This window comes from Actinomadura sp. 1N219, from assembly GCF_044326405.1.
Lineage (GTDB): Bacteria > Actinomycetota > Actinomycetes > Streptosporangiales > Streptosporangiaceae > Spirillospora.
On sequence record NZ_JBIRAY010000009.1, the window covers coordinates 1 to 115,343 of the forward strand.

At 71.8% G+C, this 115,343-nt stretch carries 38 protein-coding genes (1 of these 38 running past the window's edge); 16 read left to right on the forward strand and 22 right to left on the reverse strand.

Features of this window, described 5'->3' with window-relative positions:
* Positions 1-9: 9 nt before the first annotated feature.
* Positions 10-678 carry an enoyl-CoA-hydratase DpgB gene (gene dpgB / locus ACH35V_RS25710; RefSeq protein ID WP_395975738.1) on the reverse strand — a complete coding sequence of 223 codons (669 nt, stop codon included), beginning with the start codon at positions 676-678 and terminating at the stop codon, positions 10-12.
* Positions 675-1,835 carry a 3,5-dihydroxyphenylacetyl-CoA synthase DpgA gene (gene dpgA / locus ACH35V_RS25715; RefSeq protein WP_395975740.1) on the reverse strand — a complete coding sequence of 387 codons (1,161 nt, stop codon included), beginning with the start codon at positions 1,833-1,835 and terminating at the stop codon, positions 675-677. Before dpgA ends, dpgB begins: the two co-directional genes overlap by 4 nt.
* A gap of 417 nt (positions 1,836-2,252) precedes the next feature.
* Here dpgA and ACH35V_RS25720 point away from each other — a divergent pair, with 417 nt between their 5' ends.
* A complete protein-coding gene (locus ACH35V_RS25720; protein WP_395975742.1) occupies positions 2,253-2,906 on the forward strand; it encodes a response regulator transcription factor in 654 nt (217 codons plus the stop codon).
* Between the two features lie 23 nt (positions 2,907-2,929).
* Positions 2,930-4,234: a sensor histidine kinase gene (locus ACH35V_RS25725; RefSeq protein ID WP_395975744.1), complete on the forward strand. Its 1,305-nt coding sequence runs from the start codon at positions 2,930-2,932 to the stop codon at positions 4,232-4,234.
* Between the two features lie 39 nt (positions 4,235-4,273).
* On the opposite strand, the gene ACH35V_RS25730 is transcribed toward ACH35V_RS25725, so the two are convergent.
* The 8 genes from ACH35V_RS25730 to ACH35V_RS25765 all read right to left on the reverse strand — a co-directional run bounded on the left by ACH35V_RS25730 (position 4,274) and on the right by ACH35V_RS25765 (position 85,379).
* Positions 4,274-37,159: a non-ribosomal peptide synthase/polyketide synthase gene (locus ACH35V_RS25730; RefSeq protein ID WP_395976284.1), complete on the reverse strand. Its 32,886-nt coding sequence runs from the start codon at positions 37,157-37,159 to the stop codon at positions 4,274-4,276.
* On the reverse strand, positions 37,159-78,846 hold the full coding sequence (locus ACH35V_RS25735; protein ID WP_395975746.1) for a non-ribosomal peptide synthase/polyketide synthase: 41,688 nt from the start codon (positions 78,844-78,846) through the stop codon (positions 37,159-37,161). Before ACH35V_RS25735 ends, ACH35V_RS25730 begins: the two co-directional genes overlap by 1 nt.
* Positions 78,847-79,040: 194 nt before the next feature.
* Positions 79,041-79,520 (reverse strand): hypothetical protein, encoded by a 480-nt coding sequence (locus ACH35V_RS25740; RefSeq protein WP_395975748.1) that lies wholly within the window; start codon positions 79,518-79,520, stop codon positions 79,041-79,043.
* A gap of 41 nt (positions 79,521-79,561) precedes the next feature.
* Entirely contained in the window at positions 79,562-80,875 is a 1,314-nt protein-coding gene (locus ACH35V_RS25745) for an ABC transporter permease (protein WP_395975750.1), read from the reverse strand.
* Positions 80,872-81,630 carry an ABC transporter ATP-binding protein gene (locus tag ACH35V_RS25750; RefSeq protein ID WP_395975752.1) on the reverse strand — a complete coding sequence of 253 codons (759 nt, stop codon included), beginning with the start codon at positions 81,628-81,630 and terminating at the stop codon, positions 80,872-80,874. Before ACH35V_RS25750 ends, ACH35V_RS25745 begins: the two co-directional genes overlap by 4 nt.
* Positions 81,627-82,769 carry a peptidoglycan-binding protein gene (locus tag ACH35V_RS25755; RefSeq protein ID WP_395975754.1) on the reverse strand — a complete coding sequence of 381 codons (1,143 nt, stop codon included), beginning with the start codon at positions 82,767-82,769 and terminating at the stop codon, positions 81,627-81,629. The genes ACH35V_RS25750 and ACH35V_RS25755 overlap by 4 nt, the downstream gene beginning before the upstream one ends.
* A gap of 200 nt (positions 82,770-82,969) precedes the next feature.
* Complete coding sequence (locus ACH35V_RS25760; protein WP_395975756.1) at positions 82,970-83,773, reverse strand: alpha/beta fold hydrolase; 804 nt, start codon at positions 83,771-83,773, stop codon at positions 82,970-82,972.
* Between the two features lie 13 nt (positions 83,774-83,786).
* On the reverse strand, positions 83,787-85,379 hold the full coding sequence (locus tag ACH35V_RS25765; RefSeq protein WP_395975758.1) for an MBL fold metallo-hydrolase: 1,593 nt from the start codon (positions 85,377-85,379) through the stop codon (positions 83,787-83,789).
* A 287-nt stretch (positions 85,380-85,666) separates the two neighbouring features.
* Between ACH35V_RS25765 and ACH35V_RS25770 the strand changes: the two genes are divergently transcribed.
* The gene (locus tag ACH35V_RS25770; RefSeq protein ID WP_395975760.1) at positions 85,667-85,888 is read left to right on the forward strand and encodes an MbtH family protein; all 222 of its coding nucleotides are present in this window, start codon (positions 85,667-85,669) and stop codon (positions 85,886-85,888) included.
* Between the two features lie 135 nt (positions 85,889-86,023).
* Complete coding sequence (locus ACH35V_RS25775) at positions 86,024-86,974, forward strand: TauD/TfdA family dioxygenase (protein WP_395975762.1); 951 nt, start codon at positions 86,024-86,026, stop codon at positions 86,972-86,974.
* A 107-nt stretch (positions 86,975-87,081) separates the two neighbouring features.
* Here ACH35V_RS25775 and ACH35V_RS25780 read toward each other — a convergent pair whose 3' ends face one another.
* On the reverse strand, positions 87,082-93,549 hold the full coding sequence (locus ACH35V_RS25780) for an amino acid adenylation domain-containing protein (RefSeq protein ID WP_395975764.1): 6,468 nt from the start codon (positions 93,547-93,549) through the stop codon (positions 87,082-87,084).
* A gap of 292 nt (positions 93,550-93,841) precedes the next feature.
* Here ACH35V_RS25780 and ACH35V_RS25785 point away from each other — a divergent pair, with 292 nt between their 5' ends.
* The 4 genes from ACH35V_RS25785 to ACH35V_RS25800 are packed head-to-tail and all read left to right on the forward strand — an operon-like array spanning position 93,842 to position 99,165.
* A complete protein-coding gene (locus ACH35V_RS25785) occupies positions 93,842-95,095 on the forward strand; it encodes a cytochrome P450 (protein WP_395975766.1) in 1,254 nt (417 codons plus the stop codon).
* A gap of 31 nt (positions 95,096-95,126) precedes the next feature.
* Positions 95,127-96,881, forward strand: coding sequence for a fatty acyl-AMP ligase (locus ACH35V_RS25790; RefSeq protein WP_395975768.1), 1,755 nt, complete (start codon positions 95,127-95,129; stop codon positions 96,879-96,881).
* A 22-nt stretch (positions 96,882-96,903) separates the two neighbouring features.
* Positions 96,904-97,209, forward strand: coding sequence for an acyl carrier protein (locus tag ACH35V_RS25795; RefSeq protein ID WP_395975770.1), 306 nt, complete (start codon positions 96,904-96,906; stop codon positions 97,207-97,209).
* A 21-nt stretch (positions 97,210-97,230) separates the two neighbouring features.
* Positions 97,231-99,165: an ABC transporter ATP-binding protein gene (locus tag ACH35V_RS25800; protein WP_395976286.1), complete on the forward strand. Its 1,935-nt coding sequence runs from the start codon at positions 97,231-97,233 to the stop codon at positions 99,163-99,165.
* Here the strand turns inward: ACH35V_RS25800 and ACH35V_RS25805 are convergent.
* Positions 99,140-100,297 (reverse strand): acyl-CoA dehydrogenase family protein, encoded by a 1,158-nt coding sequence (locus ACH35V_RS25805; protein WP_395975772.1) that lies wholly within the window; start codon positions 100,295-100,297, stop codon positions 99,140-99,142. The genes ACH35V_RS25800 and ACH35V_RS25805 overlap by 26 nt on opposite strands.
* Before the next feature lie 77 nt (positions 100,298-100,374).
* Between ACH35V_RS25805 and ACH35V_RS25810 the strand changes: the two genes are divergently transcribed.
* Positions 100,375-101,076 (forward strand): MerR family transcriptional regulator, encoded by a 702-nt coding sequence (locus ACH35V_RS25810; protein ID WP_395975774.1) that lies wholly within the window; start codon positions 100,375-100,377, stop codon positions 101,074-101,076.
* A gap of 21 nt (positions 101,077-101,097) precedes the next feature.
* Here ACH35V_RS25810 and ACH35V_RS25815 read toward each other — a convergent pair whose 3' ends face one another.
* The 7 genes from ACH35V_RS25815 to fdxA form a co-directional block, all read right to left on the reverse strand.
* A complete protein-coding gene (locus tag ACH35V_RS25815) occupies positions 101,098-102,639 on the reverse strand; it encodes a polyamine aminopropyltransferase (RefSeq protein ID WP_395975776.1) in 1,542 nt (513 codons plus the stop codon).
* A 74-nt stretch (positions 102,640-102,713) separates the two neighbouring features.
* Positions 102,714-103,169, reverse strand: a complete 456-nt coding sequence (locus ACH35V_RS25820) for a DUF350 domain-containing protein (protein ID WP_395975778.1) — start codon at positions 103,167-103,169, stop codon at positions 102,714-102,716.
* Positions 103,170-103,179: 10 nt separating this feature from the next.
* Complete coding sequence (locus ACH35V_RS25825) at positions 103,180-103,617, reverse strand: DUF4247 domain-containing protein (protein ID WP_395975780.1); 438 nt, start codon at positions 103,615-103,617, stop codon at positions 103,180-103,182.
* Positions 103,607-104,227 (reverse strand): DUF2617 family protein, encoded by a 621-nt coding sequence (locus tag ACH35V_RS25830; RefSeq protein WP_395975782.1) that lies wholly within the window; start codon positions 104,225-104,227, stop codon positions 103,607-103,609. Before ACH35V_RS25830 ends, ACH35V_RS25825 begins: the two co-directional genes overlap by 11 nt.
* Positions 104,228-104,229: 2 nt before the next feature.
* The gene (locus ACH35V_RS25835) at positions 104,230-104,856 is read right to left on the reverse strand and encodes a DUF4178 domain-containing protein (protein ID WP_395975784.1); all 627 of its coding nucleotides are present in this window, start codon (positions 104,854-104,856) and stop codon (positions 104,230-104,232) included.
* A gap of 164 nt (positions 104,857-105,020) precedes the next feature.
* Positions 105,021-106,106, reverse strand: coding sequence for a succinyldiaminopimelate transaminase (dapC, locus tag ACH35V_RS25840; RefSeq protein WP_395975786.1), 1,086 nt, complete (start codon positions 106,104-106,106; stop codon positions 105,021-105,023).
* 137 nt (positions 106,107-106,243) lie between these two features.
* Positions 106,244-106,570 carry a ferredoxin gene (gene fdxA / locus ACH35V_RS25845; RefSeq protein ID WP_131963938.1) on the reverse strand — a complete coding sequence of 109 codons (327 nt, stop codon included), beginning with the start codon at positions 106,568-106,570 and terminating at the stop codon, positions 106,244-106,246.
* A 112-nt stretch (positions 106,571-106,682) separates the two neighbouring features.
* Between fdxA and ACH35V_RS25850 the strand changes: the two genes are divergently transcribed.
* Positions 106,683-106,943: a hypothetical protein gene (locus tag ACH35V_RS25850; RefSeq protein WP_395975788.1), complete on the forward strand. Its 261-nt coding sequence runs from the start codon at positions 106,683-106,685 to the stop codon at positions 106,941-106,943.
* Here the strand turns inward: ACH35V_RS25850 and ACH35V_RS25855 are convergent.
* Complete coding sequence (locus ACH35V_RS25855) at positions 106,940-107,800, reverse strand: polysaccharide deacetylase family protein (RefSeq protein ID WP_395975790.1); 861 nt, start codon at positions 107,798-107,800, stop codon at positions 106,940-106,942. The two genes, ACH35V_RS25850 and ACH35V_RS25855, sit on opposite strands and share 4 nt — an antisense overlap.
* 162 nt (positions 107,801-107,962) lie before the next feature.
* On the opposite strand from ACH35V_RS25855, the gene ACH35V_RS25860 reads away from it, so the two are divergent.
* Both ACH35V_RS25860 and ACH35V_RS25865 read left to right on the forward strand, forming a co-directional pair.
* Entirely contained in the window at positions 107,963-108,769 is an 807-nt protein-coding gene (locus ACH35V_RS25860) for a class I SAM-dependent methyltransferase (RefSeq protein WP_395975792.1), read from the forward strand.
* A 74-nt stretch (positions 108,770-108,843) separates the two neighbouring features.
* Positions 108,844-109,524: a hypothetical protein gene (locus ACH35V_RS25865; protein ID WP_395975794.1), complete on the forward strand. Its 681-nt coding sequence runs from the start codon at positions 108,844-108,846 to the stop codon at positions 109,522-109,524.
* Here the strand turns inward: ACH35V_RS25865 and ACH35V_RS25870 are convergent, their stop codons facing one another.
* A complete protein-coding gene (locus ACH35V_RS25870; protein WP_395975796.1) occupies positions 109,525-111,492 on the reverse strand; it encodes a TNT domain-containing protein in 1,968 nt (655 codons plus the stop codon).
* A 120-nt stretch (positions 111,493-111,612) separates the two neighbouring features.
* On the opposite strand from ACH35V_RS25870, the gene ACH35V_RS25875 reads away from it, so the two are divergent.
* Positions 111,613-112,782 carry an alpha/beta hydrolase family protein gene (locus tag ACH35V_RS25875; protein WP_395975797.1) on the forward strand — a complete coding sequence of 390 codons (1,170 nt, stop codon included), beginning with the start codon at positions 111,613-111,615 and terminating at the stop codon, positions 112,780-112,782.
* Between the two features lies 1 nt (position 112,783).
* On the opposite strand, the gene ACH35V_RS25880 is transcribed toward ACH35V_RS25875, so the two are convergent.
* On the reverse strand, positions 112,784-113,737 hold the full coding sequence (locus tag ACH35V_RS25880; protein ID WP_395975799.1) for a zinc-binding dehydrogenase: 954 nt from the start codon (positions 113,735-113,737) through the stop codon (positions 112,784-112,786).
* A gap of 156 nt (positions 113,738-113,893) precedes the next feature.
* Here ACH35V_RS25880 and ACH35V_RS25885 point away from each other — a divergent pair, with 156 nt between their 5' ends.
* The 3 genes from ACH35V_RS25885 to ACH35V_RS25895 all read left to right on the forward strand — a co-directional run.
* Entirely contained in the window at positions 113,894-114,469 is a 576-nt protein-coding gene (locus tag ACH35V_RS25885; RefSeq protein ID WP_395975801.1) for a hypothetical protein, read from the forward strand.
* A 215-nt stretch (positions 114,470-114,684) separates the two neighbouring features.
* Positions 114,685-115,236 (forward strand): hypothetical protein, encoded by a 552-nt coding sequence (locus ACH35V_RS25890; protein ID WP_395975803.1) that lies wholly within the window; start codon positions 114,685-114,687, stop codon positions 115,234-115,236.
* A protein-coding gene (locus ACH35V_RS25895; RefSeq protein ID WP_395975805.1) for a serine/threonine-protein kinase crosses the window boundary here: on the forward strand, positions 115,233-115,343 show its 5' end (the start). It continues 1,581 nt past the right edge of the window; the window shows 111 of its 1,692 coding nt (coding positions 1-111); it begins with the start codon at positions 115,233-115,235; its stop codon lies off the right edge, out of view. Before ACH35V_RS25890 ends, ACH35V_RS25895 begins: the two co-directional genes overlap by 4 nt.

Consider the following 115,343-nt stretch of genomic DNA (forward strand, 5'->3'; position numbering starts at 1 on the left):
GTGGGGCCGTCATGATGCGGTCCGGCGCAGGGCGCGGTCGCAGGCTGCCAGGTGGGCGCCCAGGGCCTCGTCGAAGGGGGTGGTGGCCGCGTCCGACAGGAGTCTCCGCCGGACCGCCAGCTCCCCGCCCGCGACGCCGCGGGACGCCGCCGCCAGTTCGGCCAGCGCGCCCTCCGGGTCGGCGGACAGCTCGTCCACCAGCGCCATCGCGTGCGCGTCGGCCGCCTCGATCGGGACGCCGAGCAGGACCGCGCGGCGGATCCGGGCCGCGCCGGCGTCCCGGGTCAGCCGGTGCAGCGCCATGCCCGGCCAGGTGGCGCCGCCGACCGGCGCGAACAGCAGCCGCGTTCCCGGCGCGGCGATGCGGACGTCGGTGGCGAGCAGCGCGTCCAGGGCCGTGCCGCCGCAGTCTCCGGACGCGACGCCGGCGGTCACGTGGCCGAGCCGTTCCAGCCGGCGGAGCGCGTGTTCCCACTTGTTCACCAGGCCGACGGTCAGGCCGTCCGGCCAGGCCGGGCCCGGGGCGCCGGAGACGTGGACGGCCACGAGACCTTCGCCCGTGTCGTCCTCGGCCCTGTCGCAGAGGGCGGTGACGGCGGCGACCGCCTCCGCGGAGATGGGCTCCGACCCGTCGATCCGCAGGACGAGCCCGTCGGCGCCGTGCGCGGCCGCGGTCACCACTGGACCAGCGCCGTCTCTAAGGTGGAGCCCGGGCCCATGGTCATCAGGACGCCGTACTCGCCGGGGCGGGCGACCCCCTCGTCCGCGAGCCGCTCGTAGGAGAACAGGAACGAGCCACTCGACACGTTCCCGTGGTCGCGCAGCACCCCCGTCGTATGCCGGACGTCGTGCCTGCTCAACCCGAGATTGATCATCACGGCGTCGATCACCTTCTTGCCGCCGGAGTGCACCAGCCAGTGGGCGATGTCGCCGCGGCGCAGGCCCGTGCCCGCGAGCAGCCGATCGACGACGGTCTCGGCGTGCGCGCCGACCACGTACGGGATCTCGGGGTCGAGGAAGAAGCTGAACCGGCCGAGGTCGCCGTCCCAGTCGTAGCGCATCGCGTCGAACGCGTCGGTGACGATGAGACCGGCGAACTTGAGGATGCGCGGGCCGCGCGGCTGCTCCGGGCCTGCGGACTCGTCCTCGCCGGACCGCAGGGCGAGCGCGGCGGCGCCGTCCCCGAAGAGGCTGTTGACGACCGCCGTGCGCATCGTCCCGTCGAGCGCGTACGCGGCGGAGCACGCCTCGGTGCACAGCACGACGGCGAGCTCGCCGGGGTGCGCCGCGGACCATCCGGCCACGACATTCAGCGCGTTCAGGCCGGCGTTGCAGCCCATGCCGACGATGTCGGCGCGGCCGCAGTGCGGGTCGATGCCCAGCTCGCGGATGAGCCGCGCGCTGATGCCCGGGGTGAGGTACCCGGTCGAGGTCACGCAGCACAGGTGCCGGAGGTCGGAGAGGGACGCCCCGCAGCTCTTCAGGCAGGCCTCGAGGGCCTGCGCGCCCATCTCCACGGCGAGCGCGGCGTGCTTGTCCAGCAGGTCGCCCTGCGACTCGGGCATCCGGTTCCCGTGCTCGTCCGGCGGGGGGAGGGTGAGGTGGCGGCGCTCGATCGCGCTGTTGAGGAAGACGGACCGGACCCTGGGGTCCGCGATGTCGAGGACGTCGAGGAGTTCGGGCTGCGAGATGGGGTCGCCGGCGACGGCGGTGCCGACCCCCACGATGCGCGAGAGCGCGGGCAGCGGGACGGGGCGCGGGACGGTCAGGTCCGGGGACGCGGCCTGGGCCGGGGGCGCGGCCAGGGTTCGGGGGGCGGCCAGGGCGGCGGTCATCGGTACATCCACCCCCAGGTCCGGAGTTTGCTCCTGAGCAGCGGCCTGATCTGGTCCTCGGTCACTTTCCTCACCTTCCCGGACGTGTCGTCCATTCCGTCGAGCGCGATAATCGCAATTCATTTCCGGCGGGGCAGGCGACAAGGCGCGCCGCACTAGGCACGGCCGCGGCTTATGGTGCAATTCAGAGTACGGCACCAAGACCCGGCCGCCCATAGTTCGGAAGGTCGGCTAACTGTTCGATCGTTTGCCGCGTTCAACTGCGACAGCAGGACGGTTGAACGTCCGGCGGAAACCCGTTCCACGCGCCCGCGGCGGCGGCCTAGCCGAGCCGGATGACCGAATCCGGCCGGAGTTTGCCCGAAATGCCCGCGCGTGTTAACCGCCTCCTTATCGGAGACGTGCGCCAATGGAAGCATGCGGATACTCGTGGCGGAAGATGAACGCGTCCTCGCCGATCTGGTGGCCGAGGGACTGCGCGAGCAGGCGATGGCGGTCGACGTCGCCTACGACGGCGCCGCCGCGCTGGAACGCCTCGCGGTCAACGACTACGACGTCCTCGTCCTGGACCGCGACCTGCCCCGCGTCCACGGCGACGAGATCTGCCGCGAGCTCGCCCAGAGCGGGGAGCAGGTGCGCATCCTGATGCTGACCGCGTCCGGGACGGTGCACGAGCGCGTCACCGGGCTGAACCTCGGCGCCGACGACTACCTCGCCAAGCCCTTCGCGTTCGACGAGCTGGTCGCGCGGATCCAGGCGCTCGGCCGCCGCGCCGCGCCGCCCCTGCCGCCCGTGCTGGAGCACGCCGGCATCACCCTGGACACCGCGCGCCGCCAGGTCTTCCGCGACGGCCGGTACCTGCCGCTGTCGCCCAAGGAGTTCGCGGTGCTGGAGGTGCTGATGCGGGCGCGCGGCACGCTCGTCAGCACCGAGGAGCTGCTGGAGCGGGCCTGGGACGAGCACACCGACCCGTTCACCACCGTCGTCAAGGTGACGATGAGCAAGCTCAGGTCGAAGCTCGGCGACCCGCCCGTGATCGTCACCGTCCCGGGAAGCGGGTACCGGCTGTGAGCCGGGCGGGAAAGGGGAAGGAGGTGGGGACGGGGGGTGCGCGGCGCGTCCCGCGGCTGTTCGGCGGCTCGATCCGGGCCCGGATGACGCTGCTCTACGGCGGTGTCTTCACCGCGATCGCGCTGGGGGTGCTGCTGGGCGCGCAGCAGCTCCAGCAGAACATCGTCGGCGACAAGGTGGGCAACTTCGCGACCGGCCCCGTCGACGTGGGCGCGCCCTGCGACTCGGGCGGCGGCGTGCCCTGCGGGCCTTCCCCGTCCGCAGCCGCCCCGTCCGCAGCCGCTCCGTCCGGTGCGGCGCCGTCCGGAGCCGCGCCGTCCAGTGCGCCGCTGCCGGCGGTGCCGTCCGGCGCGGCGCAGCCCCAGACGAAGATCCTCGCCGACGACGACCAGATCACCGAGCTGGAGCGCGACCTGGTCGGGACGCAGCGGATCATCACGCTGGCCGCGCTCGCGGTGATCGTGGTGCTCGCGTTCGCGGTGTGCTGGTGGCTCACCGGCCGGCTGCTGCGCCCCCTGCACCGCGTCACCGCCACCGCGCGCCGGCTGTCGCTGTCCACCCTGCACGAGCGGATCGCGCTGACCGGGCCGCGGGACGAGCTGAAGGACCTCGCCGACACCTTCGACGCCATGCTCGACCGGCTGGAGCACGCGGTGGCGAGCCAGCGCCGGTTCGTCGCCAACGCCTCCCACGAGCTGCGCACCCCGCTCGCCATCCAGCGGACCGCGATCGAGATCGGCCTGTCCGACCCGTCCCCCGCCCGGGTGACCAGGACCCGCACCGAGCTGCTGCGCGCCACCGAACGGTCCGAACGGCTCATCGAGGGGCTGCTCGTCCTCGCGCAGGGCGAGCAGGAGCTCACCGACCGGTCGCCGGTCGACCTCGCCGCCGTCGTCGACCAGGTCGTCGGGGAGCACCTGCCGTTCGCCGCGCCCCGCGACATCACCCTCACCGCCGCGACCAGCCCCGTCACCGTCGCCGGCGACGAGGTGCTGCTCAACCGGCTGGTCGCCAACCTCGTCCAGAACGCGATCCGGCACAACCACCGCGGCGGACACGTCGAGGTCGAGCTGTCCGCGGACGGCACGCTGGTCGTCCGCAACTCCGGGCCGCACGTCCCGCCCGAGAAGGTCGACGAGCTGTTCGAGCCGTTCCGGAGACTCCACGCCGACCGGACCGGGTCGGACGAGGGCGCAGGACTCGGGCTGTCCATCGTCGCCGCCATCACCAACGCCCACGGCGGCGCCGTCCGGGCCACGGCCGGCCCCGAGGGCGGGCTCTCCGTCACCGTCGATCTTCCCGCCCTCAGCCCCGCCGTTCCCGTCTGAACACTCGATTCGTCGTCGCTTTCATTCCGTTCATTCCGTTCATTCCTTCGATTCAAGCCATTCGGCGATCGCCGGCCAGGCACGGCTCAGCATTTCGGGGAGCACGATGTCGCTGTGCCTGCAAGGGAGGCCGACCTCCGTAATGGAGCCGCGCACGTAAGGTGCCCAGAGGCGTCCGTCCGGCGGGTCGCTTTCGTCGCGCACCTCGGCGACGAAGAGCAGCATGTCGCCGTCGAACGCGGCGGGCTCGTACTGTTTTCTGAGCTTGGTGTTGTTACGGAAAATCCTCGCGATGACGAGCAGTTCCTCATCGGAGACACCGTCGAGGACCTCGCCCACCTCCTCCCGGAACCGCTGCGCGATCTCCTGATCGACCTGCCCGGGATCCGGAAGCGGAACGTCGCGGCCCGACGTGTGCGGGTGGTCGGCGGCGGGCCGCCGGTCACCGTCCGAGCGTTCCCCGCGTTCCTCACGCTGGGACGGATATGTGTCCATGACCACCAGGTGGACGGTCTCCCCCGCGGCGCGCAACCGCACGGCGATCTCGTGCGCTGGAATGCCGCCGAAGGAGAAGCCGAGGAGGTGGTACGGCCCCTGCGGCTGCACCGCGCGGATCTGCTCGATGTACTCCGCCGCCATCTCCTCGACGGACGCGGGCAGCGCACCGCCGTCCTCGCCTTCGCCGCCGGTTCCGCTGTCGATGCCCGCGGCCTGCAAGCCGTACAGCGGGACGCCGTCCGGGACGAACCGCGCCAGCGGCCGGTAGCACCAGCCCAGCCCGGAGGCGGGGTGGATGCAGAAGAACGGCGGCCGGTCACCCTCGGGACGGATCGGCAGGAGCCTGCCGAGCGAGTCGCCCAGAGACTCCAGGCCCAACTGGCCGACAATGCCCGCGACGGTCGGCGCGGCGAACATCTTCCGCACCGAGATGGACACTCCCCGCTCCTTCAACCGCGCGATGAGCTTCACGGCCAGGAGGGAATGCCCGCCTAGCCGGAAGAAGTCGTCGTCCACCTGGACCTCCGGCACCCCGAGGACCTCGATGAACACCTCGCTGACCAGCAACTCCAGGGCCGTGGCCGGGTTCCGCCTTGTCGCCGCGCGCCTCGTCCCGGTACCGGCGGTGTAGTCAGGCGCGGGCAGGGCTTTACGATCGAGTTTCCCGTTGGCGGTCAGCGGCAACTCCGCCAGCGCGACGACCGCGGACGGGATCATGTGGTCGGGAAGCCGGTCGGCAAGGAAGTCCCGCAGGCTGTCGGTGTGTGCGGGGTCGGTGTCGGGGTCGGCGGAGACGATGTAGGCCACCAGCCGCTCGTCCCGCACCACCACCGCCGCCTGCGCGACATCGGGGTGCTGATGCAGGACGGCCTGGACCTCGCCGGGCTCGACCCGGAACCCGCGGATCTTCACCTGCTCGTCCACCCGCCCGGCGAACACCAACTGGCCGCCGGGCGTCCACTTCACCAGGTCCCCGGTCCGATACATCCGCTCCCCAGACCCGTACGGGCACGCAACGAACCGCTCCCCCGACAGGCCCGGCCGCCCCACGTACCCGCGCGCCACCGCGGCACCGGCCACATAGAGTTCGCCGGGCACGCCCACCGGGACCGGCTGCAAGGCCTCATCCAGCACGAACACGCGGGTGTTGGCGATCGGCGCACCAATCGGAACCACTCCGCCTGCCACCAGCTCGGGAGTGAGCTCAGTGGTGGTGACGCCGATGGTGGTCTCGGTCGGGCCGTAGTGGTTGAACACCCTCCGGTCACCAGCCGCCGCCACCAGTTCGGCGACCCATTGCGGTGCGGCGGCCTCTCCGCCCAGCACCACCGACCCGGCCGGAACCAGCCGGTCCATCCCGGCGGCGGCGGTCAACGCCGCCAGATGCGAAGGCACCACCTTCACCGCGTCGATGTCATGCGCAGCCAGGTAATCGGCGACCGCATCGGGGTCGGTGACCGCGTCCGGGTCGAGGATGTGCAGACGGCCGCCGGTGGCCAGGCTGATGAACACCACGGTGTTGCCCAGGTCGGTCACCTGCGCCTGCAACAACCCATACCGGGAGCCTGGGGCCGTCCATCCCAACCTGACCGACACCGACGACACGTAGTTGGCCAGCGACCCGTGCGTCACCGCCACACCCTTCGGCACCCCCGTCGACCCCGAGGTGTAAATCACATACGCCAGACCGGACCCATCAAGGGCCACATCCAGCGGCGCGGGGCTTGATGGGCCTGCCGACAGGTCGAGATCGTCCAGGCACACCACCGGTACCCCGGCGGCCGCCTGCGCCAGTGTTCCGGCCGCAGCACTCGCATCGGCCAGCACCAGCCGGGCCCCGGTATCGGCCAGCATGAACCCGATCCGCTCGACCGGCAGCTCGGCATCCAGCGGCAGATAGGCGGCCCCCGCCTTCCAGACCGCGAGGATCGCCGTGATCGTCTGCGCGCCGCGCGGCAGGCACAAGCCCACCACCGACTCCGGGCCCACACCCAGATCACGCAGGTAGTACGCCAACCGCGTCGACTGCGCGTCCAACTCGGCGTAGGTAAGTTCCGCGTCGTCGGCCACCACCGCTACCTCGTCCGGCACGGCGTCCACCTGCTGGCGGAACAGATCCAGGACCGACGAACTCGTGAGCTGTGTCGACGTGTCGTTCCAGCCGATGAGGACTTGGTCTCGTTCTTGCGGGTCCAGGACGTCCACCGTCGTCAACCGCGTGTCCGGGGACGTGGTCACCGTCTGCAGGACCCGGACGAACCACTCGGCGATCCGTCCCGCCGCGGGCTTGTCGAACAAGTCCACCGCCACCGTCACCGAACCACGCAACCCAGCCGGACGCCCCTCCTCATCGAAGGCCTCCACGACCGACACGTACAGGTCGTACTTCGCGGGGGCGAGTGCCGGACCGTCCGATCCGCTGGTTTTGGCGTCGGCTCGTATCGCCGGCATGTCCAATGTGGCGTCGCCGGTGTTCTGGAGCGTCAACACCACCTGGGTCAGCGGATGCCGCGCCATCGACCGCGACGGCGCCAACTCCTCCACCAACCGCTCGAACGGGACGTCCTGATGCGCGAACGCACCCAGACTCGCCTCCCGCACCCGCCCCAGCACCTCACGGAACTCCGGATCACCCGACAGATCAGTGCGGATCACCAGCGTGTTCAGGAAGAACCCGACGAGGTCGTTCAGTGCCTCGTCGTTGCGGCCCGCGATCGACGATCCGATGGGGATGTCGGTGCCTGCGCCAACCCTGGACAGGGTCACCGCCAGCGCCGCCTGCAACACCATGAACGCCGTCACACCCTCAGCACGAGCGACATCCATCAACGCCTGATGCACCCCCGCCGGAACCCGCAACGGCACCCGATGACCCACATGACTCGGCACCGCCGGACGCGCCCGATCCACCGGCAGCGCCAGCTCTTCAGGGGCCCCTGCCAGCGTCCGCCGCCAGTAGTCCATCTGCGCTGACAGCAGGCTGTCGGGGTCGGTCTCCTCGCCGAGCAGTGCGCGTTGCCACAGCGTGTAGTCGGCGTATTGGACGGGCAGCGGCGTCCAGTCCGGGGCCGCCCCTTGCGACCGCGCCGCATACGCCGCAGACAGATCCCGGCTCAACGGGCCCAGCGACCAGCCGTCGCTCGCAATGTGGTGCATCACCACCAGCAAGACCCGCTCATCCGGCCCGGCCTCGAACAACCACGCCCGAATCGGCACCTCGACCGACAAATCGAACGCATACCGCGACGCCCGACCCATCGCCTCCGACAGATCCCCCGGCTCCACCGCAGACGTCTCAAGCGTCCAGTCGAGATCTTCCGGGGCAAGGACCTGCTGGAAAGGCTCGCCATCCGCGGCCGGGAAGACCGTCCGCAACGACTCATGCCGGACGATCACATCCCGCAACGCAGCACCCAACCCAGCCACGTCCAACCCACTCGACAACCGCACCGCCAACGGAACGTTGTACGTCGGACTCGGCCCCTCCAACTGCGCCAAGAACCACAACCGCCGCTGCGCGAACGACAACGCCACCCGCTCCGGACGCGTCGCCGCGCGCAAGGGGGGACGCGCCTGCGTCGTGTCCTCGGCCAGGTGGGCGGCCAGCCCGGCGACCGTCGGGGCCTCGAACAGCGTCCGGACCTCGACCTCCACGCCCAGCACGGCACGGATCCGCGACACCAGCCGGACCGCCAGCAGCGAATGCCCGCCCAGCTGGAAGAAGCCGTCGTCGACCCCGACCGATTCCAGCCCGAGGACGTCGGCGAACGCCGCGCAGAGGATCTCCTCCTGAGCGGTGGCCGGGCCCCGGCCTGCGCCCGTGACGTACTCGGGGGCCGGCAGGGCCTTGCGGTCGAGTTTGCCGTTGACCGTCATCGGCAGCGCCGGCAGGCGCATCACCGCGGCCGGGACCATGTAGTCAGGCAGCCGCTCCGCCGCGAACTCCCGCAGCCCGGCGAGGTCAAGGTCGAGATCGACGTCGCCGTTGTCGGAGGCGGCGGCATGGGTGCCGGCGGGGACGACGTAGGCCACCAGGCGTTTATCGCCGGGTGCGTCCTCGCGGGCGATCACCACAGCCTGGCGGACGTCCGGATGGGTCAGCAGCAGCGCCTCGATCTCGCCCGGCTCAATGCGGAACCCGCGGACCTTCACCTGCTCGTCCGCGCGGCCTCCGTACAGCAGCCGCCCGTCCGGCGTCCAACGGGCAAGGTCTCCGGTGCGGTACATCCGCTCTCCGGACGACGCGCCGAACGGGCACGCGACGAAACGCTCACCCGTCAGCGCCGGGCGGCCCACATAGCCGCGCGCCACCCCGGCTCCGGCGACGTAGAGTTCGCCGGGCACGCCCGCCGGGACGGGCTGCAGAGTCTCGTCCAGGACGAACAGGCGGGCGTTGGCGATCGGCGTGCCGATCGTCGGTTCGTCACCGGCCGTCAGCGGGGCCGACATCGACGCGCACACCGTGAATTCGGTCGGGCCGTAGGCGTTGATCATGCGTCGGCCCGGGGCCCACCGTTCGACCAGCCCCGCGTCCAGCGCCTCGCCCGCGGACACCAGCGTCCGCACCGAGGTCAGATCGTCGGCGTCCAGCGCGCCGAGCACCGCCGGCGGCAGCGTCGCGTGCGTCACGCCGTGGGCCGCCATCAGGTTGATCAAGCCGCTGTCCGGCGCGGACTCGTCCGCCGGGGCCACGACGAGGGACGCGCCAGAACACAACGTCACGAGCACTTCCGAGACGGCGGCGTCGAAGCCGATCGAGGCGAACTGGAGGACACGCGAGTCCGGGTCCACCTGGAACCGTTCGGCCTGGGCGGAAACCAGGTTCACCACGCCCGCGTGCGCGACCGCCACGCCCTTCGGCGTCCCCGTCGACCCCGACGTGTAGATCACATAGGCCAGGCCGGACGGGTCGATCGTCACGTCCGGCGGCGTGTCCGGGCAGCCGTCGAGGACGGCGGAGGTCATCGGGTCGTCGACCGCGACCAGCGGGACGCGTCCGACGGGCAGGTCGTCAAGCGCCTCCTGGGTGCCGAGCACCAGATGCGCGCCGCTGTCGGCCAGCATGAACGCGATCCGCTCGACCGGAAGCCGCCCGTCGATCGGCAGGTACGCCGCCCCGGCCTTCAGCACGCCCAGGATTGCGGTGATCAGTTCGACGCCGCGCGGCAGGCACAGCCCCACCACCGACTCGGCGGAGACGCCCAGGCCCCGAAGGTAATGCGCCACCCGGTTCGCTGCCGCGTCCAGCTCCCGGTAGGGGACATCGGCGCCGTCGCCCGCTACCGCCACCGCCACCGCGTCTGGCAGCGCCTCCGCCCGGCGGTTGAACAGCTCCACGACCGAGCAGTTCGGGACGTCCGCCACCGCCGCGTCGTTCCAGGCGTTGAGGAGCAGATCGCGTTCGCCGGGCTCAAGGACGTCCACTGCGGCGAGCCGCGTGTCCGGCGCCGCCGACACCGCGTCCAGCACCCGCGCGAACCAGCCCGCGAACCTGGCGGCCGCCGGTTCGTCGAACAGGTCCGCCGACACCGTCACCGAACCGCGCAGCCCCGCCGTCCGCCCCTCGGCGTCGAACGTCTCGCCCATCACCACGTCGAGGTCGAACTTCGCGGGCGCCTCGGCCGGCCTGTCCGGTGCCGGGGCGCCGTAGCCGGTGCGGAGCCCGGGCAGGTCCAGCGAGGCGCGCTCCATGTTCTGCAAGGTCAGCGTGACCTGGAACAGCGGATGGCGGGCCATCGACCGTTCGGGCGCCAGCTCCTCGACCAGCCGCTCGAACGGGACGTCCTGGTGCGCGAACGCGCCCAGGCTCGCCTCCCGCACCCGGCCCAGCACCTGCCGGAACTCCGGGTCGCCGGACAGGTCGGTGCGGATCACCAGGCTGTTCAGGAAGAACCCGATCAGGTCGTCCAGCGCCTCGTCGTTGCGGCCCGCGATCGGGGACCCGACGGGGATGTCGGCGCCAGCGCCGATCCGCGAAAGCGTCACCGCAAGCGCCGCCTGCGCGACCATGAACATCGTCACGCCCTCGGCCCGCGCCAGCTCCGCCAGCCGCCCGTGCACCTCGGCCGGGACGCGGAACGCCGCCGCGTGGCCGCGGTGACTCGCCGCCGCCGGACGCGGCCGGTCCACCGGCAGCGCCAGCTCCTCGGGCGCTCCGGCCAGCGTGCGCCGCCAGTACTCCATCTGCGCCGACAGCAGGCTGTCCGGATCCGATTCCTCGCCCAGCAGTTCGCGCTGCCACAAGGTGTAGTCGGCGTACTGGACGGGCAGCGGCTCCCAACCGGGTGCCTGCCCCTGGACGCGTGCCGCGTAGGCGGTCGACACGTCCCGTCCGAGCGGCCCCCGGGACCAGCCGTCGCTGACGATGTGATGCATCACCACGAGCAGCACCTGCTCGGGGGCCTCGTCCCGCTCGTCGTCCTGTCCGGTCTGCTCGTCCTGTCCGGATTGGAACAGCCACGCACGGATCGGCATCTCGGACGACAGGTCGAACGCATACTGCGCCGCCCGCCCCACAGCGTCCGGTAGCTCCTCCCTGCTGACCTGAGACGTTTCCAGTGCCCAGTCCACGTCCTCGGCGTCGAGGATCTGCTGGTACGGCTCGCCGTTCTCGGCCGGGAAGATCGTGCGGAGCGACTCGTGGCGGAGGATCACGTCCCGCAGCGCGGCGCGCAGCGCGGGGACGTCCACGTCGCCGGTCAAGCGGACAGGCATCGGGATGTTGTACGTCGGGCTCGGCCCTTCGAGTTGCGCCAGGAACCACAGGCGCCGCTGCGCGAACGACAACGGAACGCGCGCCGGGCGCGCATCCGCACGCAGTGGCGTCCGGGCCCGTCCCGCGCCTTCAGCCAGGTGGACGGCCAGCGCGGCGACGGTCGGGGCTTCGAACACGGTCCGGACCTCGACCTCCACGTCCAGCACCGCACGGATCCGAGACACCAGCCGGACCGCCAGCAGCGAATGCCCACCCAGGTCAAAGAAGCTGTCCTCGACGCCCACGGACTCGACGCCCAGCACGTCAGCGAACGCGGCACAGAGGATCTCTTCGTGCGGCGTGGCCGGCCCTCTGTCGCCACCCGCGACGTACTCCGGCGCGGGCAGGGCTTTGCGGTCGAGTTTCCCGTTGGCGGTCAGCGGCAACTCAGCCAGCGTGACGACGGCGGACGGGATCATGTGGTCCGGGAGCCGATGGGCTAGGAAGTCGCGCAGGCTGTCGGTGTGTGCGGGGTCGGTGTCGGGGTCGGCGGAGACGATGTAGGCCACCAGCCGCTCGTCCCGCACCACCACCGCCGCCTGCACGACGTCAGGGTGCTGATGCAGGACGGCCTGGACCTCGCCCGGCTCGACCCGGAACCCGCGGATCTTCACCTGCTCGTCCACCCGCCCCGCGAACACCAAGTGCCCGTCCGGCGTCCACCGCACTAGATCCCCGGTCCGGTACATCCGCTCCCCGGACGACCCGAACGGGCACGCCACGAACCGCTCCCCCGACAGGCCCGGACGGCCCACGTACCCCCGCGCCACCGCGGCACCGGCCACATAGAGTTCGCCGGGCACGCCCACCGGGACCGGCTGCAAGGCCTCATCCAGCACGAACAGGCGGGTGTTGGCGATCGGCGCACCAATCGGGACCACTCCGCCTGCCACCAGCTCGGGAGTGAGCTCAGTGGTGGTGACGCCGATGGTGGTCTCGGTCGGCCCGTAGTGGTTGAACACCCGCCGCTCACCAGCAACCGTCACCAGTTCGGCGACCCATTGCGGTGCGGCGGCCTCGCCGCCCAGCACCACCGACCCCGCCGGAACCAGCCGGTCCATCCCGGCGGCGGCGGTCAACGCCGCCAGATGCGAAGGCACCACCTTCACCGCGTCGATGTCGTGCGCGGTGAGGTAGTCGGCGACGGCGTCGGGATCGGTGACCGCGTCGGGGTCCAGGATGTGCAGGCGGCCGCCGGTGGCCAGACTGATGAACACCACCGTGTTGCCTAGGTCGGTCACCTGCGCCTGCAACAACCCATACCGGCTGCCAGGGGCAGTCCACCCCAACCTGACCGACACCGACGACACGTAATTGGCCAGCGACCCGTGCGTCACCGCCACACCCTTCGGCGTCCCCGTCGACCCCGACGTATAGATCACGTAGGCCAATGCCGACGGGCTCAGGACGCGTTCCACCGTCGAGTCCGGGTAGCCGTCCAAGAGAATGGAGGTGGTGGGGTCGTCGATCGCGACCATCGTCACGCGGCCGACCGGCAGATCGTCCAGAGCGTCCTGGGTGCCCAGCACCAGCCGCACTCCGCTGTCGGACAGCATGAATGCGATCCGCTCGACCGGCAGCCCCGCATCCAGCGGCAGATACCCCGCCCCCGCCTTCCACACCGCAAGAATCGCCGTGATCGTCTGCACGCCGCGCGGCAGGCACAAACCCACCACCGACTCCGGACCCACACCCAGATCACGCAGATAATGCGCCAACCGGCTCGACTGCGCGTCCAGCTCCGCAAATGAGACCTCGACGCCGTCCGCGACCACGGCCACCGCATCCGGTGCCGTGATCACCTGTGGACGGAACAGGTCCAGGACCGACGAACCCGTGACCTCTGCCGACGTGTCGTTCCATTGGTTGAGGAGAAGGTCGCGCTCGTCGGCCTCAAGCACGTCCACCGCATGCAGAGGCGTGTCCGGGGCTGTCGTCACCACATCGAGGACGCGGGTATACCAGTCGGCGATCCGAGCCGCAGCAGGCGGATCGAACAAATCAAGCGCCACCGTCACCGCGCCCCGCAAACCCGCCGGACCACCCTGCTCATCCAACACCTCGGCCACCGACACATACACATCGAACTTCGCCGACGCCATCGCCTCATCGTCCAACCGCACCCCACCACCACCCGCACGCACACCCGGCAACTCCAACACCGCACGCCCCGTGTTCTGCATCGTCAACACCACCTGCGCCAACGGATGCCGCGCCATCGACCGCACCGGCGCCAACTCCTCCACCAACCGCTCAAACGGCACATCCTGATGCGCCAACGCCCCCAAACTCGCCTCCCGCACCCGCCCCAACACCACACGAAACTCCGGATCACCCGACACATCCGTCCGGATCACCAACGTATTCAAAAAGAACCCGACCAAATCATCCAACGCCTCATCCGTACGCCCCGCCACCGGAGACCCAATCGGAATATCCGTCCCCGCCCCCACCCGCGACAACGTCACCGCCAACGCCGCCTGCAACACCATGAACACCGTCACACCCTCAGCCCGCGCCACCTCCACCAACCGCCGATGCACCCCAGCAGACACCCGCAACGGCGCCCCAAACCCACGATGACTCGCCACCGCCGGACGCACCCGATCCACCGGCAACGACAACTCCTCCGGCACCCCCGCCAACGCCCGCCGCCAATACCCAATCTGCCGCGACAACACACTCTCGGGATCGGACTCCACACCCAACAACTCACGCTGCCACAACGTGTAATCGGCATACTGCACCGGCAACGGCTCCCACACCGCCACCCCACCAGCCAACCGCGCCGCATACGCCACCGACACATCCCGACCCAACGGCCCACGCGACCACCCGTCACTGGCGATGTGATGCGCCAGGACGAGCAGGACAGACTCGTCCTGTCCGGCCTGGAACAGCCACGCCTTGATGGGCGCCTCGGCCGACAGGTCGAACGCGTACTGCGCCGCCCGCCCCACAGCGTCGGCCAGTTCCTCGGGCTCCACCTGGGAAACATGCAGGTCCCAGTCCAGTTCATGCATTCCGAGGATCTGCTGGTACGGCTCACCGTCCACGGCCGGGAAGATCGTGCGCAGCGACTCGTGACGGCCGATCACATCCCGCAACGCCGCAGCCAACGCCTCGGCGTCCACATCACCAGACAGTCGAATCACCGCAGGGATGTTGTACGTCGGGCTTGGGCCTTCGAGCTGGGTCAGGAACCACAGCCGCCGCTGCGCGAACGACAACGGAATCCGCTCCGGACGCGCACCCGCCCGCAACGGCGTACGAGCTTGGTCCGCACCCTCTTGGGCCAGCCACGCCGCCAGCTCCGCCACCGTCGGAGCCTCGAACACGGTCCGGACCTCGACCTCGACGTCCAGCACCGCACGGATCCGCGACACCAGCCGGACCGCCAGCAGCGAATGCCCACCCAGCTGGAAGAAGTTGTCGTCGACCCCGACCACCTCAAGGCCCAGCACCTCAGCGAACGCGGCGCACAACAGCTCTTCCCGCACCGTCGACGGTCCCCTGCTCGTCTCTGCGCCGGCCGCGTAATCGGGGGCGGGCAGGGCTTTGCGGTCGAGTTTCCCGTTGGCGGTGAGCGGCAACTCAGCCAGCGCGACGACCGCAGACGGGATCATGTGGTCCGGCAGCCGATGGGCAAGGAAGTCGCGCAGGCTGTCGGTGTGTGCGGGGTCGGTGTCGGGGTCGGCGGAGACGATGTAGGCCACCAGCCGCTCGTCCCGCACCACCACCGCCGCCTGCACGACGTCAGGGTGCTGATGCAGGACGGCCTGGACCTCGCCCGGCTCGACCCGGAACCCGCGGATCTTCACCTGCTCGTCCACCCGCCCCGCGAACACCAACTGCCCGCCGGGCGTCCACTTCACCAGGTCCCCGGTCCGATACATCCGCTCCCCGGACGACCCGAACGGGCACGCCACGAACCGCTCCCCCGACAGGCCCGGACGGCCCACGTACCCCCGCGCCACCGCGGCACCGGCCACATAGAGTTCGCCGGGCACGCCCACCGGGACCGGCTGCAAGGCCTCATCCAGCACGAACAGGCGGGTGTTGGCGATCGGCGCACCAATCGGGACCACTCCGCCCGCCACCAGCTCGGGAGTGAGCTCAGTGGTGGTGACGCCGATGGTGGTCTCGGTCGGCCCGTAGTGGTTGAACACCCGCCGCTCACCAGCAGCCGCCACCAGTTCGGCGACCCATTGCGGTGCGGCGGCCTCTCCGCCCAGCACCACCGACCCCGCCGGAACCAGCCGCTCCACCCCGGCGGCGGCGGTCAACGCCGCCAAATGCGAAGGCACCACCTTCACCGCATCAATGCCGTGCGCGGCCAGGTAGTCGGCGACCGCGTCCGGGTCGGTGACCGCGTCCGGGTCGAGGATGTGCAGGCGGCCGCCGGTGGCCAGGCTGATGAACACCACCGTGTTGCCCAGGTCGGTCACCTGCGCCTGCAACAACCCATACCGAGACCCCGGGGCCGTCCACCCCAACCGCACCGACACCGACGACACGTAATTGGCCAGCGACCCATGCGTCACCGCCACACCCTTCGGCGTCCCCGTCGACCCAGACGTATAGATCACATACGCCAGACCGGACGACTGCACGGCCACGTCCGGTGACGCCTCCGGGTAGCCGTTCAGGAGAGCTGAGGTGGTGGGGTCGTCGATCGCGACCATCGTCACGCGGCCGACCGGCAGATCGTCCAGAGCGTCCTGGGTGCCCAGGACCAGCCGCACTCCGCTGTCGGACAGCATGAACGCGATCCGCTCGACCGGCAGCCCCGCATCCAGCGGCAGATACCCCGCCCCCGCCTTCCACACCGCGAGAATCGCCGTGACCGTCTGCACGCCGCGCGGCAGGCACAAACCCACCACCGACTCCGGGCCCACACCCAGATCACGCAGGTAGTGCGCCAACCGGCTCGACTGCGCGTCCAGTTCGGCGTATGTGTGTTCCGTGCCGTCGGCCACTACCGCTACCTCGGCCGGCACGGCGTCCACCTGGCGGCGGAACAGGTCCACGACTGACGAGCTCGTGACTTCGGACGCCGTGTCGTTCCACTCATCGAGCAGCCGGCCGCGCTCCTGAGCGTCGAGGAGGTCGATGGCGTGCAGCCGCGTTTCGGGGGTCGTGGTGACGACGTCGAGGACGCGGGTGTACCAGTCGGCGATCCGAGCCGCAGCAGGCGGATCGAACAAATCAAGCGCCACCGTCACCGCGCCCCGCAACCCCGCCGGACCACCCTGCTCATCCAGCACCTCGGCCACCGACACATACACATCGAACTTCGCCGACGCCATCGCCTCATCGTCCAACCGCACCCCACCACCACCCGCACGCACACCCGGCAACTCCAACACCGCACGCCCCGTGTTCTGCATCGTCAACACCACCTGCGCCAACGGATGCCGCGCCATCGACCGCACCGGCGCCAACTCCTCCACCAACCGCTCAAACGGCACATCCTGATGCGCCAACGCCCCCAAACTCGCCTCACGCACCCGCCCCAACACCACACGAAACTCCGGATCACCCGACACATCCGTCCGGATCACCAACGTATTCAAAAAGAACCCGACCAAATCATCCAACGCCTCATCCGTACGCCCCGCCACCGGAGACCCAATCGGAATATCCGTCCCCGCCCCCACCCGCGACAACGTCACCGCCAACGCCGCCTGCAACACCATGAACACCGTCACACCCTCAGCCCGCGCCACCTCCACCAACCGCCGATGCACCCCAGCAGACACCCGCAACGGCGCCCCGAACCCACGATGACTCGCCACCGCCGGACGCACCCGATCCACCGGCAACGCCAACTCCTCCGGCACCCCCGCCAACGCCCGCCGCCAATACCCAATCTGCCGCGACAACACACTCTCGGGATCGGACTCCACACCCAGCAGCTCACGCTGCCACAACGTGTAATCGGCATACTGCACCGGCAACGGCTCCCACACCGCAGGCCCCCCAGCCAACCGCGCCGCATACGCCACCGACACATCCCGACCCAACGGCCCACGCGACCACCCGTCGCCGGCGATGTGGTGGACGACCACCAGCAGGACCTGGTCGTCCGGTCCGGCCTGGAACAGCCATGCGCGGATCGGCACCTCGGCCGACAGGTCGAACGCGTACTGCGCCGCCCGCCCAGCCGCTGCCGGTAGTTCCTCCGGCGTGACCTGGGACGTCTCCAGAGCCCAGTCCAGGTCATCGATGTCGAGGATCTGCTGGTACGGCTCACCGTCCACGGCCGGGAAGACCGTGCGCAGCGACTCGTGACGGCCGATCACATCCCGCAACGCCGCAGCCAGCGCTCCGGCGTCCACATCACCGGACAGTCGGACCGGCATCGGAATGTTGTAGGTCGGGCTCGGCCCCTCCAACTGCGCCAGGAACCACAGCCTCCGCTGCGCGAACGACAACGGAATCCGCTCTGGACGCGCACCCGCCCGCAGCGGCGTCCGGGCCTGGCCCGTCCCGGAGTCGGTCAGGCGGGTGGCGAGCCCGGCGACCGTCGGGGCCTCGAAGAGCGTCCGGACCTCGACCTCCACGCCCAGGACGGCGCGGATCCGCGACACCAGCCGGACCGCCAGCAGCGAATGCCCGCCCAGGTCGAAGAAGTTGTCGTCGACGCCGACCGCCTCAAGGCCCAGCACCTCGGCGAACGCGGCGCACAACAGCTCCTCTTGGACTGTGGCCGGGGCTCGTCCTTCGCCCGCGGTGTACTCCGGCGCGGGCAGGGCCCGACGGTCGAGTTTCCCGTTCACCGTCAGCGGCAGTTCGGCCAGCGCCACCACCGCGGCCGGGACCATGTACTCCGGCAGTGACTCCGCCACATGGCCGCGCAGGCCACCGGCGTCGACGCCCGCCTCGGCGTCGGCGGGGACCACGTAGGCGACCAGCCGCCGGTCGCCCGGAGCGTCCTCGCGCGCGATCACCGCGGCCTGTGCCACGTCCGGACGGCCCCGCAGGACGGCCTCGATCTCACCCGGCTCGATCCGGAACCCGCGAACCTTCACCTGCTCGTCCGCCCGACCGGCGAAGAGCAGCTGCCCGTCCGGCGTCCACTTCGCAAGGTCCCCGGTGCGGTACATCCGCTCGCCGGACGGCCCGAACGGGCATGCCACGAAACGCTCGCCTGTCAGCGACGGACGGCCCACGTAGCCGCGCGCCATGCCGGTCCCCGACGCGTACAGCTCGCCGACGACGCCCGGCGGCACCGGGGTCAGCGCGTCGTCCAGGACGAACGTCCGGGTGTTCGCGATCGGAGTGCCGATCGCGGGTTCGTCGCCGACCGCCAGCGGCGCGGACATCGACACGCAGACCGTCATCTCGGTCGGGCCGTATCCGTTGGCGAAGTGCCGGTTCGCCGCCCACCGGTCGACCAGTCCCGTGTCGAGGGCCTCGCCAACCGACACCAGCGCAGATACCGTCGACAGGTCCGCGTCGTCCAGGAACCGCAGCGCCGCCGCGGGCAGCGCCAGGTGCGTCACCTCATGCCGTGACACGACACCTGCCAGCCCGGCGCCCGGTGTCAGGTCGTCCGCCGGGGCCACCACCAGCGCGGCGCCCGAGCAGAGGGCTAGCAGGATCTCCCAGGCCGCGCCGTCGAAGCCGACGGACGCGAACTGCAGCACCCGCGAGCCCGCGCCGACGCCGAACCGCTCGCCCTGCGCGGCCGCCAGGTTCACCGCACCGGCGTGGGCGACCGCGACGCCCTTCGGCGTCCCCGTCGAGCCGGACGTGTAGATCACGTACGCCAGGTCTCCGGGGCGCACGACCGTGTCCGGGGCGGTGTCCGGGCAGGCGGCCACCTGCTCACGCACCTGCGGATCGTCCAGCCACGCCACAGCCGATCTTCCCGCCAGCACGTCCGCCAGCCGACCGCCTTCGGAGGCTTCGCCCGCTTCAGAGGCTTCGCCGCCTTCGAAGGCTTCGGAGGCTTGGGAGGCTTCGGTGCGGTCGGCCAGCACTGCCCGCACTCCGCCGTCGGCGAGCATGAAGCCGATCCGCTCGGCCGGGTACCGCGCGTCGATCGGCAGGTACGCCGCGCCCGCCTTCCACACGGCCAGGATCGCCGTCACCAGGTCCGCGCCGCGCGGCAGGCACACACCGACCACGGACTCCGTCCCGACGCCGAGGCCGCGCAGGTGATGCGCCAGCCGGTTCGCCGCCGCGTCGAGCGCGCGGTAGGACAGCTCCACACCGTCGCCCAGCACGGCCACGGCGTCCGGAACGGCCGCGACCTGGCGTGCGAACAGCTCGACGATCGACGCGGCCGGGACGTCGACCGCGGTGTCGTTCCATCCGTCGAGCAGCCGGGCGCGCTCGGCGGCGTCCAGGACGTCGACCGCGTGGACGGCGATGTCCGGGTTCGCGGTCACCGTCTCCAGGACCCGGACGAACCAGTCCGCCATCCGCGCGGCGGCGGGCGGGTCGAACAGGTCCGCCGACACCGTCACGGCTCCGCGCAGGCCAGCGGGGCGGCCCTGCTCGTCCAGCACCTCTCCCACCGTCACCTGCAGGTCGCACTTGGCCGTCGCCACCGCGGCGGTCGTCCCCGCGGACGCGGCCGCCGCGCGCCGGCCCGGAAGCTCCAGCACCGCGCGCTCGACGTCATGCAGCAGCACCACCTGGAACAGCGGATGCCGCGCCATCGAGCGGGACGGCGCGAGCTCTTCGACGAGCCGCTCGAACGGCACGTCCTGATGCGCGAGCGCCCCGAGGCCCGCCTCCCGGACCCGGGCCAGCACCTGCCGGAACGCCGGGTCCCCCGACAGGTCGGTGCGGATCACGAGGGTGTTGACGAAGAAGCCGACGAGGTCGTCCAGCGCCTCGTCGGTGCGGCCCGCGTTCGGGGACCCGATCGGGACGTCCGTACCCGCCCCGATGCGCGACAGCGTCACGGCGAGCGCTGCCTGGAGGACCATGAACGGCGTCACGCCCTCGGCTCGGCCCAGCTCGGCCAGCCGGTGATGCACGTCGGCCGGAACCTGGAACGTCGCCGCGTGCCCGCGGTGGGTCGCGATCGCCGGGCGGGGCTTGTCCACCGGCAGCGCCAGCTCCTCCGGTGCTCCGGCGAGCGTCCGCCGCCAGTACTCCACCTGCGTGGACAGCAGGCTCTCGGGATCCGACGCCTCGCCCAGCAGGTCGTGCTGCCACAGGGTGTAGTCGGCGTACTGGACCGGCAGCGGCTCCCATTCCGGGGCCTCGCCTTGGACGCGCGCCGCGTACGCCGCGGAGAGGTCCCGGCCGAACGGGCCCATCGACCATCCGTCGCTCGCAATGTGGTGCATCACCACGACGAGCACCTGATCGCCCTGGTCGGAATGGAGGAGGCAGGCTCTGATCGGTGCTTCGGCGGACAGGTCGAACGCGTACCTGGACGCTTCGCCTATCGCGTCCGGGAGGTCCTCGGCCGCGACCTGGGAAACGTGCAGGTCCCAGTTCAGGTCGTCGACGTCGAGGATCTGCTGGTGCGGCTCGCCGTCCACGGCCGGGAAGATCGTGCGCAGCGACTCGTGCCGGCCGATCACGTCCCGCAGCGCCGCGCTGAGGGCGGCGGCGTCCACGTCGCCGCGCGACCGGATCACCGTGGGGATGTTGTACGCCGGGCTGGGGCCTTCGAGCTGGGCGAGGAACCACAGCCGCCGCTGCGCGAACGACAACGGAAGCCGCTCCGGACGCGCCGCCGGGCGCAGGGGCGGACGGGCCCGCGCCACGTCCTCGGCCAGGCGGGCGGCGAGCCCGGCGACCGTCGGCGTCTCGAACACCGCCCGCAGAGGCAGCTCGACGTCCAGGACCGTGCGGATGCGCGACACCAGGCGGACCGCCAGCAGCGAATGCCCGCCCAGGTCGAAGAAGTTGTCGTCGACCCCGACTGACTCCATGGCCAGGACGTCGGCGAACACGCCGCACAGGAGCTCTTCCCGGACCGTGGACGGGCCCCGTCCTTCGCCCGCGGTGTACTCCGGTGCGGGCAGGGAGCGGCGGTCGAGTTTCCCGTTCACCGTCAGCGGCAGCCCGGGGAGCGCCACCATCGCGGCCGGGACCATGTACTCCGGCAGCGACTCCGCCACGTGCCTGCGCAGCCCACCGGTGTCGACACCAGTTCCGGCGTCGGAGGGGACCACGTAGGCGACCAGCCGCCTATCGCCCGGAGCGTCCTCGCGCGCGATCACCGCGGCCTGCGCCACGTCCGGACGCGCCCGCAGGACGGCCTCGATCTCGCCCGGCTCGATCCGGAACCCGCGGATCTTCACCTGCTCGTCCGCCCGCCCGGTGAACAGCAATTGCCCGTCGGGCGTCCACTTCACCAGGTCCCCGGTGCGGTACATCCGCTCCCCGGACGCGCCGAAGCGGCACGCCACGAAACGTTCCCCCGTCAGCGACGGACGGCCGACATATCCGCGTGCCAATCCGGAACCGGCCACGTACAGCTCGCCGACCACGCCCGGCGGCACCGGGGCCAGCGCCTCGTCCAGCACGAACACCCGCGTGTTCCCGATCGGCGCGCCGATCGGGACCTCCGGCGCCTGCGGGACGTCCGGCGCCTGCGGGCCGCATCGCCAGACCGTCGCGTCCACGGTCGTCTCTGTCGGCCCGTAGGTGTTGAACATGACCCGTCCCGCCGACCAGCGGGCGGCGAGGTCCGGCGGGCACGCCTCGCCTCCCACTTCGAGGACGACACCGTCGCCGATCGACCCGTCCGGCAGAGTCGCCAGCACGGCGGGCGGAAGCGTCGCATGGGTCACGCCCGCCGCGGTCAGGAACGCGGCCAGGTCCGCGCCGAGCTGCCGCTCCGGCGGCACCACGACCAGCGTCGCGCCGGCCAGGAGGGCCAGCGTCCACTCCGAGCAGAAGTTGTCGAAGCTCGGCGAGGCGAACTGCGCCACCTTGGATCCCTGGTCCACACCGAACCGGGCATGGTTCACGGTCAGGTTCACGAACGCGGCGTGCGGGATCATCACGCCCTTCGGCCGCCCCGTGGACCCGGACGTGTAGATGACATAGGCCGGATGCGCGGGAAGCGTCGTCTGGGGTGCGGCCGTCGGCACGTACTCCGACTCGTCGGCGGGCGCGGCGGGCGCGGCGGGCCTGCCGTCGGGGTCGTCGTCCACCACGAGGATCGGGAGTCCGCCGGGCGGTGGGAGGGTCGTCGCCGTGGCGCTCGTGGTGAGGAGGGCGACCGGGGCGGCGTCGGTGAGCATGAACGCGATCCGGTCGGCCGGGTGATCAGGGTCCACCGCCAGATACGCCGCGCCCGACTTCAGGACGGCCAGCAGCGCCGTCATCAGCGGCACACCGCGCTCCATCGCCACCGCGACGATCCGCTCCGGCCCCGCCCCGCGCGCCGTCAGCGACCGGGCCAGGCGGTCGGCCGCCCGGTCGAGTTCCCGGTACGTGACAGTCGTGTCCCCGGACGTGACCGCCGCGGCGTCCGGAGTCCGGGCCACCTGCGCGGTGAACAGGTCCATCACCGTTTCGGCGGCGGCCGGCGGCGTCGCGGTGTCGTTCCACTGGTTCAGCAGGAGGTCGCGTTCGTCGGCGTCGAGGACGTCCACCGCGTTCACCCGGATGTCCGGGGCACCGGTCACGCGTTCCAGGACTCGCGTCCACCGCCGGACCAGCGCCTCGACCGACCCGGCGTCGAAGAGGTCCGCCGCGCCGGTCACCGCGCCGCGCATCCCGGCCGGGCGGCCCTGCTCGTCGAGCACCTCTTGAAGGGACACGTCCAGGTCGAACTTCGCGGGCACCGTGGCCCGATCGTCGAGCCGCGCGGCCCCGGCGCTCACGTCGGGCAGGTTCAGCGCGGCGCGGTCGGTGTTCTCCACACCCAGCATCACCTGGACGAGCGGATGGCGCGCTATCGACCGGGACGGAGCCAACTCCTCCACGAGTCGTTCGAAGGGGACGTCCTGGTGCGCGAACGCGCCAAGGCTCGCCTCCCTGACCCGGCCCAGAACCTCGCGGAACCGCGGGTCGCCGGACAGGTCTGTGCGGATCACGAGGGTGTTGACGAAGAAGCCGACCAGGTCGTCGAGGGCCTCGTCGGTGCGTCCGGCGACGGCGGTGCCGATCGGGATGTCGGTGCCGCCGCCCAGCCGCGACAGCGTGACGGCGAGCGCGGCCTGCAACACCATGAACGCCGTCACACCTTCGGCACGGGCCAGTTCTGCTAGCCGCTGGTGCACTTCGGCGGGGATCTGCAACGGGACGACGTGGCCGCGATGGCTGGCTTCGGGCGGGCGCGGACGATCCGCCGGCAACGCCAGCTCTTCTGGTGCGCCGGACAGGGCACGCCGCCAGTACTCCAGCTGGGTGGACAGCAGGCTGCCAGGCTCGGACTCCTCGCCCAGCAACTCGCGCTGCCACAAGGTGTAGTCGGCGTACTGGACGGGCAGCGGCTCCCAGGTCGGAGCCTCACCCCGGGTTCTCGCCGCGTACGCCGACGACAGGTCCCGCCCCAGCGGGCCGCGCGACCAGCCGTCGCCGGCGATGTGATGCACCACCAGCACGAGGACGCGCTCGTCCGGCCCGCTCTCGAACAGCCACGCCCGGACCGGCACCTCGGTGGAAAGGTCGAAGGCGTACCGCGACGCCCGGGCCACGGCCTCCGACAGCCGACCAAGTTGCGGTTGCGGTTGCGCGGCTTGCAGTTCCCAGTTCAGGTCCTGCGGGTCCACGATGTGCTGGTACGGCTCGCCGTCCACGGCGGTGACGATGGTGCGCAGCGACTCGTGCCGGACGATCACGTCCCGCAACGCCGCGTCGAGGGCGGCGGCGTCCACGTCCCCGGTCAGCCGGATCACCGCGGGGATGTTGTAGGTCGGGCTCGGCCCCTCAAGCTGGGCCAGGAACCACAGGCGCCGCTGCGCGAACGACAACGGCACCCGTTCCGGACGCGTGCGCGCTCGCAACGGCGTGCGAGCCCGGTCAAGCCCGGGTTCCGCCAGGCGGGCGGCCAGGCTCGCGACCGTCGGCGCCTCGAACAGCGTCCGCAACGGCAGTTCCACGCCCAGGACCGTGCGGATCCGGGACACCAGCCGGACCGCCAGCAGCGAGTGTCCGCCGAGGTCGAAGAAGCTGTCGTCCACGCCGACCGAGTCCACGGACAGCACGTCCGCGTACAGCCCGCAGAGGATCTCCTGCTCCGGCGTCGCCGGGCCCCGCCCCGCCGCGGCGCCGGACCCGTAGCCGGGAGCCGGCAGTGCCTTGCGGTCGAGTTTCCGGTTGGCGGTCAGCGGCAGTTCGGGCAGCGTCACGACGGCGGCGGGAACCATGTAGTCGGGCAGCCTCCGCGCCGCCCACTCCCGCACCGCGCCGTCGTCCGCCGTGGCGTCATCGGCGAGGACGATGTAGGCCACGAGCCGCTTGTCCCCAGGGGTGTCTTCGCGGGCGACGACGGCGGCATGGCGGACATGCGGATGGCTTCCGAGGACGGTCTCGATCTCGCCCGGCTCGATGCGGAACCCGCGGATCTTGACCTGGTCGTCCGCGCGGCCGGCGAACAGCAGCCGTCCGTCCGGGGTCCGGCGGGCCAGGTCGCCGGTGCGGTACATCCTTTCCCCAGGCGACGCGCCGAACGGGCACGCGACGAAGCGTTCGCCGGTCAGCTCCGGGCGTCCGACATAGCCGCGGGCCACCCCGGCACCGGCGGCGTACAGTTCGCCGGTCACGCCTGCCGGGACCGGGTTGAGCCTGTCGTCCAAGACGAAGAGGCGCGCGTTGGCGATCGGGGTCCCGATCGTCGGGACGTCGGTCGGCGCGAGCGGGTCCGACATCGACGCGCACACCGTGAACTCCGTCGGACCGTACACATTGACGAACCGCCGACCTGGCGCCCACCGCTCCAGCAGGCCCGCGTCCAGCGCCTCACCGGCCGACATCAGCGTGGACACCGACGCGAGATCGTCCTCGTCCAGCACGGCCAGGACGGCGGGCGGGAGCTTCGCGTGCGTCACCGCATGCCGCGCCACCACATCGACGAGCCCGCCGCCCGGCAGCAGCTCGTCCGCCGGAGCCATGACGAGGGACGCGCCCGAGCACAACGCGACAAACACGTCCGATACGGCGGCGTCGAAGCCGATCGAGGCGAATTGGAGGACGCGCGAGTCCGGGTCCACCTGGAACCGCTCCCGCTGCGCGGCGACCAGATTGACCACCCCAGCGTGCGCGACCGCCACACCCTTGGGGGTGCCCGTAGACCCCGACGTGTAGATCACATAGGCCAGTGCCGATGCGTTGATCGAAGCATCCGGTGCGGTGTCGGGCATCGTGGCGATCTGCGGGTCGTCCAGCCTCACCGCCCCGATGTCGTCGCCGACCAGGCCCCCGGTTTCAGCGTCATCACCCGTCAGGACCAGCCGGGCCCGGCTGTCGCCCAGCATGAACGCGACCCGCTCGGACGGGTTCCGGGTGTCGATCGGCAGGAACGCCGCCCCCGCCTTCAACACCCCCAGAACCGCGACGATCAGATCGGCACCACGAGGCAGACACACCCCGACCACCGACTCCGCGCCCACACCAAGAGCCCGGAGACGGTTGGCCACGCGGTTCGCCGCCGCGTTCAGCCGGGCGTACGACATCTCGACACCGGCGCCCACGACCGCCGGCGCGTCTGGGGAGGCCGTCGCCTGCCGCTCGAACAGGTCCACCAGCGTCGCGTCCGCGACCTCGGCGGCGGTGTCGTTCCAGTCGAAGAGCAACTGGTCACGCTCTTCGGGGTTCATGATGGCCACCGCGTTCAGCGCTGGATCCCGGCGATCGTCGTCCATCGCATCCGTCAATGCGGTGACCACGTTCTCGACCGCGGTGCACAGCAGACGGCCCACAGCCTGTGGATCGATCGGATCGGCCGCCAGGACGCTCAGGCTCAAACCCTCCGGGCCCAGGTCGTTGACCGCGACGTTCAGGGGGTAGTTCGTTCGCTCCCGGGTGACGACCGTCCGGATCCCCTCGACCGGGCTTGGCCCGTCCTGCCCTTCGCCACGCTGGGTCGCGATGTGCCGGTAGTTGAACAGCGAGGTGAACAGGGGCGTGCTGCCGGTGATGCCACCAGCCTGCTGCGCCACCACGAGTGGGGCGTGCTCGTGCTCCAGCAGCGCCGCTAGTTGCGCCCGCATCCCCTCCACGGCGGCCCGGACGCCGACCTGCCCCGTCCGGACCCGCACCGGCAGCGTGTTGATGAACGGGCCGACGACGCGGTCTGCGCCCTCACCTGCGTTCATCCGTCCGAACAGGACCGTGCCGAACACGACGTCATCGCGTCCGGACAGGGTGGCCAGCACCCGCGCCCACGCCACATGCAGCACCGTCGCCGGACTCACTCCGAGCCGCCGCGCCGCCTGCCGCAGCCCTGCGACCGCGTCATCCGGAATCGGAAGGACGCCGGAGACGGCGTTCGAGCCATCACCTCGCACGTCGAGGAGCCCGTAGGGTGCGGTCGGCTCGGTGACATCGCCGAGCAGCTCGGCGAAGAACCGCTCGTGCTCAGAACGGGAGACCTGCCGGGTCTGGGCCACGAAATTGCGGAACGGCAGCGCGTCCGCCGGCGGCTCGGAACGTCCGGCCAGCAACGCCCGCAGCTCCTGCATCAACACGTCCATGCCCAGGTGGTCCTGCACCAGGTGATGCATCCGTACCAAGGCGAGCCACCGGCCATCGTCCGCCTCGGCCACGTGCAGGTCCATCAGCGGCGCGCGACCCAGATCCATCGCCGACCCCGCGAGGGCCAGCAACGCTTCTGCTGGATCGGTCGAGTCGGTCGTGAGGGTGTGCTCGACCATCGGAAGCGCAGCATTACGCCACACGACCTGAACCGGCTCCGGTAATTCCTCCCACACCACGCTCGTCCGGTAGATGTCGTGCCGATCCACCACCCGCTGCACCGCGCCCGCGAATTCCTCCAACCGCGCGCGCGAGTCGAACTCCACTACTCGCATCGTCACGTACGCGTCCACGCCACCATCGGCCAGGAGATGGTGGAAAAGGAGTCCTTCCTGGAGCGGCGCCAGCGGATAGATGTCGGCTACGTTCGCCGCGCCGCCATCGACCGCAGCCGTCACCCGGTCGATCTCAGCCTGCGACAACTCCACCAGCGGCAGCATCCCCGGCGTGATCTCCCGCGCACCCGCCGGGATCAGGTTCTCGGGGACTTCTACCGAATCGGAACCGGATGCTTGTGCCAGCCCCGCCGGGGTCGGCGACTCGAACAGCGCCCGCACCGACACCCGCACACCCCGCGCGCGTAACCGCTCCACCAGCGAAACCGCCAGCAGCGAATGCCCGCCCAACCGGAAGAAATCATCCTCCACCCCGACCGAGTCCAAGCCGAGGACCTGCGCGAACACCGCACACAGGACCTCCTCCTGCACCGACACCGGACCCCGCCCCACACCCGACACAAACTCCGGCGCAGGCAACGCCCCACGATCCAACTTCCCGTTCACCGTCAACGGCAACTCCGGCAGCAGCACCACGACGGCCGGGACCATGTACTCCGGCAACCGCGCCGCCGCAAACCCCAGCAACTCCTCCACCTCAAGATCGGCGACCACGTAAGCGACCAACCGGTCATCACGCACGACCACCGCGGCCTGATCCACGTCCGGGTGCTGCTGGAGGACGGCCTGAACCTCACCCGGCTCGACCCGGAACCCTCGAATCTTCACCTGCTCATCTGCGCGCCCGGCGAACACCAGTTGCCCGTCGTCCGTCCACCTGGCTAGGTCTCCGGTCCGATACATCCGCTCGCCCGAGCCGAACGGGCACGCCACAAACCGCTCACCCGTCAACCCCGGACGCCCCACATAACCCCGGGCCAGTCCATTACCCGCGACATAAAGCTCGCCCGCCACCCCCACCGGAACCGGGGCCAGCGCCTCGTCCAACACAAACAGGCGGGTATTGGCGATCGGACGACCAAACGGCACCGGGCCTGACCGATCCGCATCCACCTCACCCGCGGCCACCATCACTGTGGCCTCGGTCGGACCGTAGGTGTTCACCAACCGCCGACCCGCAGACCACGCCCGCGCCGCCGACTCGCTGATCGCCTCCGCACCCACCAGCAACGTGTCGACGTGCGCCAGATCATCCGGATCCAGCACACCCAGCAGCGACGGCACCACACTGGCCGCCTGCACACCGGACAGTTCGCGGAGTCGCTGCGGGTGGCGCCGGTGCTCCTCGCCAGCGATCCACAAGGTCGCGCCGCTCGACAACGCGACGGCGACATCCAGTACTGAGGCGTCGAATCCGAACGAGGCGAACTGCAGCACCCCCGTGCCCGGCCCGGCACCCATCACCCGGCCGAACACCCCCACCAGGTTCACCAGGGAGGAATGCGCAACCGCCACACCCTTCGGCACCCCCGTCGACCCCGACGTGTAAATCACATACGCCAAACAGACTGGATCCACATCCACCTGCGGCGCGAGGTCGGGCATCGCCGCGATCCGCGGGTCCGCCAAGCCCTCCGATGTCAGAACCAGGTCCACGGCGGCGTCGGCGAGCATGAAATCCACCCGCTCGCCCGGAAGCCCCAGGTCGATCGGCAGATACGCCGCACCCGCCTTCCACACCCCCACCATCGCCACGATCATCTCGGCGCTGCGCGGCAGACGCAGAGCGACCGTCGACTCCGGGCCCACACCGCGATCGCGCAGATGATGCGCGACGCGGTTCGCGGCAGCGTCCAACTCGGCGTAGGTCAGCTCCACGCCATCGGCCACCACCGCCACCGCACCCGGAACCGCAACCACCTGACGCTCGAACAACCCCACAACCGACACACCAGACACCGGCGACGCCGTGTCATTCCAACCCGCGACCAGCAGGTCCCGCTCGGCGGCGTCCAGAACGTTCACCGCATGCAGGGTGACGTCCGGGGCGGCGGTCACGTTTTCCAGCACTCGAATCCAGCGCTGGGCGATGGCCTCGGCCGAACTCGCGTCGAAGAGATCCATCGCGACGGTGATCGACCCGCGCAACCCGGCCGGGTGTCCCTCCTCGTCGAAGGTCTCCCCCACCACCACATCGAGATCGAACTTTGCGGACGCCGTGGTCTGCGCAGACATCGCTGTACCCGCGCCGCCTGTGCGGAGTCCGGGCAGGTCGAGCGTGGCGCGGTCGTTGTTCTGAAGGGTCAGCATCACCTGGAACAGCGGGTGACGTGCCAGCGACCGTTCCGGGGTCAGTTCTTCTACAAGTCGTTCGAAGGGGACGTCCTGGTGCGCGAACGCGTCCAGGCTCGTCCGGCGAACCCTGGACAGCACATCCCGGAATTGCGGGTCGCCAGTCAGGTCGGTGCGGATCACCAGCGTGTTGATGAAGAAGCCGACCAGGTCGTCGAGGGCCTCGTCGGTGCGTCCCGCGACGGCGGTGCCGATCGGGATGTCAGTGCCGCCGCCCAGCCGCGACAGCGTGACGGCGAGCGCGGCCTGCAACACCATGAAGACCGTTACGCCTTCGGCCCGCGACAGCTCTGCCAACCGCTCGTGCACTTCAGCCGGCACCTGCAACGGCACAACATGACCGCGATGGCTCGCCGCTGCCGGACGCGAGCGGTCCACCGGCAGCGCCAGCTCCTCCGGTGCTCCGGCCAGAGTCCGCCGCCAGTACTCCACCTGCGCGGACAGCAGGCTCTCGGAATCGGACTCCTCGCCGAGCAGGTCGCGCTGCCACAGGGTGTAGTCGGCGTACTGGACGGGGAGCGGCTCCCAACCTGGAGCCTCACCACGTCCTCGCGCCGCATACGCGGTCGACAAATCGCGGCCCAGCGGACCACGCGACCATCCGTCGCCGGCAATGTGGTGTACGACGACGAGCAGGACCTGCTCGTCCGGTCCGGCCTGGAACAGCCACGCCCGGATCGGGATCTCAGCCGACAGATCGAACGCATACTGCGACGCCTGCCCCACCGCCTCCGGCAACTCCTCGGCCGCGACCTGGGAAACCTGCAGCTCCCAGTCCAAGTTCTGTGGATTGAGAACCTGCTGATACGGCTCGCCGTCCACCGTCGGGAAGACGGTGCGCAGCGACTCATGCCGGACGATCACGTCCCGCAACGCCGCACCCAGTGCGGTGACGTCCACGTCGCCTGACAACCGGACGGGCATCGGAATGTTGTAGGTCGGGCTTGGGCCTTCGAGCTGGGCCAGGAACCACAACCGCTGCTGAGCGAACGACAACGGCACCTGCTCCGGGCGCGTGACCGCCGGACGCAGCGGAGCACGGGTGTGGCCCGAGTCGTCGGCCAGACGGTCGGCGAGCCCGGCGACGGTGGGGGTGTCGAACAACGCCCGCAACGGCAACTCGACGCCCAGCGCGGTGCGGATGCGTGACACGAGCCGGGCGGCCAGCAGCGAATGCCCGCCCAACCGGAAGAAGTCATCGTCGACCCCGACCGTGTCCAGGCCGAGCACGTCGGCGAACAACCCGCACAAGATCTCTTCCGCCGCCGTGACCGGTCCCCGCCCGGTACCGGTGGCGTACTCCGGTGCCGGAAGCGCGCGCCGATCCACCTTCCCGTTGACCGTCAACGGGAACCGCTCCAGCACCACCACCGCAGACGGCACCAAATACCCCGGCAACCGCTCGCCCACCGACTCCAGCACCCGATTCGCCAGACCGTCCTCATCGGAGTGAGCGACGGTGATGTAGGCGACCAGGCGTTTGTCGCCCGGGACGTCTTCACGGACGATCACCTCCGCCTGCGCCACCTGCGGCAACGCGGTCAGGGCGGCGTGTACCTCACCCAGCTCGATCCGCATCCCGCGGACCTTCACCTGCGCATCCACCCGCCCCACAAACCGCACCACGCCATCGGAACCCCACATCACCCGATCCCCGGTCCGATACATCCGCTCCCCAGGCTCGAACGGACACGCCACAAACCGCTCCGCCGTAAACCCCGCCCGCCCCACATAACCCCGCGCCAACCCCGCACCCGTGGTGTACAACTCCCCGGGCACTCCGACCGGCACCGGCGCCAACGCGTCGTCCAGTACGTACACCCGGCTGCCGGTCACCGGGCCGCCCACCGGCACCCCCGCATCCAGTCCCGAACCATCCACCGGGTGGGTGGTGGTGAACACGGTGCACTCGGTCGGCCCGTACACGTTCGTCAACTCCACACCCGGCACCTCGGCCAGCACCCGCCGGCAATGCTCAGGGGACAGCACGTCACCGCCGGCCCACACCTGCCGCAGCCCGGCCAGCGCCGACACATCGGCGTCCACCACCTCGTGGAACAACCCCGCCGTCAACCACACGGTCGTCACCCCGAACGCCGACACCAACTCCCGCAGTTCAGCGGCCGACACCTCACTACGCTCCGCCGCCGCGACCGCGGCACCGTTGAGGAGCGCGCCCCACACCTCCAGGGTGGAGGCGTCAAACGACACCGACGCCAGCTGACTGACCACATCACCCGCACCCACCCGCACATGCGTGGCGACACGGTCGATCCCGCGATGCAGCACCACCGTGCCCTTGGGCACCCCCGTCGACCCCGACGTATAGATCACCTGCGCCGGATGCTCGGGCCGCAACACCCGCACCGGCGGATCCGCGGCGAAGGCGGCCAGCTGCTCGACCGTGCCCGGATCGTCCAGGATCACGATCGGGACGCCGGCATCGGCGAACACCGCTCGCTCGGCCTGTGTGGTGATCACGGCGGACACGGCGGCGTCCTGCAGCATGAACGCGATCCGCCTTGCCGGGTAGGCGGTATCGACGGGCACGTAGGCGCCACCGGCCTTCAGCACGCCCAGCCATGCCACCACCACATCGGCGCCACGCCCGGCGGCCACCGCGACCGTCGACTCCGGCCCCACCCCCAACCCCACCAGATACCCCGCCAGCCGATTCGCCGCCGCATCCAACTCAGCAAACGTCAACCTGACACCCGCACCGACCACCGCCACCGCGCTCGGAGCCGCCGCGGCCTGCGCCTCGAACCGGTCCGGAACCGTCCCCCAAACCCCATTCCCGCCCGTGTCATTCCAGTCGAGCAGCAGCCGGTCATGCTCCGCCGGATCCAGCACCGGGACCGCCGCCAACGCCGGATCGGGGCCGCCGCCCAGCACCCCCACCAGCGCGGACACCACGTTCGCGGCCGTCGTACACATCAACGCGCCAACCGTCTGCGCGTCGATGCCCGGCACCGCCAGCAGACTCACACTCAACCCGGCCGCGCCCAGATCATTCACCGACACCGTCAACGGATAATTCGTCCGCTCCTGCGCCACCACCGCGCGCACCCCCACCACCCGCTCAGCGGCGGCGTCTTGGCGCTCACCGTCGTTGCGGACGGTGATGTGCCGGTAATTGAACAACGAAGTGAACAACGGCGCACTACCCGCGATCCCGCTGGCCTGCTGCGCCACCACGAGTGGAGCGTGCTCATGCTCCAGCAGCGCCGCCAACTGCGCCCGCATCCCCTCCACCGCCGCCCGCACGCCGAGCTGCCCCGTCCGGACCCGCACCGGCAACGTGTTGATGAACGGCCCGACGACACGATCTGCGCCCTCACCTGCGTTCATACGGCCGAACAGCACCGTGCCGAACACCACGTCATCACGACCGGACAACACGGCCAGCACCCGCGACCACACCACATGCAACACCGTCGCCGGACTCACACCCAGCTGCTGGGACACGTCCCGTAACCCGAGTACGACCTCGTCGGCGATGGGCACCATGTGGGCTGCTACCTCGGTGCCGTCACCTTGCGCATCGAGGAGCCCATAAGGTGCGGTCGGCTCGGTCACATCACCGAGCAGGTCGGCGAAGAACCGTTCGTGCTCGGAACGGGGAACCTGCCGGGTCTGGGCCACGAAATTGCGGAACGGCAGCGCGTCCACTGGCGGCTCGGAACGTCCGGCCAGCAACGCCCGCAGCTCCTGCATCAACACGTCCATGCCCAGGTGGTCCTGCACCAGGTGATGCATCCGCACCAAACCCAACCACCGGCCATCGCCTACCTCGGCCACGTGCAGATCCATCAGCGGCGCACGGTCCAGATCCATCGCCGAGCCGACTTCGGTCAGCAATGCGCCCGCCGGATCAGCGGAACCCATGTCGAGGGTGTGCTCGACCATGCGGAGCATCGCGTGCCGCCACACCACCTGAACCGGCTCCGGCAGCCCCTCCCACACCACGCCCGTGCGGTAGATGTCGTGCCGGTCCACCACTCGCTGCACCGCGCCCGCGAACTCCTCCAACCGCGTCCGCGAGTCGAACTCCACCACCCGCATCGCCACGTACGCGTCCACGCCACCATCGGCCAGGAGATGGTGGAACAGCAGCCCCTCCTGGAGCGGTGCCAACGGATAGATGTCCGCCACGTTCGCCGCGCCGCCATCGACCGCAGCCGTCACCCGGTCGATCTCAACCTGCGACAGCTCCACCAGCGGCAGCATCCCCGGCGTGATCTCCCGCGCACCCGCCGGGATCAGGTTCTCCGGGACCTCCACCGGTGCCGCGCCCGCCGCCCGCGCCAGCCCGGCCGGGGTCGGCGACTCGAACAGGGCGCGTACCGAGACCGATATGCCGTGCGTCCGCAACCGCTCCACCAGCGAAACCGCGAGCAGCGAATGCCCGCCCAGCCGGAAGAAGTCGTCCTCGACGCCGACCGAGTCCAGGCCGAGGACCTGGGCGAACGCCGCGCAGAGGATCTCTTCCTGGACCGTGGTCGGTCCTCGTCCCGTCCGGGTGCCGGAGCCGTAGTCGGGGACGGGCAGCGCCCCGCGATCCAGCTTCCCGTTCACCGTCAGCGGCAACTCCGGCAGCGCCACGACGGCGGCCGGGACCATGTACTCCGGCAGCCGTGCCGCCACGGCGTCGCGCAGAACGTCCACGTCCACGTCCACGTCGACGTCGGTGGCGACGACGTAGGCGACCAGCCGCCTGTCTCCGGGGACGTCTTCCCGCGCGACGACCGCGGCCTGGGCGACGTCCGGGTGGTCCCGCAGGACGGTCTCGATCTCGCCCGGTTCGATGCGGAACCCGCGAACCTTGACCTGCTCGTCCGCGCGGCCGGCGAAGACCAGCCGCCCGTCGGGCGTCCACCTCGCGAGATCTCCGGTGCGGTACATCCGCTCCCCGGGCGACGCGCCGAACGGGCATGCGACGAAGCGTTCACCCGTCAATGCCGCACGTCCCACATAGCCGCGGGCCACCCCGGCCCCGGCGGCGTACAGCTCGCCGGTCACACCCGCCGGGACGGGGGCGAGCCTGTCGTCCAGGACGAACAGTCGCGCGTTGGCGATCGGCGTGCCGATCGTCGGGACGTCGCCCGCCGTCAGCGGGTCCGACATCGACGCGCACACCGTGAACTCCGTCGGGCCGTACGCGTTGATCATGAGCCGGCCGGGGGCCCAGCGTTCCACCAGGCCCGCGTCTAATGCCTCGCCGGCCGACACCAGGGTCCGCACGGGGGCCAGGTCGCCGGTGTCGAGCGCGCCGAGCACTGCGGGCGGCAGCGTGGCGTGCGTCACCCCGTGTCCGGTGATCACGTCCGCCAGGCCGGCGCCGGGTAGCAGGTCGTCCGCCGGAGCGACCACGAGGGCCGCGCCCGTGCAGAGCGTGACCGCGACCTCCGACACCGCCGCGTCGAAGGCCGCCGACGCGAACTGCAGGACGCGCGAGGCCGTGTCCACCTGGAACCGTTCCGCCTGCGCGTACACCAGGTTCACGACGCCCGCGTGCGTGACCGCGACGCCCTTCGGCTTGCCCGTCGAACCCGACGTGTAGATCACATACGCGAGCCCCGACGAATTCGGTGCTGCAGCGGACGGCGGTGTGTCCGGGTTGGCCGCCAGCGCGGTGGCGACCGTCGGGTCGTCCATCGCCACCATCGGGATTCGGCCCGCCGGCAGGTCGTCCAGGGCTTCGGCGGTTCCGACGACGAGTCGCGCCGCGCTGTCGGCCAGCATGAACGCGACCCGGTCCACCGGCGTCCGGCCGTCGATCGGCAGGTATGCGGCCCCGGCCTTCCACACGGCCAGGATCGCCGTGACCAGGTCGGCGCCGCGCGGCGCGCACAGCCCGACCACCGATTCGGGGCCGACGCCCATGCCGCGCAGGTGGTGCGCCAGGCGGTTCGCCGCCGCGTCGAGGCGTCCGTAGGAGATCTCGACGCCGTCGCCCACGATCGCCGGCGCGTCCGGGGCGGTGGCCGCGTGCCGCTCGAACAGGTCCACCACCGTCGCGGCCGGGACGTCCGCGGCCGTGTCGTTCCAGGCGTGGAGGAGTCGGTCCCGCTCCCCGTCGTCCAGGACGTCGATCGCGTGCAGCCGGACGCCGGGATCCGCGGTCACCGTCTCCAGCAGGCGGATCCAGCGGCGGGCGATCGCCTCGACCGAGGCCAGGTCGAACAGGTCGGCGGCGGCCGTCACCGATCCGCGCAGCCCGGCCGGGCGGCCCGTCTCGTCGAACGCCTCGCCCACGACCACGTCGATGTCGAACTTCACCGGCACGGTCGCCGGGCGGTGGGTGGCCGCGGCCCCGCCGCGGGCGTGCACGTCGGGCAGGTCGAGCGCCGAGCGCCTCGTGTTCTGCACGGTCAGCGCCACCTGGAACAGGGGGCTGCGGCTCAGCGACCTGGCGGGGGCGAGTTCCTCGACGACGCGCTCGAACGGCACGTCCTGGTGTTCGAGGGCGTCCAGGGTCGTCTCCCGCACGCGGGCGAGGACGTCCCGGAACGCGGGGTCGCCGGACAGGTCCGTCCGGACGACCAGGGTGTTGACGAAGAAGCCGACCAGGTCGTTCATCGCCTCGTCGGTGCGGCCGGCGACCCCGGCGCCGATCGGGACGTCGGCGCCCGCGCCGAGGCGGTGCAGGAGCACCGCCAGCGCGGCCTGCAGCACCATGAACGGGGTGGCGCCCTCCGCCTGGGCCAGGTCGGCGAGCCGCCGGTGCAGCGCGGCCGGCGTCTCCAGAGGGACCCAGTGCCCGCGGTGGGTGGCGACCGCCGGGCGGGGCCGGTCCGCCGGGAGCGGCAGTTCCGCCGGCGCGCCGGACAGCTGCCGGCGCCAGTAGCCGAGCTGCGCCGACTGGAGGCTGTCGGGATCGTCGGCCTCGCCGAGGAGTTCCCGCTGCCACAGCGCGTAGTCCGCGTACTGGACGGGCAGCGGCTCCCAACCGGGGGCGTCGCCGCGCAGGCGGGCCGCGTAGGCGGCGGACACGTCGCGGGCGAGCGGCGCCATCGACCAGCCGTCGCCGGCGATGTGGTGCACCAGGACCACGAGGAGGCTTTCCTCCCCTTCGGCTCCGGGCTCGGTCTCAGAGTCGGGCTCGGTCTGGAAGAGCCAGGCGCGGATCGGGGGCTCGGCCGACAGGTCGAACGTGTACCACGCGGCCTCTTCGGCGGCCGAGGCCAGTTCGCCGGACGGGACGCGCCGCACCCGCAGCTCCCAGTCGTCCAGCTCTCCCGGCTCCAGGATGTGCTGGTACGGTTCGCCGCCGTCGACCAGGAAGAGGGTGCGCAGCGACTCGTGCCGGACGATCACGTCCCGCAGCGCCGCGTCCAGCGCCGCGACGTCCAGGTCCCCGGAGAGCGAGACCACCAGCGGAAGGTTGTAGGTCGGGCTCGGCCCTTCCAGCTGGTTCAGGAACCACAGCCGCCGCTGCGCGAACGACAACGGAATCATCACTGATTCTCCTTACGCATCGGACGTAGTGCGGGACGGGCCGGCCTCCGGCCGCCGGGCGGTGCGCCCAGCCGCGCGGCGAGCCGCGCCGGTGTCGGCGCCTCGAAGAGGGTCCGGATCTTGACTTCCGCGCCGAGCCCGGCCCTGATGCGGGCGAGCAGCCGGATCGCGAGCAGGGAATGGCCGCCCAGGTCGAAGAAGCTGTCGTCCACCTGGACGGTGTCGCGTTCGAGCACCTCGGCGAAGATCTCGCAGAGGGCCGCCTCGTTCGCGTCGGCCGGTTCGCGGGCGGCGGCCTCGCCCGTCCCGCGCCCGGGGGCGGGCAGCGCGTTGCGGTCCAGCTTCCCGTTGCCGGTCAGCGGCAGCTCGGCCAGCGCGACGACGGCCGTCGGCACCATGTACTCCGGCAGCAGCCGCGCGAGGTGCTCCCGGACGCCCTCGACGGCTGCGCCGGCGTCCGCCGGGACGATGTAGGCGACCAGCCGCCGCTCGCCGGGCGTGTCCTCCCGGGCGATCACGGCCGCCCGCCCCACTCCGGGGCAGGCGCGCAGCACGGCCTCGATCTCGGCGGGCTCGACCCGGTATCCGCGGATCTTGACCTGCTCGTCCGCCCGGCCGACGAAGACGAGCTGCCCGTCGGGCGTCCATCTGACGAGGTCGCCCGTCCGGTACATGCGCTCGCCGGACCTGAACGGGCAGGCGACGAACCGCTGCCCGGTCAGCCCGGGACGGTTCACGTAGCCGCGCGCGAGCGGGGCGCCGGCGGCGTAGAGCTCGCCGACGACGCCGGGCGGCACCGGGCCGAGACCGTCGTCCAGGACGTAGACGCAGGTGTTGGCGATGGGCGCGCCGATCGGCACCGTGCCCTCGTCGGCCCGGCCGGCGGTCAGCTCGGCGGTGGTGATCCCGATCGTGGTCTCCGTCGGCCCGTAGTGGTTGTGGACGGGACGCTCCCCGGCCGCCCGCACCAGTTCGCCGACCCACGCCGCGGGCGCCGCCTCCCCGCCGAGCACGATGGACCGTCCGGGGACGATCCGCCGGGTCCCGGCCGCGGCGGTCAGCGCGGCCAGGTGCGAGGGCACCGCCTTGACGTGGTCGATGCGCCGCTCGTCCAGGTAGTCCGCGACCGCTTCGGCGTCGGTCACGGCGTCCTCGTCCAGGACGTGGAGCTGCCCGCCCGTGGCGAGGCTGGTGAACACCGCCGTGTTCCCGAGGTCCGTCACCTGCGGCTGCAGCAGCGCGTAGCGCGCGCCCGCGCCGGACCAGCCGAGGCGGGACGAGACCGACGCGACGTAGTTGGCCACCGATCCATGCGTGACCGCGACGCCCTTCGGCTCCCCCGTCGACCCGGACGTGTAGATCACGTACGCCAGCCCGGACGGCGGCGCAGTGACCGGCGGCGCGGTGACCGGGTGCCCGGGCGGTTCAAGCAGGTCGTCGTCCAGGGCGAGGAGCGGTATGTCCGGGAGGGCCGCGGCCAGGTCGCCGGGCACGGGTCCGGCGGTCAGCAGGAGCCGCGCTCCGCTGTCGGCGAGCATGAAGCCGATCCGCTCCGGCGGCGTCCGGGGGTCGAGGGGGAGGTAGCCGGCCCCGGCCTTCCAGGCGGCCAGGATCGCGGTGATCGTCTGCGCGCCGCGCGGCAGGCACAGGCCGATCACCGACTCCGGACCGGCGCCCAGGCCGCGCAGGCGGTGCGCGAGGCGGTTCGCCGCCGCGTCCAGCCGGGCGTAGGTCAGTTCCGTCCCGTCGGCGACCACCGCGACCGACTCGGGCGCGGAGCGGGCCCACCCCTCGAACAGCTCGACGACGGTCGCGTCCGTCCCCGATCCCGCGGCCGTGTCGTTCCACTCGTGCAGGACGAGGTCGCGCTCGCGGTCGTCGAGGACGTCCACGGCGTGCAGCGGCACGTCCGGCGCCGCGGTGACCGTCTCCAGGACGCGCAGGAACCGGCCCGCCATCGTCCCGGCGGACGGCGCGTCGAACAGGTCCGCCGACACCGTCACGTCGCCGCGCAGACCGGCGGGACGGCCCCGCTCGTCGTGCACCTCCCGGATCGTCACGAAGAAGTCGTACCTGCCGGGGGCCGCGACGGCGTCGCCGACGGCGGACCCGCCGCTTCCCGCGCGCAGGCCGGGGAGGTCCAGTCCGGCGCGCTCGTTGTTGTGCAGCGTCAGCATCACCTGGAACAGCGGATGGCGCGCCAGCGACCTCGACGGCGCCAGCTCCTCGACGAGCCGCTCGAACGGGACGTCCTGGTGCGCGAGCGCGCCCAGGGTCGCCTCCCGCACCCGTCGCAGGACCCGCCGGAACTCCGGGTCGCCCGACAGGTCGGTGCGGATGACGAGGGTGTTGATGAAGAGGCCGACCAGGTCGTCGAGCGCCTCGTCGGCGCGGCCCGCGACCGGGGACCCGATCGGGACGTCTGTGCCCGCGCCGAGCCGTGACAGCGTCACCGCCAGCGCCGCCTGCAGCACCATGAACGCCGTCACGCCCTCGGCCCGCGCCAGCTCCGCCAGCCGCTGGTGCACCTCGGCCGGCACCTGGATCGGCACGCGGTGCGCGCCGTGCCCGGCCGTGGCCGGGCGGGGACGGTCTGCGGGCAGCGCCAGTTCCTCGGGCGCCCCGGCGAGGGTGCGCCGCCAGTAGCCGACCTGCGCCGACAGCAGGCTGTCCGGGTCGGACTCGTCGCCCAGCAGGTCGCGCTGCCACAACGCGTAGTCGGCGTATTGGACGGGCAACGGCTCCCAGCCGGGGGCCGTGCCCTGGACGCGTGCCGCGTAGGCCGCCGACAGGTCCCGGCCGAACGGGCCCATGGACCATCCGTCGCCGGCGATGTGGTGCATCACCACCGCGAGCACGTTCTCATCGGCGTCGGTCTGGAACAGCCAGGCCCGGATCGGCGCCTCGGCGGACAGGTCGAACGCGTGCCGCGCCGCCTCCGCCACCGCTCCGGCGAGCTCACCGGCCTGGACGCGCCGTACCCGCAGCTCCCAGTCCAGTTCGTCCGGGTCGAGGATCCGCTGGCAGGGCTCGCCGTCGTCGGAGGCGGCGACGACGGTGCGCAGCGACTCGTGCCGGACGATCACGTCCCGCAGCGCCGCGTCGAGGGCGGCGGCGTCCACGTCCCCGGTCAGCCGGACCGTCACCGGCAGGTTGTAGGTCGGGCCGGGGCCCTCCAGCTCGTCCAGGAACCACAGCCTCCGCTGCGCGAACGACAGCGGCACCCGCTCCGGACGCGTCCCCGCCCGCAGCGCCGGGCGACCCCGGCCCACACCGTCCCGGCCCACGCCGTCCCGGCCCACGCCGTCCCGGTCCACGCCGTTCTGGTGTGGGCCTTCCTCGTCGAGCCGCGCCGCCAGGCCCGCGACCGTTGGCGCCTCGAACAGCGTCCGCAGCGGCACCTCGACGCCCAGCACCGTCCGGATCCGGGACGTCAGCCGGACCGCGAGCAGCGAATGCCCGCCCAGGTCGAAGAAGCCGTCGTCCGCCCCGACCGAGTCGAGCCCGAGCACGTCGGCGAACACGCCGCACAGCAGTTCCTCGTGCACCGTCGCCGGGCCTCGGCCCTCGCCCGCGGCGTACTCCGGCGCCGGCAGCGCCCGGCGGTCCAGCTTCCCGTTCGCCGTCAGCGGCAGCACGGCCAGCGGGACCACCGCGGCCGGCACCATGTACTCCGGCAGCCACCGCGCCGCGAACTCCCGCAACGCGCCCGCATCGAATATGCCGCCCGCGTCCGCGCTGCCGCCGTCGGCGTCCACGGGGACGTCGCGGTCGGCTTCCGCGGGGACGTCGCGGTCGGCTTCCGCGGGGACGACGTAGGCGACGAGGCGCGTGTCCCCGGGGCGGTCCTCGCGCGCGACGACCACCGCCCGTTCCACGCCGGGGTGCCGTGCGAGCGCGGCCTCGATCTCGCCCGGCTCGATCCGGAACCCGCGGAGCTTGACCTGCTCGTCCACCCGGCCGTTGAACGCCAGCCGCCCGTCCGCCGTCCAGGTGACGAGGTCGCCGGTGCGGTACATCCGCGTCCCGGCCGGGCCGAACGGGCACGCCACGAACCGCTCCCCGGTCAGCCCGGGCCGGCGCAGGTAGCCGCGGGCCAGCCCGCGGCCGGCGATGTACAGCTCCCCGGCCACGCCCGGCGGGACCGGCCGCAACCCGGCGTCCAGCACATAGACCTGCGTGTTGGCGATCGGACGCCCGATCGGCGGCGCCGCGGCCTGACCGGGCCGCCCGGACTCCCCCGCCTGCTCGGACTCCGCCGCCCGCCCGGCGTCCACCGGCTCGAGCGTGGACCAGATCGTGGTCTCCGTCGGCCCGTACACGTTGAGGACGCCGGCGGCCGCCCGCGCCAGCGCGTCCGCCAGGTCGCCCGGCAGCGCCTCGCCGCCGACGAGGACGCGCGCCCCGCCCAGCTCCGGCGCGGCCCGGCCGCCGGCGAGCACCGACCGCCACAGGCTCGGCGTGGCCTGGACGACGCTCACCCCGGCGTCCGCGACCGTCCGGCCGAGGGCGACCGGGTCGTGGACGAGCTCCGGCCCGGCGAGCACGACGACGGCGCCCTCGACGAGCGGCAGGAACAGCTCCAGCCCGGCGATGTCGAATCCCACGGTGGTCAGCGCCAGCAGCCGGTCACCGGCCCGCAGCGCGACATGCTCCCGCATCCCGGCGAGCAGGTTCGCCAGCGCCGCCCGCGGGACCACCACCCCCTTCGGACGTCCCGTGGACCCGGACGTGAAGATCACGTAGCTGGGGTGGTCGTCCGCCACCGGAGCGTGCCGGTCCGCGTCGGTCACGTCCGCGGCCGGGCGCTCGGCGATCGCCGCGGCCGTGTCCGGGTCGTCCACGATCACCGCCATCCCGGCGGACGGCAGGAGACCGGCCAACTGCGCCGAGGGACCGGACAGCTCCGCCGAGGTCACCATCGCGACCGGGGCCGTTTCGGCGATCATGAACGCGAGGCGCTCGGCCGGGTAACCGGCGTCCACCGGCAGGTACGCCGCACCAGACTTCGCCACTGCCAGCAGCGCCACCAGCAGGTCCGCCGAGCGGGCCAGCGCCACCGCGACGAACCGCTCCGGCCCCGCTCCCCGCTCGATCAGCCATCGGGCCAGCCGGTTCGCCCGCGCGTTCAGCTCCCCGTAGGTCAGTTCGACCTCGCCCGCCAGCACCGCCGTCGCGTCCGGCGCGTCCGCCGCCCACCGCTCGAACAGCTCCGGGACGCTCCGGCCTCCCGGCACGGGCAGCGCGGTGTCATTCCAGCGGCGCAGCAACAGGTCGCGCTCGTCGGGGTCGAGCACGTCCACCGCGTGGACGGCGATGTCCGGAGCGGCGGTCACGCTCTCCAGCACCCGGACGAAGCACGCCGCGACCCTGGCGGCCGTCGCCGGATCGAACAGGTCCGCCGCCACCGTCACCGCGCCCCGCAGCCCCGCCGGACGCCCCCCGTCGTCGAAGGTCTCCGACAGGGCCACGTCCAGGTCGAACCGCGCGACCGCCGCCGCCGGAGCCGCCCCGTCCTGGCCGGACGGCGCGGTGTTCACCGCGGGCAGATCCAGCGTCACGCGGTCGGTGCTCGCCACGTCCAGCATCACCTGGAACAGCGGATGCCGCGCCATCGACCGGGACGGCGCCAGCGCCTCCACCAGCCGCTCGAACGGGACGTCCTGATGCGCGAACGCGCCCAGGCTCGCCTCCCGCACCCGGCGCAGCACCTGCCGGAACGCCGGGTCGCCCGACAGGTCGGTGCGGATCACCAGCGTGTTGACGAAGAAGCCGACCAGGTCGTCCAGCGACTCGTCGGTGCGCCCCGCGATCGGCGACCCGATCGGGACGTCGGCGCCCGCGCCGAGCCGGGAGAGCGTCACGGCCAGCGCCGCCTGCACGACCATGAACGCCGTCACGCCCTCAGCCCGCGCCAACTCCGCCAGCCGCTCATGCACCTCCGCCGGGACGCGCAGCGGCACCGCATGCCCGCGATGGGTCGCGACGGCCGGGCGCGCGCGGTCCGCCGGAAGGGCCAGTTCCTCCGGCGCCCCGGCGAGGGCGCGCCGCCAGTAGCCGACCTGCGCGGACAACAGGCTGTCCGGATCGGACTCGTCGCCCAGCAGGCCGCGCTGCCACAGGGTGTAGTCGGCGTACTGGACGGACAACGGCTCCCAAGCCGGGGCCATGCCCTGGACGCGTGCCGCGTAGGCGGCCGACAGATCCCGGCTCAGCGGGCCGCGGGACCACCCGTCGCCGGCGATGTGATGCACCACCACCAGGAGGACCCGCTCGTCCTGGCCCGCCTCGAACAGCCACGCGCGAATCGGCACCTCCGCCGCCAGGTCGAACGCGTACCGGGACGCGTCCCGCAGCACCCCCGGCAGGTCATCGGGCGCGACCTGGGACGTTCGCAGCTCCCAGTCCAGGTCGTCGATGCCGAGGATCTGCTGGTGCGGCTCACCATCCACGGCAGGGAAGATCGTGCGCAACGACTCGTGGCGGACGATCACGTCCCGCAGCGCGGCGCGCAGCGCGGGGACGTCCACGTCCCCGGCCAGGCGGACCCGCATCGGAATGTTGTAGGTCGGACTCGGTCCTTCGAGCTGCGCCAGGAACCACAGGCGGCGCTGCGCGAACGACAACGGCACCCGTTCCGGACGCGTGGCTGGGCGCAGGGGCGGACGCGCCTGCGTAGTCGCATCCCTGGCCAGGCGGGCCGCCAGCCCCGCCACCGTCGGCGCCTCGAACAAGGCCCGCAGCGGCAGCTCGACCCCCAGAACCGTGCGGACGCGGGACACCAGCCGGGCCGCCGGCAGCGAATGCCCGCCCAGCCGGAAGAAATCGTCGTCCACCCCGACCGCGCCGAGGCCGAGCACGTCGGCGAACAGCCCGCACAGGATCTCCTCCTGCGGCGTGGCCGGCCCGCGTCCCGCCCCCGTGGAGTACCGCGGCGCGGGCAGCGCCCGGCGGTCCACCTTCCCGTTCGCCGCCAGCGGCAACTCCGCGAGGACGACCACCGCGGCGGGCACCATGTAGTCCGGCAGGCTCCGCGCAACGAACTCGCGCACCCCACCCTCGTCAACGTCCCCGTCGCCGCCGGTGCCAGCGCCATCGGACGGGACGGCATAGGCCGCGAGCCGCACGTCGCCCGGGACGTCTTCCCGGGCGACCACGGCCACCTGCGCCACCCCGGGATGCGCACGGAGGGCGGCCGCTACCTCTTCGAGCTCGACGCGGAACCCGCGGATCTTGACCTGATCGTCCGCCCGGCCCAGGAACACCAGATCCCCGTCAGGCGTCCACTTGGCCAGATCCCCCGTCCGATACATCCGCTCACCCACACCGAACCCGCACGCCACAAACCGCTCCGCCGTCACCCCCGGCCGCCCCACATACCCCCGCGCCAACCCGCGACCGGCCACATACAACTCGCCGACCGCCCCCACCGGAAGCGGCTGAAGATCATCACCCAGCACATACAAGCGGGTATTGGCGATCGGACGCCCGATCGGCACCACCACCCCCACGCCTCGCTGCCCGGCGGTCACCTCATGCACCGCACAACCCACCACCGTCTCGGTCGGGCCGTACTCATTCACCACCACCGCACCCGGCACCAACTCCAGCCACGACGCCACCGCCGCGCCCGGTAACGCCTCACCCCCCACCACCCACCGCCGCGCCGCACCCGCCAACCCCTCGACCGGAAGCGTCTCCGCCAGCAGCGCAAGATGCGCCGGGACCACCTTCACCACATCAAACCCACCACCACCCCGCAGCACCTCCGCCAGGCCCTCCACGCCGCCGTCCCTGCTGATCGAGACCACCGCGCCCGCCGCCAACGGCACCAGCACACTCGTCACCGTCAAATCGAACGCCAACGACGAATGCACCACCGCCCCGCCCTGACCCACCCCATAAGCCCGCGCCGCCCACAACACGTAATTGGCCAGGCCCGCGTGCGTGACCGCCACACCCTTCGGCACACCCGTCGACCCCGACGTGTACATCACATACGCCAACTCACCCCCACCAGCCGACACCGACACCGATACGGGCGGCACCGCCGAGTCTGCGTCCAGGTCCTCCACGGCGATCACCGGCAGGCCGCCCAGGGGCAGATCCTCGGCCATGCTCTTAGTGGTAACGAGCGCGGCTGACTGGCTATCGGTGAGCAGGAAGTCGATTCGTTCGGCCGGATTGCCCGGATCGATCGGGAGGTAGGCGGCACCCGCCTTCCACACCGCCAGGACACTCGCCACCGCATCCACACTCCGCGGCAGACACAACCCCACCACCGCGCCACGACCCACACCCAACCCGGCCAAAACCCCAGCCAACCGCCCAGCACGAGCATCCAACTCCGCATAACTGAACCGCTCATCGCCATCAACGACCGCGACCGCGTCCGGACTACCGGCCACCTGCCGGTCGAAAGCCTCCAGCACCGAACCGACCGGGACGTCCGCCGCGGTGTCATTCCACGCCACCAGCAGCCGCCGCCGCTCCGCCTCGTCCAGAACATCTACGGCGCGCAACGTCCGGTCAGGGTCGGCGGCGACCATCTCCAGCACTCGCGTGAACCAGCCCACGATCCTCGCCACCGTCGACGGATCGAACAGATCCGCCGCACCGACGATCGCCCCACGCAAACCGGCCGGACGGCCCTGTTCGTCGAGCACCTCTTGCAGCGACATGTCCAGGTCGAACCTCGCCATTGCGACCGACCCGTCCAACGGCTCGGTTCCGGCCCGCACGTCGGGCAATGTCAGCGCGGCGCGGTCCGTGTTCTGCACGGTGAGCATCACCTGGAACAGCGGGTGACGTGCCAGCGACCGTTCCGGAGTCAGTTCTTCCACGAGTCGTTCGAAGGGGACGTCCTGGTGCGCGAACGCGCCCAGACTCGCCTCCCTGACCCGGCCCAGAACCTCGCGGAACCGCGGGTCGCCGGACAGATCGGCGCGGATCACCAGCGTGTTGACGAAGAAGCCGACCAGATCGTCCAGGGCCTCATCCGTGCGTCCGGCAATGGCGGTGCCGATCGGGATGTCGGTGCCGCCGCCCAGCCGCGACAACGTGACGGCGAGCGCCGCCTGCAACACCATGAACGCCGTCACACCCTCGGCACGGGCCAGTTCCGCCAGCCGCTGGTGCACTTCGGCCGGGATCTGCAACGGGACGACATGACCGCGATGGCCGGCAATGGGCGGGCGCGGACGATCCGCTGGCAACGCCAGTTCCTCTGGTATCCCGGCCAGTGTCCGGTGCCAGTACTCGATCTGGGTGGACAGCAGGCTGCCGGGGTCGGACTCCTCGCCGAGCAGGTCGCGCTGCCACAGGGTGTAGTCGGCGTACTGGACGGGGAGCGGCTCCCAGTTCGGAGCCTCGTTGCCAAGCCTGGCGGCGTACGCAGCCGACAAGTCTCGACCTAGCGGACCGGTCGACCATCCGTCGCCGGCGATGTGGTGTACGACGACGAGGAGCACCTGCTCGTCCGGTCCGGCCTGGAACAGCCACGCCCGGATCGGGATCTCAGCCGACAGGTCGAACGCGTACCGCGACGCCTGTCCCGCCTCGTCGGGCAGTTCGCCTGGAGTGACCTGGCGGACTTGCAGTTCCCAGTCGAGTTCGTGCGGGTCCAGGATGCGCTGGTACGGCTCGCCGTCCACCGTCGGGAAGACGGTGCGCAGCGACTCGTGCCGGACGATCACGTCCCGCAACGCCGCACCGAGAGCGGCGACGTCCAAGCCACCAGTCAAGCGAATCGTCGTGGGCAGGTTGTAGGTCGGGCTTGGTCCTTCGAGCTGGGCCAGGAACCACAACCGCTGCTGAGCAAACGACAACGGAACCCGCGCCGGGCGCGTGACCGCCGGGCGCAGTGGAGCACGGGTGTGGGCCGGGTCGTCGGACAGCCGTTCGGCGAGCCCGGCGACGGTGGGGGTGTCGAACAACGCCCGCAGCGGCAACTCGACGCCCAGCGCGGTGCGGATGCGCGATACCAGCCGGGCGGCCAGCAGTGAATGCCCGCCCAACCGGAAGAAGTCATCGTCGACCGCGACCGTGTCCAGGCCGAGCACGTCGGCGAACAACCCGCACAGAAGCTCTTCCGGCACCGTGACCGGCGCCCGCCCGGTACCGGTGACGTAGTGCGGGGCGGGTAGTGCGCGCCGGTCGACCTTGCCGTTGACCGTCAGCGGGAACCGCTCCAGCACCACCACCGCCGACGGCACCAAATACCCCGGCAACCGCTCACCCACCGCCGCCAGCACCCGATTCGCCAGACCATTCTCATCGGAGTGAGCGACGGTGATGTAGGCAACCAGACGCTTGTCGCCCGGGACGTCCTCGCGCACGATCACCTCGGCCTGCGCCACCTGCGGCAACGCGGTCAGGGCAGCGTGCACCTCGCCCAACTCGATCCGCATCCCGCGGACCTTCACCTGCGCATCCACCCGCCCCACAAACCGCACCACACCACCGGTGCCCCACACCACCCGATCCCCGGTCCGATACATCCGCTCCCCAGGCTCGAACGGACACGCCACAAACCGCTCCGCCGTGAACCCCGCCCGCCCCACATAACCCCGCGCCAAACCCGCACCCGTGGTGTACAACTCACCCGGCACACCCACCGGCACCGGCACCAACGCATCGTCCAGCACGTACACCCGGCTGCCCATCACCGGGCCGCCCACCGGCACCCCCGCATCCAGTCCCGAACCATCCACCAGGTGGGTGGTGGTGAACACCGTGCACTCGGTCGGCCCGTACACGTTCGTCAACTCCACGCCCGGCACCTCGGCCAGCACCCGCCGGCAATGCTCCACCGACAACACATCCCCACCGGCCCACACCTGCCGCAACCCGGACAGCGCCGACACATCGGCGTCCACCACCTCGTGGAACAACCCCGCCGTCAACCAGACAGTCGTCACCCCGTGGCTGGAGACCAGCTCCCGCAGCTCCGCCGCCGACACCTCGCTGCGGTCGGCGACCGCCACCGCCGCGCCGTTGAGGAGCGCGCCCCACACCTCCAGGGTGGAGGCATCGAACGACACCGACGCCAGCTGACTGACCACATCACCGGGACCCAGCCGCACGTGCGTGGCGACCCGGTCGATCCCGCGATGCAGCACCACCGTGCCCTTGGGCACCCCCGTCGACCCCGACGTATAGATCACCTGCGCCGGATGCTCCGGCCGCAACACCCGCACCGGCGCAACCGCAGCCAAGCCGGCCAACCGCTCGACCGTGCCCGGGTCATCGAGAATCACGATCGGGACGCCGGCATCGGCGAACACAGCGCGCTCGGCCCGCATGGTGATCACGACCGACACCGCAGCGTCCCGGAGCATGAACGCGATCCGCCCTGCCGGGTAGGCGGTGTCGACGGGCACGTAGGCGCCGCCGGCCTTCAGGACGCCCAGCCATGCCACCACCACACCCGCACCACGCCCAGCGGCCACCGCCACCGTCGACTCCGGCCCCACCCCCAACCCCACCAGATGCCGCGCCAGCCGATTCGCCCGCGCATCTAACTCAGCGAAGGTCAGGGCGAAGCCCGCACCCACCACCGCCATCGCGCCCGGAGCCGCCGCGGCCTGCGCCTCGAACCGGTCCGGGACCGTCCCCCAAACCCCATTCCCGCCCGTGTCATTCCAGTCCAACAGCAACCGGTCAAACTCCGCCGGATCCAGCACCGGGACCGCCGCCAACGCCGGATCGGGGCCGCCGCCCAGCACCCCCACCAGCGCGGACACCACGTTCGCGGCCGTCGTGCACATCAACGCGCCGACCGTCTGCGCGTCGATGCCCGGCACCGCCAGCAGACTCACACTCAACCCGGCCGCACCCAGATCATTCACCGACACCGTCAACGGATAATTCGTCCGCTCCTGCGCCACCACCGCACGAACCCCCACCACCCGCTCAGCGGCATCCTCCCGCTCACCGTCATTGCGGACGGTGATGTGCCGGTAATTGAACAACGAGGTGAACAACGGCGCACTGCCCGCGATCCCGCTGGCCTGCTGCGCCACCACCAACGGCGCATGCTCGTGCTCCAGCAGCGCCGCCAGCTGCGCCCGCATCCCCTCCACCGCCGCCCGAACACCGACCTGCCCGGTCCGGACCCGCACCGGCAACGTGTTGATGAACGGGCCGACGACACGGTCTGCGCCCTCACCGGCATTCATCCGGCCGAACAACACCGTCCCGAACACCACGTCATCACGACCGGACAAGGTCGCCAGCACCCGCGACCACACCACATGCAACACCGTCGCCGGACTCACACCGAGCTGCTGGGACACCAGCCGCAGGCCCGTGGTTACTTCATCGGGGATCGGCACCCGCTCGGCGACCAAATCGGTCCCGTCGCCTCGCACGTCGAGGAGCCCGTAGGGCGCGGTCGGCTCGGTGACATCACCGAGCAGCTCGGCGAAGAACCGCTCATGCTCGGAACGGGGAATCTGCCGGGTCTGGGCCACGAAATTGCGGAACGGCAACGCGTCCACCGGCGGCTCGGAACGCCCCGCCAACAACGCCCGCAGCTCCTGCATCAACACGTCCATGCCCAGGTGGTCCTGCACCAGGTGATGCATCCGCACCAAACCCAGCCACCGGCCATCACCCACCTCGGCCACATGCAGATCCATCAACGGCGCACGGCCCAGATCCATCACCGACCCCGCGAGAGCCAGCAACGCCTCCGCAGAATCGACCGCGAGATCGTGCTCGACAATCGGAAGCGCGGCCCGCCGCCACACCACCTGGACGGGCTCCGGCAGTCCCTCCCACACCACGCCCGTGCGGTAGATGTCGTGCCGATCCACCACCTGCTGCAAAGCTTGGACGAATGCGTCCAAGCGGGCTCGCGAGTCGAACTCCACCACCCGCATCGTCACGTAAGCGTCCACACCACCATCGGCCAGCAGGTGATGGAACAGCAGCCCCTCCTGGAGCGGCGCCAACGGATAGATGTCGGCCACGTTCACCGCGCCACCATCGACCTGCGCCGTCACCCGGTCGATCTCGGCCTGGGACAACTCCACCAGCGGCAACATCCCCGGCGTGATCTCCCACGCACCCGCCGGGATCAGGTTCTCCGGGACTTCTACCGAATCGGAACCGGCTGCTTGTGCCAGCCCCGCCGGGGTCGGCGACTCAAACAGCGCCCGCACCGACACCCGCACACCGTGTGCACGTAACCGCTCCACCAGCGAAACCGCCAGCAGCGAATGCCCGCCCAGCCGGAAGAAATCATCCTCCACCCCGACCGAGTCCAAGCCGAGGACCTGAGCGAACACCGCACACAGGACCTCCTCCTGCACCGACACCGGACCCCGCCCCACACCCGACACAAACTCCGGCGCCGGCAACGCCCCACGATCCAACTTCCCGTTACGCGTCAGCGGCAACTCCGGCAAGAACACGACAGCGGCCGGGACCATGTACTCCGGCAACCGCGCAGCGGCGAAGCTCAGCAGCTCGTCCACATCGATGTCGGTGTCGGTGACGAGGTAGGCGATCAGCCGGTCCTCGCGCACGACCACCGCGGCCTGATCCACGTCCGGGTGCTGCTGCACGACGGCCTGGACCTCACCCGGCTCGACCCGGAACCCCCGAATCTTCACCTGCTCATCCGCACGCCCGGCGAACACCAATTGCCCGTCCGGGGCCCACTTGGCCAGGTCACCGGTCCGATACATCCGCTCGCCCGAGCCGAACGGGCACGCCACGAATCGCTCTCCGGTCAACGCCGGGCGGCTCACATACCCGCGCGCCAGCCCGGCACCAGCCACGTAAAGCTCACCGGCAACCCCGACCGGCACCGGGGCGAGTGCGTCGTCCAACACGAACAGGCGGGTGTTGGCGATCGGACGACCGAACGGCACCGGGCCTGACCGATCCGCATCCACCTCACCCGCGGCCACCATCACCGTGGCCTCGGTCGGACCGTAGGTGTTCACCAACCGCCGACCCGCAGACCACACCCGCCCAGCCGACTCGCTGATCGCCTCCGCACCCACCAGCAGCGTCTCCACCCGCGCCAGAACGTCAGGATCCAGCACACCCAGCAGCGACGGCACCACACTGGCCGCCTGCACCCCCGACAACTCCCGCAACCGCTCCGGCTGCCGCCGATGCTCCTCGCCGGCGACCCACAACGTCGCGCCACTGGTCAACGCCACCGCCACATCCAGCACCGAGGCATCGAACCCAAACGAAGCGAACTGCAACACCCCCACACCCGGCCCAGCACCCATCATCCGACCAAAAACCCCCACCAGATTCGCCAGAGAGGAATGCGCGACCGCCACACCCTTCGGCACACCGGTCGAACCCGACGTATAGATCACATACGCCAAACCCGCTGAGTCCACATCCCTCTGTGGCGCGGTGTCCGGCATCGACGCGATCCGCGGGGCGCGGATGCCCTCAGAGGTCAGGACCACCTCTACGCCAGCGTCGGCGAGCATGAAATCCACCCGCTCGCCCGGGAGCTGCGGATCGATCGGCAGATACGCCGCGCCCGCCTTCCACACCCCGACAATCGCCACGACCATCTCGGTGCCACGCGGCAGAGCCAGACCCACCGTCGACTCCGGCCCTACGCCTCGGTCGAACAGATGATGAGCGACGCGGTTCGCGGCAGCGTCCAGCTCCGCGTAGGTCAGCTCCACGCCATCGGCCACCACCGCCACCGCACCCGGAACCGCAACCACCTGACGCTCGAACAACCCCACAACCGACACACCAGACACCGGCGACGCCGTGTCATTCCAGCCTGCGACCAGCAGGTCCCGCTCGGCGGCGTCCAGGACGTCCACCGTGCGCAAGCGCATGTCCGGGGTGGTGGTCACGGATTCGAGGACGCGGGTGAACCAAGCCGCCATCCGTTCGGCGGTCGGCATCTCGAACAGGTCCGCGGACGCGATCACCGCGCCCCGCAGGCCCGCCGGGCGGCCCTGGTCGTCGAAGGTCTCGGACAGCGACACGTCCAGGTCGAAGCGCGCCACCGACATCGAACCGTCCGGCGGCGGAGCGGCGGCGTCCACGCCGGGGAGGTCGAGGGCGGCGCGGCCGGTGTTCTGCACGGTCAGCATCACCTGGAAGAGGGGGTGCCGGGCCAGTGAGCGCGCGGGTGCGAGTTCCTCCACCAGCCGCTCGAACGGGACGTCCTGATGCGCCATCGCGCCCAGGCCGGTCTCGCGAACGCGCCGCAGGACGTGCCGGAACGCCGGGTCGCCGGATAGGTCGGTCCGGATCACCAGTGTGTTGACGAAGAAGCCGACCAGGTCGTCCATGGCCTCGTCGGTGCGGCCCGCGATCGCGGAGCCGATGGGGATGTCCGTGCCGGCCCCGAGTCTGGACAGCGTGACCGCGAGCGCGGCCTGCAAGACCATGAACGGTGTCGCGCCCTCGGATCGGGCCAGCTCCGTCAGCCGCCGGTGCACCTCAGCGGGCACCCGCAAGGGCACGACGTGCCCGCGATGGCTCGCTGCGGGTGGACGTGGACGGTCCGCGGGCAGCACCAGTTCTTCCGGTGCGTCCGCCAGTGTTCGCCGCCAGTACTCGACCTGGGCGAGGAGCAGGCTGTCCGGGTCGGACTCGTCGCCGAGCAGTTCCCGCTGCCACAGCGCATAGTCGGCGTACTGGACGGGCAGCGGTTCCCAGTCCGGGGCCTCGCCGCGCAGGCGGGCCTCGTACGCGGTCGACACGTCACGGCCGAGGGGGGCCATCGACCAGCCGTCCCCCGCGATGTGGTGCACGACCAGGACGAGCACTCGCTCATCGGGTCCGGCCTGGAGCAGCCGGGCCTGGATCGGGACTTCCGCCGACAGGTCGAACGGGTACCGGGACGCGGCCGCCACGGCGTCGGGCAGGTCCTCGGGCGCGACGTCCGACACCCGCAGGTCCCAGTCGAGTTCCGCGGGGCTGAGGATCTTCTGGTGCGGTTCGCCGTCCACGGCCGGGAAGACGGTGCGCAGGGACTCGTGGCGGACGATCACGTCCCGCAACGCGAGGTTCAGGGCGGCGTCGTCCAGCTCGCCGGTCAACCGGACGATCACGGGAAGGTTGTAGGTGGGGCTCGGTCCGTCCAGGTGGGTCAGGAACCAGAGGCGCCGCTGCGCGTACGACAGGGGCACCCGTTCCGGACGTTCGGCGGCGCGCAGCGGGGTACGGGCGGCGTGGCCCGGTCGCGCGGTGTCCTCCGCCGCTAGCGTCGCCGCCAGTTCCGCCACCGTCGGAGCCTCGAACAGTGTCCGGACCTCGACCTCCAGGCCCAGCGCGGCCCGGATCCTCGACACCAGCCGGACCGCGAGGAGCGAGTGTCCGCCGAGTTCGAAGAAACTGTCGTCCACGCCGACCGTGTCCAGCGCGAGGACGTGCGCGAAGACCTCGCAGAGGATCTCCTCCTGCGCCGTCGACGGGCCTCGGCCGGCACCGGCCGCGGTCGCGAGTCCGGGGGCCGGGAGGGCCTTGCGGTCGAGCTTGCCGTTGGCGGTCAGCGGCAGTTCGGGGAGCACGATCACCGCGGCCGGGACCATGTAGTCCGGCAGGCGCCGCGCCATGAAGTCCCGCAGACCGTCGCCGAAGTCCCGTAAACCGTCGTCGCCGGTGGCGTCAGTGTCGTCGGCGAGGACGACGTAGGCCGCGAGCCGCTTGTCTCCGGGTGCGTCCTCGCGGGCGATCACCGCGGCTTGGCGGACGTCCGGACGGGTCAGCAGCAGCGCCTCGATCTCGCCCGGCTCGATGCGGAACCCGCGGACCTTGACCTGCTCGTCCGCACGGCCGCCATAGAGCAGCCGTCCGTCCGAGGTCCAGCGGGCAAGGTCTCCGGTGCGGTACATCCGCTCCCCGGACGACGCGCCGAACGGGCACGCGACGAAGCGTTCGCCGGTCAGCGCCGGGCGTCCGACATAGCCGCGGGCCACCCCGGCTCCGGCGGCGTACAGTTCGCCGGTCACGCTTGCCGGGACCGGGTTGAGCCTGTCGTCCAGGACGAACACGCGGGCGTTGGCGATCGGGGTCCCGATCGTCGGGACGTCGGTAGCCGCGAGCGGGTCCGACATCGACGCGCACACCGTGAACTCCGTCGGGCCATACGCGTTGATCATGCGTCGGCCCGGTGCCCACCGTTCCAGGACGCCCGCGTCCAAAGCCTCGCCCGCCGACACCAGCGTCGAGACCGGCGCCAGATCGTCCACCTCCAGCACGGCCAGGACCGCCGGTGGCAGCGTCGCATGCGTCACCCCATGCCGGGCCACCACATCGACCAGCCCACCGCCCGGGGCCAGTTCGTCCGCAGGGGCCACGACGAGCGCGGCGCCCGAACACAGTGTCACCAGCACTTCCGACACGGCGGCATCGAACCCGATCGAGGCGAACTGCAGCACGCGCGAACCCGGCTCCACCTGGAACCGCACCCGCTGCGCGGCGACCAGATTGACCACCCCGGCATGCGCGACCGCCACACCCTTCGGCGTCCCCGTCGACCCCGACGTGTAGATCACATAGGCCAGGCCGCCGGGGGTGATCGGCACTTCCGGCGCCGTTTCCGGGGCCGCGGCGATCTGCGCCTCGACCAGCGGATCGTCCAGCGCCACCGGCAGGACGCCCCGCAGCGGCAGCTCATCGAGGACGTCCTCCGTGCCCAGCACCACCGGCGTGCGGCTGTCCGCCAGCATGAACGCCGCGCGTTCGGCGGGAAGGCGCGCGTCGACCGGCAGGAACGCCGCGCCCGCCTTCAGCACCCCGAGGACGGCGGTCACCATGCGGGCGCCGCGCGGCACGCAGAGCCCGACCACCGCCTCCGGGCCCACGCCGAGGCCGCGAAGATGATGCGCCAGGCGGTTCGCCGACGCGTCCAGTTCCCGGTACGTCAGCCGGACGTCGTCAGCGATCACCGCGAGGGCGTCGGGCGCGGCCGCGACCTGGCGCGCGAACGGGTCGAGGACGGTGGAGTCGAGGCCACCGGCGGCGGTGTCGTTCCAGTCGAGCAGCAGCCGGCGGCGCTCCTGCGGGTCGAGGACGTCCACGGCGTGGAGGGCGATGTCCGGGCCGCCGCGGAGGGTGTCGGCCAGCGCGCCGACCACGTTCTCCATCGCGGTGCACAGCAGCCGTCCGACCGCCTCCGGATCGATGGGGGCGACCGCCAGCACGACCACGCTCAGCCCGCCGGCGCCGTCGTCGTTGACGGCCACCGCCAGCGGATAGTTGGTCTTGTCCCGGGCGAAGACGCTCCGGACGCCCTCGATCGGCTGCCGCTCGCCGCCGCCGTCCGCCGCCTGATCGACGTGCCGGTAGTTGAACAGCGAGGTGAACAGCGGGACGTCGCCCGCGATGCCGCTGGCCTGCTGCGCCACCGCCAGCGGGGAGTGCTCGTGTTCGAGGAGCGCGGCCAGTTGCGTCCGCATCCCCTCGACGGCGGCCCGGACGCCCGTCCGGTCGGTCCGCACCCGGACGGGCAGCGTGTTGATGAACGGGCCGAGGACGCGGTCGGCGCCCTCACCGGCGTTCATCCGCCCGAACAGGACCGTGCCGAACACGACGTCGTCGCGTCCCGACAGGGCGGCCAGCACCCGCGCCCACACGACATGGGACACCGTCGCCGGGCTGATCCCCAGGGCGCGGGTCACCTGCCGCAGGTCCGCCGCGACGGCGTCGGAGACCGGCATCCGGACGGTCACGACGTCACTGCCGTCGCCGCGCACGTCGAGCAGGGCGAACGGCGCGGTCGGCTCCTCCACGTCGCCCAGCAGTTCGGCGAAGAACCGCTCATGCTCCGCCCTCGGGACCGCCCGGGTCTGGGCCACGAAGCTCCGGAACGGCAACGCCGGCCTCAACTGCTCAGGGTGCCCGGACAGGACGGCCCGCAGTTCCCGCATGAGCACGTCCATGCCCGTGTGGTCCTGGACGAGGTGGTGCATCCGCACCGCACCCAGCCACTTGCCATCCGGTGCCTCGGCCGCATGGACGTCCAGCAGCGGGGCACGGCCCAGATCCATCACCGTGCCGGCCATGGCCAGCAGCTCTTCAACCGAGTCCGGACGCCCATCGCCGATCTCATGCTCGACGACCGGCAGCATCGCGTGCCGCCACACCACCTGGACCGGCTCCGGCACGCCCTCCCACACCACGGCGGTCCGGTACACGTCGTGCCGGTCCACGACCTGCTGCAACGCTTGGACGAACGCGTCCAAGCGGGCCCGCGACCCGAACTCCACCACGACGACCGTGAGATAGACGTCCTCGCCGTCGCCTGCCATCAGATGGTGGAACAGCATGCCTTCCTGAAGCGGCGCCAGCGGATAGATGTCGGCGACATTCGCCGCGCCGCCGTCGACAGCCGCCGCCACGTGGTCGATCTCGGGCTGGGACAGCTCCACCAGCGGCAGCATCCCCGGCGTGATCTGCTGCGCGTCCGCCGGGATCAGGTTCTCCGGCACGTCGACCGAAGCCGGGCCGGCGGTCTGCGCCAGCCCCGCAGGTGTCGGGGACTCGAACAGGGCGCGTACCGACACTGAGACGCCATGTGCACGCAGCCGTTCCACGAGCGAGACCGCGAGCAGCGAATGCCCGCCCAGCCGGAAGAAATCGTCCTCGACCCCGACCGAGTCCAGGCCGAGGACCTGCGCGAACACCTCGCAAAGGATCTCTTCGCGCACGGTGACCGGGGCTCGGCTCGTCCTGGCGTCGGCCCCGTAATCGGGGGCGGGCAGGGCCTTGCGATCCACTTTGCCGTTGCGGGTCAGCGGGAGCTGGGGCAAGAGCACCACGGCGGCCGGGACCATGTACTCCGGCAGCCGCGCGGCCGCGAAGCTCAGCAGCTCGTCCACATCGACGTCGGTGTCAGTGTCGGCGACCACGTAGGCGATCAGCCGGTCCTCGCGCACGACCACCGCCGCCTGGTCCACGTCCGGGTGCTGCTGCACGACGGCTTGGACCTCACCCGGCTCGACCCGGAACCCCCGAATCTTCACCTGCTCATCCGCACGCCCGGCGAACACCAACTGCCCGTCGTCCGTCCACCTGGCCAGGTCACCGGTCCGGTACATCCGCTCCCCGGACGACCCGAACGGGCACGCCACAAACCGCTCACCGGTCAACGCCGGGCGGCTCACATACCCGCGCGCCAACCCCGCGCCAGCCACGTAAAGCTCACCGGCAATCCCCACCGGGACCGGGCAGAGCGCATCGTCCAACACGAACAGGCGAGTGTTGGCGATCGGACGACCGAACGGCACCGGGCCTGACCGATCCGCATCCACCTCACCCGCGGCCACCATCACCGTGGCCTCGGTCGGACCGTAGGTGTTCACCAACCGCCGACCCGCAGACCACGCCCGCGCCGCCGACTCGCTGATCGCCTCCGCACCCACCAGCAGCGTCTCCACCCGCGCCAGAACGTCAGGATCCAGCACACCCAGCAGCGACGGCACCACACTGGCCGCCTGCACCCCCGACAGTTCCCGCAGCCGCTCCGGCTGCCGCCGATGCTCATCGCCGGCAACCCACAACGTCGCACCAGCCGACAACGCCACCGCGACATCCAGCACCGAGGCATCGAACCCAAACGAAGCGAACTGCAACACCCCCACACCCGGCCCAGCACCCATCACCGGACCAAACACCCCCACCAGATTCACCAGAGAGGAATGCGCAACCGCCACACCCTTCGGCACCCCCGTCGACCCCGACGTATAAATCACATACGCCAAACCCGCCGGATCCACGCTCACCTGCGGCGTGGTCTCGGGCATCACGGCCATCTGCGAGTCGGCCAGGTTCTCGGGGGTCAGGAGTACATCTACGCCCGCGTCGGCGAGCATGAAATCCACCCGCTCGGACGGAAGCCCGGGATCGATCGGCAGATACGCTCCGCCCGCCTTCCACACCCCAACAATCGCCACGACCATCTCGGCGCCGCGCGGCAAAGCCAGACCCACCATCGACTCCGGGCCCACACCACGATCGAGCAAGTGATGAGCGACGCGGTTCGCGGCAGCGTCCAGCTCCGCGTAGGTCAACTCCACACCATCGGCCACCACCGCCACCGCACCCGGAACCGCCACCACCTGACGCTCGAACAACCCCACGATGGAAACGCCCGCATCACGTTCTACGGCGGTGTCATTCCATTCCCGTAGCAACCGGTGACGCTCATCGGCGTCAAGCACATCGACTGCATGAAGTGCGACGTCGGGGGCGCCGTCCAATGTGGAGGTGAGTGCGCTGAGCACGTGGTCGAGCGATGTGCGCAATAGCCTTCCGACAACTCGAACGTCGATCGGCTCTATCGCTTCCACGCTGATGCTGAGGCCGTTCGCCCCCAGGTCGTTCACGGCCACGGTCAGCGGATAGTTGGTCCGCTGCTGGACGAAGACAGGCCGGATGCCCTCGATTGACTGCTGCCGGTCGGCATCCACCTCCCGATAGCCGTGCCGATAGTTGAACAGTGAGGTGAACAGAGGCGCATTGCCCTCGATGCCGCTGGCCCGTTGAGCCACCGCCAACGGGGCATGCTCATGTTCGAGCAATGCTCCTAGCTGTGCGCGCATCCCTTCGACAGCCGCCCGGACGCCGAACTCTCCAGTCCGCATCCGCACCGGCAATGTGTTGAAGAACGGGCCTGGCGCTCGGTCCGCGTCCGCGCCGGCGTTCAGCCGTCCGAACAGCACCGTTCCGAACACCACGTCGTCATGGCCCGACAGGGCGGCGAGCACTCGCGCCCACACCACATGCAGGACGGTCGCTGAACTGACGCCCATACGCTGCGCGACCTGCCGTAATTTCACCACCGTTTCAGCGGGAATCGGCGAGACCTCAGAGACCGGCTCAGCGGTGCCGCCCCGCACGTCGAGCAGCCCGAACGGCGCGGTCGGCTCGGTCACGTCACCCAGGAGTTCGGCGAAGAACCGTTCGTGCTCGGATCGGGGGACTCCCCTGGTCTGAGCGACGAAGTTCCGGAATGGCAGGGCCGGAGCCAGCTGGTCCGCCGTCCCGGTAAGGACTGCCCGCAGGTCCTGGATCAGCACGTCCATGCCCAAGTGGTCCTGCACCATGTGGTGCATCCGCACCAAGCCCAGCCACCGGCCCTCGGAAATCTCGGCCGTATGCAGATCCATCAACGGCGCCCGGGTCAGATCCATCGCCGTCCCCGCCGCGGTCATCAGTGCATTGGCCGGGTCACGGTCGACATTGTCGAGTCGGTGTTGGACGACCGGTAGCACGGCATGGCGCCTCACGACTTGAACAGGCTCTCGAAGTCCTTCCCACATCAACGCGGTGCGGTAAATGTCGTGCCTGTTGACGACGTGCTGCAGCGCCTCGGCGAACTCCTCCATCCGGGCCCGGGTGTCGAACTCCAGCATCCGCGCAGTGACGTACACGTCCTGGCCGTCGTCGGCCATCAGGTGGTGGAAGAGCATGCCTTCCTGAAGCGGCGCCAGCGGATACATATCCGCCACATTTCCGGCACCGCCTTCGACCACCCCGACCACTCGATCGATCTCCGCCTCGGACAGTTCCAGCAGCGGCAACATGTCCGGGGTGATCTGGTCGGCGTCGGCGGGAATCAGGTTGTCCGGCACCACCGACGACTTCGCGCCGACGGCCCGTGCCAGGCTCGCCGGGGTCGGCGACTCGAAGAACGCCCGTACCGACACGGAAACACCGCGCGCCCGAAGCCGCGCCACCAATGACACGGCCAGCAACGAGTGCCCGCCCAGTCTGAAGAAGTCGTCGTCCACGCCCACGGACTCGACGCCCAGCACGTCCGCGAATACCTCGCACAGGATTTCCTCCTGCGCTGTGACCGGCCCACGGCCCTCACCCACGGCGAGCTGCGGAACTGGCAGGGCTTTGCGGTCGAGTTTCCCGTTGGCGGTCAGCGGCAACTCTGCCAGCGCGACGACCGCGGACGGGATCATGTGGTCGGGGAGCCGGTCGGCAAGGAAGTCGCGCAGGTCGTCGGTGTGTGCGGGGTCGGTGTCGGGGTCGGCGGGGACGATGTAGGCCACCAGCCGCTCGTCCCGCACGACCACCGCCGCCTGCGCGACATCGGGGTGCTGATGCAGGACGGTCTGGACCTCGCCGGGCTCGACCCGGAACCCGCGGATCTTCACCTGCTCGTCCGCGCGCCCGGCGAACACCAACTGCCCGCCGGGCGTCCACTTCACCAGGTCCCCGGTCCGGTACATCCGCTCCCCGGACGACCCGAACGGGCAGGCCACGAACCGCTCCCCCGTCAACCCGGGGCGGCCCACGTACCCGCGCGCGACGGCGGCGCCCGCGACGTACAGTTCGCCGGGCACGCCTACCGGGACCGGCTGCAGGGAGCCGTCCAGCACGAAGAGGCGGGTGTTGGCGATCGGGGAACCGATTGGGACCATCCCGCCCGCCACCAGTTCGGGAGTCAGCTCAGTGGTGGTGACGCCGATGGTGGTCTCGGTCGGGCCGTAGTGGTTGAACACCCGCCGCTCACCAGCCGCCGCCACCAGCTCACGCGTCCACTCCAACGGGGCCGCCTCGCCGCCCAGCACCACCGACCCGGCCGGAACCAGCCGGTCCATCCCGGCGGCGGCGGTCAACGCCGCCAAATGCGACGGCACCACCTTCACCGCATCAATGCCGTGCGCGGTGAGGTAGTCGGCGACCGCATCGGGGTCGGTGACCGCGTCCGGGTCGAGGATGTGCAGACGGCCGCCGGTGGCCAGGCTGATGAACACCACGGTGTTGCCCAGGTCGGTCACCTGCGCCTGCAACAACCCATACCGGGAGCCAGGGGCCGTCCACCCCAACCTGACCGACACCGACGACACGTAGTTGGCCAGCGACCCGTGCGTCACCGCCACACCCTTCGGCGTCCCCGTCGACCCAGAGGTGTAGATCACGTACGCCAGACCGGACCCATCAAGGGCCACATCCAGCGGCGGGTGGCTTGATGGGCCTGCCGACAGGTCGAGATCGTCCAGGCACACCACCGGTACCCCTGCGGGCGCCTGCGCCAGTGTTCCGGCCGCACTCGCATCGGCCAGCACCAGCCGGGCCCCGGCGTCGGCCAGCATGAACCCGATCCGCTCGACCGGCAGCTCGACATCCAGCGGCAGATACCCCGCCCCCGCCTTCCACACCGCGAGAATCGCCGTGATCGTCTGCACACCGCGCGGCAGGCACAAACCCACCACCGACTCCGGGCCCGCGCCCAGATCACGCAGGTAGTGCGCCAACCGGCTCGACTGGGCGTCCAGTTCCCCGTACGAGACCTCGGCACCGTCCGCCACGACGGCCACCGCTTCCGGCCGGGCCTCCGCCTGCTGGCGGAACGACTTCACGACTGTGGCGCTCTCCAGTTCGACGGCGGTGTCGTTCCACCGGACGAGGACCTGGTCTCGTTCTTGCGGGTCCAGGACGTCCACCGTCGTCAACCGCGTCTCCGGGGACGTGGCCACCGTCTGCAAGACCCGGACGAACCACTCGGCGATCCGTCCCGCCGCGGGCTTGTCGAACAAGTCCGCCGCCACCGTCACCGAACCACGCAACCCAGCCGGACGCCCCACCTCATCAAAGGCCTCCACCACCGACACGTACAGGTCGTACCTCGCCGATGCGACGCCGTCTGTCGCGCCGAGCCCAGCGCCGGTTCGCAGGCCGGGCATGTCCAATGTGGCGTCGCCGGTGTTCTGGAGCGTCAACACCACCTGGGTCAGCGGATGCCGCGCCATCGACCGCGACGGCGCCAACTCCTCCACCAACCGCTCGAACGGGACGTCCTGATGCGCGAACGCACCCAGACTCGCCTCCCGCACCCGCCCCAGCACCTCACGGAACTCAGGATCACCCGACAAATCCGTCCGGATCACCAGCGTGTTGACGAAGAACCCGACCAAGCCGTCCAACGCTTCGTCGTTGCGGCCCGCGACCGCTGAACCGATGGGGATGTCGGTGCCTGCGCCGACCCTGGACAAGGTCACCGCCAGCGCCGCCTGCAACACCATGAACACCGTCACACCCTCAGCACGAGCGACGTCCATCAACGCCTGATGCACCCCGGCCGAAACCCGCAACGGCACCCGATGACCCACATGACTCGGCACCGCCGGACGCACCCGATCCACCGGCAACGCCAACTCCTCCGGCGCACCCGCCAGCGTCCGCCGCCAGTACTCCACCTGCGCCGACAGCAGTTCGTCATCGCCCAGGAGCTCTCGCTGCCATAACGTGTAGTCGGCATACTGGACAGGCAGCGGCTCCCAGTCCGGGACCTCGCCCCGCGACCGCGCCGCATACGCCACAGACAGATCCCGGCCCAGCGGACCCAACGACCAGCCGTCGCTCGCACTGTGGTGCATCACCACCAGCAAGACCCGCTCATCCCGCCCCGCCTCGAACAACCACGCCCGAATCGGCACCTCAACCGACAAATCGAACGCATACCGCGACGCCCGACCCACCGCCTCCGACAGATCCCCCGGCTCCACCGCAGACGTCTCAAGCGCCCAGTCGAGGCCTTCCGGGGCAAGGACCTGCTGGAAGGGCTCACCGTCAGCGGCCGGGAAGACCGTCCGCAACGACTCATGCCGGACGATCACATCCCGCAACGCAGCACCCAACCCAGCCACGTCCAACCCACTCGACAACCGCACCGCCAACGGAACGTTGTACGTCGGACTCGGCCCCTCCAACTGCGCCAAGAACCACAACCGCCGCTGCTCGAAGGACAACGGCACCCGCTCCGGTCGCACTGCCTTCGTCAGCGACGGACGAGGGCTGTCTTGCGAGGGGCCGGCAAGACGAGTTGCAAGTCCCGCCACCGTCGGTGATTCGAACAACGTCCGCAGCGACAGTTCCACGCCCAGGAGGGCGCGTATCCGCGAGATCAGGCGGACGGCGAGCAGCGAATGCCCACCAAGGTCGAAGAAGCTGTCGTCCACCCCGACCGAGGGCAGCTCAAGCACCTGCGCGAACGCGCCGCACAGGATTTCCTCGTGGAGGGTGGCCGGGCCGCGCCCTCCACCGGCGATGTATTCCGGCGCGGGCAGTGCCTTGCGGTCGAGTTTCCCGTTGGAGGTCAGCGGCAGTTCGGAAAGTGCGACTACTGCGGCGGGGACCATGTAGTCCGGCAGCCGCTGCGCCAGGAACTCTCGCAATCCTTCGCCAGTGGGGACGGCGTAGGCCACGAGGCGTTTGTCTCCGGGTGCGTCCTCGCGAGCCACCACGGCGGCTTGGCGGACGTCCGGATGGGTCAGCAGCAGCGCCTCGATCTCGCCCGGTTCGATGCGGAACCCGCGGACCTTCACCTGGTCGTCAGCGCGGCCGCCGTAGAGCAGCCGTCCGTCCGGCGTCCAGTGGGCCAGGTCCCCAGTGCGGTACATCCGCTCCCCGGGCGACGCGCCGAACGGGCAGGCGACAAAGCGCTCGCCGGTCAGCGCCGGGCGTCCGACATAGCCGCGGGCCACTCCGGCACCGGCGGCGTACAGTTCGCCGGTCACGCCTGCCGGGACCGGGTTGAGCCTGTCGTCCAGGACGAACACGCGGGCGTTGGCGATCGGGCTGCCGATCGTCGGGACGTCGCCCGCCGCCAGCGGGTCCGACATCGACGCGCACACCGTGAACTCCGTCGGGCCATACGCGTTGATCATGCGTCGGCCCGGCGCCCACCGTTCCAGGACGCCCGCGTCCAGCGCGTCGCCTGCGGAGACCAGCGTGCGCACCGAGGTCAGGTCGTCGGCGTCCAGCGCGCCGAGCACCGCCGGCGGCAGCGTCGCATGCGTCACCCCATGCCGGGCCACCAGATCCACGAGCCCGCCACCCGGGGCGAGTTCATCGGCAGGGGCCACGACGAGCGCGGCGCCCGAGCACAGTGTCACCAGCACTTCCGACACGGCGGCATCGAACCCGATCGAGGCGAATTGGAGAACGCGCGAATCCGGCTGCACCTGGAACCGCACCCGCTGCGCGGCGACCAGATTGACCAAGCCGGCATGCGCGACCGCCACACCCTTCGGCGTCCCCGTCGACCCCGACGTGTAGATCACATAGGCCAGCGCCGATGCGTTGATCGATACGTCCGGTGCGGTGCCGGGCATCGCGGCGATCTGCGGGTAGTCCAGCCTCACCACCACCGCCGCGACGTCGTCGCCGACCAGGCCCTCGGTTTCGGCGTCATCACCCGTCAGGACCAGCCGGGCCCGGCTGCCGCCGAGCATGAACGCGACCCGCTCGGACGGGTTACGGGGGTCGATCGGCAGGAACGCCGCACCCGCCTTCAACACCCCCAGAACCGCAACGATCAGATCGGCACCACGAGGCAGACACACCCCGACCACCGACTCCGCGCCCACACCCAGAACCAGGAGACGGTGAGCCACGCGGTTCGCCGCCGCGTCCAATTCTCGATAGGACAGCTGGGCGTCGTCACCGATCAGGGCCGGTGCATTCGGCGCCCCCGCCACCTGACGCTCAAACGCCTCGACAATGGTCGAATCGACGGCGGCGTCGACGGCGGTGTCATTCCAATCGATGAGCATGCGGTCGCGCTCCCGCGCGTCCAGGATGCCCACGGCGCTCAGTGTCTGATCCGCGCCGCCCTGAAGAGCATCGGCCAAGGCGTTGACCACGTTCTTCACTGCCGTGCTCAGCAAATGCCCGACGGCCTGCGGGTCGATGGGATCGACTGCGAGGACGACAAGGTTCAGCCCTGCCGCGTCGTCATCGTTGACGGCCACGGTCAGTGGATAGTTGGTCCGGTCCCGGGTGAAGACCGTCCGGATGCCCTGCGTCGTCTGCCGCTTGGCAGGCTCCCCGCCGTCCTGGCCGCCACGGGGAGTGCTTACATGCCAATAGTTGAAGAGGGATGTGAATAGAGGCGTGTCACTCGCAATTCCGCTGGCTCGCTGAGCAATTGCCAGTGGTGCGTGCTCATGCTCCAGGAGAGTCGCGAGCTGGGTCCGCATGAGTTCGACCGCGGCCCGCACTCCGACCTCGCCCGTCCGCAACCGTACGGGCAGTGTGTTGATGAACGGGCCGACGACGCGATCGGCGCCCTCACCAGCATTCATCCGCCCGAACAGGACCGTGCCGAACACGACGTCATCGCGTCCGGACAGGGTGGCCAGCACTCGCGCCCACGCCACATGCAGCACCGTCGCGGAACTGACGCCCAGCTGTCGCGTCACCCATCGCAACTTCTCGACGACCTCGTCTGCCACGGGCAGCGTTCCGGTCGTCACGTCACTGCCGTCACCGCGCACATCGAGCAACCCGTACGGTGCGGTCGGCTCAGTCACGTCCGCTAGCAGTTCGGTGAAGAAACGCTCATGCTCCGCACGCGGAACTCGCCGCGTCTCGGCCACGAAATTGCGGAACGGCAACGCGGTCGCCAGCTCTTCCGCCTGCCCGGCCAGGACTGCCCGCAGTTCCCGGAGAAGAACGTCCATGCCCAGGTGGTCCTGCAGAATGTGGTGCATCCGCACCAAGGCGAGCCACCGGCCATCGTCCGCTTCGGCCACGTGCAGGTCCATCAGCGGCGCGCGCCCCAGATCCATCGCCGACCCCGCGAGAGCGAGCAGTGCCTCCGCAGACTCAACTGCGGGATCGTGCTCGACCATCGGGAGCGAGGCGTTGCGCCACACCACTTGGACGGGTTCCGGCAGCCCTTCCCACACCACGCCCGTGCGGTAGATGTCATGCCGATCGACCAACTGCTGCAACGCCTGGGTGAACTCCTCCATCCGCGTCCGCGAATCGAATTCCAAAGCCCGGACGGTCTGATAAACGTCCTCACCACTGCCTGCCATCAGGTGGTGGAACAGCATGCCTTCCTGCAATGGCGCCAACGGATAGATGTCGGCCACGTTCGCCGCGCCACCATCGACCGCAGCCGTCACCCGGTCGATCTCGCCCTGCGACAACTCCACCAGCGGCAACATCCCCGGCGTGATCTCCCGCGCACCCGCCGGGATCAAATTCTCCGGGACCTCCACCGGCGCCGCGCCCGCCGCCCGCGCCAGCCCCGCCGGGGTCGGCGACTCGAACAGCGCGCGTACCGACACCCGCACACCGCGCGCGCGTAACCGTTCTACGAGCGATACCGCCAGCAGCGAATGCCCGCCCAGCCGGAAGAAATCGTCCTCGACCCCGACCGAGTCCAAGCCGAGGACCTGAGCGAACACCGCACACAGGACCTCCTCCTGCACCGACACCGGACCCCGCCCCGCACCCGACACAAACTCCGGCGCCGGCAACGCCCCACGATCCAACTTCCCGTTCACCGTCAACGGCAACTCCGGCAGCAGCACCACAGCGGCCGGGACCATGTACTCCGGCAACCGCGCCGCCGCGAAGCTCAACAGCTCGTCCACATCGACGTCGGTGTCGGTGTCGGGGACGAGGTAGGCGATCAGCCGGTCCTCGCGCACGACCACCACGCCCTGGGCGACGTCCGGGTGCTGCTGCACGACGGCCTGGACCTCACCCGGCTCGACCCGGAACCCCCGAATCTTCACCTGCTCATCCACGCGCCCGGCGAACACCAACTGCCCGTCGTCCGTCCACCTGGCCAGGTCACCCGTCCGGTACATCCGCTCGCCCGCCTCGAACGGGCACGCCACGAATCGCTCTCCGGTCAACGCCGGGCGGCTCACATACCCGCGCGCCAGCCCGGCACCAGCCACGTAAAGCTCACCGACCACCCCGGCCGGGACGGGTTGAAGGTCATCACCCAGCACATAAAGGCGGGTGTTGGCGATCGGACGACCGAACGACACCGGTCCTGACCGACCCGCATCAACCTCACCCGCAGCCACCATCACCGTGGCCTCGGTCGGACCGTAGGTGTTCACCAGGCGCCGACCCGCAGACCACGCCCGCGCCGCCGACTCACCGATCGCCTCCGCACCCACCAGCAACGTGTCGACGTGCGCCAGATCATCAGGATCCAGCACACCCAGCAGCGACGGCACCACACTGGCCGCCTGCACGCCGGACAACTCGCGGAGTCGCTCCGGCTGCCGCCGATGCTCATCGCCGGCGACCCACAACGTCGCACCAGCCGACAGCGCCACCGCGACATCCAGCACCGAGGCGTCGAACCCAAACGAAGCGAACTGCAACACCCCCACACCCGGACCGGCACCCATCACCGGACCAAACACCCCCACCAGATTCGCCAGGGAGGAATGCGCGACCGCCACACCCTTCGGCACACCGGTCGACCCCGACGTATAGATCACATACGCCAAACCGGCAGGATCCACGCTCACCTGCGGAGCCGTCTCAGGCATCGCAGCGATCTGCGGGTCGGCCAGGTTCTCGGGGGTCAAGAGCACGTCCACGCCAGCGTCGGCGAGCATGAAATCCACCCGCTCGCCCGGAAGCCCGAGGTCGATCGGCAGATACGCCGCGCCTGCCTTCCACACCCCAACAATCGCCACGACCATCTGCACGCTGCGCGGCAGGCGCAGACCCACCGTCGACTCCGGGCCCACACCACGACCGAGCAGATGATGCGCGACGCGGTTCGCGGCAGCGTCCAGGTCGGCGTAGGTCAACTCCATGCCATCGGCCACCACCGCCACCGCACCCGGAACCGCGACCACCTGGCGCTCGAACAGCTCCACAACCGACACGTCGAACGCGGACGGCGACGCCGTGTCGTTCCACTCAAAGAGGACGTGGGCCCGTTCTTGCGGGTGGAGGATGTCCACGCTCTGGAGGGCGACGTCCGGGCCGCCTTCGAGGGTCGCGGTGAGTGCGGTGAGCATGTTCTCCGCCGCGGTGCGCACAAGGCTGCCGACCGCGCCCGGGTCGATGGCGTCGACCGACTGGACGTTGATGACCAGGTCTTCGGGACCCAGGTCGTCGACCGCGACGCTCAGGGGATAGTTGGTGCGCTCCTGGACGAGGACGCTCCGGACGCCGTCGAGCGCCTGCCGTCCGGCGTCGTCGGTTCCCCGCCACACGTGCCGGTAGTTGAACAGCGATGTGAACAGGGGCGCGTTGCCGGTGATCCCGCCGGCCCGCTGGGCGATCGCCAACGGGGCGTGCTCGTGTTCCAGCAGTGCCGCGAGCTGGCCGCGCATGCGGTCGACGGTGGCGCGCACGCCCGCCCGGACGTCCGGCACCCGGACCGGCAGCGTGTTGATGAACGGGCCGAGGACCCGGTCGGTGCCTTCGCCGGCGTTCATCCGCCCGAACAGCACCGTCCCGAACACCACGTCGTCGCGTCCTGACAGGGTGGCCAGGACCCGCGCCCACGCCACGTGCAGGACGGTGGCGGGACTGACTCCGAGGCGCCGGGCCACGTCCCGGAGCCGGACGACGGTCTCGGCGTCCAGCGGGGTCAGTTCGGTGACCGCGGCTGTGGCGCCGCCCCGCACGTCGAGGACGCCGTACGGCGCGGTCGGCTCGGTCACGCCGCCCAGCAGTTCGGTGAAGAACCGCTCATGCTCGGTGCTCGGCATCGCCCTGGTCTGGGCCACGAAGGTCCGGAACGGCAGCGGCGCGGGAAGCCGGTCGGCCCGGCCGGACAGGATCGTCCGCAGTTCCTGTAGGAGGACGTCCAAACCGAGCCGGTCCTGCACGAGGTGGTGCATCCGCACCAGGCCCAGCCAGCGGCCCTCGGAGATCTCGGCGACGTGCAGGTCCATCAGCGGCGCGCGGCGCAGGTCCATCGCGGTGCCGGCGGCGGTGAGGAGCTCGGCGACCGGGTCGGCGCCGTCCGGTTGCAGGGTGTGTTCCAGGACCGGCAGGACGGCCCGGCGCGACACTACCTGGACGGGTTCGGGGAGCCCCTCCCACACCACGGCGGTGCGGTAGATGTCGTGGCGGTCCACGACGAGTTGCAGGGCTTGGACGACCGAGTCCAGCCGGTCGCGGGTGTCGAACTCGACCATCTGCATCGTGACGTACACGTCGGTGCCGTCGCCGGCCAGCAGGTGGTGGAAGAGCATGCCTTCCTGGAGCGGTGTCAGCGGGTACGCGTCCGCCAGGTTGGGGGCGCCGCCGTCCACCGCGGCGACGACCCGGTCCGTCTCGTCCTGGGACAGCGCGAGCAGCGGCAGCATGCCGGGCGCGATGTGGCCGGCGCCGGGCGGGACGAGGTTCTCCGGTGCCGGGACGGGCTCGGTGTCGGCGGCCCGCGCCAGTCCGGCGGGGGTGGGCGACTCGAACAGGGCCCGCACCGGGACGCGGACGCCCCGCGCCCTGAGCCGTTCCACCAGCGACACCGCGGCCAGCGAATGCCCGCCGAGGCGGAAGAAGTCGTCGTCCATCCCGACCGAGTCCACCGCGAGGACGTCCGCGAAGACCTCGCAGAGGATCTCTTCGCGGACCGTGACGGGGCCGCGTCCTTCCCCGGTGCTGTACTCGGGCGCGGGGAGCGCGCGGCGGTCCAGTTTCCCGTTCACGGTCAGCGGCAGTTCGGGCAGCGCGACGACGGCGGCCGGGACCATGTGCTCCGGCAGGCGTCCGGCGGCGAACGCCCGCAGGTCCTCCGCGCCGGCGGGCGCGGCGGGGTCGGCGGCGACGATGTAGGCGACCAGGCGTTTGTCCCCTGGGACGTCTTCGCGGGCCACGACCGCGGCCTGCGCGACGCCGGCGTGCGCCAGCAGGGCGGCCTCGACCTCGCCCGGCTCGATCCGGAAGCCGCGGATCTTCACCTGGTCGTCGGCCCGCCCGGCGAACACCACGTCCCCGCCGGGCGTCCAGCGGGCCAGGTCTCCGGTGCGGTACATCCTCTCGCCCGCGCCGAACGGGCACGCCACGAACCGCTCGCCGGTCAGCGCGGGACGTCCCGCGTAACCGCGGGCGAGTTGCGTCCCGGCCAGGTACAGCTCGCCGGTGACGCCGGGTGGGACGGGCGCGAGGCGGGCGTCGAGGACGAACACGCGGGTGTTGGCGACGGGCCGGCCGATCGGGACGACCGCCCCGCCGCCGTCCCGCGCGACGCCGCCGCCGTTCCGTCCAGCGTCGCCGTCGTCTTGTCCGGGGTCGCAGTGCCAGGCGGTGACGTCCACCGCGGCTTCGGTGGGGCCGTACAGGTTGTGCAGTTCGACGTCTTCGCCGAACGACTCGAAGAAGCGCGCCTGCGTCTCCGGTGAGAGGGCCTCGCCGCTGCAGACCACCTGCCGCAGGCTCGGCAGGTCCGCCGAACCGGAGTGCAGCAGGAACGCGTCCAGCATGGGCGGGACGAAATGCAGCACGCTGACGCGCCGGTCGCGGATCAGGTCCGCCACGTAGCCCGGGTCGCGGTGCCCTCCCGGCCGGGCCACGACGAGCGTCGCCCCCGAGATCAGCGTGCAGAACAGCTCCCACACGGACACGTCGAAGACGCTCGGGGTCTTCTGCATCACCCTGTCGCCGGGGCCGATCCGGTGGTGGTCGCGCATCCACACCAGCCGGTTCACGATGGCGCGGTGGGAGACGAGCACGCCCTTCGGGCGTCCCGTCGATCCCGACGTGTAGATCAGGTACGCCGGGGAGCGTACGTCCACGGCGCGGGCGACGCGGCCGTTCGCGCCGTCGGTGACGCCGTCGGGGACGGAGAGGCGCGCCACCTCCGCCGGGTCGTCCAGGACGGCCGCGGGCGCGGCGTCGTCCAGCAGCAGCGCGACGCGCTCGGCCGGGTAGCCGGGATCGATGGGCAGGTACGCCGCCCCGGCCTTCAGGACGCCCCACAGCGCCACGATGAGCTCGACGCTCCGGTCCAGCACCACCGCCACGACCGACTCCGGGCCCGCGCCCCGCTCGGTCAGGTGGCGGGCGAGGCGTTCCGCGCGGGCGTCCAGCTCCGCGTAGGTCAGCTCGGCGTCCTCGAACACCACCGCCACCGCGCCGGGCGTCCGGCGCACCTGGGCCTCGAACAGGTCGGGCAGCGACGCGGGCTCGACCTCGACCGCGGTGTCGTTCCACCCGGTGACGACCTGGTCGCGCTCCGGCGGGTCGAGGACGTCGACCGCGTGCACCCGGAGGCCGGGGGCGGCGGTCACGGCGGCGAGCACGCGGGCCAGCCGCCCGGCCAGGCGTTCCGCCGACCCCGCGTCGAACAGGTCGGCCGACGCGTTCACCGAGCCCTCCAGCCCGGCGGGACGTCCCTGGTCGTCGAAGGTCTCCCGCAGGTGCACCTCCAGGTCGAACCGTGCCGCGTCGCCCGATCCGTCCAGCGGCTCGGCGCGGACGCCGGGCAGGTCCAGGACGGCGCGCTCCATGCTCTGCAGCGTCAGCATGACCTGGAACAGCGGATGCCGTGCCCGCGACCGCGCCGGGGCGAGCTCCTCCACGAGCCGCTCGAACGGCACGTCCTGATGCGCGAGCGCGCCGACGCCGGCCTCGCGGGCGCGGGCGAGCACCTGCCGGAAGTCCGGGTCGCCGGACAGGTCGGTCCGGATCACCAGCGTGTTGACGAAGAAGCCGACCAGATCGTCCATGGCCTCGTCGGTGCGGCCCGCGACCGCGGAGCCGATGGGGATGTCCGTGCCGGCGCCGAGTCTGGACAGCGTCACCGCGAGCGCGGCCTGCAAGACCATGAAGGCGGTCGCGCCCTCGGCGCGGGCGAGGTCGGCGACCCGCCGGTGCACGTCGGCGGGCATCCGCAGCGGGGCCCGGTGGCCGATCCCGCCCGCCACCGCCGGGCGCCGCCTGTCCGCGGGCAGGGCCAGCTCTTCCGGCGCCCCGGCGAGCGTGCGGCGCCAGTAGCCGACCTGCGCCGACAGGAGGCTTCGGGGATCGGACGCGTCGCCGAGCAGGTCGCGTTGCCACAGCGCGTAGTCGGCGTACTGGACGGGCAGCGGCTCCCACGACGGCGCCTCGCCGCGCGACCGCGCCTCGTACGCCGCCGCCAGGTCGCGTCCGAGCGCGGCGTGCGACCAGCCGTCGGTGGCGATGTGGTGGACGACCAGGACCAGGGCGAACTCGTCGCCCGCGCTAGCGCCGTCGGCCGCGTCCAGGGTGAACAGGCACGCGCGGATCGGCGGTTCCGCGGACAGGTCGAACGCGTGGCGCGCCGCCGCGGCGACGGCGCCGGTCAGCTCCCCCGGGTCGAGGGCGGAGACCTCCAGGTCCCATTCGAGGTCGTCCGGGTCCAGGATCTGCTGGTACGGCTCGCCGTCCGCGAAGTGGAACACGGTGCGCAGCGGCTCGTGGCGGCCGATGACGTCCCGCAGCGCCGCGCCGAGTGCGGGGACGTTCAGGTCGCCCGTCAGCCGCACCGCGAGGGGGATGTTGTACGTCGGGCCGGGCCCTTCCATCCGGTTGAGGAACCACAGCCGCCGCTGCGCGAACGACAGCGGGAGGCGTTCGAGACGCCCCGTCCCGCCCCGCAGCGCGACGCGGGCCCGGTCCGTCCCCGGCCCGGCGATGCGTGCCGCCAGCGCCGCCACCGTCGGCGCCTCGAACAGCGTCCTGATCTTGACTTCGGCGCCCAGCCGGGCCCGGATCCTGGACAGCAGCCTGATCGCGAGCAGGGAGTGCCCGCCGAGATCGAAGAACCCCTCGCCGACGCCGACCGACTCCAGCCCGAGGACGTCCGCGAAGATCTCGCACAGGGCCGTCTCGGCCGCGGTGGACGGCGCCCTGCCGGGGTCTCCCGCCGCACCGTCCGCCGGGGCGGGCAGCGCGCCGCGGTCCAGCTTCCCGTTGCCGGTCAGCGGCAGCTCGGGCAGGAGCACCACGGCGGCCGGGACCATGTACTCGGGCAGCCGCCCCGCCGCGAACTCCCGCAGCCCGTCGAGCACGGACTCCTCGGCGGCGGGGACGACATAGGCGACCAGCCGCGGCTCTCCGGGAACGTCCTCGCGTGCGACCACGGCGGCACTGCGCACCGCGGCGTGCTCCAGCAGGACGGCCTCGATCTCGCCCGGCTCGACCCGGTGCCCGCGGATCTTCACCTGCGCGTCGGCGCGGCCGATGAACACCAGCTGCCCGCCGGCGGTCCATTTGACCAGGTCACCGGTGCGGTACATGCGTTCGCCCGCGCCGAACGGGCACGCGACGAACCGCTCCGCGGTCAGGCCGCGCCGTCCCACGTAACCCCGCGCGACCCCGGCCCCGGCCACGTACAGCTCACCCGCCGCGCCCGGCGGGACGGGGGCCAGCGCCTCATCGAGGACGAACAGCCGGGTGCCGGCGATGGGCGTGCCGATCGGGATCACGCCGCCGACGGCGTCCGGCGACGTCAGCTCGGCGGTCGCCACCCCGATGGTGGTCTCCGTCGGGCCGTAGTGGTTGAAGACCCGCCGGTCGCCGGCGGCGCGCAGGAGGTCGCGCGTCCAGGCGGCGGGCGCGGCCTCGCCGCCGAGCACCAGGGACCGGGCGGGCAGCACGCCGTCCATCCCGCACCCGGCCGACAGCGCCGCCAGGTGGGACGGCACCGCCTTCACGAAGTCGACGCGCCGTTCCCGCAGATATCCGGCCACGGCGTCCGGGTCGGTCACCGCGTCCTCGTCCAGCACGTGCAGTTCCCCGCCGGTGGCCAGGCTGATGAAGACAACCGTGTTGCCCAGGTCGGTCACCTGCGGCTGCAGCAGCCCGTAACGCGCGCCCGCCCCGCTCCAGCCCAGCCGCTCGGACACCGAGGCGACGTACTGGGCCAGCGACCCGTGCGTGACCGCCACGCCCTTCGGCGTCCCCGTCGACCCGGACGTGTACATCACATAGGCCAGGCCCGCCGGATCCGGATCGTCGCCGAACGGCTCATCCGCGACCGCGTCCGCGCGTGAGTCCGTGCGCAGCGCCTCATCGATGGGCACCACCTGAACGTCGGCGGGCGGGTCGCCTAGAGCCGCGTCCGCAAGGACGATCCGCGCGCCGCTGTCGGCGAGCATGAACGCCACCCGCTCGGCGGGCAGGCGGACGTCCACCGGCAGGTACGCCGCACCGGCCTTCCACACGCCGAGCATCGCCGTGATCATCTGCGGGCCGCGCGGCAGGCACAGGCCCACCACCGACTCGGCGCCCGCGCCCAGGTCGCGCAGATACCGGGCGATCCGCCCTGCGGCCGCGTCCAGCTCGCGGTAGGTCAGCTCGGCGTCTCCGGCGACCACGGCCGCCGCGTCCGGCGCCGCGGCCGCCTGGTCGCGGAAGAGCCGGGTCAGCGACGGCGGTGTGCCCGTGACGGCGGTGTCGTTCCACTGGTCGAGCACCCGGTGCCGCTCCTCGGCGTCGAGCAGCCCGACCGCGTGGAGGGGAACGTCCGGGGTGGACGTGACCAGGTCGAGGACCCGCGTGAACCAGGCGGCGACCCGCTCCGCCGTCGACGCGTCGAAGAGGTCCGCGGCCAGGGTCACGAAGGCGCGGAGCCCGTCCGGGCCACCTTCGTCGTCGAACGTCTCCCCGACCGTGACGTGCAGGTCGTACCGCGCGGGCGGGGCGGCCGCCGAGTCGACGGCGGAGGCGCCGTCCGCGGCCGACGTCCCGTCCACCACGCGCACGCCGGGGAGGTCCAGCTCGGCCCGCTCGACGTTCTGGACGGTGAGCATCACCTGGAAGAGCGGGTGGCGGCCCAGCGAACGGGCCACGGCCAGCTCCTCGACGAGCCGCTCGAACGGGACGTCCTGGTGGGCCAGCGCCCCGAGGCTCGCCTCCCGGACCCGCGCCAGGACCTCCCGGAACCCCGGGTCGCCCGCCAGGCCGGTGCGGATCACGAGCGTGTTGACGAAGGACCCGACCAGGCCCTCCAGCGCCGCGTCGGACCGCCCGGCGACCGGGACGCCGATGGGGACGTCCGTCCCGGCGCCGAGCCGGGACAACAGCACCGCCAGCGCCGCCTGCAACGTCATGAAGGACGTCACGCCCTCCGCCCGCGCCAGCTCCCGGAGCCGCCGGTGGACGTCGGCCGGGACCCGGAACGGCACCCGGTGCCCGCGGCGGCTCGGCTCCGCCGGGCGCGGCCGATCCGCCGGCAGCGCCAGCTCCTCGGGCGCGCCGGCGAGGGCGCGCCGCCAGTACCCGATCTGGGTCGCGGCCAGGCTGTCCGGATCGGACTCGTCCCCCAGCAGCTCCCGCTCCCACACCGCGTAGTCGGCGTACTGCACCGGCAGCGGCTCCCATGCCGGGGCCTCTCCCCGCAGCCGCGCCGCGTAGGCCGCCGACAGGTCCCGGCCCAGCGGGGCCAGCGACCAGCCGTCGCTGGCGATGTGATGCAGGACGAGCACCAGCACGTGATCATCAGGGCCGGTCCGGAACAGCGACGCCCGGAACGGCGGCTCCGCCGCCAGGTCGAACGCGTACCGGGTCGCGCGCGTGACGGCGCCGGCCACATCGCCGGGGGCGACCTGGCTCACCATCAGTTCCCAGTCCACGTCCGCCAGGTCGCGGACGTGCTGGTACGGCTCGTCGTCCACGGCCGGGTAGACGGTGCGGAGCGGTTCGTGGCGTCCGATCACGTCCCGCAGCGCCGCCGCCAGCGCGGCGGCGTCCAGCGGGCCCTCCAGCCGGACCGCCGCCGTCGTGTTGTACGTCGCGCTCGGACCCTCCATCTGCGCCAGGAACCACAGCCGGCGCTGCGCGGACGACAGCGGCGGCCGCTCCGGGCGCGGACCCGCCGTCAGCGCCGGACGCCCCCGTGCGGCGTCCGTCTCGGCGAGCCATCCGGCGAGCCCGGCCACCGTCGGCCGCTCGAACAGGACCGGCAGCGGAAGGTCCACGCCCAGCACGACCCGGATGCGCGACAGCAGCCGGACGCCGAGCAGCGAATGCCCGCCGAGCTCGAAGAAGCCGTCGTCCGTCCCCACCGAGTCGAGCCCGAGCACCTCGGCGAACGCCCCGCAGAGGATCTCCTCCTGGACCGTCGCCGCGGCGCGTCCCGTGCCCGCGCCGGAACCGTGCTCGGGGACGGGGAGCGCGCCGCGGTCCAGCTTCCCGTTGGGGGTCAGCGGCAGCTCGGGGAGGATCACCACGGCCGCCGGGACCATATGGTCCGGGAGCCGCCGCGCCGCGAGTTCCCGCAGGTCACCGCCATCGACATCCGCACCATCGGACGGGACGGCATAGGCCGCGAGCCGCACGTCGCCCGGCACGTCCTCCCGGACGACCACGGCCACCTGCCCCACCCCGGGATGCGCCCGCAGAACCGCTTCGACCTCACCCGGCTCGATGCGGAACCCGCGGATCTTGACCTGATCGTCCGCCCGGCCCAAGAACACCAAATCCCCGTCAGGCGTCCACTTGGCCAGATCCCCCGTCCGATACATCCGCTCACCCACACCGAACCCACACGCCACAAACCGCTCCGCCGTCACCCCCGGCCGCCCCACATACCCCCGCGCCAACCCCCGACCCGCCACATACAACTCACCCACCGCCCCCACCGGAAGCGGCTGAAGATCATCACCCAGCACATACAAGCGGGTGTTGGCGATCGGACGCCCAATCGGCACCACCACCCCCGCACCCTGCCCGGCGGTCACCTCATGCACCGCACAACCCACCACCGTCTCGGTCGGGCCGTACTCATTCACCACCACCGCATCCGGCACCAGCTCCAGCCACGACGCCACCGCCGCGCCCGGTAATGCCTCACCCCCCACCACCCACCGCCGCGCCGCACCCGCCAACCCCTCGACCGGAAGCGTCTCCGCCAGCAACGCAAGATGCGCCGGAACCACCTTCACCACATCAAACCCACCACCGCCCCGCAGGACTTCGGCCAGGCCCTCCACGCCGCCGTCCCGGCTGATCGAGACCACCGCGCCCGCCGCCAACGGCACCAGCACACTCGTCACCGTCAAATCGAACGCCAATGACGAATGCACCACCGCGCCGCCACGTCCGACGTCATAAGCACTGGCGGCCCACAACACGTAATTGGCCAGGCCCGCATGCGTGACCGCCACACCCTTCGGCACACCCGTCGACCCCGACGTGTACATCACATACGCCAACTCATCCCCACCAGGCGACACCGACACGGGCGGCGCCGCCGAGTCTGCGTCCGGGTCCTCCACCGCGATCACCGGGACGCGGGCGACGGGGAGGGAGTCGAGCAGGTCGCCGGTGCTGACGAGCGCCACCGCCCGGCTGTCGGCCAGCAGGAACGCCACCCGCTCGGCCGGATTGCCCGGATCGATCGGGAGGTAGGCCGCACCCGCCTTCCACACCGCCAGAACACCCACCACCGCATCCACACTCCGCGGCAGACACAACCCCACCACCGCGCCACGACCCACACCCAACCCAGCCAAAACCCCAGCCAACCGCCCAGCACGAGCATCCAACTCCGCATAACTGAACCGCTCATCGCCATCAACGACGGCAACCGCGTCCGGACTACCGGCCACCTGCCGGTCGAAAGCCTCCAGCACCGAACCAGCCGGGACGTCCACCGCGGTGTCATTCCACGCCACCAGCAGCCGCCGCCGCTCCGCCTCGTCCAGAACATCGACCGCGTGCAGCCGGACGTCCGGGTCGGCGGCGACCATCTCCAGCACCCGCGCGAACCAGCCCGCCATCCGCGCCACCGTCGACGGATCGAACAGATCCGCCGCACCGACGATCGCCCCACGCAAACCAGCCGGACGGCCCTGCACGTCGAAGGTCTCTTCGATCATCACGTCGAGGTCGAACCGCGACGCCGGGGTGTTCGACGGGAGCAGCTCGACGTCCACGCCCGCGAGTTCCAGGCCCGCCTCGGCCGTGTTCTGCACGGTCAGCATGACCTGGAACAGCGGGTGCCGGGTCAGCGACCGCTCCGGGGAGAACTCCCCGACCAGCCGCTCGAACGGCACGTCCTGGTGGGCGAACGCCGCGAGGCTCGTCTGCCGGACGCGGGCCAGCAGCCGCCGGAAGTCCGGGTCGCCGGACAGGTCCGTGCGCATCACGAGGGTGTTGACGAAGAAGCCGACGAGGTCGTCCAGGGCCTCGTCGGTGCGGCCCGCGACCGCCGCGCCGATCGGGACGTCGGTGCCCGCGCCGAGCCGCGACAGGGTCACCGCCAGCGCCGCCTGGACGACCATGAACGCGGTCACGCCCTCGGCGCGGGCCAGGTCCGTCAGAAGCCGGTGGGTCTCGGCCGGGACCCGCAGCGGGACCCGGTGCCCGGTGTGGCCCGCGGTCGCGGGGCGGGGCCGGTCGGCCGGGAGGGCCAGCTCCTCCGGGGCTCCGGCGAGCGCCTTCCGCCAGTAGTCCAGCTGGACCGACATCCGGCTCGCCGGGTCGGACTCGTCGCCGAGCAGTTCCCGCTGCCACAGCGCGTAGTCGGCGTACTGGACGGGCAGCGGCTCCCACGCGGGGGCCTCTCCGCGGAGCCGCGCCGCGTAGGCCGCCGACAGGTCCCGGCCCAGCGGGCGGTTCGACGAGGCGTCGGTGGCGATGTGGTGCAGGACGAGGACCAGCACGTGCTCGTCCGCCGCGATGCGGAGCAGGGTCGCGCGGATCGGCGGCTCCGCGGACAGGTCGAAGGCGTACCGGCCCGCCTCCCCGACCGCGGCGGCCACGTCACCGGGCGCGACACGGCGGACGTCCGGCCCCCAGTCCAGTTCGTCCGGATCGAGGATGCGCTGGTGGGGTTCGCCGTCGACGGCGGGGAACACGGTGCGCAGCGACTCGTGCCGTGCCAGCACGTCCCGCAGCGCCGCGCCCATGGCGGCGGCGTCGACCGGGCCGCGCAGCGCCAGCGCGATCACGTTGTTGTAGGCGAGGCCCGTCCCCTCCAGCTGGGCCAGGAACCACAACCGGCGCTGCGCGAACGACAACGGGATCATCAGGGCATCTCCTTGTGCATCGGACGCCACGCGGAAGCGCCGGCCGAATGTCGCTCACTTGGGCCTGTCGCCCTTCGGTCCCGGCCGGCCCAGGCAATTCCAACGCATCACCGACCCCCTGGAAAGGCCATCGGTTGAACAGCGGCCGGTGCCGCTGTTCAACCGATGTGGGGGCTGCGGTTGAACGAATACCGTCACGGCTTGGACGGCTTCGGGTTGGGGACTTCCTTGTTGCACGCGGTGTAGGCCGCGACGAGTTTCTGCGGGGTGTCCCCGGCCCCCTCGTCAATGGTGATGTTCGCCGTCCCGGGTTTGGGGTCCTTGGCGTTGACCCCGTGCCTGCGCAGGCACTCCGCCCTTTTCAGTGCGCGGTCCTCGTCGGCGGACGTGATGTCCTCGTTCTTGGCCTCGTTGATCGGCGCGTACTTCGCGCAGGCGGCCTGGGCCGCGTCGAACTTCGGGTCCTCACCGATGACGTGCGTGTCGTTGGGGTCGCTGCCGATCTCGATGCCGTGCTGCTTCAGGCACTGGACGAACTTCTGCTCCCGGTCGATTTCGGCCTGCGATTTCTTGGTGTTCCCGCCGCCGTCCGACGATTCGCCGCCGCCGCATCCGGCCAGTCCGAGCGCGGCCGCGGCGGCCAGCGCCGCCACCGCGAGTGAGAAAGTCTTCATGCTTCGAGAATGGCCGCCGGGAGGTTTCTGCGCGGTGACCGTCATCGACATCCGTCCTTTTTGGGCAGGCCGTCCCGGAAAAGACGAAACGGGGTGCCTCCGGGGCCGGCGCGGGCCGGCTCCGGAGGCCCCCCTGCGCCGCCCGGTCGGGGGCTGTCCGGTAACGTGGGGGCGAGCGCCGCGGTGGGGGTGAGGCGGGCGGCGCGGCGGGCCGGGTACAGGCCCGCCACCGCGCCGATGGCGACGGCGGCCAGCGCGCCGCCGGCGATGGCCTGGCCGGGCAGCGCGAGGGGCCAGCCGCGGATGCCCGCGTACCCGAGGCAGACGACCAGCCCCAGGACGACCCCGGCGGCGCCGCCGAGCGACGACAGGGTGACCGACTCGGTGAGGAACTGCAGCCGGATCTGCCCGCGGGTCGCGCCCAGCGACCGGCGCAGCCCGATCTCCTGCCGCCGCTCCAGCACCGAGATCACCATGATGTTCGCGATGCCGACGCCGCCGGCCAGCAGCGCCACGGCGCCGAGCCCGAAGAACAGCGCGTTGAAGGCGCGCATGGCGGCGACCTGCGCGGTGAGCGCGTCCGACGGGCGGCTGATCTCCACCTCCTCCGGGTGCTCGGGGTTGACGGTGTAGGCCAGCACGCTCCGCACCGACTGGACGGTGTCGTCCGTGGACCGCTCGTACAGCGTGGTGACGTGCCCGTCGAACCCGAGCCGGGCGGCCTGCGTCCAGCCGATCAGGGCGGACCGGTCGATCTCGGGGGCGAGCTTGACCTGGTTCAGGACGCCGACCACGAGGAACCACCGCCCGGCGATGTAGACGTGCGCGCCGGCCCGCTCGATGCCGAGCCGCTCGGCGGCGACGGAGCCGAGCACCACCGCCGGATACCGGCCGGTCGCGGCGTTGAGGTAGGCGCCGGAGCGGACCGTCCCGCCGAGGGTGCCGAGCAGGTTCAGCCGCCCGGCCTGGACGGAGACGCCCCTGGTCGTCGAGGACGGGATCTTGTCGGTGCGGCGGACGGTCACGTTGTTCACCGCGCCGGTCGCGGACACGCCGGTCACGCCGGGGATCCGGGCGACCATGCCCTCCGCGTCCGGGGGCAGCTTGGAGTTCTTGCCGAGCAGCGACGTGCCCGGCTGGACGGTGAGCAGGTTCGTGCCGAGCTCCTGGATCTCGGCCATCAGCCCGGCCCGGCTGACGGTGCTGATGCCGACGAGCCCGACCATCGCGGCGACGCCGATGGCGATGCCGAGCGCGGACAGCACGGCCCGCATCGGCCGCCCGCGCAGCCCGTCCAGGCCGACGGCGGCGAGGTCGCCGGCGCGGAGCCGGACCGGTTCCGGTAGCGGTGTCATGCCGGCACCCCCGTATCGGCGTGGATCCGGCCGTCCCGGATCTCCAGGCGCCGCGGCAGCGCCGCCGCGACCTCCAGGTCATGGGTGATGACCACGACGGCGGTGCCGTCCCGGTTCAGTTCGGTCAGCAGGTCCAGCACCCCGGCGCCGGAGGCGGAGTCGAGGTTGCCGGTCGGCTCGTCGGCGAGGACCAGCGGCGGGTCGCCGACGACGGCGCGGGCGATCGCGACCCGCTGCTTCTCCCCGCCGGACAGCTGGTTCGGCCGGTGCTCCAGGCGGTGCCCGAGCCCGACGCGCTCCAGCGCGGTCTGGGCGAGCCGGCGGCGGCGGCGCGGCGACGCCCCGTGGTAGAGCAGCCCGGTCGCGACGTTGTCCAGCGCGGACAGGTGGGAGGTGAGGAAGAACTGCTGGAACACGAACCCGATCCAGCGGGCCCGCACCGCCGCCAGCCGGCGGTCGGGCAGCGCCGCGACGTCGTGGCCGCGGATCAGCACCCGGCCGGAGCTGGGCGTGTCCAGCGTCCCCATGAGGTTCAGGAGGGTCGACTTGCCCGACCCGGAGGGCCCGAGGATCGCCACCAGCTCGGCGGGGCGGACGGTGAGCGACGCCTCCTGGAGCGCCCGGACGCCGCCGGGGTACTCCTTCGTGGCGTTCTCCACCGCGACGACCGCGTCGCCGCCGCCGTCGACACCGCCGCCGTCCGGGCCCTGGGCGCCGCCGGGGAGGCCGTCCCCGGCGGCGAGGTTGCCGGTCATGTCCGCGGCACCTGCACCTTCGTGCCCGGTGTCAGGGCGCCGCTCACCTCGACCTTGTCGCCGTCGAAGATGCCGAGCTTGACGGGGACGGACCGGACGTTCCCCGAGGCGTCCACCGCGTTCACCGAGTAGCTCCCGTCGGCGGAGGCGAGCAGCGCGTTGACCGGGACGGCCAGCACGCTCTTGTGCTCGGTGCCGGTGAACCCGACCGTCGCGGGCGCGCCGTCGAGCTTCCCGACCGCCTTCGGATCGTCCAGCGTGATCTGGACCGGGACCGTCGCGTTCTGGGTGCCCTCCCCGGTCTGCGCTTGGGCGCCGGTGGTGCCGGCGGTCGCGACCGTCCCGACCGACGAGATGTGCCCGGTGGTGGTCTTCCCGCCGGGCAGCGAGACCCGGACCTTGGCGCCCTCGCGGGCGACGCCCTGGGTGCTGACCGGCAGCTTCACGGAGATCCGCCGCTCGGTGCCGCTGGCGGTGAGCACGGTGCCGGACGCCGGCGCGCCGAGGATCGCCTCCACCTTCGTCACCCGGATCCCGCCCGGCTGCACCACGACGTCGCCGACCTTGACCGTCCCCGTCTGCTGGACGCCCAGGTCCTTCTGCCACGCCCGGACGGCGGCCGCGGTCACCCAGGTGAAGCTGCGGTCCACGGTGAGCACGTCGCCGTGGCCGTCCGCGTAGCCGAGCGCCGCCAGGTTGCGTTCGAGCTCCAGGACGTCGCGTCCCTTCGTCATGCCGTCCTTCAGCTCCCGCCAGAACGGCGTCGAGCCGTAGAAGAGGGGGACGGAGTGGCCGTCTATGCCGAAGACGCGCTTGCCGCGCTGGATCTCGGCGCCCGTCGGCGGCAGCCAGGTGATCCGGCCGCTGCCCGGGCCGAGCACGGTGAGGGCGCCGCCGTAGCCGAGCGTGCCGTCCACGTCCGTGGTGTCGACCATGTCGGTGCGGACGACGGGGACGGTCGGCAGCGTCGAGGACGTCTTCGCCGCCGACCCGTCGCCGTCCTGCACCGCGAACAGCACGCCCGCGGCGCCGACGGCCAGGACGGCGGTGCCGCCGAACACCAGCCGGCGACGCCGGCGGCGGGGCGCGGGCGCCTCGGTCCGCTCCCCCGCGGAGGTCGTGATCTCAGACTGGAGCATTGCTCTTCCTCCGCGTGTTCCCCCCGGCGCCGCGGGCCGCGCCGAGGGGAGGGACGACGGCCGCGGCGGCCGTGGTGGCTGACATTTCCTGCATGTGATCCAGAGTGGGGTGCGGGGGGTTTCCACGCGGTGAGCGCCCGCCCGGCCCCCGCATGCCCGCCGGGCCCGGCCCCCGCGCCGACCCCGGCCCCGGCCTTGGTTCAGACCTTGGCGAAGAACTCGGTGATCGCCTCGTTGACCGGCTCCGGACGCTCCAGGTACCCGAGGTGCCCGCAGTTCGGGATCTCCACCAGGTCGCAGTCCGGGATGGCGCCGGCCACCTCCGCGCAGAGGTGCGGCGGGGTGATGACGTCGTCGGCGAACGCGACGACGCGGCACGGCGCGGAGATCCGGCGCAGGTCCGCGCGGCGGTCCCGGTCGGTGTCGATCCACGCCTGCCCGGCGGCGACCGGGCCCGCGGCCGCCGCCAGCTCGAAGATCTCCAGCCAGGACGCCACCGCCTCGTCGTCGTCGAGCGTCCGCGGCGAGAGCATCTGGACGACCGCGTTCACGGCCCGGTACCGCGGCGGCACCCGGACGGCGGCGTCCGCGAGGACGCGGTCCACCGCCGACTGGGCCCGGCGCAGCACGTCCGACCGGGCCCGGGTGGCCATCAGCACCGCCGCGCGGACGAGACCGGGCTCGGCGATCGCCAGCTCCTGCGCGATCAGCGACCCCAGCGACGTGCCGACGATCCGGCAGGGCGCGAGGTCCAGCGTCTCGATCACGGCTCTGGCGTCGGCGACGAGGTCCTCCAGCGCGTATTTGCCGGGCGGGGCGTCCGACGGCGGGACGCCGCGGTTGTCGAAGGCGATCGTCTCGTAGCCGGCCCGGTGCAGCGCCGGCGTCTGGTGCATGTCCCACTGGCGGCGGGACGCCCCGGTGCCCATGATGAGCAGCACCGGCTCGCCCCGCCCCGACCGCTCGTAGGACAGCCGGGTCCCGCCGGCGTTCAGGTAAGGCATTCCGGGCGCCCGGTCACCAGCACCACTCGCGCTGGTTGAACAGGTGCTCCGCGGCGACGTCGTTGCCCTTGCACCAGGCCAGGAACTCCTCGATCTGCTTGATCTGGTAGGTGTCCGGCGTGTACGTCGTCGCCATGACGTGCCCCTGCCAGCTCTCCTCGCCCATCGCGTAGATGTACGCCTCGCGGGACCCGAGCTCCGTCATGATCGCCGCGGCCTGCTCGGCGTTCGAGCCCGACAGCTTGCGCGAGTCGCTCATCTTCTTGGTCACCGGACGGGTCAGCAGCCCCTGGTAGAGCCAGGTCAGCGGGGCGCCGTCGCACTCCATGCCGAGGAAGGCGAGGTCGACCTCGCCGAGGTGGGCGCGCATGTACCGGTACAGCACCGGGTCGATGCCGGACGAGTCGGCCCCGACGAAGATCGTCTTGCCGGCGAGCCGGACGGTGTAGGTCGACTTGGAGCGGATGTCGAGGTCGGAGTGCTCGCCGAGGAACGGCGTGGCGACGACCCGGTCGCCGCCCGGCAGCGGGATCTCGTCGAAGTCGTCCGCCTCGATCACGGTGAAGCCCATCGACCTGAGGTAGAGCGCGATCGACGGGTCGCACAGGTTGCCGCGCGAGGACCGCGGCACGACGACCGCGTCGGTGCGCGACCTGAGCTGGAGCAGCGTCTCCAGGACGATGTGGTCCTGGTGGCCGTGCGTGATCAGCGCCAGGTCGATGTGGTCGGGCAGGTCGTCGAGGGTGTAGCGGTCGCCGTGCCGGTTGTCGGCGCTGATGAACGGGTCGACCACGACGGCGGCGTCCGGGGTCTGCAGCACCAGGCACGCGTGCCCGAAGTAGCGGATGCGGCCGCCGCCGTCGATGTGCCGGTCCGGGGCGAGGCTGGGCTCGGCGGCGAGCAGGCCGTCCAGCAGCGCCGCCTGCGCGTCGTCGAGTTCGAGCGCCGCGCGCAGCCGCGCCGCGGTCGTGCCCTCGACGCGGGCGGCGAACAGCTCGTCCAGGCCGGGGTGGTCGAACGGGATCGGCAGCTCCAGCACGCCGGGCTTCGGCAGCCGGGGGGTGCTGAGGATGAAGGGGCGCTCGACCCCGTCCTCCAGCGACAGCTGGACGGACTGGCGGCGCCTGTCGAACACGGGGCTGTGGTAGAGCAGCGGCTCGATCAGCCGCAGCGACGCCTGGTTGCCGGTGTCGTAGGCCAGCTCGACGAGGCCGTTCAGCGCCGGCGGCAGCTTCGGGTACAGCGGGGTCAGGTCGAACCCGGTCGCGTTCTGGCGGACGAGGTCGTCGGCCTCGGCGATGGCGTCGGCGAACGCGAGCATGTCGGAGCGGTCGCGCTTGATGACGTCCAGCAGCTCGCCGACCTCGGTGGCGCGCTCCTCCTCGACATTGACGAAGTAGCCGCCGCGCAGGGCGGGGTTGTTGCTCGCCGCGATGTGCACCTGCGGCGAATGCAGGTACGACTCCAGCAGCGGCACCTGGACGTTCGCGAGGTTCATCGCCGCCTGCGCCGGCGAGACGATGTGCATCCAGGCATAGAACCTGTCGACCAGCGGTTCGATGATCGCATTCGAGCGGAGGAAGACCCGCTCTCGGCTGTCGGGCATCTGACTCTCTCCCGTTCGGAATTTCCTGCCGTGGGCTGCGGTTGTGCTGCTTTTCGTGCTGCCTTTGCGCCGCCGCGCGAATTGCCTGCCCGGACGCGTTGACCAAGGCATCACAATGTCGCCTGATGCGTCAACGGCGAGCGCCGGCGGCGTTGTTCGACTGCAGCGACAGGGCAGTTGAACTGCGGAACCTTGAGGATTTCCGGCGCCCCGTGCCAGAGTGGATTCGCTTCGATGCCGCGGCGCCAATATGCCGTCTCTTATCGCCGACAAGTGAGGACAGTCCGGTGCCCAACCCGTTCGAGGATCCCGACGCGAGCTATCTGGTCCTGGTCAACGACGAAAACCAGCATTCGCTCTGGCCCGTCTTCGTGGACGTGCCCGACGGATGGACCACCGTATTCGGGGAGGCGTCAAGGGACGAATGCCTCGCCTACATCGAGAAATCGTGGACCGACATGCGCCCCAAGAGCCTGATCGAGGCGATGGAGGGCGCGAAGAACGGCTAGGGCGGGCGCTGCCGCCCGCCCGCCGCTCCGCACGCCGTCGTCGCCAGGCCGGCGGCCCGCCCGGGCCGCCGGCCTGGCCCGTACCGACGCACGTCTTTTTCAGTTGAAGGCACGACACGGGACTTGGAGGACGGGATGGACACCGCCGAGACAGGCCGGGCCTGGCGGCCGCACGAGATCAGCCGGGACGCGGCCGGCGGCTCCCCGCCGGACCTCGCCGGGTGGCTCGACGACCTCGGCCCGGACGGGCTGACCGGGCTGCTCACCGAGCACAAGGCCCTCGTCTTCCGGGACTTCGGCGTCACGCCCGAGGCGGTCGACTCCGTCCTGGACCGGCTGGTCCCGGACCGGCTGCCGTACGTGCACGGCAACTCGCCGCGCAGCCGCGTCCGCGGGAACCTCTACACGTCGACCGAGTACCCGCGGCAGTACACGATCTCCATGCACAACGAGCTGAGCTACGCCCACCGCTGGCCGACCCGGCTCGCGTTCTACTGCGAGAAGGCGCCCGGCAGCGGCGGCGCGACGACGGTGGCCGACGGGGAGCTGTGGCTCGCCTCGCTGGACGCCGAGGTCCGCGACGCGTTCGCCGGCGGCGTCCGGTACGTCCAGAACCTGCACGACGGGTTCGGGTTCGGCAAGAGCTGGCAGGACACGTTCGAGACCGGCGACCGGGCGGAGGTCGAGGCGTACCTGCGGGAGTCGCGGGCCGAGTGGGAGTGGGGCGAGGACGGGCTGCGCGTCACCCAGCTGCGCCCCTCGACCGTGAAGCACCCGGTCACGGGCGCCGAGGTCTGGTTCAACCAGGCGGACCAGTGGCACCCCGCCGGGCTCGGCGACGAGACGTCCGCTGAGCTGTACGCGATCCTCTCCCCCGAGGAGTTCCCGCAGTACGTGACGTTCCCCGACGGGTCCCCGATCCCGGACGAGCACATCCGGCACGTCTACGACCGCGGCCTGGAGTGCGCCGTGGACGTCGGCTGGCGGCCGGGCGACGTGCTGCTCATCGACAACGTCCTGACCGCGCACGGCCGGCGCCCGTTCGAGGGGTCCCGCCGCGTCCTGGTGGCGATGTCGGGCGGATAGCGCGACCGCGAGAGCGAGGGCGAGAGCATCAGGCCGGACGGGCGACCGTCCGGCCTGACGCATGCCCAGCCCCGGCCTGACGCGTGCTCGGCCCGGCCGACGCGTGCTCAGCGCGATCGCATCGGGCGGAGCGGCGGCCTGGTCTCCCGCTCCTCGCCGCCGCGGCCCGCGAGCCAGGCCGCGAGGGCCACCGGCGTCGGCCGGTCGAACAGCTCCTGGATCGGCAGCTCCTCGCCCAGCAGCCCGCGCACCCGGCTGACCAGCCGCGTCGCGAGCAGCGAGTGCCCGCCGAGGACGAAGAAGTCGTCCTCGACGCCGACCGCGGGCAGCCCGAGGATCTCCGCGAACGCCGTGCACAGCGCCTCCTCCCGCGCGTCGGCCGGGCGCGGGCCCGCGCCCGCGGCGGCCGCGCGGTCCGGGGCGGGCAGCGCGGCACGGTCGAGCTTCCCGTTGGCGGTCAGCGGCAGCGCGGCGAGCGGGACCACGGCGGCGGGCACCATGTGCGGCGGGAGGCTCTCCGCCGCGAACCGCCGGACCGCCTCCGGCAGCCCCGCGCCGGCGCCGTCCGCGCCGTCCGGGACGGCGCCGTCCGGGACGACGTACGCGACGAGGCGCGGGTCGCCAGGCACGTCCTCCCTGACGGCCACCACGGCCCGCGCCACGGCGGGGTGGCCGGCGAGCACCGCCTGCACCTCGCCTGGCTCCACCCGGAACCCGCGGATCTTGACCTGGTCGTCGGCGCGGCCGAGGAACTCCAGGAAGCCCCCGGCGGTCCAGCGGGCGCGGTCGCCGGTGCGGTACATCCGCGTCCCGTCCTCGAACGGGCAGGCCACGAAGCGTTCCGCGGTCAGGCCGGGACGGCCGCGGTAGCCGCGCGCCAGCTGCGCGCCGGACACGTACAGCTCCCCCGGCACGCCGGTCAGCACCGGCCGCAGCGCGTCGTCGAGCACGTACACGGCCGTGTTGCCCACGGGCGTGCCGATCGGCACCGTCCCGCCGAGGACGGACGCGTCGTCCAGCCGCCCGGTCACGACCCCGATGGTGGTCTCCGTCGGGCCGTAGTGGTTGAAGACCGGCAGGTCCCCGGCGGCCTTGAGCAGCCGCTCGACCCAGCCGGGCGGGGCCGCCTCGCCGCCCAGCACCAGCGCGCCCGCCGGCAGCAGCCAGCCGAGGTCCGCGGTGGCGCCGAGGGCCGCGAGGTGCGACGGCACCGCCTTCATGAAGTCGATGCGGTGCCGGGCCAGGTACCCGGCGACCGCGACGGGGTCGGTCACCGCGGCCGCGTCCAGCACGTGCAGTTCCCCGCCCGTGGTGAGGCTGGCGAACACGACGGTGTTCCCGAGGTCGGTGGTCGCCGGCTGGAGCAGCGCGTACCGTCCGCCCGCGCCGCCGAAGCCCACCCGCCGCGGGACGTGCCGCGCGTAGTTCGCCAGGTTCCCATGGGTGATCTCGACGCCCTTCGGCCGCCCCGTGGAGCCCGAGGTGTAGATGACGTAGGCGAGCCGTCCTGGCCCCGCCGCGGAGTCGGGGGGCGTCGCGGGCCGCGCCTCCAGCGCCGCGGCCACCGCCGGGTCGTCCAGCGCGACGGTCCTGACCCGGCCGGTGACCGGCATGTCGTCCAGGACGTCCGCCGTCCCGACCAGCACCGCGGCGCGGCTGTCGGCGAGCATGTACGCGGTCCGCGCGGCGGGGTGGGCCGGGTCCAGCGGCAGGTAGGCGGCCCCGGCCCGCCACACGCCGAGGATCGCGGCGATCATGTCGACGCCGCGCGGCAGGCAGAGGCCCACCACCGATTCGGGCCCGACGCCGATGCCGCGCAGGTAGTGCGCGAGCCGGTCGGCTCGTCCGTCCAGCTCCCCGTAGGTGGTCTTGGCGCCGCCGCTGACGACGGCGACGGACGCGGGCGTGCGGGCCGCCTGCGCGGCGAACAGCCCGGGCACCGTGACGCCCGGCGCCGCCGGGCCGGCCGCCGGGGCCCCGGCGCGGTTCCACCCGTCGAGGATCCGGCGGCGTTCGGCCGGGTCGAGGACGTCCACCGCCATGAACGGGGTGCGTGGCGCGCCGGCCAGCGCGGTGACCAGGTTGTCCAGGCAGGTGTGCAGCATGTCGAGGACGCGGGCGGGGCCGGCGGGGGCGAGCGCGTCGACCGTCACGTCGAAGCCCGTCCCGGTGTCCCTGATGATCAGGGTGACCGGATAGTTGGTGCGCTCCGTGGCGGTGCGCAGCCGGACTCCGGGCAGCCCGATGTCGGGCTCACCGGCGAAGTGGTCGCGCCGGTAGTTCACGATCGAGGTGAACAGCGGGCTGCCGGGCGGCACGGCGCTCGCCTTCTGCGCCAGCGCGAGCGGCGCGTGCTCGTGTTCGAGCAGGCCGGCGAGCTGCTCCCGGACGCCGTCCAGCGCCGCGGCCACGTCCTGGCCGCCTCCGCGCACCCGCATGGGCAGGGTGTTGAGGAACAGGCCGGGCACGCGGTCCGCGCCGGGCCCGGCGTTCATCCGCCCCGCCAGCACCGTGCCGAACACGACGTCGTCGCGGCCGGAGAGGGCGGCGAGCACCCGCGCCCAGGCGAGGTGGCAGAGCGTGGCCGGGCTCACGGCCAGCGCCGCCGCCAGGTCGCGCGTCCGCGCGGCGAGACGCTCCTCGACCGGACGGCGGGCGCGCTCCACCGCGGCGCCGTCGCCGTGGACGTCCAGCAGCCCGAACGGCGCGGTGGTCTCGGTGACGTCGCCCAGCAGTTCGGCGAAGTGGCGTTCGTGCTCCGCGCGCGGCGTGCCGAGCCGCGCCTGCGCCACGAAGTTCCGGAACGGCGGCGGCGCGGGCAGCAGGTCGCCGCGTCCCGCCGCGAACTCGCGGACCTCCTCGACGAGCACCCGGAGGGCCGTGTGGTCCTGGACGATGTGGTGGATGCTCAGCAGGGCGAGGAACTGACCGCCGCCGTCCGGTTCGGCGGCCGCGTAGGCGCGCATCAGCGGGGCGCGGTCCAGCGGCATCGGCGAGTCTCCGGCGGCGAGGAGCTGGTCGACCGGGTCCCGGCCGGGCGCGGGCGCGAGCCGCTGGAGCGGGAGGTCGACGCTGCGCCACACCACCTGGACGGGTTCCCGCAGCCCTTCCGAAACGATCGCGGTGCGGTAGATGTCGTGCCGTTCGACGACGCGGCGCAGCGCGTCGAAGAAGCCCTCCAGCAGTTCTTCGGAGTCGAACTCCAGCAGCGCCGACCGCTGGTAGACGTCGGCGTCGCCGTCCCCGCGCGCGAGGTGGTGGAAGAGGATCCCCTCCTGGAGGGGCGCCAGCGGGTACACGTCGGCGACGTTGCGGGCGCCTCCGTCGACGCCGGCGACGACCCGCTCCAGCTCGGCGTCGTCCAGGTCGGCGAGCGGCAGCATGTCCGGGGTGAGCACGGCCGCGTCCGCGGGGATGCGGCGCTCCGGGACCGCCACCGGCTCCGGCCCGGCGACCGCGGCGAGACCGGCCGGGGTCGGCGTCAGGAACAGCGCCCGGACGGAGACCGAAACCCCGCGCGTCCGCAGGTGCTCGACGAGCGCGACGGCCGACAGCGAGTTCCCGCCGAGCGCGAAGAAGTCGTCGTCGGGCCCGATCGCGTCCAGCCCGAGGACCTGCGCGAACGCCGCGCACAGCAGCTCCTCCTGGACGCTCGCCGGGCCGCGCCGCCCGCCCGCGCCGCCCGCGCCCGCCGCGCGGTCCGGGGCGGGCAGGGCCCTGCGGTCGAGCTTGCCGTTCGCGGTCAGCGGCAGCTCGCCGAGGACGACGAACGCGGCCGGGATCATATGGCCCGGCAGGCGGCGCGCCAGGTGCTCCCGCACCCGTTCCGGAAGCCCCGCCTCATCGGCGCCGCCCCCGGGGACGAGGTAGGCCACCAGGCGCGCCTCCCCTGGCTCGTCCCGCCGGGCGACGACGGCGGCGCGGGCCACCTCGGGATGGGCGGCGAGCGCGGCGCCGACCTCGGCGGGCTCCACCCGGAAGCCGCGGATCTTCACCTGGTCGTCCGCCCGGCCCGCGAACCCGAGCCGCCCGTCGGCGCCCCAGTGCGCCAGGTCCCCGGTCCGGTACATCCGCTCGCCCGCGACGAACGGGCACGCCACGAACCGCGCGCCGGTGAGGCCCGGACGGTTCACGTAGCCCCGCGCCAGGGCGGCCCCGGCGACGTACAGCTCGCCCGTCACCCCCATGGGCATCGGGCGCAGCGCCGCGTCGAGGACGTAGGCGCGGGCGCCGCCGATGGGCGTGCCGATCGGGACGGCCCCGTTCTCGGCGTCGCGGGAGGTCAGCCGGGTGGTGGTGACGCCGATGGTGGCCTCGGTGGGGCCGTAGTGGTTGTAGACCGCCCGGTCCCCGGCCGACTCCAGCAGCTCGCGGACCCACGCGGGCGCCGCCGCCTCGCCGCCGAGCACCAGCGACCGCGCCGGCAGCACGCCCCCGGCCCCGGACCTCGCGGACAGCGCCGCGAGGTGCGACGGGACGGCCTTGACGTGATCGATCCGGTGATCGGCGAGGTAGCCGGACACCGCGTCCGGGTCGAGCAGCAGGTCCCGGTCCAGGACGTGCAGCTCGCCGCCCGTGGCCAGCGAGCAGAACAGCATCGTGTTCCCCAGGTCGGTGGCCTGCGGCTGGAGCAGCGCGTACCGGCTCCCCGCGCCGCCGAGGCCGAGCCGTTCCCGCGCCGCCGCCACGTAGTTGGCCAGGGAACCGTGCGTCACGGCGACGCCCTTGGGCACGCCGGTCGAGCCGGACGTGTAGATGACGTACGCCAGCGCGGCGGGGTCCGCCGGAGCTACGTCCTCCCTGTCCTCTGCGGCAGCCGAATGCGCGTCCTGCGGGGTGACGACCGGGATACGTCCGGCCGGGAGATCGTCCACGGCGTCGGCGTCGGCGATGAGCAGGACGGCCCTGCTGTCGGCGAGCATGAACGCGGTCCGCTCCACCGGCTGCGCCGCCTCGATCGGCAGGTAGGCCGCGCCGGCCCGCCACACGCCGAGGATCGCCGCGATCATGTCCGCTCCCGGCGGCAGGCACAGCCCGACGACCGTCTCGGGCCCGGCCCCGGAGGCCGCCAGGTAGCGCGCCAGCCGTCCGGCGCGGGCGTCCAGCTCCGCGTACGACACCTCGCCGCCGCCGGTGACCAGCGCGGTCCGGTCCGGCGTGCGGACGGCCTGCGCGGCGAACAGGTCGGGGACGGGCGCCCTGGACGGTGCCGCGCCGGTGTCGTTCAGCGCGTGCACGACCCGGAACCACTCGTCCTCGTCGAGGAGCGCGGCGTCGCCCACCCGGTCGTCCGGCGACGCGGCGGCGATCCAGTCCATGATCCGGCGGAAGCGCCGCAGCAGGTCCGCCGCCGCGGCCGGATCGCGCCGGCCGCGGTCGGCGTCGACGTCGATCTGGATCCGGGACTCGGGCGAGCGGTCGTACACGGCGATCCGCCGGTCCGCGGTCGGCCCCTGGGTGAGGTTCCGCACGGCCGCGCCGGCGGCCCCGAACCGCGGCGGGCGGCCGAAGCCCATGACGTCGACGATCAGGCCGCACAGCGGGGCGCCGCCGTCCATCCCGAGGTCCCGCGCCGCGTCCTCGTACCGGTACCGCTGGTGCCGCAGGCCCGCGCCGATGGCCGTGCCCACCCGCCGGACGGTCTCGGCGACCGTCAGGCCGGGCGCGACCGCCACCCGGACCGGCATGACGTTCGCGGTCATGCCGGGCGCCTCCCGCTCCCGCCGCCCGGCCCGGCCGGGGACGGAGATCCCGAGGACGACGTCCGAGGCGCCGGTGACGCGGTGCTCGTGGACGGCCGCGGCCGCGCACGCGAGCACGGCGAAGCTCGTCCGGAGGCGCCGGGCGGCGGCGCGCAGCCGGGCGGACCCGTCCAGGTCGAGTTCGGCCGACGCGCGCAGCGGGGCGCCCGACCCCGTCCGGACGTCTCGCCCGCCTCGTGGCGGGGGCTCGTCCAGCCCGTCGAGGGCGTCGAGCCAGAACTCCCGGTCGGCGGTGAAGTCGGCGGAGTCGCGGTAGGCGCGGTCGGCGTCCACCAGCACCGAGAACGGCTCGAAGGCGGGCGCGTCCGGCTCGGCCCCCGCGAGGAGCGCCGAGTACGCGCCGGCCACCCGGGCGGCGATCAGAGCGCCGCCGTGCGCGTCCATGATCAGGTGGTGGGCGCGGTGGTACCAGAGGATCCGGCGCTCGCCCAGCAGGAGCACCGCGCAGGCGAAGAGCGGACCGCCGTCCAGCGGGTCGACGGGACGGGCCAGCTCCGCCCGCATCCACCGCTCCGCCGCCGCCCGCGGGTCGGGGTCGGCGCGCACGTCCACGACCCGCACATCGAGGTCGGCGGCGTGGTCGAGGTACTGGCGCGGGGCGCCGTCCACCATCCGGAACCGCAGCCGGTAGGCGTCGACGCCGCCGAGCACGTGCCGCAGGGCCCGGACGAACAGCTCCGGTTCCACCTCGCCGCCGGGTTCCGCGCATTCGGCGATGTTGTAGACGCCGTCGTCCGGCGCGACCTGCTGGGCGTACCAGAGGCCCGACTGGGCGGACGTCAGCTCCCACATCGCGGATTCAGCGCCGCTCATCGGCCCTCGCCACCCCGCCGGAACACAATTCCGTCGTCGAGATCTTTAATGGAATGGGCACAACCCGTCCTCTCCAGCAATGAATGAGGCAATGAGGCTCGGCCAGAGGTGTCCTGAATCCTTTCAGGGCGTCATCCTCGCCAGCGCCCGCTCATTGCGTCAATGTATGGGCGCCATAACGGATCGCCGTTCAACTGCCGCAGCGCTGAGGTTGAACACCCGGCGCTTTCAAAAGCGCCGGAACCACGGGTACCGTCGGCGCTCGTCGGCCTCAACGGGAGTGGATCTGGTGATGAGCGGAACCGCCGCCGGGAACGGGGAAGCGGCGCAGGCGGACCGTCCCGCGTTACCGGACGAGATCGCCGAGCTGACCGATCTGAGCAACCGGGAGGACCCCTACCCGTACCTCGGCAAGCTGCGCGAACGCTCGCCCTACCGGCCCTTCGAGAATCTCGTGGTGGTCGGCCGGCACGCGCAGATATCGGCGCTCCTGCGCGATCCCGCGATGAGCGCGGCGCGGCACCGGGCCGCGTCGTCGCCGACTCCGCACGGGCCGCGCACCCGCAATTTCCTCCATCTCGACCCGCCCGAGCACACCCGCTACCGGCGGCTGGTGGCGGGCGCGTTCGCGCGCCGGAAGGTGGAGGACCTCGCGCCGCGGATTCGTGAAATCGCGCTGGACCTGTTCCGCGGAACCGCCGAAACCGGGACGCTCGAAATCATCGACGATCTCGCCTATCCGCTGCCGCTGCGGGTGATCTGCGAGCTGCTCGGCGTCCCGTTCGAGGACAGGCCGCTCCTGCAGAACTGGTCGGCCACGCTGTCCACGGCCCTGGAGCCGCCGCTCGGCCCGTCCGCCGGACGCATGCCGACGGACGCCGCACGCGCCCGCGCCTCGTTCGTCGTCTACTTCCAGAAGCTGATCGAGGAACGCCGCGCGGAGCCCCGCGACGACCTCATCTCGCACCTGCTGGGCGTCGAGGAGGACGGGCAGCGGCTCGACGACTACGACATCCTCGCGACCTGCGTGCTGCTGCTCAACGCGGGCCACGAGACGACCGTCAACCTGATCGGCAACGCCGTCCTCGCGCTGCTGCGCCATCCGGAGCAGTTCGGCCGGCTGCGCGCCGATCCCGCGCTCGCCCCGGCCGCCGTCGAGGAGGTCCTGCGCTACGACGCGCCCGTCCAGATGACCACGCGCGTGGTCCGGCAGGACAGGCTGCTCGGCGACACGACCCTGCACGCGGGCGACACGGTCCTGCTGCTCCTCGGGGCCGCCGGCCGCGACCCCGACGTGTATCCGGACCCGGACCGGTTCGACATCGGCCGCCCGCACACCGCCCCCCACCTGGCGTTCTCCGCGGGCCCGCACTTCTGCCTCGGCGCGGGCCTGGCGCGGCTCGAGGTGGCCGTCGCGCTCGAACTGTTCGGCGCCCTCCTGGTCCGGCCGCGGCTGCGGCCGGGCGGCACCGCCTACAAACGCAACCTGAACCTGCGCGGACCGGCGAGCCTCCTGGTCGACGTCGACGGCGTCCGCACCGGCTGAGCACCGGAGGACCGAGACCGGAGGACGAGACATGCCCCATACCCTGGCCGACGCCCCCGACCTGGTGACGCTGTTCCGCGAACGGGTCGCGGAACGTCCGGACGCCGAGGCCGTCGCGTTCCTCGCCGACCCGTCCGACGTCGCCGGCGGCATGGCGCGCTGGTCGTACGCCAGGCTGGACGAGGAGGCCCGCGGCCGCGCGGCGTGGCTGCGCGACCGCCTCGCGCCCGGGTCACGCGTGCTGCTGCTCCACCCGAGCGGTCTGGAGTTCGCCGCGGCCCTCCTCGGCTGCCTGTACGCCGGGATGATCGCCGTCCCGGCGCCGCTGCCGGGCCGGTACCGGCACCACCGCAGGCGGCTCGCGGCGATCGCGGGCGACTCCGGCGCGGCGGCCGTCCTGACCACGGCCCGCGACCTGGACGAGGTGCGCGGCTGGATGGCGGAGGCCGCCGCCGAGCTGCCCGCCGCCGCCGGGACGCCCTTGGGCGAGGGCAAGCTGCCCGTGGGCGCGGGCGACGAGCCGGGCTTCGGCGACCCGCGGGGCTGGGAGCCCGTGCCGCCGGACCGGTCGGCGACGGCGCTGCTCCAGTACACGTCCGGGTCGACCGGCGCGCCCAAGGGCGTCGTCATCCAGCACGACCAGGTGCTGTTCAACGCCGCCGAGGGCGTCCGGGAGCTGCGCTGGCACGGGCACGCGGGCGGCTGGCTCCCGCTATACCACGACATGGGGCTCAACCAGCTGCTCTGGCCGCTGCTGAACGGCGACCGGTGCGTGCTGATGGAGCCGTCCGCGTTCGTCCGGCGGCCGGCGCGGTGGCTGCGGCTGATCGACGTCCACGACGTGCACATGTCATTCGCGCCGAACTTCGCGTTCGAGCTGTGCGTCCGGAAGGTCCGGGACGAGGAGCTGGCCGGGCTGGACCTGTCCCGCTGGCATCTGGCCGGATGCGGCTCCGAGCCCATCGACCCGAGGGTCCTCGACGCGTTCGCGGACCGGTTCGCGTCCGCGGGGTTCCGCCGGGAGGCCCTCGCCCCCGTCTACGGGCTCGCGGAGGCGACCGTGTACGTGTCGGGACGTCCGGGCAGACCGCCCGTGACCCGCCGGGTGGACCTCGAAGCGCTCGCCGCGGGCGCCTTCACCCCCGCCGCGCCGGGACGCCCCGCCCGCGAGGTCGTCAGCTGCGGCGCCCCCACCGGCACCTGCGAGATCCGCATCGTCGACCCGGCGTCCCATGAGGTGCTGCCGGAGGGGCGGCTCGGCGAGATCTGGCTGCGCGGCCGGAGCGTCTCCCCCGGCTACTGGGGACGGGACGACAACGCCCCGATCTTCGCCGCCGTCACCGCCGGCGGGATCGGCGGCCACCTGCGCACCGGCGATCTCGGCACGCTGCACGAGGGCGAGCTCTACGTGCACGGACGGCTCAAGGACATGATCATCGTGCACGGCCGGAACGTCTACCCGCAGGACGTGGAGCAGGAGCTGCGCGCCCGGCATCCGGAGCTCGGCAAGGCCGGCGCCGTGTTCGGCGGCCCGGACGCCGCCGCCGCGGAGTCCGCGGTGGTGGTCACGCACGAGGTCGCCGGCGTCCCGGCCGACCGGCTGCCCGCGCTCGCGGCGGAGATCCGGCACACGGTGGGCCGCGAGTTCGGCGTCGGCGTCGCCGCCGTCGCGCTGCTCAAACCCGGCAGCGTGCCGCGGACGACGAGCGGCAAGGTGCGCCGCTCGGCGATGCGGGACCTCTTCCACGAGGGCCGGCTGACCCCCCTCTACCAGGACGCGCACTAGTTCCCTCACCCGGAGGACCCTCATGCACGATGCGACCACCGACGATCTCCGCGCCGAGCTGCGGGACTGGCTCTGCGCCTACCTGGCCGAGGAGCTGCGGCTCCCGGCCGGGTCGATCGACCCGGCCGAGCCCATGTCCGCTTACGGCTTGGACTCCGTCCGGGCCATCGCGCTGCTGACCGAGGTCGAGGACCACGTGGGCTTCGAGATCGACCCGAACGCCTTATGGGAGTTCCCGACGGTGGCGTCCTTCGCCGAAATGCTCGCCCAACAGGCCCCGTCCGGGCAGGGCGCCGCCGGGCAGGGCGCCGCCGGGCAGAGCGGCTGAGCGGCGAGTGATCCCGTGGCGATGATGGGCGGCCCGCGCATGGGCCCGACGCGGCTGAACCTCGATGACTCGATCACCCGCCAGAAGGTCAGGCCCGGGACCGTGCGCCGGATCGTCCCCTACGCGCTGCGGTACCGCTGGTCGCTGGCGGCGGGCCTGCTCGCCACGGCCGTGCACGCGGTCATCACGGCGGCGAGCCCGCTGCTGCTCAAAGTGATCATCGACGACGGGATCATGCCGCGGAAGCGGGAGGTCGTGATCGGCCTGGCCGCCTTCATCGCCGTCCTGGCGGTCGTGGACGCGCTGGCCATCTACACCCAGACCTGGTTCTCCGGCCGCGTCGGGCAGGGCATCGTCTATGACCTGCGCTGCAAGGTGTTCGGCCACGTCCAGCGGCAGCCGCTCGCGTTCTTCACCCGCACGGAGACCGGCGCCCTGGTCACCAGGCTCAACACGGACGTGATCGGCGCGCAGCAGGCGGTCACGACGCTGCTGTCCCAGACGGTGTCGACCCTGCTGACGCTGCTCCTCGTCCTCGCCGCGATGTTCTACCTGTCATGGCAGATCACCCTGGCGGCGCTGGTGATGATCCCGTTCTTCCTGCTGCCCGCCAAGCTCGTCGGCCGGCGGCTGCAGCGCCTCACCCGCGAGGGCATGCGGCTGAACGGCGACATGGGCTCGCTGATGAACGAGCGGTTCAACGTGTCCGGCGCGATGCTCGTCAAGCTCTACGGCCGCGCGGACGACGAGACGGACGCGTTCGGCGGCAAGGCGGCCCGGGTCCGGGACATCGCCGTGACCACGAACGTCTACGGCCAGCTGCTCTTCATCATCACCACGCTGATCACGGCCCTGACCACCGCCCTTGTCTACGGCCTGGGGGGCAGCCTGGCCATCGCGGGCACCCTTGAAATCGGCACTCTCGTAGCGATGCTGACGCTGCTGCTCCGCCTGTACGGGCCGATCAACCAGCTGTCCAACATGCAGGTCCAGGTCATGATCGCGCTTGTCAGCTTCGACCGCGTCTTCGAGGTCCTGGACCTCAAGCCCCTCATCGCCGAACACCCCAAGGCCCACCCGCTCCCGGCCACCGCCCCCGCGGCCCCGGACATCGAGTTCGACCAGGTCAGCTTCCGCTACCCGTCCGCCGACGAGATCTCCCTGGCCTCCCTGGAGTCGATCGCGCTGCGCAGACGGGAACGGAACGGCGACCCGGAACGGCGCGGCAACCCGCAGGTCCTCGGGGAAGTCAGTTTCCACGCGCCCGCGGGCAGCCTGACCGCGCTGGTCGGCCCGTCCGGCGCGGGGAAGACCACCGTGACCCACCTCGTCCCCCGCCTGTACGACCCCACGTCCGGGACGGTCCGGATCGGCGGCCAGGACGTCCGCGACGTGACCCTCCGCTCCCTCCACGACACCGTCGGCGTCGTGACGCAGGACGCGCACATGTTCCACGACACGATCCGCGCCAACCTCCTCTACGCGCGCCCCGACGCGACCGAAAGCGACCTGGCCGAGGCATGCGACGCGGCCCGCATCTGGGAAACCATCTCAGCCCTGCCCGACGGCCTCGACACGGTGGTCGGCGACCGCGGCTACCGCCTCTCCGGCGGCGAAAAGCAGCGCGTCGCAGTCGCACGCCTACTACTCAAGTCCCCGCCGGTAGTCGTCCTGGACGAAGCCACCGCGCACCTGGACTCCGAGTCCGAGGCAGCGATCCAGCGCGCCCTCAAGACCGCCCTGGCCGGACGCACGTCCCTGGTCATCGCGCACCGCCTGTCCACCATCCACGAGGCCGACCAGATCCTCGTCCTCGACGGCGGCCGCATCCGCGAACGCGGCGCCCACGGCGACCTCCTCGCCGCCGGCGGCCTCTACGCCGACCTGTACCGCACCCAGTTCGCCGCCCACCCGGCCAACGGCGCCGGGGCTACACCCCGACGGAGCGGCCGATGATCTCCTTCATGATCTCGGTGGTGCCGCCGAAGATGGTCTGGATGCGGACGTCCTGGTACGCCTTGGCGATGGGGTACTCGGTCATGTAGCCGTAGCCGCCGTGGAGCTGGACGCACCGGTCCACGACCGTCTTGAGGAGTTCGGTGTTCCAGTACTTGAGCATCGCGGCCTCTTCGGCCGACAGCTCGCCCGCGCCCTCCTTGACGATGCACTGGTCGGTGAACGCGCGGGTGACGGTCAGCTCCGTCTTCATCTCGGCGAGCGTGAACCGGTTGTGCTGGAACTTCCCGATGGGACGGCCGAACGCCTCGCGGGTCTTGCAGTAGTCGAGGGTCTGCTCGAACGCGGCCTCGGCGGCGGCCTGCGCGGTGGCGCCGATGGACAGGCGTTCGCGGGCGAGGTTCTGCATCAGGTAGATGAACCCCATGCCCTCCTCGCCGAGGAGGTTCGCCGCCGGGACGCGGACGTTGTCGAAGAACAGCTCGGCGGTGTCCTGGGCGTGCAGGCCGACCTTGTCGAGGTTGCGGCCGCGTTCGAAGCCGTCCATGCCGCGCTCGACGACCAGCAGGCTGACGCCCTTCGCCCCGGCGGACGGGTCGGTCTTGGCGACGACGATGACGAGGTCGGCGAGGATGCCGTTGGAGATGAACGTCTTCGACCCGTTCAGGACGTAGTCGTCGCCGTCCCTGGTCGCGGTGGTCTTGATGCCCTGGAGGTCGGATCCGGCGGCGGGCTCCGTCATCGCGATGGCGGTGATGATCTCGCCGGAGCAGTAGCCGGGGAACCAGCGCGCCTTCTGCTCGTCCGTGCAGAGCTGGCGCAGGTAGCCGCCGTTGATGTCGTTGTGGACGGCGAAGGCCGGCCCGTGGATCCCGGCCCGCGCCAGTTCCTCGTTGAAGATCACGTAGTAGCGGTAGTCGGGGTTGCCGCCGCCCCCGTGCTCCTCGGGCATGTCGATGCCGAGCAGGCCCGCGCGTCCGGCCGCCAGCCACACCTCGCGGGAGACGATGCCGTCCTTCTCCCACTGCTCGTGGTGCGGCGCCGCCTCCTTCGCGATGAAGGAGCGCACCATGTCGCGGAAGGCGTCGTGCTCCCCTGTATAGATGTCCCGCGTGTAGATGTCGCGTCCCATCCGGCGGTCTCCCTCGGTAAGTGCGTCCTGATACAGGATTAATGTAACACTGGCACTGTCACATAGAGGGAGGCGGGATGGAGCTCACCGTCGACGAGCTGGCCTCGCGTGCCGGGGTCACCGTCCGCACGGTCCGGTTCTACGCCGGGCGCGGGCTGCTTCCGCCCCCGAAGCTCCGCGGCCGGACGGGCCTGTACGGCGCCGACCATCTGGCGCGGCTGGAACTCGTCCGGGAGCTGCAGTCGCTCGGGCTCACGCTGTCGGCCATCGAGAAGCACCTGCGGAGGATCCCGCCGGACGCGTCCGCCGAGGACCTCGCGCTCCAGCGGGCGCTGCTGTCGCCGTGGGCGCCGGAACGCCCCGAAGAGCTCGACCGGCACGAGCTGGACCGGCGGGCCGGACGCCACCTCGACGACGACCTGCTCAAACGCCTGGAGGCCCTCGGGGTCATCGAGGAGATGCCGGACGATGTCGTCCGCGTCGTCAGCCCCGCGCTGCTCGGGATCAGCGCCGAGCTGGCCGCGCTGCCGCTGCCGCTGGAAACGCTGATCGCCTCGCACGAGGCCGTCGACCGGCACACGACCGCGCTGGCCGCCGAGCTGCAGCGGGCCTTCCAGGACACCGTCGTCCAGCCGTACCGGGAGGGCGGGCGCGCCCCGGAGGAACGGGAGCGGCTGCTGGAGATGGCCGGGAAGCTCAAGCCGCTGATGATCCAGTCGCTGGTGACGTCGTTCCAGCGGGCCGTCGACAAGGCGATCCGGCAGTCCGTGCCCGACTAGGCGCCCGCCGGAACGCCCTGGTCAGGCGTTCTTCCACTCCTCGCGCTCGTACTCGACGAGCCGCGGGTGGACGAGCGTGTTGACCTCGACGTCCCGGACGCGGCGGTCCTTCGGGAACACCGTCGCGGCCTGGAGGAGCGGCTCGTCCAGGAAACGGAGGTCGGGAGCGCCGGGCGCGAGCCTCGCTTCGGGCTTCTCCCCCGCCGACGCCAGCACGTAGCCCCAGTCGCCGAAGCTCGGCACGTCCACGTGGTACGGGGTCGTCGCCAGGCCCGCCGCCGCGATCGACTTCTCGATGCTCCAGAACGACTTCGGCGCGAAGTACGGCGACCCGGACTGGACGACCATCCGCCCGCCCGGCGCCAGCACCCGCTTCACCATCCCGTAGAACTCGACCGAGTACAGCTTCGCGGTGGACACGTCGTCGGGGTCGGGCATGTCCACGACCACGGCGTCGAACTGCTGCTTCAGGCCGCGCAGCCACGAGAACGCGTCGGCCGCCACGATCTTCACGCGCGGGTCGTCGAACGCGCGGCGGTTGAGGGACGCGATCGGCCCGTACGTCCGGGCCAGGCGCAGCATCTCCGGGTCGAGCTCGACCAGCGTCGCGGACCGGACGTCCTTGTAGCGGAGCACCTCGCGCAGCGCCAGGCCGTCCCCGCCGCCGAGGACGAGCACCCTCCCGTGCGGCCCCGACATCAGCGGGTGGACGAGCGACTCGTGGTACCGGTACTCGTCCACGGACGAGAACTGCAGGTCGCCGTTCAGGAACAGCCGCACGTCGGACGCGCCCCCCAGCGAGGCGTCCTTCGTGATGACGATCTCCTGGTACTTGGTGCGCTTCGTCAGGGCGATCGGGTCGGCGTAGAGGGCCTGCCGCGCGGACACCTCGAAGCCGTCCGCCAGCGCGTACGTCCCGCAGAGGACGGCCAGGACCGCGACCATGCCGAGCCCCAGCCCGACCCGCGTGACGCGCCCGATCTCGCGGCGGAACAGCCACAGCACGACGGCGATCCCGGCGACCGCGTTGACGACGCCGACGACCAGCGCGCCCTTGATGTGCCCGAACGCCGGGAGCAGCAGGAACGGAAACGCCAGCCCGCCGATCAGCGCCCCGACGTAGTCGGCGGCGAACAGGTCGGCGACGGCGCTGCCCGCGTCCTGCTTTCTGATCCGCTGCAGCAGCGTCATCAGCAGCGGGATCTCCGCGCCGATCAGCGCGCCGACGGCGAACGCCACCACCACCAGCGCCGGGACGTACAGGTTGAGCCACGCGAACGCCGCGTAAAGCGCCAGCACCGACACGCCGCCGGCCAGCGCGAGCGCGCCCTCCACGACGGCGAACGCCACCACCGGACGGCCCTGCAGCGGCTTGGCCGCCAGCGATCCGATTCCCATGGCGAAGACCATGACCGACAGCACGATCGACGCCTGCGTGACGGAATTGCCGACGAGATAACTGCCGAGCGCGACCAGGGCCAGTTCATAGACCAGCCCGCAGGCCGCGCAGGTGAACACGGCGGCGAGGACCAGCGTCCGCGCCGCCCTGGCCGGGACGCGCAACCGCCCCGACTCCTCCGGGGCGGACGGCTCCGCCGGGGAAGGGGCCGGGGCGGCCTCGTCCAGGTCGCGGGCCGTCAGGAGACCGCCCCGGCCACGATCGCGGCGACGCCGAGGTCGGCGGCGGCGACCACCCACCCGGCCGGGTGGATCCCGCCGGCGACGCCGCCCGGTGCGGCCGCGCCGCCGCCGTCGACGAGCGTCGCGCCGAGCTTGCCCGGCGTGGTCACGTCGAGGAGGAGGAACGCGACGATCATCAGCACGATGCCGATGCCGCCGAAGACCGCCGTGTCGATCAGGCCGTCGCTGAGGTCGTCGTCACTGGTGATGATCGCGGTGGTGACGATCGCGCCGATGCCGAGGAGCTTCGCCGACAGCAGCAGCGCCGCGCCCCGGTTCCCCTCGGTCCAGATCTGCTTGCCGAGCCGGCCGGGTGTCGTCACCTCCACCACCAGGTAGCCGATCGCCATCAGCGCGATGCCGACCGCCCCGTAGGCGAAGGTGGCGCCGATCTCGTCCAACAGGTCGTCCATCAGTTGCTCCTTATTTGCCCGACCCTGGCCCGCCGCCGCGGAAGGACGCGGCGCCCGCGCTCGTCCAGCCGTGACTCCCGGGACTGGCCCAGCGGCCGCTGACATGGGAGTAGTAGCGGTTGTAGCCGCTGCGGGGTGTGTCGACCGTGATCCGGCTTCCCGTCCCGTTCGGCAGGACGCCGACGACCAGCTGCGGGTAGCGCAGGAAGATCCCGCCCGCCGCGCCCCTGGCCGCCAGATTGTCCACCCGGTCGATCGACCTGAACTTCTTGTTGATCTCCGTGGCCACGGCCGGCGGAGCCTTCGGGGACCGGTAGGTGCCGGCCCCCATCTTCTTGTACTTGTCGCCGATCCAGGACTCGGTGGAGGTGCTGCCGCAGCCCCCGAGCGCCAGGACGGTCACGAGGGCGGCGCACGCGCCGCCGATCATCCGGTGTCTACTGTTCACTTGGCCTCACCAGCCGGCTCCGCGTCATCACGATCTCCCGGGTCTGCGGATAGGCGTGCCACGTCCGCCAGCCGATCCCGGTCTCCTCCAATGCGGGGGTCTCAAGGTCGGAGTTGTCCGCCGCCGCGGCACGCTCGGCCGGGCCGCGCTTCATGGCGCCGCGCCTGAAGGCGCTTTGCTCTAGGGCACTGCCCGCCCGGACGGTACGTTCCAGGGCGAGCGCGGTCACGGCGTGCCGGGAGCCGGGGAAGTCCCCGGTCAGGGCGTCGCCGCGGTCCGCCAGCCGCGCGCACACCGCCTCGACGGCGCGGCAGAACGCCGTCCCGTCGCTGAGGGCGGCCGTCGTGGCGGCGAACTCGTACGTCCAGCCGGGCACGTCGGTGCTCGCGCGTCCTGGCAGCGGCTCGGCGGCGCCGGGCAGGCATGCCACCGTCTCGCTGAGCGGCCCGGCGATGACCTGGTGGGACGCGCCCAGAAGCCGCAGCTCCACGGTCAACCCGGCCCGCTCGACCGGCAGGACGGCGAGCGCGTCCAGCGGCGGCAGGCCGAGCGCGAACGACAGCGCGTCGGCGCGCGCGTCCGCGTAGGGGGTGTCGAGGGTGGTCCGCAAGGTCAGCCACCGCTGCCGGGGTAGATCGTCATCGACCCGGTCGGGACGCGCTCGCCGAGGCCGGCCTCCCAGCGGCCGCCGCCGTACTGCTCGAACGACAGGTATTTTCCGCGCGGGCCCTCGTAGTCGACGTACTCGACGCGTCCCTGGACGCCCACGCCGGTGGTGCCCTCGCTGGTGTAGTCGGCGGTGCCGTGCTCCTCGCGGCGGTACTCGACGTCCTCGACGACGATGGTCCGCTCGCCGGGGGTGAGGTCGCCGATGTCGTACTCCGTCCACCAGACGACCTCGAGGTCGGGGTCCTCCTCGACGGAGATCCACACCTTGGCGCCCTCGATGGTGTCGGCGTCCAGGAGGTGCTCGCTCCAGGTGAAGCCGCCCTCCTTCAGCCGCAGCGAGCCGCGCACGAAGTAGCGGGTGCCGAGGTACTCGACCATGTCGCCGGCCTTCAGCGTCCGCGGGTCTCCTGACACCTCGTCCTCGGGCGCGAACGGGTCGCGCGGCGCGGCGGGCGCGGGCGCCGGGCCCGGCGCGGACGTCCCCGACCGGCGCCGCAGCAGGACGACGATCAGCACGATCAAGGCGACCAGGATCAGCGCCAGCAGGATGACTATCGCCGCTCCGCCCACGGACACCTCCATCGTTTCGTCTACAAGCCGGGCACAGACCTGCGGGATCCTACCGACTGTGGCCTCTCATGCCCATACCGCGTTCAGACGTATCAAAAGAACCTCTGGTTGCATGCGAGAACGGCGTAACCGAAACGAAATCGGCCCGCCGAAGGCAGGACGGCTCAGAGGCGGGCGACGGCGGCGGCGACGCGCTCGTCCGTGGCGGTGAACGCGATCCTGACGTGCCGGGCGCCCGCCGGGCCGTAGAACTCGCCGGGCCCGACGAGGACGCCGAGGGACGCCAGATGCGCGACGGTGTCCCAGCACGGCTCGTCCCGCGTGGCCCACAGGTAGAGGGACGCCTCCGAGTGGTCGACGCGGAACCCGTGCTTCTCGAACGCGGCCCGCAGGTCGGCGCGGCGCCGCGCGTACCGGGCCCGCTGCTCGTCCACGTGCGCGTCGTCGCCGTACGCCGCCGTCATCGCCGCCTGCACCGGAGCCGGGACGATCATGCCCGCGTGCTTGCGGACCTCCAGCAGCCGCTTGACGAGCCCGAGGTCGCCGGTGAGGAACCCGGCCCGGTAGCCCGCCATGTTGGACCGCTTCGACAGCGAGTTCACCGCGAGGAGCCCCTCGTGTGATCCTTCGCACACGTCCGGGTGCAGGATCGAGACGGGCGGCCTGTCCTCGTCCCAGCCGAACTCCAGGTAGCACTCGTCGCTGATCACGATCGCGCCGCGCCCGCGCGCCCACGCGACGACCTTGCGGAGATGCTCGGCGGGCAGCACCTTCCCGGTCGGGTTGGACGGCGAGTTCACCCACACGATCTTGGGCGAGACGGGGCCGAGGGAGAGCAGCCCGTCCGTGGCGACGGGCTCGGCCCCGGCCAGCCGCGCGCCCACGTCGTAGGTCGGGTAGGCCAGCTCGGGGAAGACGATCGTGTCGCCGGGTCCGGCGCCGAGGAGCGTCGGCAGCCAGGCGACCAGTTCCTTGGTGCCCATCACGGGGAGCACCGCGTCCGGGTTCGCGCCGGACACGCCCGCGCGGCGCCGCAGCCATCCGGCGACGGACTCGCGGAGCTGGGGCGTCCCGTAGGTCTGCGGGTACCCGGGCGCGTCGGACGCGCCCGCCAGGGCCGCCCGGATCGGCTCGGGGGTCGGGTCGACGGGCGTCCCCACCGACAGGTCGACGATGCCGTCCGCGTGCGCCAGCGCCCGCTCCTTGTACGGCGCCAGCCGGTCCCACGGAAAGTCCGGCAACGTGAACACGTCCACACTCCTGTCTGGCCTGTCTGGAAACCCGAGGGCCGTGGCCGTCCCACAAATGTGGCGGCCACGGCCCGGAAAACGACGCAGACGACCCTAGGGGACGGCCCCGCGGGGCGCGTCCCGGCGTTCCGCCGCGCTCAGTCCTCCTGGCTCTGCGGAGGAAGCGCGGCGACGATCGGGTGGTCCTTGTCGATCTTCCCGACCTTGGAGGCGCCACCGGGCGAGCCGAGGTCGTCGAAGAACTCCACGTTGGCCTTGTAGAAGTCCTTCCACTGATCAGGCGTGTCGTCCTCGTAGTAGATCGCCTCTACCGGGCAGACCGGCTCACACGCACCGCAGTCGACGCACTCGTCCGGGTGGATGTACAGCATGCGCTTGCCCTCGTAGATGCAGTCGACCGGGCACTCCTCGATGCATGCCTTGTCGAGCAGGTCCACGCAGGGCTGCGCAATGACGTAGGTCACGTCAGTGACTCCTCTCGGATTTCCGGCCCCGCCGCACGTCACGGCTCACCGCAAGCTCGCTGTGAATAGTATGGCCGCCACGGCGCCGTCGATTCGACACGGGGGTCCGCACATGTCCGGCCGCTTCGCCGCACGCCTGGTGGTGTCCATCAGCGGCGCCGACGTGGGCCGGCGGATCTCGCTGCGCCGCCGCCTGCCAACGGGAGAGTACAGCGACGTCGTCGGCGTCCTCGAATCCTGGTCCGGCGGGATCCTGACGGTGCGTCGGCGCAACGGCGAACTCGTCGAGGTCCCCGAAAAGATCATGGTCGCGGCGAAGGTCGTCCCGCAGCAGCCCCCGGCCCGCCGCCGCCGTCCCGCCAAGGACGACTAGCGCGGCGGTGACGGCTGCGTGGCGCCGCCGGCAGTTCCCTGCGGGGATGGGCTCGCCGTCACCGGTTCGGTCTTCTGGATGCGCTCGTTGTAGGTCTGGCCGGGCTGGAGCGGCTTCCCCTGGAACAGCTCCGACACCGTGACGAGCGTGAAACCGCGCTTCTTCAGGCCGTCCACCACCTTCGGGATGGCGTCGACGCTGGGCTTGTGGATGTCGTGGAACAGGACGATGCCGCCGCCCTCGGGCTCCTTGACCCCGATCCTGGTGTCGCGGCTGACGCTCTTGTGCTGCCAGTCGAGCGTGTCCACGCTCCAAAGGATCAGCGGCATGCCGACGGCGCGTCCCACCTGCGTGTTCGTCGCCCCGTACGGGGGCCGCATCAGCGTGGGCGCGACGCCGGAGGCGTTCTTGACGGCCTGCTGCGTCCGCTGGATCTGCGACCGGACCTCGGCGGGCGACTGCGTGGTGAGGTCCGGATGTGACCAGGTGTGGTTGGCGACCTCGTGGCCTTCCATGGCGATCCGGCGCACGACGTCCGGGTGGGCCTGGACGTTCTCGCCCAGCATGAAGAAGGTGGCGCGGGCGCCGCCCGCCTTGAGGGTGTCGAGCAGCCGCGCCGTGTGGGGGCCGGGCCCGTCGTCGAACGTCAGCGAGACGCACTTGACCCTGTCGCAGTCGATCTTCCTGGGCGGCGGCGGCGCCGGAGCCCGTTTCTGCTGGGCCCGTTTTCCCAGCGCGGCGTTCTCGCCCGCCGTCCGGGCCCGCTTCTCGTCCTGGCCGCTGCAGCCGGCGATTCCGGCGCTTCCGGCGACGAGCAGGAGCCCGGCACCGATGACGGTGATTGTCCTGATCCGCACCACGCACCCCCGAACGTGTTACTTGGGCGACTTCATACCCTGCGTCACCTAGGCGACACATGCCGTCAAGACGTGAAATCGGGGATCGTCCAGCGGGCGGTGGGCGGCGGGCGTGTGCCCGTCGGCGCGTCACTTCCGGGCGATGTCCGATAAATTATGACAGTGAATTGGGCCGTGACGACGTACGACTCCGCCTTCGGGTACGTCTCCGCGCACGGTGCGCCCCTGGTCGACCTGCTCGATCCGCAGCCCGGCGAACGGGTCATCGACCTCGGGTGCGGCACCGGGGCGTTCAGCGCGGAGATCGCAGAGCGAGGCGCCGAGGTGCTGGGCATCGACGGCAACCCGGACATGGTCGCGCAGGCGACCGCGATGCATCCGGGGCTGTCGTTCGTGCTCGGCGACGCCCACGACTTCACCGTCGGCGAGTCGTTCGACGCGGTCGCCTCGAACGCGGCCCTGCACTGGATGACCCGCGACCCCGACGCCGTGATCGGACGCGTCCACGCGTCGCTGCGGCCCGGCGGGCGGTTCGTCGGCGAGCTCGGCGGCGCCGGGAACTGCGCCGAGCTGATCGTCGCGATGCAGACCGCCTGGCGGGTGTTCGGCCTCGGCGAGCCGGACCTGCCCTGGTACTTCCCGAGCCCCGCCGAGTACGCGACGAAGCTGGAGGAGGCCGGGTTCACGCTGCGGCTGCTGGAGCACGCCGAGCGTCCGACCCGGATGACCGAGGGCCCGAACGGCGCCGCCGACTGGGCCCGCGCGTACGCGGCCACCGCGCTGGCCGACGTCCCGCCCGAGCTGGTCGACCCGCTCCTCGCCCGGGTCAACGACCTCGCCGCCCCGGCGCTGCGCCGCGAGTCGGGCTGGGTCGCCGACTATGTGCGGCTCCGGTTCGCGGCCATCCGCAAGCCGGACGGCGCCGTGCCCCTGCCGACGGGCCCGATGCCGTCCGACCCCCAGCTCTGATCCCGGGCCCGGCAGCCCGGGGGCCGGGGAGCCCGGCGGCCGGGCAGGGTGCCGCCCGCCCTAGGGTTGGGGGCATGCTGCGGCTGTACGACCATCGCACCGGGCGCGCCGAGCCGCCGCCCGGCGGGCGGGGCCTGCGCGTCCAGATCCTGGACGGGGCAGGGCATCGTGTCCCTGTGGTCGCCGACCTGCTGCGCCGGGTCGCGGGACGGGCCGGACGCCACGTCCGGGTCGCGTCCACCTCGTCCGTCGCGCTGGACGACTTCAACGTCGCGTCGTTCGAGGTGCTGGACGCCCCGCTGCCGGACGCCGACGTCTACCTGGCGAACGAGTACCTGGCGGACGAGACCGCCGCCCGCCCGGACGCGCTCTGCCTGGTCGTAGCGCCCGAGACGGGCGCCGGGCCGCCCGCGTCCGCGAGGGCGATCGCGGTGCGGCTGGCGATGCTGGAGATCCCCTACCGGGAGCCGCTGGAGTTGTCCGAGGCCCGGCTGTCGAAGGCCGAGGAGCGGCTGGACAGGTGGCGCGGCAAGGTCGCGGAGTGGGCGACGTCGCCCGGACGCCCCATGAACCGCGAGTACGCGCGTGAGGCGGAGGCCGCCCTGGCGGACGATCTGGGCAGCCCCGCCGCGCTCGCCGTCCTCGACCGTCTCGCCGCCGACGCCGACGTGCCGCCGGGCGCGAAGCTGGAGACGTTCATCCACCTCGACCTGCTGCTGGGGCTGGACCTGGTCTCCGCGATCGGAAGCGCCTGATCAGTCGGTGGCCACGCCCGCGTCTCGCACATTGATTTCTGTGAGGACCCCATCAGCCATCAGCTCGGCGATCGAACGGCGGAACACGTAGGCCGTCCCGCCGCCCGGCTGGCCGAACCACGGCACGGCCGTCCCCGTCAGCGTCTCCTCCGCCCGTTGGAGCCGGTAGACGTGGTACGGACGGTCCTGCCACTCGCGCGGCAGCGACCGGCGCGGATACGGGGTGCGCGCCGCGTACGTCACGTTGCCCTCGGAGCCGCCATAGCGGTCGACTTCCGTCCCTGCCGCCAGTTCCATCACGTGCCTGTCGCGCAGTAGGGAGAGGGGAGGTTCGCCCCTGAGCGGCTCGAACGGCCCGGTCTGGACGGTGTTACGCGGGTCGAGGAGGAGGCATCCGAGCAGATGCGCGGCGGCCTGTTCGGTGTCGTCGAACGTGACTTCCTTGCGTTTCTCGCCGTCCCGCATCTGGAACACCGTCCAGCGGTCGTCTTCTTGCAGGAGGCACCAGACGCCTTCTGCAGTGTCCTTGATGCGGTAGGCGGCACGGTCGACGCGGAGTTGGTCGAGACGGTGTTGGAGGGCGTCCGTCCAGTCGATTTCCGGTTCTTCCCTGCTCCCCTGGTCTTCTGCGTCTTGCGGTTCGTCCGTGCGGACGCGTTCAGGCACCGTCCTGCCCGTCACAGCCGCATTCGCAGCGTGCATGGTGTCATCGTCGACGGCAGGCACCTGGAACCCATTGGCGCGTATGTGCGCGACCAGATCGGCCTCTGGCGCGACACCATGTTCGGTCAGGTAATAAGCGACCGCCCCTGACCAGACCCATGTCCCATCGGTATGGAACGTCAGCGGGACGGCCGCGCCACGTGAGGAGTCGAGCCTGTCAGGGGCGTTGGATCGCGCCGTCATGACGATCGCGCCCTGCCGCAGGTATTCGGTCACGCGCTCCACCTCGTCCTCCGGGACGGGCGGGCGCGACACCGCGGGACGGGCGCCGTCCGGCCCCGCATGGTCGAAGATCCGCGCCCTGCGGAGCCCGCCCGGCTCGGGAACCGGCAGGTCGGCGACCGTCGCGGGCTGGGCGGCACGGCCGCCGAGCCGGTTCGTCATCCATTCCGGGACGTCGTCGCGCGGGAACCGGTCAAGCTCGCGCCGGACGTCGGCCGAGGACGGCTCCGAATCCCAATGCGGCTCGTCGTCGTGCCGGAAACTGGCCCTGCAGCGGACGTCGCCGTCCTCGTACACGACCTCGAAGTCGATCCGCGACCAGGTGGTCCCCTGGAACGCGTGCGTCCCGGCGCGGAGCCGGTCGAGGAGGCTCGCGGCCGCGGCGGGCGGCGTCCAGGGCGTGACGGCGCCGTCCGCGCGGTGGCAGGTCATCGCGGGGAACTCCACGTGCTCGCCGACCGCCTGGTAGTACCCGGAGATCGTCCGCCAGAGCGGCGGCGCGTGATCGGCGATCACGATCGTGACCTGGCTCGACAGCAGCTCCATCTGCTCGACCGGATTCATCGGCCCCGGGTCGGCCGCCGCCGCGGCGGCGGGCTCGCGGCCGTCCAGCCGGTCCCGCAGCCAGCCCGGCGCGTTCGCCCCGTCGCGCGGCAGGACGATCTGGTCGCGCCGCCAGTAGTCCGCCGGGATCGGCGGGTCCCACAGCGGATCGAAGTCGTAGTTGTACAGCGGCCGCGCGGACTCCGGCTCGATGATCGCGACCATCGAGAACCAGGTGCCCTGCTCGGACAGGTAGTGCGCGCGGCGCAGGTCCATCAGCAGCCCGGTCAGCTCCTGCGGGACGGTCTCCGCCGTCACCGTCTTCCCCTCGCCGGTCAGCACGGTCAGGGCGACGTCGTTGACGGCGACGGTCGCGATGCAGTGCAGGTCGATCCGCCGCCATCCGGGCGGCGCCATCGCCCGCGCGAACGCGACGACCTCGCCCTCGATCTCCGCGATGCGGTCGTTCTGCCCCGTCACGCCGTGCGTCCTTCCGTACCGAACGTTGGCACCTGTCCGGCAGATTAACCGCACTGATCACCGGATTGCGGAACGGCCCGGGCGTCCGGGACTCTCAGGCGGAGGCTAGGTTCATATGTCGTGTCGACCACCGTCCCTGAGTCACCGGCCCCCGCCGCGCCCGAACCACGGGTCCGGCGGCGGCGCCGCGCCCGCCCGCTGATGGCGGCTGCGGTCGCGGTCATCGTGCTAGCGGGCGCGGTCGTCGGCGGGATCGGCTGGTACTTCGCGGGCGTCGCGACCGAGGTCGACCACACGGCCGACTACTCGCTCACCGTCCTGGACGCGGCGAACGGCACGGTCACACTCCCCCGGGACGAGGCAACGGAACGCCCGGGAACGTGGGCCCTCGCCTGGAAGGACGGACGCGCTCTCCTAGGCCCCATCACCGGCGGCAATGACGAGCAAGTCATTCGCCAAGTTTCGTCCATCGTCGAAGGCGCTCTCGTCAAGGGCTCTTCTACGACCGTCGACCACTGGATATACGACGGCGACCCGAAAAGGGCTCTCGGGCTCGATTTCCAGGACGTCTTGTATCCGTCCCAGGCAGGGCCCATGCCCGCGTGGCTGATTCCGGGTGCGTCGCCTAAGAGCACATGGGTCATAGGCGTCCACGGACGGAACGCGGACAAGGCCGAGACGTTCCGCGCCATGCGGGCCGTGCACGCGCTCGGCCTGCCGATGATGTCCATCGCATATCGGAACGATGTAGGCGCCCCGCCGTCCAGCGATGGGAAGAACCACCTCGGCGACGCAGAATGGCGCGACGTCGTCTCCGCCATGGGCTACGCACGCGCGAACGGCGCGACGGGCGTCGTCCTGTACGGCTGGTCGATGGGCGGCGCCATGTCCATGAGGACTCTCCGCGACGACCCGTCCTTCATCAGGGGCGTCGTCCTCGACTCCCCCGTCCTCGACTGGAACGCCACGCTCGACATGCAAGGCGACGCCCGCAACCTGCCCGGTTTCGTCACTGGCGTAGCGAAACGCGTCCTGGAGTGGCGCATAGGCATCGACCTATCCGCCTACGACCAGCGCCGCTACGCGCCCGAACTGCGCACCCCAGTCCTGCTGTTCACCGCAGCCGACGACGCCACCGTCGACAACGGCGCCGCCTACACCTTCGCTAGGACGGCCCCACCCGGCATGGTCACCCACGTCCCCACGGCAGGCGGACATACCGAGTCGTGGAACGTCGACCCCACCGCCTACGAGACCGCACTCAGCGCCTTCCTGAAGAATGTCGCCTGACCTACGGACGCCTTACCTCCAGCAGCGTCTTGCCGACCGTGGCACGCGACTGAATGGCCCTGTGCGCGTCCGCCGCCCCGTCCAGCGGGAAACGCTGCCCGACCACCGGCCGCAGCCTCCCGGCGGCCGCCTCGGCGAGCGCGCCGCGCGTGAATTCCCGCAGTTCCTCCGGAGTCGCCGTCGGCCGGACGAGCGTCACACCCCGCTCCGCCGCGTCCTCCTCCGGAATTCCAGCCCACTCGCCGCTCGCCAGCCCGAAACTCACCATCCGCCCGCCCCGCCGGACCAGCGTGAACGCCTCCCGCGCCACATCGCCGCCGACGCCGTCGAACACGACGTCCACCTCCCCGGCCTTCCCGGCCCAGCCCGGCTCGCCGTAGTCGACGGCCTCGTCCGCGCCCAGCCCCAGCGCCACCTCCGCCTTGCGCGCCCCACCCGCCACCGCGACGACCGTCGCCCCCGCCGCCTTCGCCAGCTGGACGAGCAGCGTCCCGACCCCTCCGGCCGCAGCCTCCACCAGCACCCGCTCCCCTGGACGAGGACGTGCCGCGTCCAGCATCATCGTCGCCGTCCGGCCGTCCGCCAGCAGCGCCACCGCGTCGTCGAGCGCAAGGCCGTCCGGCACCTCGAACAGGCCGGCGGCGTCCACAGAAGCCAGTTCCGCGTACGCGCCCGTGCCCCCGGTGCTACTCACCACCCGCCGCCCGACGAGCCCGCGGTCGACACCCGGCCCGACCGCCGCGACCACACCCCCGACCCCGTTCCCGGGGATGACCGGCGGCTCCACCCGCACCGGTACCGGCCCGGCACCCGCCCGCATCTGCGTCTCCACGAACGTGATGTTGACAAACTCGACCGCGACGAGCGCCTGCCCCTCGCCCGGCACCGGATCCGGCGCCTCCCCCGGCACCAGAACCTCCGGCCCGCCGAACTCCTTCAACCACACCGCACGCATAAGAACCCCTCCCATCACGGCATTCATCCGAAGCCTGCTACCTCAAGCTCAGTAGAGGTCAAGTCGTCCCCAACGAATCCCTTTTCTCGCCACACGCGCCTCTGTAAGCTTCTGCGCGTATTCCGCCCCGTTGTCGGCTGCCGCTCAGGGATGGCGATGCGCGCCCGGTTGGTCAGAAACCCCTCGCTGGGACTCCTTCTGATCGCCTGCCTGGCGGCGGGGTGCGGCTCGTCCGGCTCGTCCGGCTCGTCCTCCAGCGGCGAACTCGCCCCCAACGGCTCCCTTGACGACGGCGCCGCCCCGGCCCCCGCCGCCGCGGCCCCGTCCGGCATCCCAGAGAAGCAGCTCTACAAAACGGCCCTCAAGCGCTACCGCGACTACCAGACCGCCTACATGAAGGCGTACGAGACCAGCAACGCCGGCGACCTGCCCGCCGTGGCCATGGACCCGCTCCTCAGCCAGGTGACGAAGGACGTGGAGGCCACCAAGGCCAAGGGCGAGATCTGGCGCTTCACCAACACGCTCAACCCCCGCGTCTACGCCCGCGCGAGGGACAGCACGAAGATCTACGTCATCGACTGCGTCCGGACGCTCGCCGCCTACCGCTACTCGGCGAAGTCGGGCAAGCGCATCGACGGAGGCCCGGGCACCGCCTACGTGTACCGAGCGACCGTCCAGTACGACTCCGGTGCATGGAAAGTCGCCGCCACCATCCGGGACAAGCCATGCTGACGGTCCGCAGGGAAGGACACACGATGTCTCCCCACAGCACCAGCCGCCGCGCATCCTCCGCTGCGATAACAGCAGCGATCCTCGCGGTCCCCTTGCTCACCGCCGTCCCCGCACTGGCCGCTCCCTGCAAGGGACTCACGTGCAACTGGTCCGACAAGGGCGGCGGTGGGAGCGGCGGAGGCGGCGGAGGCGGAACCGGCGGGAACTCGGGACCCGTGGAGCCTCCACCGCCCGAGGGCCTGACCGCGAACGAGGCGCAGGGCTTCGTGCCCGTCGACAACGGCGGCGCGCCGCCTGCGGCGCCCGCCACCACGCTCGACTGGGTCGCGGCGGCCAAGAGTTCCGCCGTGCTGCCGACGCCGGTCGTGCACACCGCGCCGGACGGCAAGACCTACGTCCGGGTGCGGACCTCCCTCTGGGTCGAGGGCTTCGAGGTCGTCCAGACCCGCCCGATCGGCGGGAACGGCCAGCTGATCCAGGCCACCGCGCGGCCCGCGTCCGTCACCTGGAACATGGGCGAGAGCCAGAAGACCTGCGCCACCGCGGGAAGCAAGGACGGCAAGGCCTGCCACTACACCTTCAAGCGGTCTTCGGCGGGGCAGCCGGGCGGCAGGTACGCGATCACCGCCACCATCACCTGGAACCTCACCTGGACGTGCGAGGGCCCCGCCTGCGATCCGCGGCAGGGCGACCTCGGAACCATGACCATGACATCGCAGCCAACGCCGCTCGTCGTCAGCGAGATCCAGACCAACACGGGCCAGTGACGACGCGCGAGCATCGGCTGCCGGGATACGTCGAGCTCGCGGAACTGGGCGCGGGCGCGCAGGGAGAGGTCGTCCTCGCGCGCCACGAGTCGGGCGGCGGCCCAGTG

Bases quoted from the DNA above. Each gene is read 5' to 3' on its own strand.
- ACH35V_RS25880 (WP_395975799.1), bottom strand. From the start codon at position 113,737: ATGCGTGCGGTGTGGTTGAAGGAGTTCGGCGGGCCGGAGGTTCTGGTG.
- ACH35V_RS25760 (WP_395975756.1), bottom strand. From the start codon at position 83,773: ATGCCTTACCTGAACGCCGGCGGGACCCGGCTGTCCTACGAGCGGTCG.
- ACH35V_RS25800 (WP_395976286.1), top strand. From the start codon at position 97,231: ATGATGGGCGGCCCGCGCATGGGCCCGACGCGGCTGAACCTCGATGAC.
- ACH35V_RS25720 (WP_395975742.1), top strand. From the start codon at position 2,253: ATGCGGATACTCGTGGCGGAAGATGAACGCGTCCTCGCCGATCTGGTG.
- ACH35V_RS25750 (WP_395975752.1), bottom strand. From the start codon at position 81,630: ATGACCGGCAACCTCGCCGCCGGGGACGGCCTCCCCGGCGGCGCCCAG.
- ACH35V_RS25790 (WP_395975768.1), top strand. From the start codon at position 95,127: ATGCCCCATACCCTGGCCGACGCCCCCGACCTGGTGACGCTGTTCCGC.
- dpgA (WP_395975740.1), bottom strand. From the start codon at position 1,835: ATGACCGCCGCCCTGGCCGCCCCCCGAACCCTGGCCGCGCCCCCGGCC.
- ACH35V_RS25735 (WP_395975746.1), bottom strand. From the start codon at position 78,846: ATGATCCCGTTGTCGTTCGCGCAGCGCCGGTTGTGGTTCCTGGCCCAG.
- ACH35V_RS25885 (WP_395975801.1), top strand. From the start codon at position 113,894: ATGCGCGCCCGGTTGGTCAGAAACCCCTCGCTGGGACTCCTTCTGATC.
- ACH35V_RS25850 (WP_395975788.1), top strand. From the start codon at position 106,683: ATGTCCGGCCGCTTCGCCGCACGCCTGGTGGTGTCCATCAGCGGCGCC.
- ACH35V_RS25780 (WP_395975764.1), bottom strand. From the start codon at position 93,549: ATGAGCGGCGCTGAATCCGCGATGTGGGAGCTGACGTCCGCCCAGTCG.
- ACH35V_RS25810 (WP_395975774.1), top strand. From the start codon at position 100,375: ATGGAGCTCACCGTCGACGAGCTGGCCTCGCGTGCCGGGGTCACCGTC.
- ACH35V_RS25745 (WP_395975750.1), bottom strand. From the start codon at position 80,875: ATGACACCGCTACCGGAACCGGTCCGGCTCCGCGCCGGCGACCTCGCC.
- ACH35V_RS25765 (WP_395975758.1), bottom strand. From the start codon at position 85,379: ATGCCCGACAGCCGAGAGCGGGTCTTCCTCCGCTCGAATGCGATCATC.
- ACH35V_RS25865 (WP_395975794.1), top strand. From the start codon at position 108,844: ATGCTGCGGCTGTACGACCATCGCACCGGGCGCGCCGAGCCGCCGCCC.
- ACH35V_RS25805 (WP_395975772.1), bottom strand. From the start codon at position 100,297: ATGGGACGCGACATCTACACGCGGGACATCTATACAGGGGAGCACGAC.
- ACH35V_RS25795 (WP_395975770.1), top strand. From the start codon at position 96,904: ATGCACGATGCGACCACCGACGATCTCCGCGCCGAGCTGCGGGACTGG.
- ACH35V_RS25775 (WP_395975762.1), top strand. From the start codon at position 86,024: ATGGACACCGCCGAGACAGGCCGGGCCTGGCGGCCGCACGAGATCAGC.
- ACH35V_RS25740 (WP_395975748.1), bottom strand. From the start codon at position 79,520: ATGAAGACTTTCTCACTCGCGGTGGCGGCGCTGGCCGCCGCGGCCGCG.
- ACH35V_RS25785 (WP_395975766.1), top strand. From the start codon at position 93,842: ATGAGCGGAACCGCCGCCGGGAACGGGGAAGCGGCGCAGGCGGACCGT.
- ACH35V_RS25755 (WP_395975754.1), bottom strand. From the start codon at position 82,769: ATGCTCCAGTCTGAGATCACGACCTCCGCGGGGGAGCGGACCGAGGCG.
- ACH35V_RS25820 (WP_395975778.1), bottom strand. From the start codon at position 103,169: ATGGACGACCTGTTGGACGAGATCGGCGCCACCTTCGCCTACGGGGCG.
- ACH35V_RS25730 (WP_395976284.1), bottom strand. From the start codon at position 37,159: ATGATTCCGTTGTCGTTCGCGCAGCGGCGGCTGTGGTTCCTGAACCAG.